The organism is Streptomyces sp. NPDC088254, from assembly GCF_044740925.1.
Classification (GTDB): Bacteria; Actinomycetota; Actinomycetes; order Streptomycetales; family Streptomycetaceae; genus Streptomyces.
This window is the reverse complement of sequence record NZ_JBIURQ010000012.1, coordinates 1-114,534: the sequence shown is the minus strand read 5'-3', so window position 1 is coordinate 114,534 and position 114,534 is coordinate 1. Positions and strand designations below refer to the sequence as shown.

The window sequence follows — 114,534 nt, the reverse complement described above, 5'->3', positions numbered from 1 at the left end:
GACCGTGGGTCTCGGGGTGCTCGTCTGCTACGTGGGTTTGATCGTCATCAACTCGGTGTGGGCGCTGTTCATCCTCAACGACCAAGTGTTCGCCTCTGCCACACGAACCCCGCTGCGTGCCACGGAATACTGGACGTTGGCCTGGTTCGTCGCTTCGGTCGCCACGGTGGGCGGCGCGCTGGGATCGGGCCTGGAGAGCGACGAGGCGATCCGGGCAGCCGCCTACTCCAAGCGCGAACAGGAGCGTCGCATCCTGCTGCAGGACGGCCACGGTGACTAGCGGGTGACCTCAGTCGGAGATGTGCCGTCGGTCGGTGGTCGTCCGGGTCCGGAGATTCGCTGATCGGTCGGTGCGTGGTTGATCGGTCGGTGCGTGGTTGATCGGTCGGTGCGTGGTTGTTTCGCCTCGGGGCATACGGGGACCCGGACGCAACGCCGCCGGAGCGCCGAAGCTCCGCCCGGCGGGCCGGCGGCACATGAACCATTGCATTGATCCAGGTGAAAGGCCTGCAGAGGCGTGCCGGAGCCACGGGCCCGTAGCAGCACTGCCCCGGGGTCGGCGCGCTCCTGGCCGGACCTGAACCAGCAACGATCGCCCGCGCTCCGGCCGGCCTGAGCAGTGTCCGCAGGGGCAGCACCCCGTCCAGCGGCTGCGGCCGCCGGCCGGTTCGCGGGCCGTGTGGGAGGTTCCCTTGCACGAGGGCTGCCGCACCTCGACCAGGCCGACGCGACCCGGCAGGGCGTTCCGGCCAGGCGGACACCCGTGACGTGGCTGCGGGCCTTCGGGGAGGTCGTGCGTTCTGCGCTAAAGATCGAGGAGACGCGGCTGGAGCCCCTGCTCGCGCTGCGCGCCGCCGCTGGGCTCGCGATCGTCATCGGGGCGACGCTGTGGCTGGCCTCCCCCGCGTATGCCGCGTCCGCCGCCCTCGGTGCCTACTCCGCAGGCGGGGCCACCTTCCAGCGGACCTGGCGCCCGCGCAAGGTGGTCGCGCTGGGCACGGGCGCGGCTCTGGCGCTCAGCACCTTCGTGGGCTACCTGGCGGCGGGGCGGCTCGTGACGTTCCTCCCGTTGCTGGCCGTGTGGGCCTTCGCCGCGGGGATGGCGTGGGCCGTCGGATCGACCGCCGGGATCGTCGCGGCGACGACCGTGGGCAGCATGCTGGTGACCATCACCTTGCCCACGAGCGTCGGGCGAGCCCTGGAGCACGCCGGGGTCATCGCACTCGGGGGCGTGACGCAGGCCGTGCTGATCCTGCTGTTCCCGATCCGGCGCTGGGGAGCGCATCGTGACGCGCTCGCCGACGCCCTGGCCGCCGTGGCGGACTACGCCCGCCGGTTGCGGCACGACCCGACCGCCCCGTTCGACCCGGAGCCGTTGATGACGGCCCGGGACGCGGCTGCCGTGACGCCGTCACAGGCTCGCACCCGTCCCCTCGTCCTGCACGGCCCCCGGGGACTCGCCGAGCGCGTTCGGCCGGTGGTCGCGGCGCTCGCCGACCCGGACGTGGGCGCCCCGGCGGAGGGACCCGGGCGGGACCGCGCGCGGGAGTTGCTCGACGCGGCCGCCGACGTCCTGGACGCGGTCGCCCGTTCGATCCGCCGCGGCACTCCCGCCGAGGTGCGGCCCGAGAGCATGGACGCCCTGCGCGTCGACGAGGAGCACGAGGTGCTGGAGGGCCCCGCGCGGCAAGCCGCCGAGCGGCTCGTGGAACTGCTCGGCGAGGCGTTGGAGATCGCCGGGTGCGGCTGCCCGCCCGGGAGGACGCCCACGCCGCCCGGCCTCGCCGGCGACCGGTTCATGGTGCGCCCGACCATGCTCCGGCTGGTCCCGGTCGTCGTCCGGGCGGTCCGCCGCGAGCTCCGCCCGGACTCACCCGTGTTCCGGCACGCCGTCCGCCTGGCGGCGGTGGCCACCCTCGGCTATCTGATCGCCGCCCGGCTGCCCCTGGGCCACGGCTACTGGGCGCCCATCGCCTCGGTGATGGTGATGCGGCCGGACTTCCACCGGACGTACGCGCGCGCGGTGGCCCGTCTCGCCGGGACCCTGGCGGGGGTCGCGCTCGCCACCGGCATGGTGCGGGCCCTGGGCTCGGACGCATATGTGTCCGGTGCGCTGGCGGTGATCTCGGCGGGCCTGTCGTACACGCTGAACCGCACCGGCTACGCCTACACCCAGTGCTTCACCGCCGCGTACGTCGTCTTCCTGCTCGGCATGGGCGGCCAGGCATGGGAGCAGACAGTCCCGGAGCGGGTGGTGCTCACCCTGCTCGGCGGGGCCCTGGCCATGCTGGCGTACGTGGTGTACCCCGCATGGGAGACACCCCGGCTGCCGGGCCGGCTCGCGGACTGGCTCGCCGCCAACGGCCGCTACGCGGCCGCGGTGCTCCGCGACTACGCCGAACCGACCCGGGAGCATCACGCCGACATGCGCAGGGCACTGCTGGACAGCAGGGAGGCACGTGCCGCCTGGCAGGAGGCATACGAGCGGGCAAAGCAGGAACCGGTCCGCCCCAGGGGTCTGACGGCGCGCGAGGCGCAGGAGGCGCAGGAGGCGCTCAAGGGGTTCGGCCGCGCGGCGATGCTCATGGAGAGCCACGTCCCGCGGGCCGACAGCCGCTTCGTCCCCGAGGCGGAGCGATTCGCCGAGGCCCTGGAGACGGACACCGCGAAGGCGGCAGTCGCCGTGCGCGAGCACAGGAATCCGGACTGGGGAGGCGTGGAGGAGGCGCTCCGTGCGTGGGAGGACGCCGCCGCCGGCAATGGGAGCCCGGTCGTGCGGCGCGAAGCGGAACTGCAGAAACGGGCCTTGGAAGACCTCGCGACAGCCGTGAGCCGCACGCCCCTGGAACGGGACGTCGGCTCTGCTCGCGAGGAGCAGCGGGTGCGGGCGACCCTGGCTGCGGAAGGCAACGGTTCGGGGCCCACGCGCCGGGGTGGGTGACGGCGCCGGCGACAGAAGCGGCTCGACTCGCCGAGGTGCCGGCTCGGCGCGCAGCCTGATCCCCGGGGAGCGTACGGCGCTGGACTTCCTGCAGCGCATGTGCGGCATCGCGACGCTCACCGACCGCCTGCGCGCCCTGGACAAGTACGCGGTGACCGTCGGCGGCGGCCGCAACCACCGTCCCGAGACGATCAAAGAGCGGACGGTTGAGCAACTGGGCGGCACGGGCAGCGTGTTGGCCCGGCAACGCCGTGATCATGCCGAGATGAACGGGTTGATGGACCGCCATCGGGCCCTGGCCGGCGGCGAGGACCGCGAACCCAGCCAGGAGCCCGGCTGCTCATGACCACGACGACGCCACGCTGCCGGCCCTCCGTGAACGGGACCCGGGCCGATACGGTGATCGACGCGATCGACCCGGGGTGTGCGTGCCCTGCAGCCGGCCGTCCGCGGCCCCGCTAGGTCGACACAGTCACTGGACCAGTTCGACGTGATCGTGGGAGGGGTCGGCCGGGCAGGCGTGGAGCTGGAGGTCGTAGCCGCCGGCGATGTCGATCAGGGTGAAGTCTCCGGGTGGGTTGCCGAGGTTGGACGGCGTCGGGCTGGCCTGCTCCTCCTCGGGGATCCAGCTGCGAGTGACGGAATCCCATTCCCCGGACGCGATGGTGAGGAGTGGAACCGTCTCGGTGCCGCAGTCGGGGCAGGGTCGGGGTACGGGGTCGGTCAGGCCCCAGCGGGACCAGCCGCCGGTCTTCCATCCGGGAGCGTGGGCGAGCCTGTTCGCGTAGAACTCGTCCGGGGCGACCGCGTACCTGCTGTCCCACGCATCGCCGGCGGTCTGCCACCGGCTCACGTCGCTGAGCTGGTCCTGCAACTCCTTGTCGAGTTCCATGGGGTTGGGGTACTCGGTGACCTGCTCGGGTGCGAGGGAGCACGGCTCCGGCAGGTACCAGACGAACTGGACCGTGGGCGGCTCGGGCGGTGCGGCGAGTACGTCGGTGACGGTCCCGGAGGAGCGCCAGAAGAGGGCGGTGCGGGGGTGTGTCGGATGGTCGAAAGGGCACCACAGGACCTGAAGGAGATCGACCCCGGGAGGACTGACCGGGAGAGGGACGTCGCGGGTGTACAGCTGGGCGACGGGCAGCATGGGGATCGGGCCGTCGAACCACGGGCGGCCCGTGCCGATCCGCTCCTCGGTCTCCGCCTCCTCGGGCGTGGACACGGGTGCCCGGGGGTCGTCGTGCAGCCGCTCGGCGGCTGCCGCGCGAATGCGTCGCAGCACCCGGATGTCGTCCGGTGAGTGGACTCTGGGAGCCGCATGGCTGTCGTGTGGACCTTCGCAGAGGGGCCACGGCTCGTCGGCCGGCCACAGGAGCGGACCGCCGACGGAGCTGTCGTGCACGGTCGGCGACCCGGGTCTTGGATGCAGCCGGGTCGCCGAACGGGCCATCAGGGCCAGTTGAGGGAAGAGTGCGGCCACGTCGAGTGGTCGCGGTGGGGTGGTGAAACTCATGCCGGCTCCCGATGGCACAGATTGCAGAGGATCGCTCGGTCAGTTACCGAGATTGAGCAGCAAGGTGTCCTTCTTGGTGTTGGGGACGTAGACGTTGGGGAACAGTTCCTCGATCGTCCCGTTCGCCCGCTCGATATTGGCGTGCATCGTGACACCCACCGGGATCGTACTGGTGGCGTCCCTGTAGACGGGTGTGACCTCGTAGAAGATGGCGTCGTCCGCTCCGAAGGCGGAGACGGGGCCCTTGATCTTGTCCTGCGCCATGCTCTCGAAGGTCCGCATGCTGGGCGTGCCGGTGTTCATGCCCTGCTGCCAGCAGGGGACGAGGTTGTCCTGACCAAGGTCCTCGATCTGGCCGGTCCCGCCGAGGATGTTGGCGATCAGATGGCAGCGGGCCTGTGAAGAAGTCGGCGGGTTGTCCGTGTTGAACTTCTGCGCGTCCAGCCAGCCTGTGATGTCCCCCTTGGCAGGGGAGCCCTTGCTGGTGTTCCTCGCCAGACATGCCTGTGCCCGGGTCGGCCGCGTGCCGGCCGGGCCTATCGGGGTGACTGTCTTGTTGACGTGCGGCACCGGTTCAGTGGTGTACATGTTCCAGCCGTCGCCGTTGGGGACCGCACCGAGCGGATTGGTGTTCAGGCAGCGGGCGTGCGGGCCGGTGTTCGGCGTGCTGAACTTCAGCTTGAACTGGTCGTTGTCGATCACCCGCTGGCCGGCGAAGCCGTTGGCGAGCTGAGTGTCGGCGAACTGCTTGTCCGCGGCGTTGACGTGGGCCCGCACGCAAGGCTTGGACTTGTCCAGTTCCTTGGCGTTGCCCAGCACATATGTGTCCCACTCCCCGTTGCCCAGGTTGGGTATCACCTCGACGCACTGGTCGCCCCGGGTCCCGCCTTCCTTCGCCTCACCGAAGGGGAATCCGGCGCAGGTGTCGGTCTCGACGAGGGTCGTGATGGCTACGTATCCCGCACAGGTGGCGGCCGCACGGTTGGACACGCCGACTGTTGCGCGGGTCAGCAGCTTGCCCTCGCCCCAACCGTCGTTGAGGTTCTGCTGGGTCCACTGGTAGGCGGCAACGGCGCCGCCCGGGTCCGAGCCCGTCGCCTTCATCGGCACGACAGGCGTGATGGAGGGAACCGCACACCCCGCCCCCGAACCGCCGCCGACCGCGTCGTCGCACCTGATCTCACGCGCGTTTTTCCACGACGCGTTCGGGTCGGTCGGCGTGGCTCCCGGGGCCGTCACGTACATCTTGTAGGACGTGAAGAAGGAGGCGGAGGAGCCGGTGCTCTGGGGCGATGAGAAGGTGACGTCCCCGGTCAGGGGTTTGCCGATGGTGACAGTGCTCGCCCACCACGGCGCGTCCTTGGTTGCGGTGCAGCCGGCGTCGCAGGAGGCGCGGAACTTGGCGCTCAGGGCGGCGACGTCACCGGAGGCGCTGGTCATCGCGACGGTGACGTGCTCGTTCCAGGTCGTGGCGGTCGGGGAGAGGTCGGCGCTGGTGGAGACCGCCAGGGTGCCGCGTCCGATCTCCAGGCCCCTGCTGTCGCGGAGAATGTAGGTGACGTTGATGCCGGTCACGCAGTACGAGAAGCGCTCGTAGCTGTAGTTGCCGGGGCTGGTGATGCTGCAGCTGGCGGCGGCCGCGGCGGCGGCGGTGCGGGCCTTCGCTGTCACCGGGGCGGGGGTGACCGTCACACAGGACTCGACGGCGCCCGCGCGGCGCTCCTTGGAGCCCGGGGCGGTGGCGGTGCAGTCTTCACCGGAGCCGGCCGCGAACCTGCTGGTCTCGGTCGAACTCGTACTGGGCGCCGCGGACTTGGTCGCGGACGAGGCCCTCTTCGTCGCGGGCGGCTCGGCCGCCTGGGTCGTCGCGGCTGTCGTGACGACGAGGGTCAGGGCGGTGAGGACGGTCAGGACCGTGGAGCGGGCGCGTCTTCTCGTGGCGCGCCCGCCGGGTATTCCATGCATGGAGGCAGGGACTTTCCGTTAGTGACGGGAAGGAGGGGGCGCCGCCTGACTGCGGCGCCCCCGGGGAAGGGAGAACGGGCGGGGTCAGGCCGCCAGGCCGAAGTCGCTGAGGCCCTTCGTGATGCCGGAGACCAGGTCCTCGCCGACGTCTGTGATCTTGCTGACGACCGGCTTGACGACGCTGCCGCCGAGCGCCTTGTCCGCGGCGCCGACCCACTTGTAGGCGCCGAAGGAGACCAGGCTCAGGCCGGTGCCGGCGGCGGACTCCCAGAAGGCGCCGCTGGTGAAGCCGTGCTCGATGCCCGTGAAGAGGCTGCCGAGGGCGCCCGCGCCCGCGGAGACGCCGGCGAAGAAGCCGGCGGCGGCGAGGGCCGGCGGGAAGACGGTGGCGGCGAGGGCGCAGCCGGCCGCCAGGAACCCGGCGCCGACGCTGACCACGTTGGCGGCGTCCGCGTAGAACTGGGCGTCGTTCCACCACTCGTCGGCGTCACCGGCCGCGGTGCCGTTCGGGTTGACCTGGTTGTTCTTGTTGTTGTTGGCCGGGTCCTCCCCGATGCCGCGGGCCCGCGCTGCCTCGAGCGCGGCCGCCTTGGCCTTCGCGATGTCCTCGGCCCGCTTCTTGTCGGCGGCGATCTTCTTGGCCTGGGCGTACGCCGCGGCGGCCGCCCTCGCGTCGGCTGAGGCGGCGAGCTCGGCGGCGCGGGCGGCGGCGGCGGAGCGCTGGGCCTGGGCGGAGGAGGCGAGGGCCGCGCGCGCCGAGTCGACGGCCTTGTTGGCCGAGTAGTTGGCGGAGCGGGCGGCGCCGCGGGCGGTGGCGGCGGCCTTCTGCGCCTTGGCGGCGGAGGCCTGGGCGTCCGCGGCGGACTTGTCGGCGGCGTCGGCGTTGTCCCGCGCCTGCTTGGCGTAGTCCTCGGCCTTGGCGGCGGAGTCGAGCGCCTTCTGCGACCACTTCTTGGCCTCGTCGGCGGCCTTGCGGGCGTCGGCGGCGGCCTTCGAGGCGAGGGCCGCGTCCTCCTGAGCCTTCTGCGCGACCTTGCCGGCAGCGGCGATGGCCCCGCGGACGGCGGCGACGTGGGTGGCCGTGTCGAAGTCGAGCTGGGCCGTGCGGAACTGGATCACGCTGATGAAGTTGCGCAGCATCCACGCCGGTCCCTCGAGCGCGACCTCCGCGTAGGCCTTGGTGAAGGCGCCGGCGGTGCTGATCAGCTGAACGGCCCGGACCCGGTCGTCCTCCTGGATGGCCAGCGGATAGTCGTGGTCGAAGAAGTAGTTGAGGGATTCGGTGGTGTTCTTGTCCAGCGCCTTGTCGCCGGCCTCGATGACGGCCTTGCCAGGGGCGTCGGCCATGATCTTGTTGATGGCGACGCGCAGGTCCTCGTCCGAGGCGCGCTTCATGCCGCCGGTGAGGAAGTCGCCGACAGCCTTGGAGTCGTTGCTCGCCAGCGCGGCGGCGGCGGCCGCCGCGACGTTCGGACTGCCGACCGTCGCCACGTGGAGGGTGGTCTCCCGGTCGTCCTGCTCCTGGGCGAGGACCCGGTCGAGGTCGATCCAGGAGTAGACGTCGTAGTCGGAGCCGGCGAGGGCGTGCTGGGCCGCCTGGCGGGTGTGGGCGCCACGGGCGTCGATCAGCGCGACCGCGGCCTGCCTGCCCAAGGTCGCGGCGACCGCCATGTCGCCGGAGTAGAGCGCCGTTTCCGCCTTGGACAGGAGGTCCTTGGTCGCTTGCGTCATGCGCTCCTGCATCTGCCGCTTCTCGCGGACGTCGGCGAGTTCGGCCTTCTCTATGGCGGCGAGCTGCTGGGCCTCCTCGATGGCCTGCTGCTTGTCCTGCGCCAGGGTCTGCGCCTCGGCGGCGCGGGCGTTCTTCTCCACCTCGATGGCGTCGGTGACGGCTTGGGTGGCGACGTTGGCGGCCTTCACGGCAGCGTTGGCGTGGGCGGTCGACTTGTTGGCGTAGTCGATGGCCTGGCCGGCGTACTTCACGGCCTCCTCGGCGGCGTCCGCGGCCTTGTCGGCGTGGTCGGCGGCGGAGTTGGCGGCGTCGCGGGCGGTGCGGGCCGCCTTGGCGGAGGCGCTCGCCAGCGCCTGGGCGGCCGATGCGGCGTTGGTGGCGCGGTTGGCGGCGCTGCTGGCGATGGCTGCCTGGCGCTTGGCCTCGTTGGCTTCCGCCTGGGCGGCGCCGGCCGACACGGCGGCCTGCGCGGCGGCGGCCGCGGCGGCGGCCGAGTTGCGGGCGGCGGAGGCGGCGGCCAGACCGGCGGACGCGGACGCGTCGCCGGCGAGGGCCGCCTTGGCGGCGGCCGCGGCGGCGCTGCGTGCCTTGGCGGCGGCGTTGCGGGCGGCCACCGCGGCGTTCTTGGCTTCTTTCGCCTTGCCTGCGTCCTTGGACGCGGCGATCGCGGCGTTGAAGGCGCGGGCGGCGGCGTTGCCGGCCTTCGCGGCGGCCTGGGCGGCGCCCGCGGCGGCCCAGGAGGCACGGCGGGAGGCGTTCACGGCGGCGTTGGAGGCGTTGACGGCGTTGCGGGCGGCGTCGGCCGCGCCCTTCGCCGCGCTCGCCGCCTTGCGGGCCGCGGCCCCTGACTTGCGCACGTCGCTCTGGGCCGCGGCGGCTTCTGCGGCGGCCTTCTCTGCGGCCTCCTTGGCCTTGCCGGCGGCGGTCTCGGCGCGGGCCCCGGCCTCGACGGCCAGGTTGGTCTCGCGTTCGGCGCGCTTGCCCTCGCGCTCGACGACGGCCACGAGCTCCTCGATGGTCGCCGACTCCTGGTCGCGGGCGCGCGCGATGTGCTGGCCGGTCTCCATGAACCATTCGGCGTCGTTCGCGGTGCCGCTGAGCGCACGGTCCGCGTACTTGCGCACCTCCGGGCCGCCGGTCACCATCATGGCGCTGATCTGGACCCGGGTGTCCTCCAGCCGCGCGTCGTACTGCTTGTCGGTGAGGAAGCCGACGAGGGCCTGCTCGGTGCCGGCGTCGAGGGCGGCGCTGGCCTCGCGCACCACGGCCTTGCCGCCGGTGGACGAGACGATGCTGGTGGCGACCTTGAGGTCCTCCCGAATGGCGGGGGCGAAGCCTCCCGAGAGGAAGGCGGCTATCGCCGCGTCGCCGTTGTCCAGGGCGGCGACGGCCTCGCGGCGCAGGCCCTTGCCCGCCCGGTCCAGGCTGCGGACGATCGCGACCCGGTTGTCCTGGACGGTCTGCTGGGGCAGCGTCACGGCGAGGAAGTTCTGTATCTCGGCGTCGGTCCCGTAGAGGGCCGTGGCGGCGGCGGCCTTGACGCCCGTGCCGCCGGTCAGCCATGCGCGGACCGCCTTGGCGCGCTCGGTGTCCGGCAGCGGCACCGGGCCGGTGCCCGTCGTCTCGGCGGCCGCGGCGGTGGCCGGCCGCAGAACCGCGGGGGTGGAGGCGACGGCGGTCGCGGCCGCGATCGCGCCGAGAACGCGGCGTCTGCTCCATAAAGCTGTCTGCATTCGGGACTTGCCCTTCTCTGAGTAACGCGGCGAGCTGTCGGATTTCGCGTCGTGACGGACGACGGATCCATGGATCGATGGCCGCCACAAGTTGTGGACAGTATCAACTCCATGGGTCTTTTGCGGGAGTTGGGTCCGTCGAGGCTCGAACAGCCCATATGAGCAAGGGAATTCGACGAACCAGTACATACCTCGCGAAGTCGTGACACCGCCCCGGGAAGCGCCGGGAAGAGTGACGCAGGTCACGGAGAAATTGCTTTCTATATCCAGATATGGGCAGTTCAGGGAGCTGGACGTGGGTGCGTCGCCGTGTTCAGATGCCAGGGTCGATGACGATCACCGGGGTTCACAGTGCGTCACGGACGCGGCGCACTTGGTGCACGGGGGACTTCACACATGCCGCATGCACGGCTTCCCCTGTTCGCGACCGGCTCTTCACGGTCGGCGGTCCTCAACTCCGGCCGGTGGACAGGAAATTAGGGATACGATGAAGGAAAACAACGCCAATGTCGGAAAGCCGCGAAGAATGCGGCTCGCGATGCAGGCACTCGGCGTCGCAGTCGGCGGTGCGTTAGCCTGGATCGCAGTGACCAACGGTGGACACGGTCCGGACGCAGGCACCGCGCAGGCCGCCGACGCCGCCGTGCTGGTGGCAGGGGCCACCCCCGGTTATGCCGTGGAAGACTTCAACTATCCCCAGGCCGACAAGATCCTGGCGGAGCAGAAGATCACCCTGAAGCGAGGCGACGGTCACATCACGCTCGCCAACTGCGCTCCCAACACGGGGCAGTTGCGGCTCCTGGTTCGCAACAGGGCCGAAGAGGTCTGCTTCAACACCACCGGCAACGAGGGCTGGCTGACCCTGGATCTCCCCGGCGTCTACTCGATCAGGGGCAACGACTACTCCACCACCGTCGACATGACCGTCGGCACCGAGGAGAAGTCCTACGAGATCACCAAGAACACGTTCACGCCGGTGGGCGAGAGCACGGACCCGGAGTCCCGCGCGCACACGCTGGTCGAGATCCGGACGGCCAAGTAGCCGCCTTCCGTCCCGCGACCGACCTGCTCAGCACCGCACATCGTTCCTGATCAGTGAGCAGGTACAGACATCAGGCAGTCGGCGGGGCCCCTCGACAGCCGGGAGCACGCGTCCCGGTCACGGTTCCTCCCCGTCAATCGGCCTGCTCAGCCTTGTGATTGAGGTCACCACTTCTATGCACCCCACCAGACGCCCTCGCATCGCCGCGCTCGGCGCCGTCCTGGCCACCGCGTCGCTCGCGTTATCCGCGGTTCCCGCAGCCGCCGTCACCGGGGGAACCCCGGTCGCCGACGCGGACACCACCTTCGCCTACACCGCACAGATCATCGTCGGCGACCACGACCGCGGCTGTTCCGCGGCCCTCGTGGACATGGAATGGCTCCTCACAGCGGCCAGTTGCTTCGCAGCCGACCCGGCCGTCTCGCTCGCGGTCGCTGCCGGCGCCCCGGCGAAGGCGACCACCGCTGTCATCGGACGCGCCGACCTCTCCGGCACCCAGGGCGCCCAGCGCCGTATCGTCGAACTGGTACCGCGCGCGGACCGCGATGTGGTCCTGGCCCGGCTGAACCGGCCGGTCACCAATGTCGCACCCATCGCGCTCGCGACCACCGCGCCCACGGCCGGCCAGGAGTTGCGGTTCGCCGGATACGGCCGTACGAAGACCGAGTGGGCGCCGCTGAAGCTGCATACCGGCGCCTACACCCTCGACTCCACCGCCGCCACCTCGGCGCAGGTGACCGGCAAGGACGGCGCCGCCGCGTGCATGGGCGACTCGGGCGGCCCGGTGATCGGCGACGGCAAGCTCGTGGGCCTCAGCTCCCAGTCCGCCCAGGGCGGTTGCCACGGCATCGACGCCACGCAGACCAGTACCGCGGGCGTCATCGCACGCGTCGACGACCTCACCTCCTGGGTGAACTCCACGGTCGGCGCCACCCGCATCACCGACTTCAACGGCGACGGCGTCGAGGACATCGCGATCGCCGACCCGGCAGGCACCGTCGCGGGCAAGACCAACGCCGGTCTGGTGCGCGTCTCCTACGGCGGAGGCAAGGGCATCGCGGAGATCAGCCAGGAACTCGCCTGGGTCGTCGGCGACCCCGAGCAGGGCGACTCGTTCGGCGACGCGATGGACACCGTCGACTACAACGAGGACGGCTACACCGACCTCGTCGTCAGCACCACCCTGGAGGACGTCGGCTCCGTCGCGGACTCGGGCTTCGTCGATGTGCTGTACGGCGCTCCCGGCGGCCTGGGCACCGGCGCGGTGAAGGACACCCACTTCGAGCAGGGCGCGGGCACCGGCGCGATCAAGGCCTCGGTGAACGGGGCGGGCGACCGGATGGGCGACGCCCTCGCCGCCGGCACCACCGCCGCCGGCGAGCCGTACATCGTGATCGGTGTGCCCGGCGAGACGGTCGGCACCGTGGCGAAGGCCGGGTCGGCCTTCTACCTGCGCGGCGCCACCAACGCCGTGATCCACCAGGACAGGACCGACGTGCCCGGTGGCGCCGAGGCCAACGACGGCTTCGGCACCTCGGTCGCGGCCGACGCCAACCACATCGCCATCGGCGCGCCCAACGAGAACATCGGGGGCGACAACTCCGCCGGCAACCTGGCCGTCTTCAGCCACGCGCTGCACGCCGAGGGCTACCCCAAGCCGCTGTTCGGCCTGGACCAGGACCTCGCGAGCGTCTCCGGCGACGCCGACGCGAACGACGACTTCGGCTGGTCGCTCAGCCTGACCGAGTACCGGCCCTCGGGGGCCGCCGCAGCCACCGACTCGATCCTGGCGATCGGTTCGCCGGGCGAAACAGTGGTCCTGGGCACCACCAAGAAGGCCGACGCCGGCCGGGTCGTCGTCGGCCGGGTCACCGCCGCGGGCGCCTGGGCCGAGTTGCGGGATCTGAAGCAGGGCACCGCCGAGGACGACGTCTCCGGCACTTCCGAGGCCGGCGACCGGATGGGCGAGGCCCTGACCGCCGTCAACACCGCACCGCGCGCAGTCGGCACCACCGCGACCATGCGTCTCGCCGTCGGCACCCCTGGCGAGGCCCTCGGCACCACCGCCAACGCCGGCGCCGTCCACACGTTCTCGCTCGTCGCGGCGGCCGGCCCCAACGACCGCTGGATCGAGGCCGGCGACGGTGACGGCATCCCCGGCCCGCCCGGTGCCAACCAGTACGTGGGCCGCAGCATCCACTACACGGGCACCAAGCTCTACATCGGCATGCCCTACGGCCCCGGACTCGGCGCTCTGCTCGCCCTGCCGATGTCCAACACCGTCAACGGCGGCACCGTCGCCGCGGTGACCACCTACAAGCCCGGCACCGGCGGCTTCCCCGCCGTGGGCACCCGGTTCGGCGCCCAAGCCCGCTGAGCCGGTCCGGTAACCGGCAGCGAACTCAGGCCGGTTGACGACGGAGAGCCCCCGAAAGCCTCACGGTTTTCGGGGGCTCTCCGGCTGTAACGCGTCAGCGCATGCCCTGCGCGTCGAGCAGCCTCGTCTACGGCGAGAAGGACTGGTCCCGGACGTCGGACCGGAAGGCCGACCGGAGGCTGCTGCCGGCCGCCGCCTTCACGCAGGTCCCGAAGGCGGGCCACTTCGTCGCCCTGGAACGGCCGACGTGCCGGCCGATCTGCTGGCGGCGCCGGCGTGACCGCGTGAGCGTGCCGTATCCACCTCCCGCGGCGTGCCGACACGGCCTCGTACCTCACGGAGTCCCGGAAAGGATCTCGACGTATCCGTCGGTACCGTGGACGCGGATGCGCTGGCCGTCCCTGATGCGCCGGGTGGCCCGGTCCACGCCGACGACGGCCGGCAGGCCGTACTCGCGGGCGATCACCGCGCCGTGGGTCATCAGTCCGCCCACCTCCGTCACCAGGCCCGCGATGCCGACGAACAGCGGCGACCAGCTGGGGTCCGTGAAAGGCGTGACCAGGATGTCGCCCGCCTCGAGGTAGGCGTCCGCCATGTCGAGGACGACGCGGGCCCTTCCCTCGACGGTCCCGGCGGAGACCGCGACGCCGGTCAGGGCACCCGCCGGGACGTCGTCGCGCCGGTACGACCCGGTGACGGCCTCACCGTCCGAGGTGAGGACCCGGGGCGGAGTGAGCGCGTGGTACGAACGGAACGCGTCCTTGCGCTGCCGGATGAGCCGGCCGTCCACCTCGTGCGTGCGCACGACGTCGTGGAGTTCCTGGAACGTCAGGTAGAAGACGTCCTCCTTCTCGGGCAGCACTCCGGCCCGCACGAGGCGCTCGGCCTCCGCCAGGAGGGCCTGCTTGTAGACGAAGTAGCGGCTGATGACGCCGTACTTCGGGTACTCCCGGTATCCGATGAAGGTCCGGACCCGGTCGATCATCCGCTTGGTCTCGTCGGCTTTGCGGTCCCCGTCCGGGAGGGCCCGCAGGCGGGCCAGCACGTCCTGTTCCTTCCACAGCGCCTTCAACCGCCCCTGCTCGAAGCGCCGTTCGGCGGCTCCCGGCTCGAAGTTCCTGACGTTGTCGAGGAGTACGGGCACGAGCGTGGTGGGGCGCTCGCGCCAGCGCGGCCTCGTGATGTCGATCTCGCCGACGCAGCGCATGCCGTACCGGTCGAGGTAGGACTCGACGGCTCGGCGCGCCTCGGCGCCGCCCGCTACCTTCGCCAGCTCGTCGAGGAAGGCGTCGTCCTCGATCTCCTCGACGTCGCGCAGGAACGCCACCACCTCCGGATGCGGGCGGATCACGTCCGCGACGTCGAGCAGCGCCAGTCCCATCTCGGATGTGATGTTGCCGGGGGCGGACAACGTGAGCGTGTCGGCCGCGTTCTTCTCCCCCAGCCATTCCCGCAGCTTGTCGTTGAGCCACCAGGTGGCTTCCATCCCCGCCATGATCGCCTGGATGCTCAGTGGATCACTGAGGACTCGTTTGTGCTCCTCGAAGGCGTCCAGCAGGAAGTCGAACAGCGCGGGTCCGGTCTTCGTCCGGATGTCGAGTTCGAGGGTGGCGAGGAACTCCTCGCTGCGCTCGACCAGTTCGGTGACGATGGCCGGATCGGTCTCGATCGGGGTGGGGGCGGGGCCGGCCGGCGGCTCGGCGGGGACCGCGTCCGGGAGCGAGGGGACGAAGTCGTCGTGTTCGAGGACGGACTCCAGGGCGTCCCTGGTCAGCGGGTCGCCTCGCCCGATGACGTCGAGGAGGCCGGCGCGGCTCGCGGGCGAGGCGAGACGCGGGGCGACGTCGACGAACAGCCTCCCGCCGGCCACGTGCATCGGCACCATGGCTGTCAGCTGCCACACGGACAGGCCCAGGGGCTTCATGGGGTCGGTCATCATCTGCCCGTGTCCGACGGAGACGTAGACGTGGTTGTCCTGGTCGTCGGTCTCGGGGACGGGGAACAGCGTCGTGACGGGCCGGCTCTGGACGATGTGGAAGCCGTCGTCGGCCAGGCACCATTCGATGTCCTGCGGGCGGCCGAAGTGTGCTTCGATCCGCCGCCCGAGGCGCACGAGCCGCACGACCTGCTCGTCCGTCAGCGCCGGCTGCTCCCGGCGTCCGGAGTCGATCTCCACTTCCCGCGTGCCGCCGCCGGGCAGGGCGAGTACGGCACGCTCTTTGGCGGCGATCGTCCTGGCGACGATCTCGCCTTGCCGCACCTTGAAGACGTCGGGGTTCACCAGGCCGGAGACCAGAGCCTCGCCGAGGCCGAAGCCGGCGTCGACGGTGGCGACCTTCCGGTTGCCCGTGACGGGGTCGGCGGTGAACAGGATGCCGGCCGCTTGCGGGAAGACCATCCGCTGCACGACCACGGCCATGTGGACCGTGCGGTGGTCGATCCCGTGCCGCTCGCGGTAGGTCACGGCCCGCTCGGTGAACAACGAGGCCCAGCACCGGCTGACGCTCCGGAGGATCGCCGCCGGCCCCACGACGTTCAGGTACGTGTCCTGCTGGCCGGCGAAGGAGGCCGTCGGCAGATCCTCCGCCGTCGCGCTGGACCGGACGGCGCAGGCGGCCTGCTCGCCGAGCCGTGCGTGCGCGCGGGTGATCGCCGCCGCGAGGTCGGCGGGGATGGCGACCTCTTCGATGGTCCGGCGGATCCGCGCGCTGAGCGTGCGGATCGCCTCGCCGTCGTCCGGGCTCAGGTCTGACAACCGGTCGAGCAGAGCGTCGATCGACGGTGCTTGCGCCATGATCCGCGGGAAGGCGTCCGTCGTCACGCAGAAGCCGGCCGGTACGGAGATGCCCTCGATCCGCGACAGCTCGCCCAGGTGCGCGCCCTTGCCGCCGACGACGGCTACCTGGGATGCGTCGACCTCCCGGATTTCCGACACGTACTGCTCGTTCACCGCGACACCTCCGAGGTTGCCGTGCTCCGTCGTCCTGCGCTGACTGCTTGAATCGCCGACACCTCACGCACGTCGTCCCCGTTTCCGCAGGTTGTGGCTCCGGCGGGGAATTCTGCGCCACCACGGGGGCCTTGCCGCAAGCCCCCGGGTGCGCTATAAGTTAAGAGAGGCAAGGAGAGGACTCCTTGCCCTTTTTGTTTTCCTCCCCTTCTGTCTCCCCTCGCCTCAAAGACCGTGCGGTCCGCGCAGGTCGCCGACCGACAAAGCATGAGACAGCACATGTGAGGCAGTTTCCCGAATTTCCGCCGAAATCGGTGCCGTGCGCCAGACTCGTAGGGCCGGGGCGCCGCCGGAAGCGCCCCGCCCACTCTCCGGCGAGGAGCGCCCATGGAACCACGCGGCTACCGCATGGTGGTCTCGACCGAACTCAACTACGTCACCGCCTGCGGCACGGCGGAGCGACGGCTGATCGAATGGATCCGGGACAAGGGCTACGACCCGTCCGGGCTGGACGAGGGGCGCACCGAGATCGCCCCTTACGCCACGCTGGACCGTGACTTCGAGTCAGGCCTCAAGGGCGCCTACAGCAGGTGGCGTATGCGCGAAACGCACTCGCCGGCCTCGGGTACCTGGCAGTCGACGCTCATCGTGCGTTCGGGGCTCGAGGAGGACGAGGGCCGTACATGGGTCCAGGTCGACATAGAGCACCAGCCGGCGCTCGCCGGAGAGGTGCCCACACGCGCCAACACTCCCAACATCGTGCGTTCGCTCCTCGACTCGCTGGAGGCACGTGACGCGCAGGCCGACGTCGCGGCCTCGCCCGTCTTCATCGAGGCCGAGGACGTCGACGACTCCATCGAGGAGTTGTGCGACAGCAACCGGCGTCTTCCCGTCGTCATCGCCACGGTGCCGTACGGGAAGGATCCCGACGACTGGTCGCGGTCGGTCGTCGAACCGCTCTTCCGCTGTCTGCACGGACTGGCTGTGCTGTACGTGCTCACCCCGGAAGCGCAAGCCAAGTTCAATGCCGCGTTGGAGTACCACCCCGTGTTCGGAGGTGGCGTGCGCACCTACCTGCCGGGGCTCGACCCGGCGTGGAAACCCGACGCGCAACGGCACCCCGTGATGTCGCGCCGGACCATAGAGGCAGACCTCCGCCGCGCCGCGTCCATCCTCGCCGCGCTTCCCCAACGGCTCTCCTCCCGGCAGCCGTTACCCCCCGCGCTGCTCGGCATCCCGCGCCAGCGGACCCGCCCCCGGTCGACCGCGGACGGCACGGACATCGCCCAACTCCGTTCCGACAACGCGGCGCTGACGGCCTTGCTGGACGAGGCGGAGCGCGCGGAGGGCATCCGGGTCAGCGAGATCAACGACCTGTACGCGGAGCTCGCGAAGGCGGACGAGGCCGAGAGCGAACTGCGCGGCGAGAACGAGGAACTGTACGACAAGGTCCAGGAGTCCCAGCGGCTCATACTGCACCTGCGTGAACAACTCCGGGAGGCAGGGCAGTTCGCCGTGGCCCACGCCGGCGCCGTCGCCGCGGACATCACCTACCCCAAGACCTTCTCCGAGTTGCTGGACCGGCTCAAGGAACTGCCCGGCATCTCGTTCACCGGGCAACGCAAGATCACCAGAGGGCTCGACAGCCAGTCCGTGGACAACTGGCTGCGTGTCGCATGGGACGGGCTGCTGGCCCTGGACCACTTCGCCGCGGCGTCAGCCGGCGACAAGAAGTGCGGCGACTTCCTCAGCTGGTGCAAGTCCGACGCCTCCAGCGCCTTCCCTTTCCCGACGGCCAAAGTGGCCATGCGGGAATCGGACACCGTCGCCCGCAAACCGAAACTGCGCGCTGAGCGCATGCTCCCGGTTCCGAAGGCGGTGGACCCCGAGGGCCGGGTCTTCATGCAGGCGCACCTGAAGATCGGCGGGGGCAACACGATCGCCCCGCGCCTGCACTTCTACGACGACTGCCCGCGCTCGGGCAAGGTCTACGTCGGCTACCTCGGCCCGCACCTGCGCAACACCCTCACCTGACGCCCCAGCGCCCACGAGAACGTGCCGTCCGCCGCCGTGCCCTCAGCCGCGGCGGACGGCACGCCTCGCGATGGGCCGTCGACGCGACGGACGAGACGGGCGCCTCCTCCCGGACCCGCCCTGCGCGGACTGCTGGATTCGGCCCGGCGGTCCGCGCCTCGATCCGCTCGCCGAAGAACGAGTCAGATCGAGAGACCCGCCGCCTCAGCCGCCGCTCTTGCGCCTGAACGATCGCTGGCTCGCCGCCGGGCCGTGGGCCGCGCGGACTTTCGACGCGTCGGGGTTGGCGGCGGCCTCGGCTGCGTCGGCCTGGGCGCCGCGTTTGCGGGCCAGGGCTTCGCGGAACTTGCGCTTGAGGTCGTAGTTGCCGTCGCTGTCCGGTGTCACAGAGGACGTCTCCGGGGTGGCCGGCTCCGAACCTTCTGTGGATGCGGGCTCTGCGGTCATGATGGCCTCCTGGGTTCGGGGTGGGGCGACCACAGCTTGTCATGCCGGGACGCTGGTGACGTCGTCCCTTTATGTTTTCGGCCGATGCCCTGTCATGGCCGAGGCCGTTCACCCCGCAGGTGCTTGCCCCGGCAGCGGCCGGCGACTTTCAGCCGTTGCGGCGTACCAGCGCGGCCTTGCGGGCCTCGGCCAGTTTGCGGGCCTCGCCGGCCTTGCGGGACTTGCCGCCTGTGCCGCGTGGGGTGCCGAGGCCTCGGAACGGGGCATTGGTGTTCTTGGGGCGGGGCGCCGCGGGGCCGCCGTCGAGCGGGGTTCCCGAGGGGCGCCTGGCGCCGGTGATCCGGGTCAGCACCGCCTCGCCCGAGCGCACCTTGGTGACGGTCGCCTCGACGCCGGCCTCGGCCGTCATGCGGCTCACCTCGCGGCGTCCGCCCGCCGTCACGAGCGTGACCACCGCGCCCGACTCGCCGGCGCGGGCGGTGCGGCCCGCGCGGTGGACGTAGTCCTTGGGGTCGGTGGGCGGGTCGACGTTGACCACGAGGTCCAGGTCGTCGACGTGCAGGCCTCGGGCCGCGACGTCGGTCGCCACCAGTACGGTGATCTGGCCGTCCTTGAACTGCGCCAGGGTGCGGGTGCGCTGCGGCTGTGACTTGCCGCTGTGCAGGGCCCCCGCGTGCACCCCGCTCGCCCGCAGATGCCGGGTGAGCTGGTCGACGGCGTGCTTGGTGTCGAGGAACAGCAGGACGCGGCCGTCGCGGGCGGCGATCTCCGTGACGACGGCGTAGCGGTCGGGGCCGTGGACGACCAGGACGTGGTGCTCCATCGTCGTGACCGTGCTCGCGGACGGGTCGACCGAGTGGACGACGGGGTCGTGCAGGAAGCGCTGGACCAGCTGATCGACGTCGCGGTCCAGCGTGGCCGAGAACAGCATTCGCTGACCGTCGGGGCGCACCTGGCCGAGGAGGTCGACGACCTGCGGCAGGAAGCCCAGGTCGCACATCTGGTCCGCCTCGTCCAGGACGGTGATCCGCACCCGGCCCAGGCGGCAGGCGTTGCGCTCGATCAGGTCGTGCAGGCGTCCGGGGGTGGCGACGACGACCTCGGCTCCCTGGCGCAGCGCGGCGATCTGCCGGCTGATCGACAGGCCGCCGACGACCGTGGCCATCCGCAGCCGCAGCGCCTCGGCGTGCGGCGTGAGCGCCTCGGTGACCTGCTGGGCCAGCTCCCGGGTGGGCACGAGGATCAGGGCGAGGGGCTGCTTGGGTTCGGCGCGCCGCCCGGCCGTACGCGTCAGCAGCGGCAGCCCGAAGGCGAGCGTCTTGCCCGATCCGGTGCGCCCGCGTCCGAGGACGTCGCGTCCTCGCAGGGCGTCGGGCAGGGTGGCGGCCTGGATCGGGAAGGGGTCGCGCACTCCTTGTCCGTCCAGTGTCCGCAGCACCTCGGCGGGCAGGTCCAGGTCGGCGAAGGAGACGGCCGTCGGGGCGGTGGCGGCGTCGGCCGTGCCGTCGGGGTGCTTCATGTACTGCCTTCCGCAGAGAATCATGTCGAGGAAGGCCCGGCGGGACCGAACACACGGCGGCGCCCACCGCGACGACCACGCGAACGCGTGACCCTAACACGGGGGGCACACGGAGAGCACACGGCATGGCTCCGTGCCGGGAACCCCGGCCGCGGCGCACGGCCGGGGTTCCCGCGGGTCACCGTGGAGCGGCCCTGTCGTCAGCGTTGCAGGGTGAGGACGCCCGGCCGCCAGGGCAGCAGGTTGTAGGGGCCGCCCGCGGAGGGGTTCTTGCCCTGGTAGAGCAACTGCAGGTTGCAGGGGTCGATGGTCATGGTCTGGTCGGGGTTGTTGCGGACCAGGTCGCCGTGACTGATGTCGTTGCTCCAGCCGGCGCCGCTGTTGGCCTTGCCCGCGAAGGGGTTGTTCTCACCGGCGGCCTGCGGGGTCCACGAACCGTTCAGGCTGGAGGCCGTGAACGAGCGGAAGTAGCGCTGCTCCGTCGCACCCCGGGCCTCGACGATCATGAGGTACTGGTTCTGGCCCTGGACCTTGTAGACCTGCGGCGCCTCGAACAGGTTCTTCGTCGTGTCGCTCATGACCGTCGTGTAGGACGAGCCGAAGTTGCCCGGGAAGTTCCCGATCGGCATGCTCGCCCGGTAGATCTTGCCGTTGTCGCCGGCGAAGAACAGGTACATGTTCTGGCCGTCGGCGATCAGGGTCTGGTCGATCGGGCCGGTGCCTGAGCCGGAGATGCTGCCGGTGAACAGCGGCTGCGGGGCCGACCAGCCGTTGGGGTTGGTGGGGTCGCTGGAGGTGCGGTAGATGAAGGGCCACGCGCCCCACTGGTATGCCAGCACCCAGATGTTCTTGGGCGCGAAGTAGAACAGGGTGGGCGCCACCGCGGACTGGTTCATCGCGGTCTGGCCGGTCGACGCCATGTTCGACCAGTTGGTGAAGGGGGCGAACCTCATCGAGCCGTAGGACGCACCGCCCGTCACGTGCGACCCGTAGACGAGGTGCTTGCCCTGGTAGAGGACGTGGGTGAAGTCCTTCAGTGCCACCCAGCCGTTCGCCGGCTGAGCCAGCGCGCCCGTCGACGTCCACCGGTAGGTCGACGGAAGGGAACACGCTTGAGCGGCCGCCTGGGCCGGGCCCGCGACGAGCGTCGCCGCCACCGAGACCATGGCCGCGGTCGCGGCGGAGAGCGCCAGGGACAGACGCTTGCGGCTGAAGCTTCCTCTGCGCATGAGGACCTCTGATTCTTGAGTGAGCGGTCCCGGCCGGCCCTGTCACGGGCACGACCGGGCTGACCGGACTGTCGAGGTGGGGCTCTTTATGCGGCAGGTGGCGGCCGCCCATGTGCGCGACACGAGCCCTCAATGACGTGGGCATGACATGCACGTGCGGCCACGACGTACGCGTACACCTGGGCATGGGCGGCATGCTCCTTGCGACTCGGCCGTATCGGCGGGCAGGACCGAGTGAGGCTTGTGCGTGATATCGAACAAGGGGCGAAGTGTCGAGCAACTGGATGATGCGGGGGGCCGGTAACAGCGTCAATACCTCTCGCAAGATTCGATACATACACCGAAACATTTCGCGAAGCCCGGGTTGCGCTCCTGAAGGGGCGCTCGGTGCGGCCCCACTCCCCGGCGCGTGCGCCGGCGCCGACCTGCTCGAGACGGGCGCCTGGCTCGCCGAGTTCCAGGCGGTGACAGTTCGCTGACTGCCCGCCACACCGACCCGAGGGACCGCAGGCGGTGCCCGTACTGCCGACGCACCAGCGACCCGCCCGCCGCACCCGGCGCGACGCCCACCCCGACAGAGCTTCAGGACGACGGCCGCGGACATCGCCGCCGCCCCGAGGCGCCCGCCGTTCCCCGCTCATCGCGGGATCCTGACCCTTGCCCCGTCTGCCCGGCGGCATGACGGTAAGCGTGGTCACATTCAGGGAGAGGGCAAGGTCACAGCCGCGCCCTCTCCTGCTCCTTTGCGCCTCTGGCCTAGCATCCGAGCATGACGGTCCTGCCTGACGACGGGCTTGAGCTGGCCGGCGAGTTCCCTGACGTGACGCACGAGCAGTGGCAGCACCTGGTGGCGGGTGTACTGCGCAAGGCGGGCAAGGACGTCGAGGGGGACGCGGCCGAGGAAGCCCTGTCCACCGCACTCGAGGACGGGTTGCGCACCCGCCCCCTGTACACCGCGCGCGACAGCGCGCCGGAACCCGGTCTCCCCGGATTCGCGCCGTTCGTGCGCGGCGGCCGGCCCGAGGGGAACACCGTGGGCGGCTGGGACGTACGGCAACGGCACTCCGCGGCCGACGGCGGCGCGGTCCTCGCCGACCTGGAGAACGGCGTCACCTCGCTGTGGCTGACGGTCGGTGAGGACGGCATCCCGGTGTCGTCCCTCGGCCGGGTCCTCGACGGCGTCTTCCTCGATCTGGCGCCGGTCGTCCTCGACGCGGGCGCCGACGTCGAGGCCGCCGCCGAGGAGTTGCTGCGGCTGTACGCGGAGCGGGGCGTTGCCGCTGAGGCGGCGCGCGGCAACCTGGGCGCGGACCCGCTCGGCCACGAGGCGCGCACCGGGCAGGCGTTCGACGTCGCTCCGGCGGCCGGCCTCGCCCTCCGCTGCGCCGAAAAGTACCCGGGCCTGCGGGCGTTCACCGTGGACGCGCTGCCGTACCACGAGGCCGGCGGCTCGGCCGCGCAGGAGCTTGGCTGCTCCCTGGCCACGGGCGTGGCCTACCTGCGGGCGCTGACCGGGGCCGGGATGAGCGTCGAACAAGGCTGCTCGCAGCTGGAGTTCCGGTACGCGGCGACCGCCGACCAGTTCCTGACGATCGCCAAGCTGAGGGCGGCGCGCCGGCTGTGGGCGCGGGTGGCCGAGGTGTGCGGGGCGCCCGCCGCCGGGGGGCAGACGCAGCACGCGGTGACCTCGCCCGTGATGATGACGCGCCGCGACCCGTGGGTGAACATGCTGCGCACGACGGTGGCCACGCTGGCCGCCGGGGCCGGCGGGGCCGACTCCGTCACCGTGCTGCCCTTCGACGAAGCGCTCGGCCTGCCGGACGCGTTCGCGCGGCGCATCGCCCGCAACACCTCCACGATCCTGATCGAGGAGTCGCATCTGTCCCGGGTGATCGACCCGGCGGGCGGCTCCTGGTACGTGGAGCGGCTCACCGACGAACTCGCCCACGCGGGGTGGGAGTTCTTCCAGGAGATCGAGCAACGGGGCGGCCAGGCAGCCGCCCTGCGGTCCGGGTGGCTGGAGCAGGAGCTGGCCGACACCTGGCGGGCGCGTACCGCGCGGCTCGCCAAACGGCGTGAACCGGTCACCGGGGTCAGCGAGTTCCCGTTCCTTGCGGAGAAGCCCGTCGTGCGCGAGGCGGCTCCCGAGCCGCGGTCCGGTGGTCTGCCCCGGGTCCGCCGCGACGAGGCCTACGAGGCGCTGCGCGCGCGGTCCGACGCCCATCTCGCGACGACCGGCTCCCGGCCGCGGATCTTCCTGGCCGCGATCGGCCCGGCCGCCGCGCACACCGCACGGCTCACCTTCGCCTCGAACCTGTTCCAGGCGGGCGGTGTCGAGCCGGTCACCGAGGGCACGTTCGCCGAGAGCGGCGCCACCGAGGTATGCCTGTGCTCCAGCGACGCCCTCTACGAGGAGCGGGCGGAGGAGGTCGCCGCCGAGCTGCGCGCGGCCGGCGCCGCGCACGTGTTCCTCGCGGGCCGCCCCGGGCAGCACGCCGGGGTCGACGGTTACGTCTTCGCGGGCTGCGACGCCGTCTCCGTGCTCTCCTCCACCCTCGACCGCATGGGAGTGTCCTGATGGGAATCCCCGACTTCTCCGGGATCGAGCTGGGGAGTCCCGCCGCCGAGGGCGGCGCCGACGAGTGGCGTACGGCCGTGAAGAAGGCGGCCGGCGGGGACGACCTGCTGTGGGAGACGCCCGAGGGCATCCCGGTCAAGCCGCTGTACACCGGGCAGGACCTGGAGGGCCTGGACTTCCTGGGCACCTACCCGGGCGCCGCCCCGTACCTGCGCGGGCCGTACCCGACGATGTACGTCAACCAGCCCTGGACGATCCGGCAGTACGCGGGGTTCTCCACGGCCGAGGAGTCCAACGCGTTCTACCGGCGCAACCTGGCGGCCGGCCAGAAGGGCCTGTCGGTCGCCTTCGACCTGCCCACGCACCGGGGTTACGACAGCGACCACCCCCGGGTGACCGGTGACGTCGGCATGGCGGGCGTGGCGATCGACTCGATCTACGACATGCGGCAGCTGTTCGACGGGATCCCGCTGGACCGCATGAGCGTGTCGATGACGATGAACGGCGCCGTGCTGCCGGTGCTCGCGCTGTACATCGTGGCCGCCGAGGAACAGGGCGTGCCGCCCGAGAAGCTGGCCGGGACCATCCAGAACGACATCCTCAAGGAGTTCATGGTCCGCAACACCTACATCTATCCGCCGAAGCCGTCGATGCGGATCATCTCCGACATCTTCGCCTACACCTCGCAGCGGATGCCCCGCTACAACTCCATCTCGATCTCCGGCTACCACATCCAAGAGGCGGGTGCGACGGCCGATCTGGAGCTGGCGTACACCCTCGCGGACGGCGTGGAGTACATCCGCGCCGGCCGTGAAGCCGGCCTGGACGTGGACGCGTTCGCGCCCCGGCTGTCGTTCTTCTGGGCGATCGGCATGAACTTCTTCATGGAGATCGCCAAGTTGCGGGCGGCGCGCCTGCTGTGGGCCAAGCTGGTCAGGCAGTTCGACCCGAAGAACGCCAAGTCGCTTTCCTTGCGGACCCATTCGCAGACGTCGGGCTGGTCGCTCACCGCGCAGGACGTGTTCAACAACGTGACGCGCACGTGCGTGGAGGCCATGGCGGCGACGCAGGGGCACACGCAGTCGCTGCACACCAACGCCCTGGACGAGGCGCTGGCGCTGCCCACCGACTTCTCGGCGCGCATCGCCCGCAACACCCAGCTGCTGATCCAGCAGGAGTCGGGCACCACCCGGGTCATCGACCCGTGGGGCGGCAGCGCCTACGTGGAGAAGCTGACGTACGACCTGGCCCGCCGGGCGTGGCAGCACATCCGGGAGGTGGAGCAGGCGGGCGGCATGGCGCAGGCCATCGACGCCGGCATCCCCAAGCTGCGCGTGGAGGAGGCGGCGGCCCGCACGCAGGCCCGGATCGACTCGGGGCGGCAGCCGGTGATCGGCGTCAACAAGTACCGGGTGGACAGCGACGAGGCGATCGAGGTCCTCAAGGTCGACAACTCCTCGGTGCGCGCCCAGCAGATCGACAAGCTGCGGCGGCTGCGCGAGGAGCGGGACGAGAGGGCCTGCCGGGACGCGCTGGACGCGCTGACCCGGGCCGCCGGGGGCGACGGCAACCTGCTGGAGCTGGCGGTGGTGGCGGCCCGCGCCAAGGCGACCGTCGGGGAGATCTCCGACGCCCTGGAGAAGGTGTACGGGCGGCACGCGAGCCAGATCCGTACGATCTCCGGGGTGTACCGCACCGAAGCAGGCGAGTCCCCGTCCGTGGAGCGCACCCGGACCCTGGTCGACGCCTTCCAGGAGGCCGAGGGGCGCAGGCCGCGCATCCTGGTCGCCAAGATGGGCCAGGACGGCCACGACCGCGGCCAGAAGGTGATCGCGACCGCGTTCGCCGACCTCGGCTTCGACGTCGACGTCGGCCCGCTGTTCCAGACGCCGGCCGAGGTGGCCCGTCAGGCCGTGGAGGCGGACGTGCACATCGTGGGCGTGTCGTCGCTGGCGGCCGGACACCTCACCCTCGTGCCGGCGCTGAAGGAGGCGCTGGCCGAGGAGGGCCGTGAGGACATCGTCATCGTGGTCGGCGGGGTCATCCCGCCGCAGGACGTGCCCACGCTCCTGGAGATGGGCGCGGCGGCCGTCTTCCCGCCGGGGACGGTGATCCCGGACGCGGCGTACGACCTGGTGGCACGGCTCGCGGGCGACCTGGGGCACCCCCTGTGATCGACGTCGACGCCTATGTGAAGGGCGTCCTCGACGGCAAGCGCGCCGTCGTCGCCCGCGCCATCACGCTCGTCGAGTCCACCCGCCCGCAACACCGGGCGCTGGCACAGCGGTTGCTGACCGAGCTGCTCCCGCACAGCGGGCGGGCCCGGCGGATCGGCGTCAGCGGGGTGCCGGGCGTGGGCAAGTCGACGTTCATCGACGCGTTCGGCACGCTGCTGACGGGGCGGGGGCACCGGGTCGCGGTGCTCGCCGTCGACCCGTCCTCCAGCCGCACCGGCGGGTCGATCCTCGGCGACAAGACGCGCATGGAGCGTCTCGCGGTCGACCCGGCGGCCTTCGTGCGGCCCTCCCCCACCGCCGGGACGCTCGGCGGGGTCGCCAAGGCCACCCGCGAGTCGATCGTGGTGATGGAGGCGGCGGGCTACGACGTGGTGCTGGTGGAGACGGTCGGCGTGGGCCAGTCGGAGACGGCGGTGGCGAACATGGTCGACTCCTTCCTGCTGCTCACGCTCGCCCGGACCGGGGACCAACTCCAGGGCATCAAGAAGGGTGTTCTGGAACTGGCCGACGTGATCGCGGTCAACAAGGCGGACGGTCCGCACGAGCGGGACGCGCGCGCCGCGGCCCGTGAACTGTCGGGCGCGCTGCGCCTGATGCACGGCCGGGACGCGGCCTGGACCCCGCCCGTGCTGAGTTGCAGCGCCAGGGAATCCAGCGGCCTGGACACGGTGTGGGAGCGGCTGGAACAGCACCGGACCCTGCTGGACTCGACGGGATGGCTCGCCGGCAAGCGGCGTGAGCAGCAGGTCGACTGGACGTGGTCGATGGTCCGCGACGAGCTGCTCGGCCGGCTGCGCACGCATCCCGGCGTGCGCGCCCTCACCCCCGACCTCGAACAGCGGGTCAAGGACGGGGAGTTGACGGCCACGCTGGCCGCGGAGCGCATCCTCGAGGCGTTCGGGGCCGACGGACAGGAGTGAGGCCGGTGGGGCGAAGGCCCCCCCCGACCCCTGACCTCGCGAAACGGTTGCAGCAACAGAGCGTGACATCCGTCACATGTGTTTTCTCCGTCAACGCCGTCCGGTAGTACTCGACGCGCGGGCGACATAAGGTGATCTGCCCTTACGGATACGGACATACGTTGCGCGTCCGGCCGCTCGCGGGACGCGCGTCGCCCTCTTCGCTCTCCCCCCGGGCTGCGGCGACGCCCTGTCGGGATGTCAGGTCCCGGCATGCCACGTGACGCCGGGACAGCACACCACCGCACCGGTTTCAAGGGGCGCACATGCCTACGATCCCGGGTAGTAGAAGGGCTCTTTCCCGGTCGCTCACCTGGGCTTAACAATGACGGCCCGAAAGGCGTCGCCGCAGGTCAGGGCCAGCATGCATGGTGCCCTGCAGGTCGGCGGCGCGCAGTGGAGTCGACCGAGCGAGGCCCGCACATGAGGAAGCACCGCAGGCAGAGGCAGCACCGGTACGCAGTCATCGGCGCTGTCACCGTCGGGGCGCTGGCGATACCGTCCGCCGCCATGGCCTGTCCGAACGGCCCGACCGCCGTGCCGCAGGTGCCGTGGAGGCAGTGGACGATCGGCGGAACGGGAGCACAGCCCCCCGCACCGGCCGCGCCGCCGGCTGCCGCCCCGAGCGCCGCCGCTCCCGGCACGTCCGCGGCCGCCCCGGCGTCCGGCGCCGTGGCCAAGGTCGTGTCCCTGGTCAACAGCGAGCGCGGCAAGGCGGGTTGCTCCCCGCTGACTGTGAACGCGAAGCTCGCCAAGGCCGCCCAGGACCACAGCGCGGACATGGCGAGCCACCGGAACATGTCGCACACCGGATCCGACGGCTCGGACCCGGGCGCGCGCATCACCCGCGCCGGCTACGCCTGGAGCACCTACGGCGAGAACGTCGCCTACGGGTACTCCACCCCCGAGCAGGTCATGGCGGGCTGGATGGCCAGCCCCGGCCACAAGCGCAACATCCTGAACTGCGCGTTCAAGGAGATAGGCGTCGGCCTCGCCCAGCCCGGCTCCTACTGGACCCAGGACTTCGGCACGGCCCGCTGAAAACGGCCGGCCTCGCACGGGGGCGCGGAGAGCATGGGCATGCTCTCCGCGCCCCCCGCGCGTCTGTCCGCGTCGCCTTCCGCTCAGTCGGCGGGGTCGAGCACGACCGGCAGTTCCGCGAGACCGCGGAAGGCCGGGAACGGGACCTGCATCCAGCGCGGTCCGTCCTCGGGGCGGGCCAGGGCGGCCCTGGGGAACCGGTCGAACAGCGCCGTCAGGGCGATTTCCATCTCCAGCCGGGCCAGCGGGGCGCCCAGACAGTAGTGGCCGCCGTGCCCGAACCCGAGGTGGGCGTTGGCGCCCTTCCGGGTCACGTCGAACTCGTCCGGCCGGTCGAACTTGCGCGGATCACGGTTGGCCGAGTTGAGCGCGATCTGCACCAGCGCGCCTTTGGGGATCCGGGTCCCCGAGTACTCGACGTCCTCGGTGGCGTAGCGGAACGTGGCGCTCTCCACGGAGCCGTCGTAGCGCATCAGTTCGTCGATCGCCGGGCCGAGCAGCTCCGGGTCGTCGCGGACGAGGCGCAGTTGCGCGGGCTGCGACAGGAGGTGGTGCACGGCGTTGCCGATGAGGTAGGCGGTCGTCTTGTGACCGGCGAACATCAGCACGAACGCCGTGGAGACCAGCTCGGTCTCGGTGAGGCCGCCGTCGCCGTCGGTGTCCCGTACGGCGATCAAGGCGCTCAGCAGGTCGTCGCCCGGGCGGGCCCGCTTCGCCGTGATGAGCTCGGTGAAGAAGGCGTGCAGGTCCTTCTCCGCCTGCTGCTGGGCCCGCTTGGACGCCGGGTCGAAGCCGGCCTGCGCCACCGTGGTGGACAGGTGCTGCATCCGCGACCGGTCCTTCGGCGGCACCCCGAGGAGTTCGCAGATCACGACGATCGGCAGCGGGAACGCGAACGCGGGCAGCAGGTCGAAGGGTTCGCGGGTCGGGCACGCGTCGAGCAGTTCCGCGACGACGGTCTCGATCCGCGGCCGCAGGGACTGCACCCGCCGCGGGGTGAACGCGGAGTTGACCATCCGGCGCAGCCGGGTGTGCTTCGGCGGGTCGGCGTTGAGCATGTTGTCGTCCAGCGCCATGGACGACTCGCCGAAGATGCTCCGGTAGGCGTCCATGGCGCCGTACATGTCCTTGCTCAGCCTCGGGTCCGCCAGGGCGGCCTTCGCGTCCTCGTACCGGGTGATCAGGTACGTCTCGTTGCCGTGCGGCGGTCTCATGGGGCAGACCGGCGCCGCCTCGCGGAGGTGGGCGTAGACCGGGTACGGGTCGCTCCGGTACTCCGGGGTGCAGCGTTCGGCGGCGGCGACGGCTTCCTCGGTGGTGGTCACGGACGGCTCCTCAGGTCGAAGAGCGCCTCCGCGTTGCCGCCGAGGATCCGCTGCTGGGACGCCTTGTCGACGGGCAGCTTCTCGATCATGCGGACGAAGTCCTCCAGTGGCGCCGCCATCGGCGGCGAGTCGGTGCCGAACAGCATCCGCTCCGGACCCAGCACCTCTGCGTTGAGGGCCAGGTGGGCGGCGCTGAAGGGACTGGTGTCGACGTACATGCGGCGCAGGGCCGCGACGGGGTCGGCCGACGGCGCGGGCGTCCCGGCGGGTGCGCCCGCGGGAGGCCGGCCTCCGCCCGGGGCTCCAGGGCCGCCGGCTCCCGCCGCGGTTGCGGCGCCCGCGGCGCCCCGGCCCGCCGAGGAGGCGCGGGCCCCCTCCGGGCCGGGGGCGCCGGAACCGGAGGCCCGGCCCGCCGGCGTGCCCGGGGGCGGGCCGCCCCCGGGCCAGTGCCGGGGGCGGGCCGCCGTCTGGAGGCGTTCCGGCAGCAGCGCCATCGCGCCGCCGCCCGTCGCGCCGATCAGCCGCAGACCGGGGTACTTGTCCAGCCACCCCGCGAACGCGATCATCGCCATGCCGACCGTCAGGTCGCCGAACCTGCCGATCTGCTCGACGAAGCGGACGTCGTCGACCTGTTCCGTGCCGACCGGTTCGGCCGGCGCGTGCACCAGGACCGGTACGCCCGCCTCCGCCGCCAGCGCGAAGAACGAGTCGGCGCGCGGGGAGCCGAGCAGCTCCCCGTGCACGCTGGAGGTGGTGATCAGGCCGACGAAGGCGGGGTCCGCCAGGGTCTGCCGCACCCCCTCCAGGTGGTCGTCGTCCCCGAACGGGTTGGCGTACACGTAGCCGCGCAGCTGGTCCGGGAAGGTGGCGATCAGGCCGGACATCCAGGCGTGGAACGCGTGGAGCCGGTCGCGGGGTTGCGCGTAGTTGTCCACGCCCGGGACCCGGGCCATCGCGCCTGCCCCGACGGGGCTGCCGATGATCGTGAGGTCGATGCCGGCCTCGGCACGGGCGGCGAGCATGCCGTCCACGTCGGTCAGGCTGGGGGGCATGGGGAAGCGTTCGGCCGCCTCCGGTGGGGACAGGTGCCCGTGGATGTCGATGATCATGTGTCGCTTCCCGGGTTCGGTGTGAGCGCGCGGGCGACCGCGGCGCAGTCCTCGTCGCCGAGTCCCTGCTCGGTGGCGCGGACGTGGGTCTCGGCCGCGGCGGCGGCCAGCGGGAGGCTCAGGCCGGCCGCCGCCGCCTGCTTGGAAGCGAGCATGAGGTCCTTGGCCATCAGCCGCAGCCGGAAGTCCGGCTCGTCGAAGGTGCCGGTGGCCAGCCGCCGCGACTTGAACGCCATGACCGGGGAGGCGAAGCCGCTGCCCGCGATGGTCTTGAGGACCTGGTGCCGGTCCAGTCCGCAGGCGGTGGCCAGGGCGGTCGCCTCGGCCATGGCCTGCACCTCCACCCCCATCAGGAGGTTGAGGAGCAGTTTCATCCGCATGCCGGACCCGAGTGCGCCCAGATGGACGACCTCCTTGCCCAGCGTCTCCAGCAGCGGCCGGCCGGCTTCGAACACCTGCTTGTCGCCGCCGACGAACAGCCGCAGCTCCCCGTCGCGGGCGTGGTCGCGGTTGCCGAGCATGCCGACGTCCAGGACCGAGGGGATGTCCCCGGCGATCTGTTCGACCTCCTCTGGCGCGACGGTGCTGGCGCAGAGCAGGGTGCCCGGGTAGGGGCCCCTGGCCAGCACGCCGTTCGGGCCGCGCAGCACGTCGGTGAGCGCTTCGCCGTCGGCGACGCTGCAGATGGCGGTGGCCGTCTTCTCGACGGCCTCGGCGGGGTGGGCGGCCACGAAGGCGCCCACCCGGGCGAGCGGCTCGGTCCGTTCCGCGGTACGGTTCCACACCCGGACCGGGATGCCCTGGTCGATGAGTCGGGCGGCCAGCCCGGCGCCCATGGTGCCGAGGCCGAGGACGGCGACGGGGCCGTTGCTCACGGGGGTCATGACGCCACCCCCGCGGTCTCCTTGACGACCCGGAACCGCAGCGACTGCGTCGAGTCGACCCACTGGCGCAGCGGGGCGACCAGCGCGCGGTGCTCCTCGCTCTGCTGCCAGGCGAAGAAGTGCTCGGGCGTCTCCCACTCGCTGGTGATGACCCACTGGCGGGAGTCGTCCACGGGTTCGCCGAGCTTCTCGACGATGTGGCCGGGGGTGCGGGCGACGGACTTCCGGATCTGTTCGTACAGCTCCAGGAACCCCTGCTCGCCGCCCTCGATCACGCGGACGGTGTACACGACGGACAGCTTCTCGGCCGGACGGCCGTTTCGCTCGGTGCCCATGTCTCCTCCTGAGGGTGAGATCCGGCAGGACACGAGTCCTACGCACTCATGACCCCCGGGCGGACGCAACTCCGAATGGGGGACGTGCCAAGCCCCACAAGGGGCCTCACGCTGCGTTGTTGACCTGTTCGAGTGAGCGGCCCGGCGTTCCGTTTCCCGTCGCCGGCGGAACGGACGGAGGTACGGCTGCGAACTTTCTTTTGGAACTCGTCGAATTCGTGGGCGTACTCGGCGTGGGGCGGGGTAGGCGCGCTTTCGTCGCCCCACGGCGGCACGGCACGGCTGAACGGACGCAAGCGGGAGGGAACGGACATGGCCATGGTCCAGGTGCAGGAGACGAGCGTCGTTCGGAGCGCGGATGCGCCGTCCCGGGAGGCTGCCCCGGTCGCGCCGCTGCCGGAGGTCGCCGAGCCGGCCAAGGTCGCGCCGAAGGACGCGCGGGAGCTGACGAAGCTGTTCCTGCAGCGGCTGGCGGTACTGGAGGAGGGCACGCGCGAGTACCAGGACGCGCGCAACACCCTGATCGAGATGAACATGTCCCTGGTGCGCTACGCGGCGGGCCGCTTCCGCGGCCGGGGCGCGGACACCATGGAGGACATCGTCCAGGTCGGCATGATCGGCCTGATCAAGGCGATCGACCGGTTCGAGCTCACCCGTGAGGTGGAGTTCACCTCCTTCGCCATCCCCTACATCGTGGGAGAGATCAAGCGGTTCTTCCGTGACACCTCCTGGGCCGTGCACGTGCCCCGCCGGCTTCAGGAGGCCCGGGTCGAACTGGCCCGCGCCACCGAGGAGCTGAGCTCGCGCCTGGGCCGTACCCCGACCGTCGCCGAGTTGTCGCAGCTGATGAACCTCTCCGAGGAGGAGGTCGTCGAGGCGCGGCTGGCCGCCAACGGCTACAACTCCTCCTCCCTGGACGCGGCCATCGGCGGCGACGCCGACGGCGAGACGGTCCTCGCCGACTTCATCGGCGCCGACGACGCGGCGATGGGGCTGGTGGAGGACTTCCACGCGCTGGCCCCGATGATCGCCGAGCTCGACGAGCGGGACCGGCTGATCATCCACATGCGCTTCGTGGAGGAGCGCACGCAGGCTCAGATCGGCGAGCACCTCGGCATCTCGCAGATGCACGTCTCGCGTCTGCTGTCGCGCACCCTGGCCCGGCTCCGCAAGGGCATGCTGACCACGGACTGACCGCGGTCCCCGGTCGCGGGGAAGTGTCGTCGGACGGCCGGACGGGGCGAGGATCCCCTCCGGCCGTCCGCTCGTGGCATGCGCCGAAGCCCCGCCCCGTCAGGCGGGGTTTCGGCGCGTCTGCACCCTTTCGGAGGCGGCGGTCTTTCAGACGGCCGCCGCGGCCTGGGGCTCGTCCTGGGCGAACTGGGTGCGGTGCAGCTGCGCGTAGCGGCCGTCGGCGGTGAGGAGTTCGCTGTGGGTGCCCTGTTCCACCACGCGGCCCGCTTCCACGACCAGGATGAGGTCGGCGGAGCGCACGGTGGACAGGCGGTGGGCGATGACGATCGCGGTGCGGTCCTGCAGCGCTTCGGCGAGCGCCTCCTGGACCGCCGCCTCGGAGGTGTTGTCGAGGTGGGCGGTGGCCTCGTCGAGGATGACGACGCGCTGGCGGGCCAGCAGCAGCCGGGCGATCGTCATCCGCTGGCGCTCGCCGCCGGAGAGGCGGTAGCCGCGTTCGCCGACGACGGTGTCGAGGCCGTCGGGCAGGGAGCGCACGAGGTCCTCGAGGCGGGCCCGGCGCAGGGCGTCCCAGAGGTCCGCCTCGTCGGCCTCGGGGGCGGCGAGGAGCAGGTTGGCGCGGACGGTGTCGTGGAAGAGATGGCCGTCCTGGGTGACCATGCCGAGGGTGGAGCGCAGGGACCGCGCGCTCAGCTCGCGGACGTCGACGCCGCCGACGCGGACGGCGCCGGAGTCGACGTCGTAGAGGCGGGGCAGGAGTTGGGCGATGGTCGACTTGCCGGCGCCGGAGGAGCCGACGAGGGCGACCGTCATGCCGGGCTCGGCGCGGAAGGAGACGCCGTGGAGGACCTCGGCGCCGCCGCGGGCGTCGAGGGCGGCGACCTCCTCCAGCGAGGCGAGGGAGACCTTGTCGGCGGCGGGGTAGCCGAAGCGGACGTCGTCGAACTCGACGGAGACCGGCCCCTCGGGGAGGTCGCGGGCGTCGGGCCGCTCCTCGATGAGCGGCTTCAGGTCGAGCACCTCGAAGACGCGCTCGAAGCTGACCAGGGCGCTCATCACCTCCACCCGGGCCCCGGCGAGGGCGGTGAGCGGGGCGTACAGCCGGGTCAGCAGCAGCGCCAGGGCGACGACGGCGCCCGGGTCGAGGGAGCCGGCCAGGGCGAGCCGGCCGCCGAGGCCGTAGACGAGGGCGAGGGCCAGGGCGGAGACGAGGGTGAGGGCGGTGATGAACACCGACTGGGCGGTGGCGGTACGCACCCCGATGTCGCGGACGCGGGCGGCGCGGGCGGCGAACTCCGCCGACTCCTGCTCGGGACGGCCGAACAGCTTCACGAGGGTGGCGCCGGGCGCGGAGAACCGCTCGGTCATCCGGGTGCTCATCGCCGCGTTCAGTCCGGCCGCCTCGAGCTGCATGGCGGCCATGCGCCGGCCCATCCGCCGGGCGGGCAGCACGAACACCGGCAGCAGGGCGAGCGCGAGCAGGGTGATCTGCCAGGACAGCGTGAGCATGACGACGAGGGCGACGACCAGGGTGACCACGTTGCTGACCACTCCGGACAGGGTGTTGCTGAAGGCGCGCTGAGCGCCGATCACGTCGTTGTTGAGTCGGGAGACGAGCGCTCCCGTACGAGTACGTGTGAAGAACGCGACCGGCATCCGCTGCACGTGGTCGAACACGGCCGTGCGCAGGTCCAGGATGAGCCCCTCCCCCAGCGTCGCCGACAGCCGTCTGCCCAGGACGCCCAGCGCCGCCTCCAGAACCGCGATGAGCGCGATGAGCAGGGCCAGGCGGACGACGGCGCCGGAGTCGCCGTGCGACACGATCGTGTCGACGACCCGCCCGGCCAGTACGGGGGTGGCGACGGCGAGCAGCGCGGTCACCACCCCGAGCAGGACGAACAGGGCGATGCGGCGGCGGTGCGGACGGGCGAAGCCGTAGATGCGGCGCAAGGTCTCGCGGTCGAAGGGCCGGCGCTCGTGCCGGGCGTTCATGACGCTGTACAACTGCGTCCAGGCGGTGGTCTCCATGCTCATGCGAACGACGTTAGAACCTCGAGCATTGTTGAGGTCAAGATGACGATGTCTGCTCCACTGCCGCAGTCCACGCTGCGGCAACCCCTCGTCGAAGCGGCGGGGACAGCCTCTGCGGGTGTGAGCCCGGTCCACGTGCCCGAAGCGCCCCTCGTCCGCCGCCGGCTGCCCGGGCGCGTTCCGGTGCGCAGGGCGCTGTGCCTGCTGCCCTTCGTCCTCGTCGGGGTCGTCGCGGTGCGGCACCGGTCGGTGCTCGCCGACGGACTCGGCCAACTGCGCTCCGCGGAGTGGCCGTGGCTGCTCGCGGCGGCCTGCTCGACATGTCTGACGTGGTTCGCGGCGGCCTTCACCCGGCAGGGCGCGGTGATGACCAGGCTGCCCCGGCGGCGTTTGCTGGCCACGCAGTTCGCGGCGGGCGCCGCCAACCATCTGCTGCCGACCGGTCTCGGCGCGAGCGCGGTCAACCTGCGGTTCATGACGGTGTGCGGGGTGCCGCTGGCGCGTTCCTCGGCGGCGCTCGCGCTGTACGGGCTGGCGCAGACCGCGGCCCGTACGGCGCTGCTCGGCCTGCTGCTCCTCGCCTTCCCGGGCGCGCTGCGGGTCGGCGCGCTCCTGCCGGACGGCGCGCTCGGCCCGCTGGTGGCAGCGCTGGCCGGCGCCGCGGTCCTGGCCGTGGGCGCGCTGCTGGGCGTACGGCGGCTGCGGTCGGCCGTGTGCGCGCTGCTGCGCACGGCGCTGACCGAGGCCCGCGCGGTGCACGCGCGTCCGGCGCGGGCGCTGGCCCTGTGGGGTGGCGCTCTGGCGTTCCCGCTGCTCCAGGGGGCCTCCCTGGCCGCGGTGGGGCGGTCGTTGGGCCTCGCGGTGCCGCCCGCGCATCTGCTGGTCGCGTATCTGGCGGCGTCGGCGGCGGTCGCGCTGGTGCCCACGCCGGGCGGGATCGGCTCCCTGGACGCGGCGCTGGTGGTGGCGCTGGTGGCGGCGGGCGCCCCGGCGGCGGCCGCCACGGCCACGGTCCTGGCCTACCGCATCATCACCGTGTGGCTGCCGCTGGTGCCGGGGACGTTGACGCTGGGCGCGCTGGTGCGCCTGAAAGTGGTCTGAGCCGGGCCTTCGGCGGCTTCCGGGCCCCGGTCGCCTGGTGCGAACTACCCTGAGGGATACGGCAGGATGAGTCGTCGCGCCGGTCCGGTGGACGGGCGCCGACGCACTTCCCGGAAACTCGAACAGGTGATGACGTGACGAGACCTCACATCCGGTCGTGGACGGCCCCGTCGGCCGCGGAGCGTTGCCCCGGAGGCGCCCGGTGAACCGAGCGCTGACCGTGCACGACCTCGTGTTCTGCGGAATCGCCCTGGCCACCGGTCTGTTGGTGGCCTTCCTGTCGCGCACGCTGCTGCGCTGGCTTGCGGGGCACGCCAAACGCACCCGCTGGAGCGGCGACGACGTCATCGTGGACGCGCTGCGCACGGTGGTGCCGTGGGCGGCGATCGCGGGCGGCGCGGCGGCCGCCGCGGCGGTGCTGCCGCTGACGAGGACGATCCAGCACACCGTGAACCAGTGCCTGACGGTGCTGCTGATCTTCGTGGTGACGCTGTCGGCGGCGCGGGTGGTCGGCGGGCTCGTCCAGTCGGTGACCTCCGCGCGCTCCGGCGTCGCCGGTTCGGCCACGATCTTCGTCAACATCACCCGGGTGCTGGTCCTGGCGATCGGCTTCCTGGTGGCGCTGCAGAGCCTCGGCATCTCCATAGCGCCGATGCTCACCGCTCTCGGCGTCGGCGGTCTCGCCGTGGCGCTGGCCCTTCAGGACACCCTCGCCAACCTCTTCGCGGGCATCCACATCCTCGCCTCCAAGACCGTCCAGCGCGGCGACTACATCCGGCTGAGCAGCGGCGAGGAGGGGTACGTCGAGGACATCAACTGGCGTCAGACGACGATCCGCGCGCTCTCCAACAACCTGGTGGTCATCCCCAACGGGGAGCTCGCCAAGTCGAACATGACCAACTTCATGCGCCCCGAGCAGCAGTTGACGATTCTGGTGCAGGCGGGCGTCGCCTACGACAGCGACCTGGAGCATGTGGAGCGGGTGACCCTGGAGGTCGTCGCCGAGGTGATGACCGGGATCACCGGCGCGGTCCCGGACCACGAACCGGCCGTGCGCTTCCACACGTTCGGCGACTCGCGGATCGGGTTCACCGTGATCCTGGGTGTGGGCGAGTTCAGCGACCAGTACCGGATCAAGCACGAGTTCATCAAGCGTCTGCACCGCCGCTACCGCGAGGAGGGCATCCGCATCCCGGCCCCGACGCGGACGGTGGCGCTCCAGCAGGGCGCGGTGCTGATCCCGCAGCAGCGGCTGTCGGACGACGCCATGCAGGGCGGGGCGTCGGCCCTGCACGACTGAGCGCCTGAACAGCTTTGCGTGGAGGCAGATTTGAGCCCGTGCCGGAGCCTCGCTCCGGCACGGGCTCACCTGTGGCGTCCGGGACCCGATGTGCTGCGTCTCAGAGCGTGGCCGAGTTGTCGTGCCGGCCGGCGCCGGTGCGGGCGTCCGGGCGGACGAGCGACTGCGCCACCGGCGTGACCGCCCAGTCGGGGTGGCCGGGCATCCGAGGGGTCGTCGTGCCGTAGAGCCACTCGCGCAGGAATCCGCTCACGTCCTGGCCGGAGACGTGCGAGGCGACGGCGATGTAGTCCTCGGTGGAGGCGTGGCCGTCGCGGTGGCGGGCCAGGAAGGCCCGCTCGACGGCGTGGAAGGCGTCCTCGCCGATGAGCTGGCGCAGCGCGTACAGGACGAGGACGCCGCCCAGGTAGCGCTGGCTGTCGAACAGGTTGGCCGCGTTCGGCGCGGCGACCGGTCCCGAGGTGCGGCGCCACTGGTCGCCGCGGGCGTAGGTGTCCTTCATCCGGGCCTCGAACGTGGTCAGGCCCAGGGAGTCCGCCCAGCCCCGCTCGTAGCGGTACAGCAGCCCGTAGAAGTCGGCGTGGCCCTCGTTGAGCCACAGGTCGGCCCAGGTGGCGGGGCTGACGCTGTTGCCGAAGTAGGAGTGGACCAGCTCGTGCATCATGTGCGAGCCGATCTTCTTCTCCTCCTGGAGGAGGTAGTTCGGCTTGTACAGGGTGAGGGTCTGGGTCTCCAGGCCCGTGAAGTCGAACGCCTTCGGGTCGTCGGAGTTGCAGGGCAGCAGCCCGTACGTCTCGAAGGGGTAGGCGCCCAGCCGGGCCTCGATCCACTCGACGAGGTTCGGGGTGAGCGCGAGGGCCGGTTCGAGGGCCTCGGCGCGGGCGGCGGGGACGATGTCCCGCAGCGGCAGCCCGTGCGGGCCCTGCCGCTCCTTGACGACGTAGTCGCCGACCGTGATCTGCACCAGTTCGGTGGCGACCGGGGAGCCGGAGCGGTAGGTGTACGCGGTCCGGCCGCCGCCGAGGTGTTCGGTGCGGACGAGCCGGCCGGTGGCGACACCGCGCAGGTTGTCGGGAACGGTGAGCCGCACGGTGAGGTCGGCCTTGTCCGAGGGGTGGTCGTTGCACGGGAAGACGGTGTGCGCGGAGTTCGGCTGGGGGCACACCGCGAAGCCGTCCGGGGTGGGCACCCAGGCGGTGTGCGCCGGCGTGCGGCGCGGGTCGGCGGTGTAGGCGACGCGGACGGTGGTCCGGCAGCCCTCGGGCAGCGGCCGGGCGGGGGTGATCCGCAGCTTCTCGTCGGCCGTCTCGAACGCGGCGGGGCGGCCGCCGACGTGGACCGACCGTATGTCGAGGCCCAGGGCGTCGAGGGAGAGCCGGCTCAGGCACTGGGCGGTGGTGATCTCGACGGCGGCCGTGGCGTCGACCAGGGCGGTCGTGGCGTCGTACGCCAGGTCGAGGTGGTAGGCGCCGACGCGGTAGCCGTCGTTGCCGAGGCTCGGGTAGACGGGGTCGGAGAGGGTCTCGGGGCCGGGGGCGCTCTTCGCGGCGGGCACGCGGCGCCGGCCGGACGACGCCGGCGCGGTGACGGCCGCCCGGGCCGCGGGGGCCGTGGTCAGGGCCGCGGCGGTGCCGGTCAGCGCGATCGCGGGAGCGGTCACTCGGGTGCGATATCTCATGGTCTTCTCGGTCTGCTTTCGCTGGGCGGCCGGTCGGTCGCCTCCGGCCGTCGGAAGGGCGGATCGAAGATCTACCTGCTTGACGACATGAGCGAGCGATTCGGTTGCCCGGACGGACGCAGAGCTGCGCGAGCGGGGCGACCGGGGCGGCGAGGGGATCGCGCGGACCGGTGTGCGGACCCCTGTCGAGCCGGGGACGGTCACGAGATATCTTGATGTCGAGCAATGTTGCAGACGTGGAGCGGAGCACCCGGTGACTGACTCGACCATCATCTATACGCACACTGACGAGGCCCCGGCCCTGGCGACGTATTCCTTCCTGCCGGTGGTCCAGGCGTACGCCTCGCAGGCCGGTGTCGCCGTGGAGACGCGGGACATCTCGCTCGCCGGGCGCATCATCGCGGTGTTCCCGGAGTACCTCACCGAGGACCAGCGCATCCCGGACGCGCTGGCCGAGCTGGGCGAGCTGGCCAAGACGCCCGAGGCCAACATCATCAAGCTGCCGAACATCTCGGCCTCGATCCCGCAGCTCAAGGCCGCGATCGCCGAGCTCCAGGGCCAGGGCTACGCGCTGCCGGACTACCCGGACGAGCCGAAGACCGACGAGGAGCGCGAGATCCGCGCCCGCTACGACAAGATCAAGGGTTCCGCCGTGAACCCGGTCCTGCGTGAGGGCAACTCCGACCGCCGCGCCCCCGCGTCGGTCAAGAACTACGCCAAGTCCCACCCGCACCGCATGGGCGCCTGGACCTCCGAGTCCAAGACGAACGTCGCCACCATGGGCGTGGACGACTTCCGCTCCACCGAGAAGTCCGTGGTGATCGCCGAGGACGGCGCGCTGCGCATCGAGCTCAAGGGCGACGACGGCTCCACGACCGTCCTGCGCGAGTCCGTACCCGTGCTGGCCGGCGAGGTCGTCGACGCCTCGGTGATGCGCGTCGCCGCGCTGCGCGAGTTCCTGACCGCGCAGGTCGCCCGCGCCAAGGCCGAGGGCGTGCTGTTCTCCGTGCACCTGAAGGCCACGATGATGAAGGTCTCCGACCCGATCGTCTTCGGTCACGTGGTGCGCGCCTTCTTCCCGAAGACGTTCGCGCGGTACGGCGAGGCGCTCGCCAAGGCCGGTCTCACCCCGAACGACGGTCTCGGCGGCATCTACAAGGGCCTGGAGGGCCTGCCCGAGGGCGCCGAGATCAAGGCCTCCTTCGACGCCGAGCTCGCCGAGGGCCCGGAGCTCGCGATGGTCGACTCGGACAAGGGCATCACCAACCTGCACGTCCCCTCCGACGTCATCGTCGACGCGTCCATGCCGGCGATGATCCGCACCTCCGGTCACATGTGGGGCCCCGACGGCCAGGAGGCCGACACCCTCGCGGTCCTGCCGGACTCCTCCTACGCGGGCGTCTACCAGGCCGTCATCGACGACTGCCGCGCCAACGGCGCCTACGACCCGTCGACGATGGGCTCGGTCCCCAACGTGGGCCTGATGGCGCAGAAGGCCGAGGAGTACGGCAGCCACGACAAGACCTTCGAGATCCCGGTCACGGGCACGGTCCGCCTGGTCGACGCCTCCGGCGAGGCCCTGATCGAGCAGGCCGTCTCCGCGGGCGACATCTTCCGCGCCTGCCAGACCAAGGACGCCCCGATCAGGGACTGGGTGAAGCTGGCCGTCACCCGCGCCCGCGCCACCGGCGACCCGGCGGTGTTCTGGCTGGACGAGACCCGCGCCCACGACGCCAACCTGATCGCCAAGGTCAACGCCTACCTGCCGGAGCACGACACCGAGGGCCTGGACATCCGGATCCTCGCCCCGGTCGAGGCGACCAAGCTGTCGGTGGAGCGCATCCGCCGCGGCGAGAACACCATCTCCGTCACCGGCAACGTGCTGCGCGACTACCTGACCGACCTGTTCCCCATCCTGGAGCTGGGCACCAGCGCCAAGATGCTGTCTGTCGTCCCGCTGATGGCGGGCGGCGGCCTCTTCGAGACGGGCGCCGGCGGCTCCGCCCCGAAGCACGTGCAGCAGCTGGTCCGGGAGAACTACCTGCGCTGGGACTCGCTGGGCGAGTTCTTCGCGCTGGTGCCGTCCCTGGAGCAGTACGCCAAGCTCACCGGCAACGGCCGCGCCCAGGTCCTCGCCGACACCCTGGACCGCGCCACGGCGACCTTCCTCAACGAGGACAAGTCCCCGACCCGTCGCGTCGGCGGCATCGACAACCGCGGCAGCCACTTCTACCTGTCCCTGTACTGGGCGCAGGAGCTGGCGGCGCAGACCGACGACGCGGACCTGGCGAAGGCCTTCGCCCCGCTCGCCGAGACGCTCACCGCTAACGAGCAGCGCATCGTCGACGAGCTGAACGCCGTCCAGGGCCGGCCGGCCGAGATCGGCGGCTACTACCAGCCCGACCCGGCCAAGGCCGCGAAGGTGATGCGCCCGTCCTCGACGTGGAACGAGGCGCTGGCCGCGTTCTGAGCCGGTGCCGGGCCAGGTCCCTCCAGCTGACGCCGTCCTGACGGTCGTGAGCCGGGGCTCGGCCCACCCCGCGACCACCGCTCCGCCCCGACCGGCACACCGCCGGCCGGGGCGGAGCGCTGTCGGGCCGGAGCCCGTACGCACGCCACGCCTCACGCACAGGAGTCCTCACATGTCCGCCGACGCCGCCTCCTTCTGTCTCCTCCCGGGTGCCGAGGGCTCCCCGGTGATCCTGCATGTGCCGCACTCGGCGCGGGCGATACCGCTCGAGGTGCGCGCGGGCATCGTGCTCGACGACGGGGCGCTGGAGCGGGAGTTGGACCACATCACCGACGCGCACACCGCCAAGATCGCGGAGCTGGCGGCCCGGTCGGCGCGCCTCGCGCCCTGGCGGTTCGTCAACCGGCTGTCGCGGCTGGTGGTCGATCCTGAGCGGTTCCCGGACGAGCGGGAGGAGATGCTGTCGGTGGGGATGGGCGCGGTGTACACGCGGACCACGCACGGCCGGGCGCTGCGGCCCGCCGGCGCCGATCCCGGGCCGCTGGTCGACCGGTACTTCCGGCCGTACGCGCGGGCGATGAGCGAGGCGGTGGCGGAGCGGCTGGCCGCCGTCGGGCGAGCGGTGATCATCGACGTGCACTCGTACCCGAGCGAGCGGCTGCCGTACGAACTTCATGGTGACGGGCCCCGGCCGCCGGTGTGCCTGGGCACCGACTCCTTCCACACCCCGCCCGCGCTGACGGCCGCCGCGCGCGAGGCGTTCGCGGCCGTCGGGGAGACCGGGCTGGACAGCCCGTTCGGTGGGACGTACGTACCGCTGGAGTACTACGGGTCGGAGCCGAGGGTGTCCGCGCTGATGGTGGAGATCCGCCGCGACACGTACATGACCGAGCCGGGCGGCCCCGCCGGCCCCGGCCTGCCGCGGCTCGCCGCCGCGCTGGCCGGGCTGGTCGAGGCGGTCTCCGTCTGACACGGTCCCCCCGGGCGGCTCGCCTCAGCGAGCTCACCCCAGGCGACTCGCGTCAGGCTGCTCGCCTCACGCGCGGAGCCACTCCGTGACGACTACCTCGCCGCCGGTGCGCAGGCGCAGGGCGAACGGGCCGGCGGGCGGGGCGTCGGCGGTGAAGCGGCCCATGGCGTCGGCGGTGAGCACCGCGCCGGCCCGGGGGCCGTCGAGGATCTCGATCGCGGCCGGCTGCGGCGGCAGCAACTGACCCATCAGACCGTGCGCGGTCACCTCCACGTCGACGGTGAGCCCGCCGGTGTCGAAGGTGAGCATCCGCGGCGCGTCCACGGCGCCCCGGACCGGCACGGCGTCCACCAGCGAGTCGAAGGTCAGCTCCGCGACGCGGGCGTCGAGGTCGCGCAGGGCGAACGCCTCGACGGCGATCCGGCACAGCTCGGCCGGGACCGGGTCGAGGACGGCGACCGCTTCGCGCAACTCCTCCTCCAGGCCGCTTTGGTCGTCGGCGCCGCTCGGGACGTGGTCGTCGTTCATGGCGTTCACAGTGCTCCCCGTGCGTCGAGTCGGGAGCGCAGGCGGCGCAGGCATCGCTGGCGCATCGGTCCGATGCTGCCCACCGCGATGCCGAGCGCGGCCGACACTTCCTGGTAACTGGGCGGCGGCGAGGAGATCAGCACCCGCAGCAACTGCCGGCAGCGCTCGCCGAGCGCCTCGAACTCCTGCCAGAGGTGGCGGACGCGCTCGCTCCGCTCGGCCGCCTCCTCCGAGTCCAGCACGGACTGCTCCGGCGTACGGTCCTCGCTGACCCGGTCGAGCAGCTGGGGATCGTCGGTCGGGGTGAGCCGGCGCAGGCCTTTGATCACTTTCAGGCACTCGTTGCGCGCGGTGCTGGCCAGCCAGGAGCCCGCCTTGTCGGGTTCACGGATCCGCCCGAGGTGCTGGGCGAAACGGAACCACACGGTCTGGTACACCTCGTGCGCGTCGGCCTCGGAGAGCCGGTGTGCGCGTACGACGGACCACACCAGCGGGCTCAGCCCTTCGACGAGTCCCTCCCAGGCCGCCGTGTCACCGTCGACGGCGGACCGGACGAGCACGCCGACATCACTACGGTCCACGGTCCCACCCCTCGTGTACGGCATGTCATCGTACGCCGTGACGGGGGCCGCCTCGCTCCTCATGCCGGCCTCATACGGATGCGGTGAGCTGTCCGACCGCGACCGGACGCCAGGTCGGCGGGCGCAGCGCCGGCACGTGGTGTCCGCGCACCTCGGCGAAATCGGCTTCGGCGGCGAGCAGTTGGCGGGCCGCGGCGCGCGGGTCGGTCACCTGGTGCGTCTTCATGTGGGCGGCGACCAGTCCGGCCACGAGGGGGGTGGCGAACGACGTCCCGCTCCAGGAGGCGAGCCCCTCGAACATCACCTGGTCCGGCTTGCCCTCGCCCGCCGCCCGGGTCTCGCTCAGCACCCCTGTGTGGCGCGGGGACTGACAGGTGCAGGAGTAGCCGAAGCCGTAGCGGCACACCTCGTAGGTGGAGTGCTGGTAGACGTACGGGACGGGGTGGTCGAAGCCGGTGAGGGCGCTGACCAGGCGCTCGCCGGGGGCGTAGACCCTCACCCAGGGGCCATGGTTGCTGAAGCAGGCGCCGAACTCGCCGTCGCCGCGCAGCGCGCCGACCGAGAGGACGGCGTCGGCGTACTCGGGCAGGGCGGCGTAGGCGGCGGGCCAGAACGGCGTGGCGCTGGCGTTGTTGCCGGCGGCGGCGACCAACAGGGTTCGCTGTGCACGGAGTTCGTCCATGAAGGCGGCCGCTCCGAGCAGTCCGTCGACGCGGCCGTTGGAGGTGCCGGCGGAGAGGCTGAGGATGTCGGGCCAGCCGCCCTGCTCGACGGCGTCGAAGAGCCGGTCGCCGAAGTCGTACTCCAGGATCGCGCCGGCGTCGTTGAGGGTGTTGCGCACGGTGACGTCGGTGTCGGGGGCGACGGCGGCTACGAGTCCGGCGATGAACGTGCCGTGGCCGACGTACTGCTGGAGGACGCCGTCGGGGTCGGTCTCCTGGATCTGCGCGTCGCCCTCGGTGCGGCCGAGCAGCGGGTAGGAGCGGTAGTCGTGCATCAGGCCGGTGTCGACGACGAGGACGGACACGGCGCCGCCGTCCTCGTCGCGAGTGGCCCGGGCGGCGGCCGGGTTGGGCGTCTCGCCGGACGCGACGGGCACCGGCTCGTCGCCGGGGCAGGCGTTGACCGCGATGGACACGACGTGGTTGCGGCTGACGAGCCGGCGGCCCGTGCGGTCCTCGGCGCCCCGCAGGGCGCGCAGGGCGCCCGCGACGGTGCGGTCGGCGCCGGGCACGCCCTGGCCGGGGTCGCCGACCTGGATGCGGGTGATGCCGGAGCGGTTGGTCCGCGGGCCGGCCCGGCGGACGTGGTCGGGGACGAGGCCGTCGGTGGCGGTGAAGTGCGCGCGGACGGTGTCCTCGACGACCTGCGCCTCCTCGCCGTCCCGGGCGAGGACGACGCCCTTCTCGTAGATGAACTCGGCGGAGTCGTCCGGCCCCATGGCCAACGGGACGCCGGGGAGGACTCGTTGGATCTGCTCGAACTGCTCGTGGAATCGCTGTGGCGCCATGGCGTGTCCTCCCTGAGCCCGGTGGTCGTCAGTCAGAGCCGCGACGACGGCCTTTGATACAGGTGGTGCGACGCCGGGGGCGGGGGGTGCGGTTGCGGGGACCGGGTGCGCGGTGCGCGTAAACGGCGTGCTGCCTTCGGCCGTGCGCCCCTGCGTGCGCTGCCGGTGCGTTCGGTGGGCTCCGTGCGCCCGGTGGGTTCGTCCACGCGATGTTCGATCGATACCTCCCGTGGCGGGTCGAACCGGTGTGCCGTACAACCGGGGCCACTACCATCCGTGGGGTGACAGCGGGAAACGACACGGTTCTCGAACTGCTGCCGATGGTGTTCGCCGCCCCGAACGCCGCCCTGGCGCGGGCGGAGGAAGTGCTCGACACCGGTCCGCCGCCGCTGCACGCCTCCGTGGCCCACCAGGTGATCGGCATCTGGCAGCGAGACTGGGGCGACATGCGTCTGGCCCTGGACCATCTGCGCCGGGCCCGCTCACTGGCCGCGCGCGCGGACTGCGCCGAACGGGAGGCCGACGTCCTGGCCACGCTCGGGGTGGCGCTGGTGCACGCGGGCCGCACCCGGCAAGGGCTGGCCGCGTTCGAGCGGGGCGTCGAACGCGGCACCGGGCACACCCGCGCGCGTGTGCTGTACCGGCGGGCCTACTCCTGGTGGGTGCTGGGGCATCACCGGGAGGCGCTGGACGACGTACGGCGGGCCATACCGGTGCTGCGGCAGGAGGACGACGTCATCTGGACGGCGCGCGCCCTGACCCTGCGCGCCACCGTGCACCTCGCGCTCGGCGCGGTCGACCGCGCCGACGCCGACTTCACGGCCGCCGAGGCCCTGTGGGACACCACCGGCCAGGAGCACGACAAGGCCGACGCGGTGGAGAGCCGGGGGCTGGCCGCGTTCCGGTCGGGGAACGTGCCGGCGGCGCTGCGGCTGCTGGACGAGGCCGAGGAGCGGTACGCCAAGCTGGGCACGCCCACGTTCATGCTGAGCATCCGACGGTGCGAGGTGCTGATGGCGGCGGGGCTCGCGCCCGAGGCGCTGGCCGAGGCGGACGCGGCGATCGCCGTGCTGGACGGCATCGGCGGGCAGTCGACCCGCAAGGCCGAACTGCTGCTGGCCGCCGCCCGGTCCGCACGGCTCGCGGGCGATCCGGGGACGGCGATCGCGCGTGCGGCGCTCGCCGTGCGGCTGTTCGCCGGCCAGCGGCGCACCTGGTGGGAGGCGCACGCCCGGCTGGTGCTGATCGAGGCGCGGGTGGCCGCGGGGCGCGGTTCGGGGCGGCTGGTCGCCGAGGCGGTGCGGGTGGCGGAGCGGCTGTCCGGGTTCGGGGCGCCCGCCGCGCCCGAGGCGTGGCTGCTGGCGGGCCGGATCGCGCTGGCGCTTCAGTGGACGGCGGACGCGGAACGGTATCTGGCGGTGGCGGCCCGCGGCCGGCACAGCGGGCCGCCGCTGGCCCGGGTGACCGGCTGGGCGGCGCGGGCGCTGTGGGCGCGGGCGGCCGGGTCGGGGCGGGGTGTACTGGAGGCGTGCCGGCGCGGGCTGGACGTGCTGGACGACCACCGTACGACGCTGGGAGCGTCCGAGTTGCGGGCCCGGGCCACCGCGCAGGGCGCGGAACTCGCGGCGCTCGCCCAGGAGGTGAGTCTGGAGCGGGGCGGGCCGCGGCAGTTGCTGGTGTGGAGCGAGCGGTGGCGGGCCACCGTGCTGTCGGCGCCGCCCACCCGGCCGCCGGCCGATCCGGCGCTGCTGAGCGGGCTGACCGCCTACCGGGAGATCGCCGCGCGGGCGGAGAGCGCGCGCATGGACGGCAAGCCCGTGCCGACGCTGGAGCGGGAGCAGCGGCGTCTCGAGCGGGAGGTCCGCTCCCGGACGCTGCACATCCGCGGCGGCTCCCCCGGTGGCACGGGCCGCTTCGACGTCGGCCGGCTGCTGGAGCGGCTCGGCGACGGGCGGCTGGTCGAGCTCGCGGTGCTGGACGGGCGGGTGCAGGTGCTGCTGTGCGGGGGCGGCCGGGTCCGGCGGTTCGCGGGCGGGCTGCTCGCCGAGGCGGAACGGGAGGCCGAGCACGTCCAGGCCGGGCTGCGGCGGCTGGCCCACCCCGGTGCGGAGGGACGCCTTCCGGTGGTGGAGGCGGCGGGGCGGCGGCTGGAGGCGCTGCTGCTCGGCGAGGCGGCCGGGCGGCTGGGACCGGGACCGGTGGTCGTCGTGCCGCCGGCCCGGCTGCACCGGGTCCCGTGGGCGCTGCTGCCGTCGCTGCGGGAGCGGGTGCTCAGTGTGTCGCCGTCGGCGGGCAGTTGGGTGCGGGCCCGGGAGACCGAGCCGCCGCCGGGCGGGCGGCACGTCCTGGTGCGGGGGCCGGGGCTGGCGTCCGGCGGGGCGGAGGTGCCGGAGGTCGCGGACCGGTACGGCCGGCCGACGGTACTGGAACACGCGGACGCGCGGGTGCCGCGGGTGCTGGAGGAGCTGGACGGGGCCGCGCTCGCCCATATCGCCGCGCACGGCGTCTTCCGGGCGGACAGTCCGCTGTTCTCGTCCCTGCGGATGGCCGACGGCCCGCTGATCGTCCACGACTTCGAACGCCTCGCCCGCAGCCCGTACCGCATCATCCTCTCCAGCTGCGACACCGCCCGCCTCGCCTCGGTGGGCGCCGACGAGCTCCTCGGCCTGGTCACGGCCCTGCTGCCGCTCGGCACGGCGGGCGTGGTGGCGAGCAGCGCCCCCGTCAACGACGACGCGGTGGTCACCCTGATGCTGGCCCTCCACAAGGGCCTGAGCACCGGCCAGTCCCTGGCGGAGTCCCTGAGGGACGCCCGCGCGTCCCTTCCCGACGACGCCCTCCACCAGGCGACGGGCTGGGCGTTCACGGCGTTCGGGGCGGCTTGAGCTCGGGGGCGCGATTCCGCCGGCCCGCGTGCGGTGGCCCGGCGGCGGCTGCCCGGGGCGGCCGCCCGTCGACGCCGTGTGCGTCAGGTCATGAGGCGGCGCGCTCGTCCGGCCGGGGCTCGTCCGGCCGGGCCTCATCCGGCCGGGCCTCATCCGGCCGGGCCTCGTCCGGCCGGGGCTCGTCCGGGTGGGCGAGGCCGAGGTGGTCGCGGAGCGTGGAGCCCTCGCACTCGGTGCGGAAGACGCCCTGGTCGGGTGCGTTTGCCGTCGCGGCGGGCGAGTCGGCCGTGTGCCGGGCGAGTCGGCCGTGGTGCCGGAGGAGTTTCGCGTCGGTCCGGGGCGGCCGGTCAGCTCACGGGGTGCGTCTTGTGGTGGGCGGCGAACTCGTCGGCCGTTGCGAGGTCGAAGTCGCCGTGGTCGCTGCCGAGGCCCTGGGCCACGAGGGCGGCGGCCGCGCAGCCCAGCACGGCGGCCTCGGCCGGGGAGCGGCCGAGCGACACACCCCGCAGATAGCCGGCGGAGAACGCGTCGCCGCAGCCGGTGGTGTCGACCACGTCGACCGCGAAGGCGGGGACCGTCTCGGCCCCCTCCCCCCTCGCCACGAGCGCGCCCTCGCCGCCCCGGGTGACGGCGACGACGCCGACGCCCGCGTCGAGCAGCTTGCGCACGCCGGCCGTGAGGTCCTGCTCGCCGGAGAAGCCGAGTACCTGGTCCTCGTTGGGCAGCAGATGGTCGATGTGGGGCAGCGCGGCCTCGATCTGCTCGAAGCTGCCGAGCACGCCGGGGGCGAGCAGGTCGACGGAGGTGACCGTGCCGTGCTCCCGGGCGAAGGACAGGATGCGCGCGGCGACGTCGACGCCGATCAACTCCGGTCCGCCGAGGTGGAGATGGTCGGCTTCGGCGACCGCGCCCCAGGGCACGTCGTCGAGACCGTAGGTGATGTTCGCGCCGAGCAGGTGCAGGGAGGGCCGGTCCCCGTTCGGCCGGATCGGCAGCACGCTCGCGGAAGTGGGGGTGTCGGCGCGGCGGGCGAGGAACTCCGTGCCGATTCCGGCGCGTTGGAGCAGCTGGACGAGCATGTCGCCGGTGGGGTCGGTCCCCACGGCGCCCGCGCTGCGGACCGACGCGCCCAGTTTGGCCAGGGTGAGGGCGGTGCCGCCGGCCGTTCCGGCGGCGGTCATGCGGATGTCCTCCACCAGGGTCGCGCCCTGCCCCTCGGGTATGGCCTCCACCGGCCGCACCAGTACGTCCAGGACGTGCACGCCCATCGTGACGACGTTCATCGGTCTCCCTCCTGCGCGGGTGGTACGGGGCGGGTGGTGCCGTAGCCGCGGGCGAGCGCGGCCTCGATCACGGCGAGCTGCTGCCGTTCGTCGAGGACGCGGGGGCTGCCCATGGCGGCCGCTCGCTGGTAGACGCCGCAGGCCCATTCGAGGAGCAGGGCGTTCTCGACGGCCTTGTCGAGGGTGGGGGCGTGGGTGATCGCTCCGTGGTTCGCCATGAGAGCGGCGCTGCGGCCGTCGAGGGCGGCGAGCACGGACTCGGCGAGTTCCGGGGTGCCGAAGGTGGCGTACGGCGCGACCCGGACCGTGCCGCCCAGAGCGAGCAACTGGTAGTGGATGCAGGGGAGTTCGTCGAGCACGCAGGCGACGGCGGTCGCCATCGGGGCGTGCGTGTGCACGACCGCGCCGGCGCCGTGACGGCGGTAGACGCCGAGGTGGAGTTCCAGCTCGGAGGTCGGCTCCAGGGCGCCTGCCACGATCTTGCCGTCCAGGTCGACGACGGTCACCTGCTCCGGGGTCAGCTCGGCGAGGACCGCTCCGGTCGCGGTGATGGCGACCAGCTCCCCCACCCGTGCGCTGACGTTCCCGGCCGTGCCGATGAGGAGGCCCTCGGCCCCCAGGCGCCGGCAGGCGTCCGCCACGGCGGCGCGCTCCTGACCCAGCGCGGAGCTTGAGTCGGTCATGGGCGCGACGCTAGCGTAAACATGAATCAAAGTCACGTTCATGTTCGGAGGCGGCACGTGGACCAGGCCGAGACCGATCCGGGCCCGACTCCCCTGCGCCGTACGCCCCGTCAGGCGCGGAGCAGGGCACGGCTGGCGCTGGTGCTTCAGGCGGCGGAGCGGGTGCTGGTCGACGAAGGGGTGGAAGCGCTCACGACGACGCGGGTGGCCGCCGAGGCGAAGGTGTCGGTGGGCTCGCTGTACCAGTACCTGCCTGACCGGGGCGCGATCATCGACGCCCTCGCGGCGGGCTACTTCACGCGGCTGGAAGCGGCGATGGACGGGCTGGCGCGGGCCGCTGCGACCGAGCGGTGGGATGACCCGGTCGGTGTGCTCGTCGACGCCTTCGCCGGCATCTACCGGAGCGAGCACGGTTTCCGCGCGCTGTGGTTCGGCAGCGGGCTGACCGAGCGGACCCGGGCCGCCGACCGCGAGCACAAACGCCGGATGGCCGACGGCGTCCGGCGTGTGCTGCTCGCGCTGGACGCGGCGGACGACGACGAGGCGCTCGCCCGCGCCTGTCACGCCGCGACCCTGGCGGCGGACGCCCTGGCCCAGGAGGCCTTCCGCCGCGACCCCGGCGGGGACGGGGCGGTCCTCGACGAGGCGAAGGTGATGCTGCGGGGCTACCTGACGGCGGTCACTTCGCGCTACCGGGGGCGGTGACGGCGGCGGGGCGCCGGGAGGGCACCAGGGCGCGAACCGGGGGCACGGGGTGCCGCGACGACAGCAGGGCGCGCACGGGGGCCACGAGGTGCCACCGCGGGGGCCCCGTACGGACCGGATGCCCGCCGCGCGAGGTGCCGTACGGACCGGATGCCCGCCGCGCGAGGTGCCGTACGGACCGGATGCCCGCCGCGCTGAGTGCCGACCGGATGCCCGCCGCGCGGAGTGCCGACCGGATGCCCGCCGCGCCGGCGGGCTCCATCGGGCGTCAGCCCCAAGAGGACCTGCTGCGGGACGCCGCGGGGTGCCTTGCGGGCCAGGTTCCCCCCGCGCGGGGTGCCTTGCGGGCCAGGTTCCCCCCGCGCGGGATGCTGCGCCGACCGGGTGCCCGTCGCGGGCGCCGCGCCGATCGGCCCGCCGCTCACCGCGGCGAGCGAAGGCTCAGGCCTCGCATCCCCCCTTGCCATATCCCGCCTCCGGCAGGTGTTGTTCCGCCCAGGCCCTCAGCTCCCGCAGGGCGGGCCCCAGGGCCGTGCCGGCTTCGGTGAGGCGGTAGGCGACCCGGAGCGGAGGGCCGTCGTCGACCTCTCGCAGCACCAGGCCCGCCGCGCCCAGTTCGGCCAGGCGGTCGGAGAGCATGCGTTCGCTGATGCCGGGGATGGCGCGCCGCAGGTCGGCGAAGTGCACCGGGCGTTCCATCAGCACGGCCACGATCAACCCGGTCCAGCGCTTGCCCAGCAGCACGAAGACGCGCGCGATCGCGGCGTCGACCGGCTTGCAGGGCCGGCCGGCCGCTTCCTTGCAGGGCTCGTGGACCGCTTCCTTCATGCGTCCAGTGTACGGTCACGACCAAAGTTGCTGCAAAAAAGTAAGCTCCTATGCTATTACTAGGACCGTATGGAACGGCAGCTCGCCTACTCATCACTTTGGAGACCCGTCATGGCCACCCTGCTCCACCTGGACTCCTCCCTCATGCCCGAGTCCGCTTCCGCCTCCCGCGCCGTCACCGCCGCCTTCCGCAAGGCGTGGGAGGAGCAGCATCCCGACGGCACCGTGGTGTACCGCGATCTCAGCGTGGACCCGGTGCCGCACCTGGACGCCCTCGCCGCGACGGCCGGCTTCAGCGACCCCGCCGGTCACTCGCCGGAGCAGGCCGCGGCGTTCGCCCCGCGGCTGCGGCTCATCGAGGAACTGGAGAGCGCGGACGCCGTGCTGATCGGCGCCCCGATGTACAACCTCACGATCCCGTCCACCCTCAAGGCCTGGCTCGACCAGGTGATCCTCATGGGCCGCACCGCCGGGGTCGAGGAGCTCCCGGCCAAGGGCACGCCGGTCTACGTCGTCGCCAGCCGCGGCGGCTCCTACGCGCCGGGAACCCCCCGCGAGGGCTTCGAGTACGTGCAGAACTATCTGCGCGCGATCCTCGGCGACCTGCTGGGCATGGAGGTCGACTTCATCGTGCCCGAGCTCACCATGGCGCACGTCAACCCGGCGATGTCCGAGCTGATCCCGCTCGCCGACGCCTCCCGTGCCCGGGCCCACGAGGACGCCCAGGCCAAGGGCAAGTCCGCCGCGCAGGCCGCCGCCGCCTGACCCCGCCCCGCCACGCAGGGCGCGGCAATCCTCGCGGACACATGACGGAGGCCGTCCCCTCACATGAGGAGACGGCCTCCGATCCAGGATGAAACCCGGTCGGGACGACAGGATTTGAACCTGCGACCCCTTGACCCCCAGTCAAGTGCGCTACCAAGCTGCGCCACGTCCCGCCGCGCATCCGCCGGGTGAACCGTGGGAACGCGCAGGTAAACCCTACCGCACCCGCACCGGTGCCCGTTTCGAGGTGCGGCGGGAGGGCCGTGCGAACCCGCGGCTCGGCGCGGGTGGACGAGGGACCGCGCGGCCGAGTCGGTCGACGACCTCCCGAAGGCCGGCTCGGCTGCGCGGTCACGTCAGTTTTCGCGCCGGACGGGGATCACGTCAAGGACGTGTCCACGACTCGGATCAGGGCGCACGCGAGCACACCGCCCTGCTCCGCGGAGATCCTGGCCGCACCGCATCACGGCCACCGACACGCCGCGCGCTCACGTCAACAATGCCTTCCCGGTCACTCCTGTGCCGACACAAGGAATTTCCCCGCCGTCCACCCGGAGCCGGAAACGGAGCTCCCCTTTCGGACATGCGGTCCCAAGGAACCCATTTCTCACGCCCGTTCATGTTTCCGCGGCATGAGACGACGATGAACGCGATCATGCCGCGCAGCAATTGATCCGCTTTCCTCCGCCCTGGCCGCGCGCCGCCGTCTGACCGAATCGAAACGGCCGGATACCGGCGCTTCGTTCAATCGTTGACCGGCGAGTAATAACAGCACTACCTTGCAACACGTTTCGAATCACGCGCTTCAGTCGGCGTTCCGCGGTGATCCTTTCCCGCCGGAATCCGGTGTGCCGCCTTTGCTGTCCCGAACCCCCACCGTGCAGTTTCACCGTTGATTCGGAGAATCATGACGTCCACTGTGCGTTCCGAGGACATGATCATCGGCATCACTCCGTTCGGCGAACCCGACGCCGGGCTCGCCCTGGCGGTCTGCCGGGCCGGCGGGCTGGGCGTGCTCGACCTGGGCGCCGGCGACCGCGGGGCCCGCGAGGCGCTGGCCCGGTTGCGCCGCGCCACCTCGGGCGGTGAGGGTGCCCACACCGGTTACGGCGTGCGCTTCGGCCCCCGCTGCCGGCTCTCCCCCGCCGGCCTCGAGGCCGACGGCTCCCGGCCCGCCCCGCACACGGTCGTCCTCGCCGAAGGCGTCCCCTGGCACATCTCCGAGGTCGCCGCGCACCACCGTGTACTGGTGGAGGTCACGGACCTGGAGAGCGCCCGGCGGGCGGCCCGCGCGGGGGCGCACGGGCTGATCGCCCGGGGCGCCGAGTGCGGCGGCCGGGTCGGCGACCTGAGCACGTTCGTGCTGCTCCAACAGCTGCTCTCCGCCGACGAGTTGGCGCTTCCGGTGTGGGCCTGCGGCGGCATCGGCCCGCACACCGCCGCCGCGGCGGTGGCCGGCGGGGCGGCCGGGGTCGTGCTGGACGTGCAGCTCGCCCTGCTGGCGGAGTCGGCGCTCCCGGAGCCGGCCGCGGCCGTGCTGCGCACCCTGGACGGCTCGGAGACAACCGTGCTGGCCGGTCACCGCGTCCTCCAGCGCCGGGGCCCCGGCACCCCGCACGTCCCGGACAACGCCTCCCCCGACACGGTCGCCGCGCTGCTGGGCGCGCAGGACGCGCGCACCCAACTGCTGCCGGTCGGCCAGGACGGCTTCCTGGCATCCCGGTTCGCGGACCGCTGGGGCGATGTCCGGTGCACGCTACGGGAGTTGAAGGACGCGGTACGGAACTCCGTACAGGAGGAGGGGACCGTACGGGCGCTGGAGGCGGATTCCCCGATGAGCCGGGCGCTCGGCACACGGCTGCCGGTGGCGCAGGGGCCGATGACACGGGTGAGCGACGGGGCGGAGTTCGCCGCGGCGGTCGCCGCCGACGGAGCGCTGCCGTTCCTCGCGCTGGCGCTGGCGGACGGAGAGCGCACCCGGGCGATGCTGACCGCGACCCGGGACGCGGTGGCGGGCCGCCCCTGGGGCGTGGGCGTCCTCGGCTTCGCCCCGGAGGACGTTCGGGCCGCCCAGTTGGAGGCCGTACGGGAGGTGCGGCCGACGCACGCCGTCATCGCCGGCGGACGCCCGTCGCAGGCGAAAGCGCTGGAGCGGGACGGCATCAGGACGTTCCTGCACGTCCCCTCACCGGGATTGCTGCAGCAGTTCCTGGAAGCGGGCGCGCGGCGCTTCGTCTTCGAGGGGTCGGAGTGCGGCGGGCACGTCGGACCGCGCGGCAGCTTTCCTCTGTGGGAGTCCCAACTGGATGTTCTGGACGACTACTTCGACGGCGGGGACGCCTCCGGTCTGGAGGTGTTCTTCGCGGGCGGTGTGCACGACGAGCGGTCGGCCGCGATGGTCGCCGCGCTCGCCGCGCCGCTCACCGCGCGCGGGGCCGCCGTCGGGGTGCTGATGGGAACCGCGTATCTGTTCACCGAGGAGGCGGTGGCGCACGGAGCGATCCGCCCCCTCTTCCAGCGGCAGGTCCTCGCCGCCGAGGGGACCACGCTGCTGGAGTCCGCGCCCGGTCACGCCACGCGCTGCGTGCCCAGCCCCTTCGCCGCCGGATACCGGGAGGAGGCGGCCCGGCTGCGCGCGCGGGGCGTGCCGGACCGCCGCATCTGGGAGGAACTGGAGCGGCTCAACGTGGGCCGGCTGCGCGTCGCCAGCAAGGGCGTGACCCGGGCGGAGGACGGCGCGCTGGTGCCCGTGGACGAGCAACGGCAACTGGACGAGGGGATGTTCATGGCCGGGGAGGTGGCAGTGCTGAGATCGGCGACCACCACGGTCGCCGCGCTGCACACGTCGGTGACGACGGGAGCGGCCGAGTTCCTGAGCCGGCGGGCGGTCGAGCTGGGCGACGACCGGGCGGTCCCACGGGCGGTTCCCGCGCCCCTGGACATCGCTGTCGTGGGGATGGCCTGCATGTTCCCGCAGGCGCCCGACCTGGCGGCCTTCTGGGCGAACGTCGTCGGCGGCCACGACGCGGTCACCGAGGTCCCGCCGGAGCGCTGGGACCCGGCCGTCCACCACGGTACGTCCACGCCGTCGAAGTGGGGCGGCTTCCTGCCGCCGATCCCCTTCGACCCGCTGCGCTACGGCATCCCGCCCACGTCCCTCGGTTCCGTCGAGCCGGTCCAGCTGCTGTCCCTGGAGGCCGCCCGGCGTGCCCTGGAGGACGCCGGGTACGGCGACGGGGGGCGGGAGTTCGACCGCTCGCGCACCTCGGTGGTGTTCGGCGCGGAGGCGGGCAGCGACCTGTCCAACGCGGCCACGCTGCGGGCCGTGCTGCCGTCCTACTACGGCCAGGTCCCGAAGGCGCTGGACGACCAGCTCCCGCAGCTCACCGAGGACTCCTTCCCCGGGATGCTCGCCAACGTGATCTCGGGGCGGATCGCCAACCGGCTCGACCTCGGCGGCGCCAACTACACCGTCGACGCCGCCTGCGCCTCCTCGCTCGCCGCCGTCGACGTGGCGTGCAAGGAACTCGTCGGCGGCACCAGTGACGTGGTGCTGTGCGGGGGCGCGGACCTGCACAACGGCATCAACGACTACGTCCTCTTCTCCTCCGTGCACGCCCTGTCGCCCACCGGGCGCTCCCGGGCCTTCGACGGCTCGGCCGACGGCATCGCCCTGGGCGAGGGCGTGGCCTGCGTCGTCCTCAAGCGGCTCGTCGACGCCGAGCGCGACGGCGACCGGATCTACGGCGTGATCAAGGGCCTTGGCTCCTCCAGCGACGGCCGCTCCCTCGGGCTGACCGCGCCCCGCCCCGAGGGCCAGCGGGTGGCGCTGGAGCGGGCCTATCGCAACGCGGGCGTCTCACCGGCCGACGTCGGGCTGGTGGAGGCGCACGGCACCGGCACGGTGGTCGGCGACCGAACCGAACTCCGCGTGCTGACCGAGGTGTTCGCCGAGGCGGGCGCGGAGCGGGGCCGTTGCGTGATCGGCTCGGTGAAGTCGCAGATCGGGCACACGAAGTGCGCCGCGGGCCTGGCCGGGATGATCAAGACGCTGCTGGCGCTGCACACCGGTGTCCGGCCGCCCACGCTGCACGTCGAGACGCCCAACGCGGCCTGGGACGCCGACAGCAGCCCGTTCGTCTTCCACACCGAGGCCCGCCCGTGGGCCGTGCCCGCCGCCGAACGCCTCGCCGGGGTCAGCGCGTTCGGCTTCGGCGGCACCAACTTCCATGTCGTGCTGGCAGCTCACGGCGACGGGGTGCCGCCCGTACGCGCGGTGGACGCCTGGCCCGCCGAACTGTTCCTGTTCCGCGGCCGCGACGAGCAGGCGGCCCGGCGGGCGGTGGCGGAACTGCTCAGCACCGCCGAGACGGAAGGCCGGCCCTGGCGGCTGCGGGACCTGGCGCTCGGCGCGGCCCGCCGCTCGGACGCGAGCGAGGAACCCGTCCGGGTGGCGGTCGTGGCGACCGACGTGGACGACCTGGTGACGAAGCTGCGCGCCGTGGCGGCGGACGGTGGCACACAAGGCTCGGACGCCGACACACGCACACAGGCCTCGGCGACCGGCGTCCATCGGGCTCCGACCGCTGCCGCCCCGGAAGGCGCCTCCGCAAGCCCCGCCGAGCCCGGCGGACCCGGAAAAGTCGCCTTCCTCTTCCCCGGCCAGGGCAGCCAGCGGACCGGGATGCTCGCAGACCTCTTCGTCCACTTCCCCGAGTTGCGCGCTCCTCTGGAGCTGGGCCGGGGCCATGCCGACGCGTTGTACCCCCCGGCGGCCTTCGACGACGCCGGGCGCGCCCGGCAGCAGGACGCCCTGACCGACACCCGGGTGGCGCAGCCCGCCCTCGGGATCGCCGGGCTCGCCGCGTACGCCGTGCTCACCGGGGCCGGGGTGCGGCCCGACATGGCCGCCGGGCACAGCTACGGCGAGCTGGTCGCCCTCTGCGCGGCCGGGGCCCTCTCCCCCGAGACGCTGCTGGCGCTGAGCTCCGAACGGGCGGCGGCGATCCTCGAAGCCGCCCGGCGGCACGGCGACGACACCGGCGCCATGGCCGCCGTCGCGGCCGGAGCCGACGACGTCACCGGGGCCCTGCACGCGGCGGGCGCGCCGGACACGGTGGTGGTCGCCAACCGCAACTCGCCGGAGCAGACGGTGATCTCAGGACCGTCGGAGGCGGTCGCTGAGGCGGTGCGGCTGCTGCGGGAGGCGGGCCTCGGGGCCAAGCGCATCCCGGTGGCCTGCGCCTTCCACAGCCCGCTGGTGGCCGGCGCGGGAGAGCGCTTCGCGCAGGCGCTGGCCGCCCGCCCTGTGCACGCCCCCGAGTTCCCCGTGTGGTCCAACCGCACGGCCGCCCCGTACGACGCCGACCCGGCCGCGGTCCGCGCGGAACTCGCCGCCCAGATCGGCGCGCCCGTCGCCTTCGCCGAGCAGATCGAGGCGATGTACGCGGCGGGCGCGCGGATCTTCGTCGAGGCGGGCCCCGGGTCGGTGCTGACCCGGCTGGTCGGGCGGATCCTCGGCGACCGCCCGCACACCACGGTCGCCTGCGAGCCCCGCCCGGGCGGCGGGCTGCGCGACTGGCTCGACGCCCTCGCCCGTCTCGCCGTGGCCGGGCTGCCGGTGCGCACCGGCCGGCTGCTGCGCGGGCGGGACGCCGTCGACGCCGTGCGCACGCCCGTGCCGAAGCGGCCCGGCTGGACGGTGGACGGGCAGTTGGTCCGCACCGCCTCCGGAGATCTCCTCCCCGGTGCGCTCGCCCCGGCCCGACGCGTGGAACCCGTCGAAAGGACTGTGCCGACTGTGACGACCAACCCCCCGCACGGCGTCCCGTCCGACCGGGACGCGATCGTCTCCGAGTTCCTGCGCACCAGCCGGGAGATGATCGCCGCCCAACGGGACGTGCTGCTCACCTACTTCGGGGCGACGCCGGGTGCGACGGCGGCCGCACCGCCGTCGCCGGAGCCGCTGTCCTGGGAGACGCCCGCGCCGGTGGGCCAGGCGGCGGCACCGGCGCTGCCCGCGGCGCTCCCCCCGGCCGTGGCGCCGGCGGACGCACCGGATCCGGCGGCCGGTGCCGTGGACGTGCAGCGCGTCGTGCTGGAGATCATCAGCGAACGCACCGGTTATCCCGTCGACATGATCGAGCCCGACCTCGATCTTGAGGCGGACCTCAGCATCGACTCCATCAAGCGCGCCGAGATCGCCGGTGAGCTGGCACGGCGTCTCGGCGCGCAGGGAGGCGCGGACCTGACGTCCCTGGAGGACGCCGAGTTGGAGGAACTGGCGAAGGCGCGGACGGCAGCGGCGGTGACCGACTGGCTGATGGCAAGGCTGGGCGATTCGCCGCCGGATCCGGGCGCGGAGGACCGGCTTCCCGCAGCGACGCCCTCGGTGGCTGAGCCGGTCCCGGTGCGGGCTCCTGCCGCCGGGACCGCCGCGCCGGCCGTCGAGGAGGTGTCCGGCGAGCCGCCGAGGCGGCATGTGCTGCGGCCCGTACCGCTGGACACGCCGGAGGCGCCCGTCGACGCGGCGTCGGTGTTCGCCGGCGCCCGCTGGGCCGTCCTGGGAGAGGTTCCCGAGGTCGCCGCGCGACTTGAGGGGTTGGGGGCCGACGTCGTCGTACGGGGCCGGGAGCATCTGCTGTCGGAGGCGGACGGGCCGGTCGACGGGGTGGTTCACCTCGGTGCGCTCACCGGCGACGAGACGCCCGTGCTGCCGGACGCGTTCGCCGTGCTGAAGGCGGCGCTGGCCCGCTCCCCGCGTCGTCTGCTGGCCGTACGGCCCGCCGATGGGGACGTCCGCTCGGCGGGTCTGCACGGGTTGTTCCGCACGGTGGCCCGTGAGTATCCGCATCTGACGGCCCGGGTCGTCGACGTCGCTGACGTGTCGCCCGCCGCCGTCGCGGACGCCGTCGTGGTGGAGGCAGCGCTCCCCGAGGGCGCGCCGGTCGTGCTGCGGACGGCGTCGGGGCGGCACGGCTTCGAGTTGGTGGAGGCGCCGCTCGGCGCGCTCGGCAGCACCGGCGCCGGACCGGCCGGGGAGGGGGCCGCCGAGGCCGCCGCGCTCGGTCTGGACCGCGACTCGGTCGTGGTGCTGGCGGGTGGGGCGCGCGGCATCACCGCGCAGTTCGCCGCCGCCCTGGCCGGCGCGTCCCGCTGCCGGCTGGAGCTCCTCGGCCGGACGCCCGCGCCGGACGGCCCGGAGGACGCCGACACCGCCACCGCCCGCACGCCTGCCGCACTGCGTGCGGCGCTCGCCGCCCGCGGCGGGCTGAAGCCGGCCGAGATCAACCGTGCCGCCGAACTGCTGCTGGCACAAAGGGAGATCACCGCGACGCTGAAGGAGCTCACCGCGCTCGGCAGCCGGGTCCGCTACCGCTCGGTGGACTTCCGGGAGCCGGAGGCGGTGGTCCAGGCGGTCAAGGAGATATACGCCGAGCACGGACGGCTCGACGGCGTGGTCCACGCCGCCGGGGTGATCGAGGACCGGCTGATCGCGGAGAAGAGCGTGGAGTCCTTCCAGCGCGTCTACGGCACGAAGGCCACCGGGGCGGACGCCCTGCTCACGGCGCTGGAGGAGCTGCCGGCCCGGCCCGGGTTCACCGTGCTGTTCGGCAGCGTCTCCGCCGTCCTCGGCAACCGGGGCCAGGTCGACTACGCGGCCGCCAACGACGCCCTGGAGACCCTCGGCGCGGCCTTCGCCGCCCGGACCGGGCACCGTGCGCTGACCGTGCACTGGGGGCCGTGGGCGCCGTCGGCAGGTCATTCCGGCATGGTGGGCGTGGAGTTGGCCCGGGAGTACGCGCGGCGCGGCATTCGGCTGATCGACCCCGAGGAGGGGACCGCCGCGCTGCTGCGGGAGCTGGCCTGGGGCGAGGAGTCCACGACCGCCGTCGTCTACACCGCCTCCGCCTGGTGACGGCCTCGGTGGCACCACCTCACCGCCCGCAGAGAACAACGGATATGACAACAAGTCAGACATCGGTGGCCATCGTCGGCATGGCGGTGCTCCTGCCGGGAGCAGCCGACCTGGACGCCTACTGGCGGAACCTGCGTGACGGTGTGGACGCCGTCGGCGAAGTCCCGGACGGGCGCTGGGACGCCGGCTACTACCGCCCCGGCAGCGCGACCGGACCGGCCGTCGCCGACCGGGTCTACGCCCGGCGGGGCGGGTTCGTGGACGGGCTGGCGGAGGTCGAGGTGACCCGGTTCGGGATCATGCCGAACTCGGTGGCCGGGACCGAGCCCGACCAGCTGATCGCCCTGCATGTGGCCGCGGCCGCCCTCGCCGACGCGGGCGGTGTGGACCGCCTGCCCGAGCGGGGGCGCGTCGGCGTGGTCCTCGGCCGGGGCGGCTATCTGACCCCGGGACTGGTCCGGCTCGACCAGCGGGTGCGCACGGCGAGCCAACTCACGCGGACACTGGGCGAGTTGCTGCCCCATCTCACCGGCGAGCAACTGGACCGGGTGCGGGAGGCGTTCACCGACCGGCTGGGCCCGGACAGCCCCGAGTCGGCCATCGGGCTGGTACCCAACCTCGCCGCGTCCAGGATCGCCAACCGGCTCGACCTGCGCGGGCCGGCCTACACCGTGGACGCGGCCTGCGCCTCGTCGCTGGTCGCCGTGGACCAGGCGGTGAGCGAACTCGTCAGCGGCCGTTGCGACTTGATGCTCGCGGGCGGTGTCCACCACTGCCACGACATCACGCTGTGGAGCGTGTTCTCCCAGTTGCGCGCGCTGTCCCCGAGCCAGCGCATCCGCCCCTTCCACCGGGACGCCGACGGCATCCTGATCGGTGAGGGCACGGGCGTGGTCGTCCTGAAGCGGCTGGCCGACGCGGAGCGCGACGGCGACCGGGTCTACGCCGTGATCCGGGGCACCGGGGTGGCGAGCGACGGCCGGGCGGCCGGGCTGGTCAACCCCGATCCGGGCGGCCAGGCCCAGGCGGTGCGGCAGGCCTGGCGGGCCGCCGGTCTCGACCCGGCCGCCCCCGGTTCACTCGGCCTGCTGGAGGCCCACGGCACCGCGACCCCGGCCGGTGACAGCGCCGAACTCGCCACGCTGGCCGATGTGTTCGGGCCGGGTGGCATTCCCGGTGCCGGGTCCGCGGCGTCGGGTCGGGAGGTGGAGTCCTCGGCCCGTACGGCCGTCCTCGGCTCGGTCAAGTCGATGATCGGGCACACCATGCCCGCCGCCGGGGTCGCCGGTCTGGTCAAGGCCGCGCTCGCCGTGCACCACCGGACGCTGCTGCCCACGCTGCACTGCGACGACCCGCATCCCGCCCTCGCCCGCACCCGCTTCCGCACGCTGGAGAAGGCCGAGCCCTGGGAGACCACCGGGGAACAGCCGGTGCGGCGGGCGGCGGTCAACGCCTTCGGGTTCGGCGGGATCAACGCCCACGTGGTGCTGGAGGAGGCCCCGGGCGCGTCCCGGACCGCTCCGGCACGAGCCCCCGGGGCACGCCCGGCAGCGGTCACTCAGGTGACCGAACCGGAACGCGTCCTGCTCCTCGCCGCCGACTCCCCCGAACGGCTGGCCGCCGCGCTCGACGCCGCCGACGACGCCGTACGGCACGCGGGTCTCGACCCCGCCCGCATCCACCCGGCGACCGGCCCGGCTCGGCTCGGCGTGGTCGGCCCGACCGACAAGCGTCTCGCCCTGGCCCGCCGGGCCGTCGCCCAAGGGCGCGCCTGGCACGGCCGCAACGACGTCTGGTACCGCCCGGGCCCCCTGCTCGACCCCGGCCACCGCACCGCCCGCCCCCGTGCCCGCGCCACCGGCCGCCTCCCGGGCCCCGGCAGGCTCGCCTTCCTCTTCCCGGGCCTGGAGGGCGACTTCACCCCCCGCGTGGACGACGTCGCCGCCCACTTCGGCCTGCCGCCGCTGCCCGTGCCCGAGGAGCGGGCCGGTGACATCGGTCTCGGTCTGCACGGTCTCGGGGTCGTCGCGGCCGGCCGGCTCCTCGACACCGCGCTGCGCCGGACGGGGATCGTGCCGGACGCGGTCGCCGGACACAGCGTGGGCGAGTGGACGGCGATGGCGGCCGGCGGACTCTACGCCGGGGACGAGGTCGACGCCTTCATGGCCGCGTTCGACCCGGACGCGCTGACCGTGCCCGGCGTCGCCTTCGGCGCGATCGGCGCGTCCGCCGAGCAGGTGACGGCCGCCCTGCGGGAGGAGGGCTGGGAGGAGGCAGGTCTTGTGCTGTCCCACGACAACGCGCCCCACCAGTCGATGGTGTGCGGTCCGGAGCCGGCGGTCGACGCCTTCGTTCGGGCGTTCCGCGCCCGGGGGGTGCTCAGCCAGCTGCTGCCGTTCAGGTCCGGCTTCCACACGCCGATGCTGGCGCCGTACCTGGGTCCCATCAAGGAGGCCGCCGAGCGCTTCCGGCTGTACCCGCCGCACACCCCGGTCTGGTCCGGCACGACCGCCGCGCCCTTCCCCGCGGACGAGGCCGAGACCCGGGCCCTGTTCGTACGCCACCTGCTGGAACCGGTGCGCTTCAGGCAGTTGACCGAGGCCCTGTACACGGCGGGCCACCGGGTGTACGTCCAGGTCGGGCCGGGGCAGCTCGGCTCCCTCGTCGGTGACACCCTGGGCGCGCGGGACCATCTCGTCGTCGCCGCCAACTCCACCCGCCGCACAGGTCTCGCCCAGCTCCGCCGGGTCGCGACCGCTCTGTGGACGGCGGGCGCCTCGGTGGCCCCGGCATTGCCGCACACCACGGACGCAGTGACAGCCGACGTCGTATCGGCCGAGGCCATCTCCACCGACGGCGTGTCCGGCACCGGCCGGGCGGCGGTCTCCCCGCCCCCGGTCCGACTGGACCTGGACGGGGCCCTGGTGTCCCTCGACCCGGAACGACTCGCCGAGCTGCGAGCCGACGTGCGGGCCGAGCTGCGTACGACACCAGTGCCGGCCCACGCGGCGGGCGCCACCCACGCTTCAGGGGCCGGCACCCCCCTCGACGCCCTGGTCCCCCGCTCCCCCGTCGCCGCCGAACTCAGCGCCCTGCTGCGCGAGACGGCGGACACGGCGGCGGCGCTCCTGACCGCCCCGCCCCAACCGCAACCCTCGCACCTCGCATCCACGGCACCCCCCACCTCACCTGCGCCACACCGCCCCCTCGCTCCCCGCCGCTCCACCGTCCGCGTCTCGCCCGACACCATGCCGTACCTCCTGGACCACTGCTTCTTCCCGCAGCGGCCCGGCTGGCCGGACGTGGCGGACCGGTGGCCGGTGGTCCCGGCGACGACGATCGTGCGGCACATCATGGACGCGGCGGCCGAGGCCGCGCCCGGCCTGGTGCCGGTCGCCGTGCTCGGGGCGCGGTTCGAGGAGTGGCTCACCGCGACGCCCGCCGTCGACGTGCCGGTGACGGTCACCCCCGAGAGCCCGGACCGGCTGGCGGTGTCGTTCGGACCCCGGGCCCGTGCCACCGTCGAAGTCGCCGCCGCATACCCTCCCCCGCCGCCCGTCCGGCCGCCGCTCGATCCGGCATCCGAACGCATCCCCGAGCACACGGCCGCCCAACTCTACGAGCAGCGCTGGATGTTCCACGGCCCGGCGTTCCGGGGCGTCACCGAGCTCACCGCGATCGGGGACCGCGGGGTGCGAGGTGTGATCACGACGCCGCCCGCGCCGGGCGCCCTGCTGGACAACGTCGGTCAGATCCTCGGCTACTGGATCATGGCCACCCGCACCGAGCGCACGGTCGTCTTCCCGGTCGGGATGCGGGACATGCGGTTCTACGGGCCGCACCCCGCGCCGGGCGCCGAAGTGGTGTGCGACGTGCGGATCACCTCGCTGACCGACACCGCCCTGGAGGCCGACGTCCAGTTGACGGTCGACGGCACGGTGTGGGCGGAGCTGCACGGCTGGCAGGACCGCCGGTTCGACAACGACCCGACCACCCGCCCCGTCGAGCGCTTCCCCGAGCGCAACACGCTCTCCGCGGTCCGGCCGGGCGGCTGGACGCTGCTGTTCGAGCGCTGGCCGGACCTGGCCTCCCGTGAGCTGATCATGCGCAACTCCCTGAACGGCGCGGAGCGTTCGCAGTACGCCGAGCATCCGCCGCGCGGGCGGCGGCAGTGGCTGCTGGGGCGGATCGCGGTCAAGGACGCCGTCCGCCGATGGCTGTGGGAGCACGGTGAGGGCCCGGTCTTCCCGGCGGAGCTGCGGGTGCACAACGACACGGCGGGCGGCCCGTATGTGACGGGCGTGCACGGCCGGGTGCTGCCCGCGCTCGACGTGTCGCTCGCGCACCGCGCGGAGGCGGGCGTCGCCCTCGTCCGGCCGCACACGCCCGGGCCGGGGCCCGGCATCGACATCGAGGAGGTCGTCGACCGTACGCCGGAGACCATGGCGACCGTGCTCGGCCCACGCGAACTCCGCCTGCTGCGTGACCTGTTGTCGTCCACCGGTGACCCCGAGGCGCTGTGGTTCACCCGGTTCTGGGCGGCGAAGGAGGCGGTCGCCAAGGCGGAGGGCACCGGATTCGGGGGCCGGCCACGGGACTTCGCGGTTCTTGACGCCGCCCCGGACGGTGGCCGGCTGACCGTCTCCGGGCGTCTGGAACGCGCCTACACCGTGCACTGCGCCCCGGTCGCCAACCCGCCGTCCCTGCCGGAGCGCCGCTACGTCGTGGCCTGGACGACCGGGCCCGTCGAGCCGTCCCCCGCCCCAGCGAAGGAGTACGACCGATGACCGCCGACAGCCCCCGCACCCCCGATTCCCCTCTCCCGCCCGTCGCCGACGAGGAGGCCGTCCTCGCCGACCTCAGGGACATGCTGACCCGGCTCCTCCAGGACGAGTACGGGCTCGACGACGTCGAGATAGGCCCGCACACCACGTTCAACCGCGATCTGGAGCTGGAGAGCATCGACCTCGTCACCCTGGCCGGGATGCTCCAGGAGCGGTACGGCGAGCGGATCAACTTCGCGGAGTTCCTGGCCGGGATGGAGTTCGACGAGATCATCGAGCTGACCGTGGGGCGGCTCGTCGAGTACGTCGTGACCGGCCTGAAGGCCACGGAGGCGAGCTGACCGTGGCGATGGTCGACACCGGCGCCGTCCGGTTGCACGTCCAGAGGCTCGGGCCCGGCGGCGGCCGCCCGGCGACCGCCACCGTGGTGCTGGTGCACGGTCTGCTCACCGACAGCCTGGCCAGCTACTACTTCACCGTGGCCCCCGCGTTCGCGGCCGCCGGCCTCGACGTCGTCATGTACGACCTGCGGGGCCACGGCCGCAGCGAACGCCCCGCCGACGGCTACACGCTGGACCACAACGTGGACGACCTGGAGGCGCTGCTCGACCGTCTCGGCGTCACCGGCCCCGTGCACCTGGTCGGCAACTCCTACGGCGGCACGGTCGCGTTCGGCTACGCGGCCCGCCGTCCGGAGCGGGCGGCGAGCGTCACACTGGTCGAGTCCGAACCGGCCACCGCGGCCTGGGCGGTGAAACTGGGCGGCATCCTGGAGCGGGTGGTGGCCGAGCTGGCGTCCAACGAGCCCGACGCGATCGCCTGGATCACCGCCCATCGCGGCCACAACACCGCCCGGCTGGCCAGGGGCGCGGCCCGTCTCGCCCGGGAGACCACGCTCGGCCGGGACATCCCCGCGAGCCGGGTTCTGACGGAACCTCAGATCGCGGCGGTGCGCTGCCCGGTGCTGGGCGTGTACGGCGGTGACTCCGACCTCGCCGAACTCGTGCCGTGGCTGGAGGGATTGCTGCCGGACTGCCGGACCGTGGTGATCCCCGGGCATGAGCACTCGGTGCTGGTGGAGGCGGCGGGGACGGTGGGCGGGCACGTCCTGTCCCTGGTGCGGGAGGTCGAGTCGGCCGGCGCGGCGGAGGTCCGGTGAGCCGATTCCTGTGTGTCGTACCGCCGTTGACGGGGCACATCAACCCGCTCGTCGGCGTGGCCGCCGAACTGACCGCGCACGGGCACCGGGTGGCGTGGGTGTGCTCCGACCCGGCGCTGGTGCGGCGGCTCGCGGGCGACGGCGTCGAGGTGCATCCCTGCGCCGGGGCGCCGGACGGGACCCGGCCGCCGGAGCTGCGCGGACCGGAGGCGCTGAGGTTCCTGTGGGAGTGGTACCTGCTGCCGCTGGCCGAGGCGATGGCGCCCGGTGTGCGGGCGGCCGTCGAGGCGTTCCGGCCGGACGTGGTGGTGGCCGACCAGCAGGCGTTCGCGGGCGCGCTGGTGGCGGAGCGGATGGGCGTGCCCTGGGCGACCTCGGCGTCGACCTCGGCGGAGTTCACCGATCCGCTGGCCGGGCTGCCCAAGGTGCGGCAGTGGCTGGAGGAGCGGCTGGCCCGGCTCCGGGAGACGGTGGGCGATCCGGCGGGCGCCGCCGATCCACGGTTCTCCCCGCGTCTGGTCCTCGCCTTCAGCACACCGGAGTTGGCGGGGCGTCGCGCCGGGGTCCGGTGGGTCGGCCCGTCGATCGCCGCCCGCCCTTCCCCGGCCGCCTTCCCCTGGGAGTGGCTGGATCCGGGCCGGTCCGTAGTGCTGGTCACGCTCGGCACCGCGAACACCGACGTCGGCGGCCGGTTCCTTCAGGTGTGCCGCGGTGCGCTGCGCGAGCGGGCCGACCGGGTGCAGGGGGTGATCGTCGACCCGGGCGGCGCCCTGGGGGGCGGCCACACCGGCGGAAAGGACCTCCTCGTGGTGCCGTCGGTCCCCCAACTGCCGCTGCTGGAAAGGACGGACGCTGTCGTCTGCCATGCCGGGCACAACACCGTGTGCGAGGCGCTGTGGCACGGCGTCCCGCTCGTGGTCGCGCCTATCCGGGACGACCAGCCGGTCGTGGCAGGGCAGGTCGCGGACGCCGGCGCCGGGGTGCGCGTGCGGTTCGGCCGCGTCGGCGAGGAGAAACTCGGCGCCGCCCTGGACGCCGTACTGGACGATCCGGGGCACCGAGCGGCGGCCCGCCGGATCGGCGCCGCGTTCCGCGCCGCGGGCGGCGCGTCCGCCGCCGCCGACCATCTCGACGAGCTGGCGAAGGAGTTGCGGTGAGCGACGAGAGCAAGCGGACCACCGAGCGGATCGCGGAGCTGCGCCCGAGCTACCAGGCCGACCTGGCGGCCGGCCTGGACCGCTTCTTCGAACCGCGGCGCACCACCTGCCCCTGGTGCGGCTCGGACCGGCTCACCACCCGGCTGCGCACCACCGACCTGCTCCAGCACAAACCGGGCCGTTTCGTCCTGGACCGGTGCGAGGCCTGCGCCCACACCTTCCAGAACCCCCGGCTGAGCGCCGAGGGACTGGAGTTCTACTACCGGGACTTCTACGACGGGCTCGGCGAGAAGAAGCTCGGCGACACCTTCGGCGGGCGCACCGCGATGTACCGGGGGCGGGCGGAGTCGATGCTGCCGCACGACCCCCGGCCGAAGACCTGGCTGGACGTCGGCACCGGGCACGGGCACTTCTGCGCGGCCGCCCGCGCGGTGCTGCCGGACACCGTCTTCGACGGCCTCGACTTCACCGAGGGCGTCGAACTGGCCGCCCGCGAGGGCCGGGTGGAGCACGGCTACCGGGGTGAGTTCCACGAGCTGGCGGCGGACCTCGCGGGCCGGTACGACGTGGTGAGCATGTTCCACTACCTGGAGCACAGCACCGACCCCGACCGTGAGTTGCGCGCCGCCCGGGAGACGGTCCGTCCCGGCGGGCATCTGCTCATCGAGGTCCCGGACCCGGAGAGCCGGTGGGCGCGCCTGCTGGGCCGCTGGTGGCTGCCCTGGCTGCAGCCGCAGCACCTGCACTTCGTGCCGGTCGCCAACCTGCGGCGACGCCTGACGGACCTGGGCTTCACGGTGGTGTCCGAGCAGCACCGCGAGCCGCACGACCCGGTCGACCTGCTGGCCGCCGTCTGGCTGTCGCTGGACCGGCTGGCCCCGCGGGACGACGCGCCCTGGCTGCCGCGGCGGCCGGGGGCGGCCCGGAGAGTGCTGCGCGGGGCGCTGCTGGTCGCCGGGATCCCGGCACTGGTCGCGGGCACGCTGCTCGACCGGTTCGCGGTCCGGCCGCTGTCGCACCGGCTGGGGCTGTCCAACGCCTACCGGATCGTGGCCCGCCGGGACTGACGGCGGCGGGGCCGCGTCCGGCGGGCGGCGGCGCGCCGCCGGTCACTTGATCACCGCGTTGGCGACGACCACGATCACGCCCAGCAGCGCGTCGAGCAGCCCGGTCAGCAGCGCCTTCGGCCATGATCTGCGCGACCAGCGGGCGGAGACCAGGCCGAGGCCGAACAGCATCGAGATGTTGAGGACGAACGCCGGGAACTCGACGCCGTCCGGCCGCCACCAGCCCCACCCCGCGCCGGCCAGGACGAAGACCGTGGGGAGGACGGCCGCCACCAGCGGCCACTCCTCGCCCATGGTGCGCAGGGCGTCCCACCGCCGGCTCGGCCGGCGCTCGGCGACGAAGTGAGCGTAGCCGTGGGCGAGGGCGGAGGCGAGCGCGGTCACCAGCAGCCAGAGGGCGTCGTAGCGGCGGCTGGCCTGCGAGGAGTGGCCGTAAGTGCTGAGCGCCGCGACCAGCGACGAGGCGAGGACGGCGCCGTAGACACCGCCGAAGAGGACGGCCTCGCGGGTGCCGTGCCGGGGCGGCACGTCATCGGCCGCGGTGGGGTCCGCCATGGTCTCCACGATCGCCGGGGTGCGGCCGGGCCGCCAGCCACGAGGCCCGAAGGGGCGGGAGCGCGACGGGAGGGTTGACACGGCCCCGACCGCGCCCCCAGGGTGACCTGGCAAGGACATCAGGACATATGGACCGCTCATGTGGACCTTCCGAGGGGACGTCCCTGTGCACGTCCGTGTGGACCGCTCGTCGGGAAGGGCAGGGCTCTCGTGGTGGACGCGCTGGGTGTCGCGGTCGTCGGGTTCGGCTGGATGGGCCGGGTGCACACCCAGGCCTACGCGCGCGTGACGCATCACTTCCCGCGGCTCGGGGTGCGACCGGAACTGGTCGCGGTCGCGGAGGAGGTGCCGGGCCGGGCCGAGGAGGCCGCGGCCCGGTACGGGTTCGCCTCGACGTACCGCGACTGGCGTGACATCGCCGCCGACGCGCGCGTGCGGGCCGTCAGCATCACCGCGCCGAACTTCCTGCACCGGGAGATCGGCGTCGCGATGGCCGAGGCCGGCAAGCACATCTGGATCGAGAAGCCGGTGGGTCTCACGGCCGCCGACGCCCGCGCGGTCGCGTACGCGGTCGCCCGCGCGCGCGTGCAGGGGACGGTCGGCTTCAACTACCGCAACGCGCCCGCCGTCGAGGCCGCGCGCGAGCTGATCGCCTCCGGGGAGATCGGCTCCGTCACCCATGTCCGCATCCGTCTCCTCAGCGACTACGCGGCCCACCCGGACGGCGCCCTGACCTGGCGTTACGAGCGGGAGCGGGGCGGCAGCGGGGTCCTCGGCGACCTCGCCTCGCACGGCGTCGACCTCGCCCGCTTCCTGCTCGGCGACATCGCCTCCCTCGTCGCCGACACCGCGGTCTTCATCCCCCGGCGCGCCCGCCCCACCGGCGCCACCGCCGGGCACACCCTGGCCACCGGCGGCGAATCGGGGCCAGTGGAGAACGAGGACTACGTCAACTGCCTGCTGCGGTTCGTCTCCGGGGCCCGCGGCGTCCTGGAGGCCTGCCGCGTCTCGGTCGGCGAGCAGAACGACTACGGCTTCGAGGTGCACGGCACCCGGGGCGCCGTCTCCTGGGACTTCCGCCGGATGAACGAACTCGCCGTCAGCCGCGGCACGGCATACCAGGACCAGCCGGTCAGCACGGTGTACGTCGGCCCGGGCGCGGGCGAGTTCGCCGCGTTCCAGCCGGGCGCGGCGAACGCGATGGGCTACGACGACCTGAAGGTGATCGAGGCGTACCGGTTCCTGCGCTCGATCGCCGAGGGCCGGCCGTACGGGACGACGCTCGCGGACGCCGTGCACGCCGCGACCGCCCTGGACGCCATGGCCCATTCGGCCCGCACCGGCGCCTGGACCGCCCTGGAGCCCGCGCCCTGACAGGCGCCCTCACCACGTCACCCTTTCGGCCGATCTCGCGCGATCCTCCTCCGCGCGCGTGCGCCGAGGATCACCTTCGCCGGGAGCAGGGCCACCCACCACCACGCGGCCGCGCCGCCCAGCACCTGGGCGAGCGGGATCGTGACGGCGAAGACCGCCACCGTCGCGATGAGGTCGGCGGCTGACAGGAGGAGGTCCGGGTCGCGGGCGGGGGCATCGCGCAGCCAGGGCCGTCGGTTGAGGAGGACGGCCAGCGCGAGGTGGGTCGCCCCGAGGGCCGTGACGGCCGCGGAGTAGACGACCACCGAGACGGCCTCCTCCGGATACTCCGACATGAGGGCCGTGGGGAAGGGCAGGAGAGCGGCGAGGCCCATGCCGAGCAGGGACAGCCGGACGATCTGGGAGTCGACGTGCCGTACCCGGCGGAAGATCCGGCGGTGGTCGCGCCAGAACTGCGCCAGCACGAAGAAGCTCAGGACGTAGGCCCCGAGGTTGGGCAGGACGTCGCGCAGCGCGTCGCGGTACTGCTCGTCGTCCAGGCCCGGCGGCACGGACAGGTCCAGCACGAGCAGGGTGACGGCGATCGCGAACACGCCGTCGGCGAGCGCGACCAGCCGCTCCGGTTCCCCTTCGGGGGCTGCTTTCCACACCCGTACGACAGTAGGAACGCCGACGGCCCGTACATATAAGCACACGCCGGGCATACCGGGTGACAGCGAATGTCCTCGTGCCGCGGTCAGCCGGCCGTCGCCTGGGGCGGCGTGTTGTACGGCGTCACCACCTGGATCGCGGAGGGCAGCAGCGGCCCGGCCGGCGGCAGCGCGCCGTGGGCCCGCATCACCACGTGACAGGCCTCGCGCATGTCCTGGCGCAGGTCGTGGTGAAGGACGGCTGACAGGCGGTGTTCGCGCAGCAGCCGGGTGTTGTCGTGGTCGAGGTCGTGCGCGACGAACACGACGCACTCACGGCCGAGGTCCTCGAAGGCGCTGAGGGTGGCGATGTTCCCGCCGCCGATGGAGTAGACGGCGCGGATGTCCGGGTCCCGTTCCAGGGCGGCGCGGACGACGTCGTACTGGGTGGCGTCCAGGCCCTGCCCCTCGGCGATCTCGACGAGGGCGCGCTCGGGATGGCGGGCGCGCATGACGCTGCGGAAGCCCATCTCGCGCTCCTCCTCGTTGCGGAAGAACCCGCTGCTGAGGCTGGTGAGCACATTGCCGGGCCGCTCGCCCAGCCACTGGCCCATGAGGTACGCGGCGGTGGCGCCGGCGGCCCGGTTGTCGATGCCCACATAGCCGAGCCGGGCGCTGGCGGGCAGGTCGGTGACGAGGGTGACGACCGGGATGCCCGCGGCGGCCAGCCGGCCGACCGCCGCCGTGACCTCGGGGACGTCCGGCGCCTTGAGGATGACGCCCTGCGAGCCGCGGCGGGCGATCCGGTCCAGGCCGGCGACCAGTTCCCGGACGGGGCCGGTCTCCCGGAAGTGGAAGCGGGAGCGGAGCACGGCCGGGTGCAGCGCGGGCAGTTCGGCCTCCAGCGCGGCCCGCACCGCCGTGGTGAACCTCTCGGGCGCCTGCATCACGATGTCGACCATGAAGGTGCGACCGACGAGCCGGACCTGGGTGCGCTGCCGGTCCAGGTCGGCGATGGCCCGGCGCACCTCCTGCTCGGTGGAGGCGCGCACCCCTCCCCGGCCGTTGAGGACCCGGTCCACGGTGGCCTCGCTCAGGCCCGCCTGGCGGGCGATCTCACGGATCGGGAAAGGGTGGCCCACGGCCGGCTCCTGAAGGTGTGCGGGACGGATGACCCCGACGGCGCTTGAGGGGTTTTTGATGGCTTGCTGCAGGTTGTTCGAGGGTTTTGTGCTGACAAGAATGGCAGAGCCGCACGACGTCGTGGGCCCCCGTGGAACGCAGCGGGCTCCCTCGAACCCGCCCGCGACGCCGCGAGAGCTGAGAGGAACGCCGATCCATGCCACTTCTCGACGACAAGGTCGTCCTCGTCAACGGCGGCAGTCAGGGCGTGGGCGCCGCGACCGCCAGGGCCGCCGCCCGCGAGGGCGCCGTCGTCGCGGTCAGCGGCCGGCGCCCCGAACCCGGCGAGGCCCTGGTGGCGGAGCTGACCGCGGCGGGCGGCGAGGCGCTGTTCGTCGGCGCCGACCTGGCCGACGCCGCACAGGCGACGTCCTGCGTCACCCGCGTGGTCGAGGCGTACGGCCGGATCGACTGCCTGGTGAACTCCGCGGGCCTGACCTCGCGGGGCACGCTCCTGGACACCACGCCCGAACTCTTCGACCAGCACATCGCGATCAATCTGCGGGCGCCGTTCTTCGCCATGCAGGCCGCCGTCCGGGACATGGTCGGCCGGCGCGCGCCCGGCACGGTGGTCAACATCATCACGTCGTCCGCGCACGGCGGTCAGCCCTTCCTGGCGCCGTACGTGGCCGCCAAGGCCGGGCTGGCCGGCCTCACCCGCAACGCGGCGCACGCCCACCGCCACGACCGGGTGCGGATCAACGGGCTGAACATCGGCTGGACGGCGACCGAGGGCGAGGACGCGACACAGCGGGCCTTCCACGGCGCCGGCGACGACTGGCGGGAGCAGGCGGCGGCACGGCTGCCGATGGGCAGGCTGGGCCTGCCGGAGGAGATCGCGGACTTCGTGGTCTTCCTGCTGTCCGACCGGTCCGGCGTGGTCACCGGTTCGGTGATCGACTGGGACCAGAACGTCCTGGGCGGCCTGGACTAGGCCGTTCGAAAGTCCCGCCCCTCACTCCTCCTCCGGCCCTTCCCGCACGACCCTCAAGGAGTTGCACCCCCCATGCGCATCGGAATCCTCGGCCTCGGCCGCATCGGCGCCTTCCACGCCGAGACCCTCTTCGGACTCGACGCCGTCGAGTCGCTCGTCGTCGCCGACCCGTTCGCCGAGGCCGCCAAGACCGCCGCGGAGCGGTTCGGTGCCGAGGTCGCGGACTCCCCCGAGGCGGTGCTCGCGGCGGGCGTGGACGGCGTGGTGATCGCCGCCGCGACGGACGCCCACCCGGGCCTGATCCTCGCCGCCGTGGAGGCCGGCGTGCCCGTCTTCTGCGAGAAGCCGGTCGCCCGGACCATGGCCGAGGGCGTGGAGGTCCTCAAGGCCGTCCAGGGCCGGGAGGTCCCGATCCAGATCGGCTACAACCGCCGCTTCGACACCGGTTTCGTCAACGCCCGCGCGGCCGTGCGGTCGGGTGAGCTGGGCACGCTGCACACGGTCCGCTCGACCACCCTCGACCCCGCGCCGCCGCCCGCCGCGTACGTCGCCGCCTCGGGCGGCATCTTCCGCGACTGCTCGGTGCACGACTTCGACATCATCCGCTGGGTGACGGGCCGTGAGGTGACCGAGGTGTACGCGGTCGGCGGGAACCGGGGCGCGGACTTCATCAAGGAGGCGGGCGACGCGGACACCACCGGCGCGATCCTCACCCTGGACGACGGCACGATCGCGGTGGTCTCCAACTCCCGTCACAACGCGCGCGGTTACGACGTGCGCATGGAGATCCACGGCTTCCAGGACTCCATCGCGGTGGGCCTGGAGGACAAGCTGCCGCTGCGCTCGGTGGAGCCGGGGGTGACCTTCCCGGCAGGTCCGCCGCACGACTTCTTCATGGACCGCTTCACCGCCGCCTACCGCGCCGAACTCACCGCTTTCACCGAGGTGGTGGCGGGCTCCCGGCCCTCACCCTGCACGATCGAGGACGCGCTGGAGGCCGGCTGGATCGCGGAGGCGTGCACGCTGTCGCTGCGCGAGCACCGCCCGGTGACGATCGCGGAGGTCCGCACGGCCTGACCGGCGGACTCGGCCGTACGACCACCCGCCCGGCCCGCCTCGACGCATGCTGGTCCGACCGGCCTCACTGCGCGGCCGGCTGGGCCGGCAGGTTGTACACGTGCTCGGGCGAGATGATCTTCGTGATGGCGTCGCCGAACAGGGTGCTGGGCTCCTCGTTGTCGTGCCCGATGTCCGTGTTCAGCACCACGACGAGGGTGGTCCGGGCGGACGGCAGGTAGATCGTCAGGGACTCGTAGCCGGGCAGGGAGCCGTTGTGGCCGATCCAGCCCTGCACGTCGAAGATGCCCAGGCCGTATCCCGCGCCCGGGATCGTGGTCGGCGGGGTGGTCAGCCGCTGCTTCTGCAGGGCGGGGCTGATCAGCCTGCCGCCGTCGGGCAGTTCACCCGTGGCCACCGTGCGGGCCCAGACGCGCAGATCGTCCAGGTCGGAGATCATCGCCCCGGCCGCCCAGCCCCAGGACGGGTTCCAGTCGGTGGAGTTCTCGACCTTCCCGGTGGCCGTCTGGTTCGTGTAGCCCTGGGCGTGCGGCGAGGGGAACTCGTTGCCCGTGGGGAAGCGCGAGTGCTTCAACCCGACCGGATCCAGGACGCGCTGCTGGATGTACTCGGCGAGGGGGCTTCCGCTCATCTTCTCGACCACCAGGCCGAGCAGGATCAGATTGGTGTTGCAGTAGTAGAACTTCTCGCCGGGCGGGAACAGCACGGAGTGCTTGAAGCTGTAGTCGAGCAGCTGTTGCGGGGTGAACGGGCGGCGCGGGTCGGAGGTCAGGGCCTTGAAGAAGTCCGGGTCCTCCGAGTAGTTGTACAGTCCGCTGCGCATGCCGGCCAGTTGCCGCAGGGTGATCTTGTCGCCGTTGGGCACGCCGGCGATGTACTTGCCGATGGTGTCGTCGAGGCCGACCCTGCCCTGGTCGACGAGTTGGAGCAGCGCGGTGACGGTGAACGTCTTGGTCTCGCTGCCGATGCGCATGTACAGGTCCGGCGTCATCTTCTGGCCGGTGTCCTTGTCCGCGACGCCGAAGGACTTCACGTACTCGCCCCGGTCGGGCGTCCAGATGCCGACGCTGACGCCGGGGGTGCCCGTCTCCTTCTGGACCCGCTGCACGGCCTGGTCGATCTGTTCCTGGACGTCGGCGGTGAGCGCGCGGACGTCTCCCCCGGTCGGCGTCGGTGAGGGCTGGGCCGCGGGGGCGGCCGCGGACGGCTCGGCGGTGACCGCTCCGCCCACGGCGGGCGCCACCAGGGCCGCCAGGGCTGCGGCCACCAGGGTTCCCCTGCGCAGTCGGACACTCGGACGCGTCATGGGCTCACTCCTCCGCGAGGAGACGAACGCCGCAGGCCACAGCCGCACCGACGGGTACGGGCCGCGTGCGGCCCATCGATCACCAGCATAGAAGCGCCCCCGGGCGGCCGCCCGTCGACGCGGCGGCGGCCGTCACCGCCGTACGTGCAGATGCCCCGGCTGCGGATAGTCGGGCGGGGCGGCCGGCAGCACGGCGTCGAGGACGTAGCCCGTCTTCTCCGCGACCCGGCAGGACGCCGTGTTGTCGCTCTGGTGGAGGAGTTCGAGACGGGTCAGGCCGCCGACGGCGGTGAAGGCCCAGTCCGTCAGCGCGGTCAGCGCGCGGGGGGCCACGCCCCTGCCCCGCGCGTGCGCGGCCGTCCAGTAGCCGACCTCAGCCGAGGGGCCGCCGGACGCCTTGAGCACCACGTTCCCGACCAGCGCCCCTTCCCCGCCCCCGGATCGGGCCTCCAGCACGGCGAACGCGAAGCGCCGTCCCGAGGCCCAGCCCTCCTGCTGCGCGCCCACCCAGCGCGCCGCGCTCGCCTCGTCCCGGACGTCACCGCTCCCCCAGCGGCGCAGAAGGGGGTCCCGGTGGATGTCGATCAGGTCGGCGGCGTCCGCGGGGCGCCAGGGGCGCAGGACGAGGGCGGGGGCCGTCGCGGTCGCGACGGCCCCCAGGCTGACTTCGGAGTCGAACATGCCGAGCATCATAAGTGGCCTGCACCGGAGCGCATCTGACGGGCGCTCAGTCAAGCGGGCCCGAATCTCAGTCCTTCTCCCCGCCGCCCGCCACCGGTGCGGTGAGGTCCCTCTCCTCGGGGAGCTCTTCCACGTCGACTCCGCGCACCTGCGACAACTCGTGCTTGAGAGCGGCGAGTTCGGCACCGCCGGCCATGTGGTTGGTGAGCTCCTCCAGGCTGACCTGGCTGCGCCCGGCGGACAGTTCCATCGTGCCGAGGCGCAGGACGCTGAAGTGGTCGCCGACCATGTAGGCGTGGTGCGGATTGTGGGTGATGAAGATGACGCCGAGGCCGCGCTCGCGGGCGGCGGCGATGTACTTGAGGACCACGCCGGACTGCTTGACGCCGAGGGCGGCGGTGGGCTCGTCCAGGATGAGCACCCGGGCGCCGAAGTAGACGGCGCGGGCGATGGCGACGCTCTGCCGCTGCCCTCCGGAGAGGGTGCCGATGGGCTGTTCGAGGTCGTCGAGGACGATGCCCATGTTGCGCAGTTCCTCGTCGGCGGTCCTCTTCATCCGATCGATGTCGAGGCGGCGCACGGGCCAGGGGCCCTTGGTCATCTCGGAGCCGAGGAAGAAGTTGCGCCACACCGGCATGAGGGGGACGGTGGCGAGGTCCTGGTAGACGGTGGCGATGCCGTGGTCGAGGGCTTCGCGCGGGGTGGAGAAGCGCACGGGGCGGCCGTCGACGAGGAACTCGCCTTCGGTGTGCTGGTGCAGCCCCGAGATGATCTTGATGAGGGTGGACTTGCCCGCGCCGTTGTCGCCGAGCACGCAGGTCACGTTGCCGGGGCGGACGGCGAGGTCGACCCCGTGCAGGGCGCGGATGTTGCCGTAGGACTTGCCCGCGCCCCGGAGTTCGACGAGGGGGTGCTCACCGTCGGCGGACGGGGTGTCCATCAGGACGGCCCCGTGGGCGCCGGTGTCGTCGTCGGTCATGGCGGTCACCTCCGGGTAGCCGTGCGCTGGACCCACAGATTGATCAGGACGGCGCCGAGCAGCATCACGCCGAGGAACGCCTTGAACCAGTCGGGGTTCCAGCCTGCGTAGACGATGCCCTGCTGGACCATGCCGAACATGAACGCGCCGAAGACCGGGCCGATCGCGGAGCCGTAGCCGCCGGTGAGCAGACAGCCGCCGATGACGGCCGCGGCGATGTAGATCAGCTCCTGGCCGACGCCCTCGCCGGACTGCACGGTGTTGAACGTGAACAGCTGGTGCATCCCGACGAACCAGGCGCCGAAGCCGACCAGCATGAACAGCGAGATCTTCGTGAAGGTCACCGGCACGCCGACGGCCCGCGCGGACTCCTTGTTGCCGCCGACGGCGAAGATCCAGTTCCCGTACCGGGTGCGCAGCAGCACCCAGGTCGCCAGCGCCGCGAAGACCAGCCACCACACGATGGTGATCTTCACCTGGACGCCGCCGACGTCGAACGTCGAGGCGAAGATGCTCTTGGCCTGGCTGAAGCCGTCCATGTCGCTGATGCCGTCGGTGGCCACGTCGCCGGTGACCAGCCGGGTGACGGCGAGGTTGACGCCCTGGAGGATCAGAAAGGTGCCGAGGGTGACCAGGAAGCTCGGCAGGCCCGTCCTGACGAGCATCCAGCCGTTGAACGCGCCGATCCCCAGGGAGACCAGCAGCGCGACGACCACACCGACCCAGACGTTCATGGTGAGCTGGTAGCTCAGCATGCTCGCGGTGAGCGCCGAGGTGATCACGGCGACGCCGGCGGAGAGGTCGAACTCGCCGCCGATCATCAGCAGAGCCACGGGCAGCGCCATGATCCCGATGGTCGACGACTGGTACAGGATGTTCGCCATCGAGCTCGCCTCGCGCACCGGCGGCGCGGCGAAGAGGAAGAACACGTACACCGCGGCGGCGCCGAGGAAGACGCCCACCTCGGGACGGGCCAGCAGCCTGAAGGCGAGCGGCCGCCGCGAGGTGCGGCCGTCGGTCTGTCGCGGGCCGGAGGCCGGCGGTGCGCTCACCGCCGGCTCGGCATGCCGGGCCATGCTCATCACCGGGTGCCCTTCGCGGCGTACGAGGCCACCGCCTCGACGTTCGACTTGTCGACGAAGGCCGGGCCGGTCAGCACGGGCTGCTCGCCGCCGCCCATGTAGTTGCCGTTGTTCTTGTAGAGCCACAGCGAGTCGATCGCCAGGTAGCCCTGGAGGTAGGGCTGCTGGTCGACGGCGAACTGGATGGTGCCGTCGGAGATGGCGCTCGTCAGGTCCTTGTTGAGGTCGAAGGTGGCGATCTTCGCCTTCGAGCCGGCCTCGGACACCGACTGCACCGCCGTCAGCGCGAACGGGGCGCCGAGGGTGACGACGTAGTCGATGGCGCTGTCCTGCTTGAGCTTGGCGGTGATCGTCGACTTCACCGACGGCATGTCGGTGCCGTTGACGTAGAGGGTCTCGGTGGTGCCGGAGAAGGTCTTCTTCACGCCGTCGCAGCGCTGGGTGAGGCCGATGTTGCCCTGTTCCTGGACGACGCAGACCGCTTTCTTGGCGCCCTCCTTGTTCAGCCTGTTGCCGAGGGCCTCGCCGGCCACCGTCTCGTCCTGCCCGAAGAACTCCAGCAGGCCGAGGCTCTTCCACTCGCTGACACCGGAGTTGAGGCCGACCACGGGTATCTTCGCGGCCTTGGCCTTGGCGATGACGTCCTTGAGGGCGTCCGGCTTGGCGAGGGTGACGGCGATGCCGTCGACCTTCTGGTCGATCGCGTTCTGGACCAGGTTGGCCTGGTTGCCGGCGTTCGGGTCGTTGGAGTAGACGAGCTTGACGTTGTCCTTGGCGGCGGCGGCCTCGGCGCCCTTGCGCACGATGTCCCAGAAGGTGTCGCCGGACGCCTGGTGGGTCACGAGGGCCACCGTCATCTGCGGGGTGGTCGCCTTGCCCGCGGAGGCGCCGTCCGCGCTCTCCTCGGCCTTCTTGCCGCCGGAACTGCTGGAGCAGCCTGCGAGGGTCAGGGCCACCGCCGCGGCCATGGCCACGACCGGGGCGATTCTGCGGGAGCGGGCGGGAGACGAGCTGTCCATCTTTCCGGCACCTCACTGTGCGACGGGGGAACGACGGCCCGGACCTGGCGGGGTCGGACTGCTGCGCTGTTGGGACGGGATCAAAGTACGTGTTCAGCCCGCTGTCAATGCTTTGTTAAGACATCATTTCACGCAAAGGTCCGAATGTAAGTACAAAACATTGACAGAGTGATCACTCCGCCCCCGCATCCGAGGGGCGACCTACCCCGTGCGCAGCGGCCTCACCCGCGCCAGGACCGCGCTCCCCGCCGGAGCCGGGGCCCGCCCTACCGGGGGGCCATGCGCAGCGCGCCGTCCATCCGGATCGTCTCCCCGTTGAGGTAGTCGTGGTCGACGATCGCCAGCGCGAGCTTGGCGTACTCCTCGGGCAGGGCCAGGCGGCGCGGGAAGGGCACGCCGGCCGCGAGCGAGGCGCGGAACTCCTCCGAGACGGTGGCCAGCATCGGCGTCTCCACGATGCCCGGCGCGATGGTGCACACGCGGATGCCGTACTGGGCGAGGTCGCGGGCCGCGGGCAGGGTGAGGCCCACGACGCCTCCCTTGGAGGAGGAGTAGGCGGCCTGGCCGACCTGCCCGTCGTAGGCGGCGATGGACGCGGTGTTGACGATGACGCCGCGCTGCCCGTGCTCGTCGGCCTCGGTCCCGGCGATCGCCTCGGAGGCGAGGGCGAGCACGTTGAAGGTGCCGACCAGGTTGATCTGGATGACCTTGGCGTACAGAGCCAGGTCGTGCACGCCCTTCTTGCCGAGGATGCGCGCCGACGGGCCGATCCCCGCGCAGTTCACGACCGTGCGCAGCGGCACCCCCGAGCCGGCCGCGACGGCGACGGCGGCGCGCACCTGCTCCGGGTCGGTCACGTCGGCGGGCACGTAGGTGACGCCGTCGACCTCGGGGGCCTTGTCCACGCCGTCCTTGAGGTCGAGGGCGAAGACCCTGGCGCCGCGCCCGGCGAGCGCCGCGGCGGTGGCCGCGCCGAGGCCGGACGCACCGCCGGTGACGAGGGCGGCGGTGTTCTCGAGCTGCATCATCACTCCTTGCCGAGGACGGTGAGCACACCGCCCTCGCTCCGGTCCAGCGCACGAGAGATGATCATGCGCTGGATCTGGTTGGTTCCTTCGAAGATCTGCATGACCTTCGCCTCGCGCATGTAGCGCTCGACGGGGAAGTCGCGCGTGTATCCGTACCCGCCGAGGACCTGCACGGCGTCGGTGGTCACCTTCATGGCGTTGTCGGTGGCCACGAGCTTGGCCACGGACGCCTCCCGGGTGAAGGGCAGACCGAGGTCCTTCAGCCGGGCGGCGGCCAGGGCGGTGGCCCGCGCCGACTCGATCGCCGCGCCCATGTCGGCGAGGACGAAGGCGAGCCCCTGGTGCTCGATGATCGGCTTGCCGAAGGTCTCCCGCTCGCGGGCGTAGCGCACGGCGTGGTCGAGAGCGCCCTGGGCGAGGCCGGTGGCGACGGCGGCGATGCCGAGGCGGCCGCAGTCCAGCGAGGCGAGCGCGATCTTCAAGCCCTGCCCCTCCTCCCCGATCCGCCGCTCCACGGGCACCCGGACGTCGTCGAGCCGCATGGTCGCGGTCGCCGACCCGGTCAGCCCCATCTTCCGCTCCGGCGGGTCGGCGCTGAGCCCCGGGGTGTCCGCCGGGACCAGGAAGCAGGAGATGCCCTGGGTGCGATGGTCCGAGGTGCGGGCCATCACCGTGTAGAAGTCGGCGTATCCGCCGTGGGTGGTCCACGCCTTGGCGCCGTTGAGGACGTAGGAGTCCCCGTCGCGCACCGCGCGCGTCCGCATGGCCGCCGGGTCGGAGCCGGCGTGCGGCTCGGACAGGCAGTACGCGCCGAGGAGTTCGCCGCCGAGCATGTCCGGCAGCCACCTGCGCCGCTGCTCGTCGGTGCCGTAGCGGGCCAGCGGGAAGCAGGAGAGCGCGTGCACCGAGATGCCGACCGCGACGCTGGACCAGACCGCGGCGACCTCCTCCAGCACCTGGAGGTACACCTCGTACGGCTGCCCCGCGCCACCGTCCTCCTCGGCGAACGGCAGCCCGAGCAGACCGCTGCGGCCGAGGGTGCGGAAGACGTCCCGGGGGAACGCGCCGTCCGCCTCCGCGTCGGCGACGCGGGGGGTGAGTTCCTTGGCGGCCAGGGTCCGCGTGAGCTGGACGAGATCGACGGCTTCCTCGCTCGGCAGGGCGCGAGTGGCAGGCATGGCGACCTCCGCGGAGTAGTACTGGAAGTGATACTGGAGTGCGTACGAACGTATCATTCACAGTACGGCACGGGGCCGCGCCGAGGCCATACGTGATCAGGTCGGTATCCGGACCGCGGGGCCTGCCGGCTCCGCCGTCAGGAGGAGACGGCGTGCACGATCAGCGAGGCGAGCTGCTCGTACGCCTCCGCGTCGCTCAGCCCGGTGCGGGCCTTCAGCTCGCCCTGCTGGATCTGCCGCATGGTCGCGGCGGCGACCTCGCCGACGAACGCGGTGTGCACCTCGCGGAACGCGCCGTCCGACACGCCCTCCGCGATCAGCCGGCGCACCCGCTCCGCGGCCATCCGCGTGTTCGCCTCGTACACCTCGCGCGCGGGCGGGAAGTCCGCCACGTCGTCCAGGAAGCGGCGGGAGAGCGGGCGCAACTGCTCGGCGACGGTCGTCAGGTACACCCGCACCCGGTCGGAGGGCTCGTCGGTCCGGGCGACCCGCTTCTCGACGGCCTCGGTGGCCCCGCGGAAGTAGTGCTTGACGGCCTCCACCACCAGCCCCTGCTTGCTGCGGGCCAGCTGGTACAGCGTGGTCTTCGAGCAGCGCAGCCGCACGGCGAGGTCGTCGAGGGTGAGGTCGGAGAACCCCTCCGCCGTCAGCAGCGCGACGAGTCGTTCCAGCAGGTCTGCCTGTCGGGCGGTACGGCGGGAGGACGGCGGCATGATCCCAGCCTATCCGCGCGCGCACCACCCCAGAACACGCCGAAGCCGCCCTCCCGTGAACGGGAAAGCGGCTTCCGACCGCGATGTCGCCGGTCGGGACGACAGGATTTGAACCTGCGACCCCTTGACCCCCAGTCAAGTGCGCTACCAAGCTGCGCCACGTCCCGGTGCGCTTCCCGCGGAGCTCCGCGTGATCGCGCGAAGAGCACTTTACCCCACGCCGGGCGGTGCTCCGAAGAAGGCGTGGGCGCGGGACAATCGCCGTATGGACAGCGATCACCGAACGGGCGGCGCGGGAGACGGGAGCGGCGGCCGGAGCGCCGGGACGCGGGACCGGGACGAGGAGGGCCGGGCGCGCAACGCCAGGCCCCGGGACGGCCTGGGCAGGCCCCTTCCGTACGGCGCGACGGGCGTGGCCCGCCAGCCCGAGGGGGTCGTGCGGACGCCGGCGGAGTCGGTCGCCGAGGCCCAGGCCCTGCTCGACGAGGGAAAGCCGTTCCACGCGCACGAGGTGTTCGAGGACGCCTGGAAGTCGGGCCCCGAGGCCGAACGCGCCCTGTGGCGGGGGCTCGCCCAGCTCGCGGTGGGGCTGACGCACGCCGCCCGGGGCAACGTGACCGGCGGGGCCCGGTTGCTGCGGCGCGGCGCGGGGGCCGTCCAGGAGTGGGCGGGGGACGACGGACACGCGCGCCCGTACGGCATGGATCTCGACGGGCTGGCCCACTGGGCGCGCGAGCTGGCCCAGGACGTGGAGCGGACGGGCACGGCGGTCGACGCGCGCGAGTCGGCGCCCCGGCTGCGCTGAGCCCCCGCGACCGCCGAGGACCCGGGCGTCGAGGCCGGTGTCAGCGGCGTGCGGCAGACTCGAAGACATGCGAAGGATCCACGTCATCGGCATCGGCGCGGGCGACCCCGACCAGCTGACCCTCCAGGCGGTCAAGGCCCTGCGCGACTCCGGCGTGTTCTTCGTGCTGGACAAGGGCGATGCGAAAAGCGACCTGACCCGGCTGCGCCGGGAGATCCTGCGCACGCATCTGCCGGAGGGCTCCTACCGGGTGGTCGAGGCGCGCGACCCCGAGCGGGACCGCCGCGCGGACGGCGCCGCCTACGTCCCGGCCGTCGGCGACTGGCGGGAGGCCCGCGCCGGCCTCTGCGAGCTGCTGATAGGCGAGGAGCTGGGCGCGCACGAGACCGGCGCGTTCCTGGTCTGGGGCGACCCCGCGCTGTACGACGGCACCCTGGGCGTCCTGGAGGAGGTGCTCGCGCGGGGAAGGGTGGCGTTCGAGTACGACGTGGTGCCGGGGATCAGCAGCGTCTCGGCGCTCGCGGCACGGCACCGCACAGGGCTGAGCCGGGTGGCGCGGCCGGTGCAGATCACCACCGGGCGGCGGCTCGCCGAGGGCTTCCCCGAGGGGGTGGACGACGTGGTGGTGATGCTCGACGCCCACCAGGCCTTCCGGGCGTACGCCGACCAGGACGTCGACGTCTACTGGGGCGCCTACATCGGCACCCCGGACGAGATCCTCGTGTCCGGGCCGGTGGCCGAGGCCGGCCCCCGCATCGAGCGGTTGCGGGCCGAGGCGCGCGCCCGCAAGGGCTGGATCATGGACACCTACCTGCTGCGCCGCCGCCCGGACGATCGCTGATCAGCGCAGCAGCAGTTGCAGACCGCCGACCACGGTCGCCGCGATCACCAGTTGTTCGAAGAGGCGCTGGTTGATGCGGTCCACGGCCCACTTGCCGAGCAGCGCCCCGGGGACGACGAAGGCGACGAGCGTGGCGTCCAGCTGGAGCGAGCGGGCGTCGATGAGGCCGAGGCCCACGCTGAAGGGCACCTTGGAGACGTTGACGATGAGGAAGAAGAACGCGGAGGTGCCGAGGAAGCCGAGTTTGCGGAAGCCCGCCGACAGCAGGTACATCGACATCACCGGGCCGCCGGCGTTGGCGACCATGGTGGTGAAGCCGCCGAGGACGCCGTAGGAGCGGGCCTTGATCCGGCCGGCCCGGGTGGCCACGCCGTCCGGTTCTCCGGCGGCGTCGGCGGTGCGCCGCCGCCACACGGTGACCGCGGCCATGAACAGCAGGGTCGCGCCGATCGACGTCCGTACGACCGCGTCGTCGGCCCACATCAGGAACGCCGTGCCGGCGACGACGCCGACGGCGACCGCCGGGAACAGCCGCCACAGGGTGGGCCAGTGGGCGTGCCGCCGGTAGGTGAGGACGGCCAGGACGTCGCCGGCGATCAGGATGGGCAGCAGGACGCCCGTGGAGGCGCGGGCGGGCAGGACGGCGGCGAAGATCGCCAGGCTGACGGTGTTGGCGCCGCTGACGGCTGTCTTGGAGAAGCCGACGAGGACCGCCGCGCAGGCGAGCGCGGCGAACTCCCAGCCGCTGAGGTGCGTGATCGTGTTCATGCGGAGACCGATGCTAGATGCATCGACCGGTGGCGTCGGACCCCGTCTCGCCCGGTGGCCGCCGACGGGGTTCGGCGGCCGTCCCCGCGCGGGCGTCCGTCAGTGCCGTTCCACCAGCACCGCGCTCCCCTGCCCCACGCCCACGCACATGGTCGCCAGGCCGCGTTCCGCGCCCGTCCTGCGCATCCGGTGCAGCAGCGTCGTGAGGATCCGGGCCCCCGAGCATCCCAGCGGGTGGCCGAGGGCGATCGCGCCGCCGCTGGGGTTGACCAGGTCGGGGTCGATGCCCAGCTGGTCCACGCAGGCCAGCGCCTGGGCGGCGAACGCCTCGTTGAACTCGGCCTCCTGGACGTCGCCCACGCTCCATCCGGCGCGGGCCAGCGCCTTGCGGGTCGCGGGCACCGGGCCGATGCCCATCACGTCGGGGTGCACGCCGGCGGAGGCGCCGGCGACATAGCGCCCGAGCGACTCCAGGCCCAGGTCGTTCAGGGCCTCCTCGCTGACCAGGAGGAGCCCGGCGGCCCCGTCGTTCATCGGGGAGGCGTTGCCCGCGGTGACGGTGCCGCCGGGTCGGAAGACCGGCTTGAGCCCGGCGAGCTTGTCGTAGGAGGTGTCCTCGCGGACGGACTCGTCGGCGTCGACGAGCACGCCGTCGGGGCGGGTGACGGGCAGGAGTTCGTCGTCGAAGTGGCCGTCCTTGCGGGCCCGGGCGGCGCGCTGGTGGCTGCGCAGGGCGAACCGGTCCTGGCGTTCGCGGGAGACGCCGTACCGTCCGGCGACCTCCTCCGCGGTCTCGCCCATGGCCAGCAGGCCGTGCAGGTCCTTCATCGCCGGGTTGACCAGGCGCCAGCCGAGCCGGGTGTCGACGGTCTCCACGCGGTGCGGGAGGGCCTCGTCGGGGCGGGCCAGCACGAACGGGGCGCGGCTCATCGACTCGGAGCCGCCCGCGATCACGATGTCGGCCTCGCCGGCGGCGATGGTGCGGGCGGCGGCGGTGACGGCCTCCATCCCGGAGGCGCACAGCCGGTTCACGGTGGCGCCGGGCACCGTCTCGGGCAGGCCGGCGAGGAGCACGGCCATCCGGGCGACGTTGCGGTTGTCCTCGCCGGCCTGGTTGGCGGCGCCCCAGTAGACGTCGTCGACGCGGGCCGGGTCGAGGGCGGGCACCTCGGAGACGAGGGCGCGCACCACGGTGGCGGCGAGGTCGTCGGGCCGCACGGTGGACAGGGCGCCGCGCAGCCGGCCGATGGGGGTGCGGCGGGCGACGGCGAAGTGGACGGGACGCACGACAGGCACTCCTGATCGGGATGCGCGGAAGGCGAGGACGCCGTTATTAGCACTGCTAGTTTCGGACTATAGACCGCCTTGCACGTCCCTGGGAAGATCACCCCCCGGTGAGCCTCCCCGAGTGGCGCGTATCGCGAGGACAGGCCGTGTTTGCGGGTGTTCGCCCTGGGCACCCGCGCGGTCATGGAGTGGTTGCGCAGCGCCGCCTGCGTGGGCGAGGACCCCGAGCTGTTCTTTCCCGTCGGCACGTCCGGCCCGGCCCTGAGGGACACGGCGGACGCCAAACGCGTCTGCGCCCGGTGCAGGGTGACCGCCGCGTGTCTGGCCTTCGCCCTCGACAGCCCGCCGACGTCGGGCGTCTGGGGCGGGACCGACGAGGAGGAGCGCGCCGAACTGCTCCGTACCGCACGTGACGACGCGAGAAGGAGAACCTCGGTATGACTGTCGTGAAGAGCCCGCTGCCCGAACCGGACCGTCAGGTCACCTTCGACGCGTTGCAAAGCACTCTCGTCGACCTGCTGGGACTCTCGCTGATCGGCAAGCAGGCCCACTGGAACATCGTGGGCCCTCGCTTCCGCTCGATCCACCTCCAGCTCGACGAGGTGGTCTCGACGGCCCGCACCTACTCCGACACCGTCGCCGAGCGCGCCGCCGCCCTCGGCCTGCCGCCGGACGGCCGGCCGGAGACGATCGCGTCGGCGTTCACCCTGCCCGCCCCGAAGGACGGCTGGGTGCGCGACGAGGACGTCGTACAGGTGATCTCGGAGACGCTGGGTGCGGCGATCGGACGGCTGCGCGAGCGCATCTCGGCGACGGAGACGGCCGACCCCGTGACCCAGGACCTGCTCATCGCCATCACCGCCGATCTGGAGAAGCAGCGGTGGATGTTCGAGGCGGAGAACTGGCCGCAGGGCGACTGACCCGCACCGCCCCCGCACCGACCGACCCGGATCGGCTGCCCCGGCGACGCACGCCGAGCGGCCCCCGGACGCCACACGAACGACGCAGAACGACGCAGAACGACGCACGGACGGAGGAGCACCGCATGACGGACGCCCTCGAACTCGACGCGCTGTGGGAGGACTTCCACCGCGTGGTCAACATGACCTCGCAGGAGCTGGCTGCCTGGCTGCGGGTGCGGGACGCCGACGAGAACGCGGAGCCGCTGCCCGACGAGGCGGGGACCGCGACCGGTCAGCACGTGCTGGCCATCCTGCAGAAGCGGCGCACCGACCTCACCGAAGACGACCTGCGGGTGATGCACCGCGTCGTGGACACGGTGACCGAGCAGACCGACCTGGAGAACGAGCCGGCGGCCGAAGACACCCGCCTGCGCCACCGTCTGATGACGGTCGGCCACGACCCGCTCAAACCATGACGCCGGGGCCCTGAGCCCCACCCGTTCGACGAGGGGTCCGCGGCGCGCGCCGCGGGCCCTCGTCGTCGTCATCGCAGGTCGCTCACCGGCAGGTCGAGCAGCCGGGCGATCGTGCGCAGCACGCCGTTGTCGTTGTTGGACGGGGCCAGATGGCGGGCCCTGCCGACGACCTCCGGGTGGGCGTTGGCCATGGCGAAGGACCAGTCGGCGGCGTCCAGCATCTCCAGGTCGTTGAGGTAGTCACCGAAGACCATGGTCTGCGCGGGTGTGATGCCCAGCTCCCGCTGGAGCCGGCGCAGCGCGGCGCCCTTGGTGGCGGTGCGGTTCATGACGTCCACCCAGTGCTCGCCGGAGACGACGACGTTGTGGGTGCCCGTGAACGCGGCGAGGGCCGGGGCGGTGACGCGCTCGGCGGAACGGAAGTCGTAGAGGGCCACCTTGAGGACGTCGTCGTCGACGGCGGCTATGTCGTCGACGACGGCGTTGCGCCGGTAGTAGCGGCGGACCTCGGCCAGGAACGCGTCGTCGGTGCGCTCCACGTACGCGGACCGCTTCCCGCAGACGACGGCGCCCACGTCCGCGCCGCCCGCGACGAGCCGCCGTACGCACTCCACCACCTGGGCGACGACGTCCGGGTCCATCGGGTCGGAGTTCAGCTCCTCGCCGTCGCGGACCACGTACGTGCCGTTCTCGGCGATGAAGACCATGCCGTCGGCGAAGCCCTCGAACTCGTGCGCCAGCGTCGCGTACTGCCGGCCGCTCGCCGGACTGAACAGCACCCCGCGCTGCCGCAGCAGCCCGAGCACCTCCCGCAGCCCCGCCGGCGGCCGCTTGCGGTCGTCGAGCAGGGTTCCGTCCATGTCGGTGACGATCAGGCGGACGCCGGCCGACGCGGCCGACGGCTCCGGGACGGACGCGGGCTCCGGGACGGGCAGAGGGGCGGCTTCGGAGTAGGGCATGTCCTGCTTCCTGTACGAGGGCGACCGGGTCGTCACCCTACCGGGGGACCCCGCGCGGCCCTCGAACACGGACCCGGCCGTCCGAATCCCGGGACACCGGTGATCACCCGGCGGCACAATGACGGCTGACGGGCTGGATGCGACGAGTACGCGACAAGAGCGCGGGAGGGAGCGGTCACGTGAGCGAGGTCCACACGCCGTCGGGCGGACCGGCGGCGCCGCTGAACACCGGGGTGGCGCACAACGCGCGGGTGTGGAACTACTGGGTCGGCGGCAAGGACAACTACGAGGTCGACCAGCGGGTCGGCGAGCACGTCGCCGGGATGTTCCCGCTGATCCGGGAGATCGCCCGCGCGGACCGCTGGTTCCTGGGCCGGGCGGTGCGCTTCCTGGCCGAGGAACGCGGCGTCCGGCAGTTCCTCGACATCGGCACCGGGCTGCCGACGGCCGACAACACCCACGAGATCGCCCAGCGCGTCGCCCCCGACTCGCGGATCGTGTACGTCGACAACGACCCGATCGTGCTGATGCACGCGCGCACTCTGCTGACCGGCACCCCAGCCGGCGTCACCGACTACGTCGACGCCGACGTCCACGACCCCGACGCGATCCTGCGACGCGCCGCCGGCACCCTGGACTTCACCCGGCCCGTCGCGGTGATGATGCTGGGCATCCTGAACTTCGTGCTGGACGTGGAGGCGGCGCGGGACATCGTGCGCCGGGTCATGGCGGCGGTCCCCTCGGGGAGTTTCCTGGTGCTGACGCATCCCACCCACGACAGCGAGGTGGGCGGCGAGGGCCAGATCCCCGCCATGAGGTTCTGGAACGAGAACGCGACCCCGCCGATCACCGCGCGCAGCGGCGAGGAGATCTCCGCGTTCTTCGACGGCCTCCAGCTCCTCGAGCCGGGCCTGGTGTCCTGCTCCCGGTGGCGTCCCGAGCCGGGGGCTCCGGCCGTGGTGCCGCAGTACGGCGGGGTGGCCGTGAAACCCTGACGGCGCGCGCCGCCCGCGGGCACCGGCGGGGCGGACCATCGACGACGCCACTGACCTGGAGGCCGTATGAGCACCTTTGCGGAGGCCGTGTGAGCGCCCTCGACGATCCCGTGCCCGGCGGCCGCCCCGGCGACGTGGAGCGGGCGAGAGCCCTGGCCGGCGAGCTGTCGGGGCGCGGCGTGCACGGGGTCGTGCTGGCCTACGTCGACACCGCGGGCGTGGGCCGGGTGAAGACGGTCCCGGTGGCGCGGCTGGCGTCGGCCGCGGCCTGGGGCGTCGGCATGTCGCCGGTGTTCGACACGTTCCTCGCCGACGACCGGATCGTCTCCACGGACGTGCTGGGCTCCCCCGACGGCGACCTGCGTCTGTACCCCGACCTGGACCGGCTGGTGGTCCTCGCCGCGCAGCCGGGCTGGGCGTGGGCGCCGGTCGACCGGATCACCCAGGACGGCGAACGGCATCCGGGCTGCTCGCGCACGTTCCTGCGCGGCGTCGTCGCCGACGCCGCCCGGACGCACGGCCTGACCTTCCGGGCGGCCGTCGAGATCGAGTGGTCGTTCGGCCTGGACTCCGCGCCCGCAGGCGAGTTCGTCCCGGCGACCACCGGGCCCGCGTACGGCGCGATCCGGCAGGTAGAGCTGAGCGACTGCACCGCCGACCTGCTCGCGGCGTGCGCGGCGCAGGGCGTGGACGTCGAGCAGGTCCATCCCGAGTACGCGCCCGGTCAGTTCGAGATCTCCGTGGGCGCCCTGGACCCGGTGGCCGCCGCCGACCGCAGCGTCCTGGTGCGCCAGACCGTGCGCGCGGTGGCCCGGCGGCACGGGCTGCGGGTGTCGTTCTCCCCCGCCGTCACCGCCCAGGGCGTCGGCAACGGCGGTCACCTCCATCTGTCCGCCTGGCGCGACGGGGTCAACCTGCACACGGGCGGGGACCGCCGGCACGGGATGACGGCCGACGCGGAGGCCTTCGTGGCCGGTGTGCTGGCCCGGCTTCCCGCCCTGACCGCGGTGACCGCGCCGAGCCCGGCCGGCTGTCTGCGGCTCAAGCCCTCCCAGTGGGCGGGGGTGTTCACCGCGTGGGGCCTGGAGACCCGCGAGGCGGCGCTGCGGCTGGTGCGGGGCACCGCGGGCCGGCGCGCGGAGTTGGCGAACCTGGAGGTCAAGCCGGTCGACCTGGCCGCCAACCCCTACCTCGCGCTCGGCTGTGTGATCGCCGCCGGCCTGGACGGGATCGCGTCGGGCGCGACCCTGCCGGAGGAGACCGTGGGCGACCCGGCCGCACTGGACGCCGCCACGGCCGAGGCCCGGGGCGTGCGCCGGCTGCCGGCCTCGCTGGCCGAGGCCGTGGAGCGGTTCCGGGAGGACGAGGTGCTGCGGGCCGCCCTGGGCCCGGTCCTCGCCGACGCGGTGACCGCCGTACGCCGGGGCGAGATCGAGGCGGTCGCCGGGCTGGACGACGATCAGGTGGCGGCGGCCTACCGCTGGGCGTACTGAGATGAGCGCCGGGCCGGTCCACGAGGCGCTCGCCGCGCTGGCGCTGGTGGACCACCACTGTCACGGGGTGGTCGCGGGCCCGCTGGACCGGGCGGGGTTCGAGGAACTGCTCACCGAGGGCGACCGGTGGCCCGGCAGCTCGTCGTTCGACACCCCGGCCGGTGTGGCCGTACGGCGGTACTGCGCGCCGCTGCTGGACCTGGACCGGCACGCCCCGCCCGAGGCGTACCTGGCGCGGCGGGCCGAACTGGGGCCGCGGGAGGTGAACCGGCGGTTCCTGACGGCGGCGGGGACGGGCCGGTTCTTCGTGGACACCGGTTTCGACGCGGACCGTCTCACCCCGCCCGCCGAACTGGCCGCGCTGGCGGGTGCGAGCGCCCACGAGGTCGTACGCCTGGAGACCGTCGCGGAGGCGGTGGTCGCGCGGGGCGTGGACGCGGGCGGGTACGCGGACGCGTTCCGGGCGGCGGCGCTGGACGCCGTGCGGGCGCCGGGGGTGGTGGCGGTGAAGTCGGTGGCCGCCTACCGCACGGGCTTCGACCTCGACCCGGCCCGGCCCTCGGACGCCGAGGTGACCCGGGCGGCCCGGACCTGGCTCGCGGCCGGCGGCAGGCTGACGGATCCGGTGCTCGTACGCCATGTGCTGTGGACGGCCGTGGACCTGGGGCTGCCGCTGCAACTGCACACGGGCTTCGGTGACCGGGACATCCGGCTGCACCGCGCGGATCCCGCACTTCTGACGGACTGGTTGCACCTGATCGCGGGCACGATCCCGGTGCTGCTCCTGCACTGCTGGCCCTACCAGCGGCAGGCCGCCTTCCTGGCGGCCGTGTTCGAGCAGGTGTACCTGGACGTGGGACTCACCCTGCACCATGTGGGTCCCGTACGAGCGCGGGCGGTCCTGGAGGAGGCCTTGGAGATCACACCGTTCCGCAAACTGCTGTACAGCTCCGACGCCTACGGTGTCGCCGAGTTCCACGCACTCGGCGCGCTGGCGTTCCGCCGGGGACTGGGGGACCTCCTCCAGGACCGGGTGGACGCCGGCGAACTCAGTCTGGCCGACGCGCTGCGCCTGGCGCGGTGGGCCGGGGCGGACAACGCCCTCGGGGTCTACCGGCTTCCCGACGGACACTGAAAGTATGATCAAGCAATGTCTGACCTGACCGATACCACGCCCGGTTGGCTGAACGCCGACGAGCTCGAGATGGCCCGCGCACGGATGCCGATCCTGTACGTCGAGGCCGTCCCCGTGCGCGTCGACGACAGCGGTGAAGTCACCAGCATCGGCCTGTTGCTGCGGATCGGACCGGACGGCAACGTCAACCGGACCCTGGTCTCGGGCCGGGTCCTGCACCACGAGCGGGTCCGCGACGCGCTGCTGCGCCACCTGGAGAAGGACCTCGGCCCGGTGGCGCTGCCGCGGGTGCCGACCTCGCTGCAGCCCTTCACCGTCGCCGAGTACTTCCCGACGCAGGGCATCACCCCGTACCACGACCCCCGTCAGCACGCGGTGTCCCTCGCCTACATCGTGCCGGTGACCGGTGACTGCCGGCCCCGGCAGGACGCGCTGGACCTGGTGTGGTTCGACCCGCAGGAGGCGGCGTCGCCCGCGGTGCAGAGCGAGATGCCGGGCGGGCACGGGTTCCTGCTGCGGCAGGCCCTGGCCCACGTCGGCCTGTCGGCCTCCTGACCGGGGTGGGACCGCGTCGCACGGTGCCCGGTCAGCGCGCGGTGGCGATCAGCGCCGCCGCGCGCCGGCCCTGCACCCTCGTCGTGTGCCGGGGCTGCTGCTGCGGGGACGCCCGCAAGCATCCCGGCTTCGACCACGCCTGGCAGCTCGACCGGCTGCGCGCGGCCGCCGCCGCGTCCGACGGGGGCTTCGCGGTCCGTACGACGGACTGTCTCGGCCCGTGCGACCAGGCCAACGTGGTCGTCGTCCAGCCTTCGGCGGCCGGGCGGCGGGCGGGCGGCCGGGCCACCTGGGTGGGGTTCGCCATGGACGACGACTGCACGGAGGAGCTGATCGGCTGGGCGGTCGCGGGCGGCCCCGGCGTCGCCGAGCCGCCGCTCACCCTGGAGCTGCAGTTCATCGCCCCACCGAGGGGCGCGCGGACGCGCGGCCGACGGTAGAGGCAGGGGCGGCGGACATGCGCGGACGACCCGGCCCGGACTCGGGCGCCCCTCGCATGGCCAGGCACGACTGGTGGGGCGTGGTGCTGGAGGCCCCCGATCCTCGGGCGCTCGCCCGCTTCTACGCGGAGCTGCTCGGCTGGGAGATCGTCAAGGAGGACGCGGACGGAGCGGCCGTCGTGCCGCCCGAAGGCGTGGGCTACCTGGGCTTCCAGTTCTCGGAGGACTACGTTCCGCCGGTCTGGCCGGCCCGGGAGGGCGCCCAGCGGATGACGATGCACCTGGACTTCGAGGTGGTCGATCTGCGGGCCGCCGTGGCGCACGCACGGGATCTGGGGGCGCGGGAGGCGGACCACCAGCCGCAGGCGAACGTCTGCGTGCTGCTCGACCCGGCGGGCCACCCGTTCTGCCTCTACGTGGACACCGACACCGGACAGGCCGCCTCCTCGTAGTCGAGAAGACGGCCTGCGACCTGCGTGAAGCTGGTCGGGACGACAGGATTTGAACCTGCGACCCCTTGACCCCCAGTCAAGTGCGCTACCAAGCTGCGCCACGTCCCGGTGCCCGTCTGACCTGGGGTTTCCCCCGGCAGAACGTGCATGGAAACCATACCGCACTCGCGTCGGTGGTCGCGCATCCGTTTCGGCGCGCTCAGCGCCCCCCGGGGAGCCCCAGCCCGGGGTGGGCCTCCAGCAGGCGCGGTGGGGCCGCCTGGCGCCAGGAGTCGGCGAGGATGTCGCGCAGCTCGCCCTCGTCCTCCAGGGCGGCCAGCCGGACGCGCACCCAGGCGAACTGGGCCTCGTGGCCGGCGATCCAGAACTTGCCGGGCTCGGCGAGGACCAGCTCGTCGCGCTCCTCCTTGGGGCAGCGCACGGCGAGAGAGGTCTCGTCCTCGGGCAGGGTGGCGAACATCTTCGTCCCGACCCGGAACGTGGGCATGCTCCAGGCGATCTTCTCCGTGGTGTCCGGCAGGGACAGGGCGATACGGCGTACGTCTTCGGCGTCCGGCATGCTCCGCACGGTAGCCGCTGCCACTGACAACGCGGGTGTCACGCCGTCTGCGCCCGTGCCGCCTGGCCGAGCGCCTCCAACACCGGCCGGATCAACGGGTGTTCCTCCGCGCCCCGCCGTACGGCCGCGAAGACGCGCCGCGTGGGGGCCGCCCCGTCGACCGGGCGGACGACCACGCCGGCGAGGTCCATGCCGCGCAGCGCCGAGCGCGGGACGAGGGCCACGCCGACGTCCGCCGAGGCCAGCGCGACGACCGCGCGGAAGTCGTCGGAGGAGTGCTCCAGGCGGGGCTGGAAGCCGGCGTGCTCGCAGGCCAGGACCACCACGTCATGGCAGGGGTTGCCGGGGTACGGGCCGATCCAGGGGTCCTTGGCCAGCTCGGCGAGCGGCACCTCCGGGAGGTCCGCGAGCCGGTGGGTGACGGGGACGACCGCATCGAAGGGCTCGGCGTACAGCGGGAGGTGCGCCAGACGGGGGTCGTCGGCGGCCGGCGCCCCCCGGTACTCGACGGCGACGGCCACGTCGACCTGCCGGTCCAGGACCATCCGCAGGCTCGCGTCGCCCTCGGCGTCCTGGACGCGGATCCTTATCCCCGGGGCGGCGCCGGCGAGCCGGGCCACGGCGGGCGCGACGACCAGGGCGATGCCGGTCGCGAACGCGGCGACCGTGACCGTGCCGGCCGCCCCGGAGCCGTAGGCGGCGAGTTCGGCCTCCGCCCGCTCCAGCTGGGCGAGGACCGCGTGGGTGTGGGCGAGCAGGATCTCCCCGGCGGGGGTCAGCCGCACGCCCTTGGCGCCCCGCTCGACCAGCCGGTGCCCGGTCTCCTGCTCCAGCGCCGTGAGCTGCTGCGACACCGCGGACGGCGTCAGGTACAACGCGGCGGCGGCCGCCGTCACCGTACGGTGGTCGGCCACCGCCCGAAGGATGTGCAGCCGCCGAGCTTCGATCACCCCACGATTATCGCAGGCCACGGGGCCGGGGCGGGGCCGTCAGGCGGGGGACGGTTCCGCGTCCCCCAGCTCGGCCCGGGCCGCGACGAAGGCGTCCACCGCGCGGTCGACGTCGTCCGTGGAGTGCGCTGCGGACAGCTGGACCCGGATCCGGGCCTGGCCCTGGGGGACGACCGGGTAGGAGAAGCCGATGACGTACACCCCGCGCTCCAGCAGGAGTTCCGCCATCCGGCCGGCCCGCGCGGCGTCGCCGATCATGACGGGCGCGATGGCGTGGTCGCCGGGGAGGACGTCGAAGCCCTCCGCCGTCATCCGCCGGCGGAACAGGGCCGTGTTCTCGGCGAGCCGCACACGCAGGTCGTCGGCCGACTCCAGCAGGTCGAGGACCTTGAGGGAGGCCGCGGCGATGACCGGGGCGAGGGTGTTGGAGAACAGGTACGGGCGGGAGCGCTGGCGCAGCAGGGCGACGATCTCGGCGCGGGCGGCGACGTAGCCGCCGGAGGCGCCGCCGAGCGCCTTGCCCAGCGTGCCGGTGATGACGTCGACGCGGTCCATGACGCCGTGCAGCTCGGGCGTGCCGCGGCCGCCGGGGCCGACGAAGCCGACGGCGTGCGAGTCGTCGACCATGACCATGGCGTCGTAGCGGTCGGCGAGGTCGCAGATCTCGCGCAGGGGCGCGACATAGCCGTCCATGGAGAAGACGCCGTCGGTGACGATCAGTTTGCGGCGGGCGCCGCCCTCGGTCGCCTCCTTCAACCGGGCTTCCAGATCGGCCAGGTCGCGGTTGGCGTAGCGGAAGCGGCGCGCCTTGCACAGCCGGATGCCGTCGATGATCGACGCGTGGTTGAGGGCGTCGGAGATGACGGCGTCCTCGGGGCCGAGCAGGGTCTCGAAGACGCCGCCGTTGGCGTCGAAGCAGGAGGAGTACAGGATCGTGTCCTCCTGGCCGAGGAACGCCGACAGCCTGGCCTCCAGTTCCTTGTGCACCTCCTGGGTGCCGCAGATGAAGCGCACGGAGGCCATGCCGTAGCCCCAGCGGTCCAGGGCCTCGTGGGCGGCGGCGATCACCTCGGGGTGGTCGGCCAGCCCGAGGTAGTTGTTGGCGCAGAAGTTGAGGACCTCGCCGGGGCGGCCGCCCGCGGTCACGGCGACGGTCGCGGACTGCGGGGTGCCGATGACGCGCTCGGGCTTGTGCAGTCCGGCGGCGCGGATCTCGTCGAGGGTGGCGCGCAGGTCGTCGCGCACGGAGTCGAACATGGGGGAAGCTCCTGAAAGTGTCTCGCCGGTGAGGGAGTTACGCGGTCCAGTCGAGGATGACCTTGCCGCCGCGGCCGCTCGCCGCGTCCGCGAAGGCCGCCTCGAAGTCGCGGTGGTCGTAGCGGCCGGTGATCACGGGGGCGAGGTCGAGCCCGCCCTCCAGCAGCACCGACATGGCGTACCAGGTCTCGAACATCTCACGGCCGTAGATGCCCTTGATCGTGATCATCGAGGTGACGATCCGGGCCCAGTCGACGGGGAACTCCTCGGCGGGCAGGCCGAGCATGGCGATACGGCCGCCGTGCGTCATGTTGGCGATCATGTCGCGCAGGGCCTCGGCGCGGCCGGACATCTCCAGTCCGATGTCGAAGCCCTCGCGCAGGCCCAGCTCCCGCTGCCCGTCGGCGACGGACTCCCGCGAGACGTCGAGGGCGAGGCTCGCGCCGATCTTGCGGGCCAGTTCCAGCCGCTCCTCGCTGACGTCGGTGACGACGACGTTGCGGGCGCCGGCGTGCCGGGCGACGGCGGCGGCCATCAGGCCGATCGGTCCGGCGCCGGTGATCAGGACGTCCTCGCCGACCAGCGGGAAGGACAGCGCGGTGTGGACGGCGTTGCCGAACGGGTCGAAGATCGCCGCCACGTCGAGGTCCACCGGCACCCGGTGCACCCACACGTTGGACGCGGGCAGCGCGACGTACTCCGCGAAGGCCCCGTCGCGGCCGACGCCGAGGCCGACGGTGGCCCGGCACAGATGGCGGCGGCCGGCCAGGCAGTTGCGGCACTTCCCGCACACGAGGTGCCCTTCGCCGCTGACCCGGTCGCCGACGGCGATCTCCGTGACGTCACGCCCGGTTTCGACGACCTCGCCGACGAACTCGTGTCCGACCACCAGCGGGGTGCGGATCGCCTGGCGCGCCCAGCCGTCCCAGGCCCGGATATGCAGGTCGGTGCCGCAGATGCCGGTGCGGAGCACCTTGATCAGCACATCGCCCGGTCCGACGGCGGGCTCCGGCACGTCCGCGAGCCACAGCCCGGGCTCCGCCTTCTCCTTGACCAGCGCCTTCACGCTACGGCTCCTGTGGTTCGGTCCCCCGGCTCCGGGCACGCCGAAGGGGCCGCCGGTACCGGGGAAGGGGTGGAATCCCGTAGCAATCTGCCGTACCGGGCGGGTGCGGTCCATCGAGAGTTTCTTAAGCGGCTCCACAGTTCCGCTTCACACGCCGGCGCTCACCGGGCCGACGCCTCTCACCGCGCCTCACACGAAGCTTCCGTCGGCGTTCCGGCGTTCCAGCCGGCCGGCGAGGTCGGCGGCGGTCGCCTTGATCGTGTCCAGACCGGTCCGGCCCCAGGCGCGGGGCGCGAGGTCGGCGACGCACACCGTGCCGAGCGCCATGCCGGTCGAGTCGATGAGCGGGGCTCCCAGGTAGGAGCGGACGCCGTACGCGTCGACGACCGGGTTGCCCGCGAACCGCGGGTAGTCGCTCACGTCCTCCAGGACCAGCGCCTTGCGCCGGACGACGACGTGGGGGCAGTAGCCGTGGTCGCGGGGCAGGGTGCGGCCGATCTCGGGCTTGCCGCCGCGGGCCTCCCGGCCGCCGGGCGGGGTGTGCAGCCCGGCGAAGAACTGCCGTTCCCCGTCAGGGAAGTTGACCATGGCGTACGGCGTTCCGGCCAGCTCGGCGAGACGGTCCGCGAAGGCGTCGAGGGCGGGCTCCGGCCACACCCCGAGGCCCAGCCGGCGCAGTCTGCGGGTGCGGGCGGGGGCGTCCTTGTCCTCGGGGGTGAGCAGCAGTCGACCGGCCGGGCGCGGCGGGTCGTAGCTCATGAGCGGGCTCCGTCCCCGTGGACGCTCGGCTGGGGCGTCGCCGAGGCGTGGGTGATGAGGTGCCGGACGAGGGTGAGCAGGGTCTGGATGCCGGAGGCGGAGATCCGGGCGTCGCAGCGCACGACGGGTACCTGCGGGTCCAGGTCGATGGCGGCGCGGACCTCCTCGGGGTCGTAGCGGTGGGCGCCGTCGAACTCGTTGACGGCGATGATGAAGCCCAGGCCGCGTTCCTCGAAGAAGTCGACGGCGGCGAAGCATTCCTCCAGCCGGCGGGTGTCGGCGAGGATGACCGCTCCGAGGGCGCCCTCGGAGAGTTCGTCCCACATGAACCAGAACCGCTCCTGGCCCGGAGTGCCGAACAGGTACAGGACGTGATCGGCGTCGAGGGTGATGCGGCCGAAGTCCATGGCGACGGTCGTCTCGACCTTGTTCTCGATGCCGTCGAGGTTGTCGGTCGCGGCGCTGACCGTGGTGAGCAGTTCCTCGGTGCTGAGCGGCGCGATCTCGCTGACGGTGCCGACGAACGTGGTCTTGCCGACCCCGAACCCACCCGCGACGAGGATCTTGAGCGCGGTGGGGAAGGGCTCGGCGCGGTCGCGGCGTTCGTCGTAGGGGGCGGCGTGGGCGGCGCGGGCTCCCTGGCCGGCACGGTTCGGGTCGGGTGTGTCGTGCCCTTCTCGGGCGGCGCGGGCGTCGCTCTCAGAGCTGTCGTCGTAGTCCATCGAGCACTGCCTCCAGTAGGGCCCGGTCGGTGGGGATGTGGTGGTACTCGGGTGGCTTGGTGGTGAGCGCCCCGCAGTCGACGAGGTCCGACAGCAGCACCTTGGTGACCGCGGCCGGCAGCTTCAGGCAGGCGGCGACCTCGGCGACCGGGACGGGTCCCCGGCACAGGTCCAGCGCCTGCGCGTGCTCGGGGCCGAGATAGCCGAGGGGGGTCGACCCGGTGGCTCTCACCTGTGACATCAGATCGAGGGCGACACTGGGCTCGGTCCGGCCGTTGCTGACCGTGAAGGGGCGCACCAGCCGGCCGGCCGCGTCGTCGAGCCAGGGGCCGTCGCCGGCCGCCGCCACGCTCAAGGTCCCGTCACCGACGGTTCGACGGCGTGCCGGCGGGGCGCGGTCTCCAGGTAGGGGCGGACGCTCTTGACGAGCATCGCCATCTCGTAGCCGAGGACGGCGGCGTCGGCCTCGCGGCCGGCGAGGACGGCGAGGCAGGTGCCGGAGCCCGCGGTGGTGACGAACAGCAGCGTCGAGGCGAGTTCGACGACGACCTGGCGCACGTCGCCGCCGTCGCCGAAGCGGACGCCGGCGCTGCGGCCGAGCGAGTACAGGCCGGAGGCCAGGGCGGCCATGTGGTCGGCGCTGTCGTGGTCGAGGCCGTGGACCGACTTCACCAGGCCGTCGCAGGAGAGGAGGACCGCGCTGGTGGTGTGCGGTACGCGCTGCACGAGACCGCTCATCAGCCAGTCGAGGTCGGATACATGGCCGGTCGGCGCTTCGCTCGCCATGGTGGATCGACTCCTTGGGGTACGCGGGTCCGCGGGAGCGGCGGGGGTGGGGGTGGTGAGGGCGGTGCTGCTCATCCGGCCGGCGGGCTCCCGTCGTACGGGCCGGTGGGGTACGACACCCGTCCCGGGGGCGGGGTCGGGGTGGAGTACCGGGGCGTTTCCAGGTCTTCCGGCTCCAGGCTCTGCTGGGCCTCGGCGAGGCCCATGCCGCGCTGGAAGGCGGCCATGAGGCCGGGGTCGTGCCCGACGGGCCGCTCCATGTCCTGCCGGGGGGCGGGGCCGCCGCGCAGCTGGGGCACGATGTGCTCCTGGGCGCGGCGGCGGGGCAGTTGCGGCTTGCCCATGGTGCCGCGGACCGCTCCGGCGCGGGGGGTGGGCGCGGTGCCCGAGTGCTCCTCCAGCACGGGCCGGTCGGCGGGCCGGATGCCGGGTACCGCCTCCGCCGGGGTGGGCCTCTCCTCGTGCGCCCCGCGCACGGGCAGCGGAGCCAGACCGTGACCGTCCGGGCGGGGGGCGTCGTGCCGGGCGCCCTGGCCCCCGGGCCGCGCACGCGGCGAACCGGGCGGGACGGGGGCGGACACGGCGGCGGCGCCGGCCGGCCCGCCGGGGGGGACGGGACCGTGGCCCAGGGCCGCGTCCAGGGCGGAGGGCGGGGCCGGCGGTGGTGCCGGCGTCCGGGGCAGGTTCGGCGGGTGGGGCGTGCCCGGCGGACGCGGTGGCAGGGCGGGCGGCCTGGGTCGGCTCCGCGCCCCCGCCGCCGAGGGCGCCGGGTTACGCCCATGCCCGCCGCCCTCCGGCGGCACCCCTCCCCCGCCGGTCGCACCCCCGCGGGACGGCGTCCCGCCTCGCGCGACGACGCCGGCCCCCGACGGCGCCTCGCCCGGACCGACCGCACCTGCCCCCGGCAGCACCTCGCCCGGGCCGACCGCACCCCCCGTCGGCGAAGCCCCGGGCTGCTCCCCGGTGGCTCCCGCGGCGCCCTCCTCCCCGGGCTGCGGCAGCCCCTGCGCCGAGCCCAACAGGGCTTGCGGTACGACGAGTACGGCCTGGACGCCGCCGTAGATGTTGCCCTGGAGGCGGACGTGGATGCCGTGCCGGCGGGCGAGTTGGGAGACGACGTAGAGGCCGATGCGGCCGTCGGCGAGCAGGCGGCCGACGTTGACCTGGTCGGGGTCGGTGAGCAGGGCGTTCATCCGGCTCTGCTCCTCGGCGGGCATGCCGAGTCCGCGGTCCTCGACCTCGACGGCGAGCCCGGAGGTGACGAGGTTGGCACGCAGCAGGACGTGGGTGTGCGGGGCGGAGAACACCGTGGCGTTCTCGACGAGTTCGGCGAGGAGGTGGATGACGTCGGCGACGGCGTGCCCGCGCAGGTCCCCCGCGATGGGCGGGACGAGCTTGACCCGCGAGTACTGCTCGACCTCGGCGATGGCGGAGCGCAGCACCTCGGTCATGGAGACGGGGTGGCTCCACTGCCGCCGGGAGACGGCGCCGCCGAGCACGGCGAGGTTCTCGGCGTGCCGGCGGATGCGGGTGGCGAGGTGGTCGACGTGGAAGAGGCCCTTCAGCAGCTCGGGGTCCTCGATCTCGTTCTCCAGCTCGTCCAGGATGGAGATCTCGCGGTGCACGAGGGACTGAAGGCGCCGCGCGAGGTTGACGAACACCTCTAGTTTCTGTTCGTTGCCGGCCTGGCTGGAGAGCTGGGCGGCCTGGACGACGGCGGTGACGGCCCCGTCGTGGGCGCGGGCGAGGTCGGCGGCGAGGAGCTCGAAGTCGTCGGCGTCGCCGGGCGGTCCGCCGCGTGTCCTGCGGGGCGGCGGGGCCTCGCCGCGGCGCAGGGTGTCGAGCAGCGCGCGCAGGTCGGCCTCGCCGCGCGCGCTGCCGGCGCGCAGGGCGGCGATGCGGTCGCTGACGGAGCGGGCGGCGCGGTCGGCGGCCACGGCCGCGACGAGGATGCCGACGGCGGTGACGCCGACCGCACCGGTGAGAACGGCCCACAGGGTGGGGCTGGGCCGGGCGCCGGTGGAGCGCACGGTGAACAGCACGGCCGCGCAGGCGCTGAGGGCGACGGCGGTGGGCGGGAGCACGGCGAGCCGGACGAGCTGTGGCCGTATGTGTGTCTCGGCCGGCGCGGGTGCGGGTCGGGCGACCGGTCGTCCGTGCCGTCCGCCCTCGCGGCGGTCTGCGCGTGGGGCGGGTGCGCCAAGGTGAGACATCGGTGTCCTCGTACTGTCGGTCCGTCGGGCGTACTCGGCCGCGCGGGTGCGCGTCCCGGGCATGCGCCATCGCGGTGTCGGTCGAGAGGGCCGGGAATTCGGCCGCGCGTCGTCCGACGGACACTCACAGTAGTCGCCAACGCATCATGTGCGGTGGGCAGTTGACAAACTCCCCCGGAGAGGGTCCCACTCTGGTATGAGGCTTCGCACGACAGACCGATAAGGACCGCAATGCCCCCGTTCGCAGAGCGCCCGGAAACAATGAATGAACGGTCGACGTCGATCAGAATCGGTCACTGTCGGTGAACACGCCGGAGGCCGGCTCAACCGTGCCAGGCCCTCGGGGAGCTGTAGGTCCCGAGGCGGTCCGGGCGGGTCCAGCCGGCTGTGGGGGGCCGCTGCGGAGCGGGTTCGTCGGGAGTCGTCAGAAGGAGCGTCAGGACGACCGTCACCGCCGCGAGTTCCTCGGCGCTCGGCTCGCCCCGCAGGACCCGCAAGGACGTGGCGGCGAGCAGGTCGGAGTGTGTCGGCGTCGCTGTCATGCGGTCTCCTCACTGGGGCGGGTTGCCGTGCTTGCGGGTGGGCAGGGCGGCGGACTTGGCGGCGAGCATCGCCACGGCCCGGCTGAGGACCAGCCGGGTGTCGCGGGGGTCGATCACGTCGTCGACGAGTCCGCGCTCGGCCGCGTAGTAGGGATGGACCAGTTCGTTCTTGTACTCCTTGATCTTCTGCCGGCGCATCGCCTCGGGATCGTCGGCGGCCGCGATCTCACGGCGGAAGACGACGTTGGCTGCGCCCTCCGCGCCCATCACCGCGATCTCGTTGGTGGGCCAGGCGAGGGCCACGTCGGCGCCGATGGAGCGGGAGTCCATGACGATGTAGGCGCCGCCGTAGGCCTTGCGCAGGACCACCGAGACCCGCGGCACGGTGGCGTTGCAGTAGGCGTAGAGCAGTTTCGCCCCGCGCCGGATGATGCCCTCGTGCTCCTGGTCGACGCCGGGCAGGAACCCGGGCACGTCCACCAGGGTGAGCAGAGGGATGTTGAAGGCGTCGCAGAACTGTACGAACCGCGCGCCCTTCTCACTGGCCCTGATGTCGAGCACACCGGCCATGGACGCGGGCTGGTTGGCGACGATGCCCACGACGTGGCCGTCGAGACGGGCCAGCGTGCAGACGATGTTGGTGGCGAAGGCGGCGTGGACCTCCAGGTGGTCGCCGTCGTCGACGATCTCCTCGATCACCTTGCGTATGTCGTAGGAGCGGTTGCCGTCCTCGGGGACCAGGTCGAGCAGGGCGTCGCCGGGGCGGTCGGCCGGGTCGCCCGTGGGGTGGGCGGGCGGCAGTTCGCGGTTGTTGGAGGGCAGCAGGGTGAGGAGGTAGCGGACCTCTTCGAGGCAGGTGCGCTCGTCGTCGTAGACGAAATGGGCGACTCCGGAGGTCCCGCCGTGCACGTCCGCGCCGCCCAGGCCGTTGTGGCTGATCTCCTCGCCGGTGACCGCCTTCACCACGTCCGGGCCGGTGATGAACATCTGGGAGATGTCGCGTACCGCGAAGACGAAGTCGGTGAGGGCGGGCGAGTAGGCCGCGCCTCCCGCGCACGGGCCGAGCATGACCGAGATCTGCGGGATCACCCCGCTCGCCTTGGTGTTGCGCTGGAAGATGCCGCCGTAGCCGGCCAGGGCCGAGACGCCCTCCTGGATGCGGGCGCCCGCGCCGTCGTTGAGGGAGACCAGGGGCGCGCCGGCCGCGATCGCCATGTCCATCAGCTTGTGGATCTTCTGGGCGTGGGCCTCGCCGAGGGCGCCGCCGAAGATGCGGAAGTCGTGGGCGTACACGAAGACCGTACGGCCCTCCACCGTGCCCCAGCCGGTGATGACGCCGTCGGTGTACGGCCTCCTGGCCTCCAGGCCGAAGCCCTGGGCCCGGTGCCGGCGCAGGGCCTCGACCTCGGTGAACGAGCCTGGATCGAGGAGGAGTTCGATGCGTTCGCGGGCGGTGAGTTTGCCCTTGGCGTGCTGGCGCTCGGTGGCCTTGGGGTCGGGGCCCGTGCGGACGAGCTCCTTGATGGTGTGCAGTTCCGTGAGACGGTCCACCTCGTCGAGGGTGTCCGGGGCGGTGTCGAGCACGATGGCTTCGGGATCGGTGAGGGTCATGATGCCTGGGCCCTTTCCTTCCTGTTCCTTGTGTCGATGAGGGCGTGCGGGCGCACGGAGAACGGGTCGTGGGCGCGCAGCATGGTGCGCAGGCCCGGTTCGACGGCGGAGATCCGCTCGACGGCGTCCCGGGCGTACAGCGACTCGGCGGGCACCGGGTACATGGCGGCCCGCCAGTCCTTGCCGCCGGCCAGCGCCGCGGCGCCGACATGGCCGTCGCACAGGGGCGCGTTGCGCACCGTCCAGCCGGCCGGGCGCCAGGACTCGGCGGCCTCGCCGAGGTAGTCGAGGTCGGCGGCGCGGGCGAGCCCGGTGCCGAGCCCCTTCAGGTAGGCCTCCTTCCGGGACCACAGCCGGGCGAAGGCCGTCTGCCGCCCGGCGGTGGGGAGTCGGGCGATCTCCTGGCGCTCGGCCGGGTGCAGCAGGGGCAGGCAGGCGTCGACGGTCTCCTGCGACGGCAGCGCCTGGACGTCGACGCCGACCCGGGCGCGGGCCACCGCGACCAGGGCGAGGCCGTGGCTGTGGGAGAGCGAGAACTGCGGGGCGCCCGGCAGGTCGACCAGCACCGGCCGGCCGTGCCGTTCCCCGCACTCCTCGCACCACTCCCGGCCGATGTTCAGCCGCCGGGGTTCCACGCCGGTGTACACCGACAGCACCCGGCGCAACCCCACATGGGCGGCGATGTACGTCTGCCGGTCGCCGGGCCGGCGGTAGGCGGCCGCGCGCCGCCGTTCGTCGGGGGCGAGTTCACCGACCGGTACGTCACGCGGCGAGGCGGGGGACGGGAGCAGCCAGAGGTGCAGGTTCGACGGGCCCAGCTCCCTGGCCGGGTGCGGGCTGTTCGGTACGAGGGGGACGTTCACGTACGGCTCCTGGTTCCGGTCGTGGGTGCCTGCGGGCGCTCTGCGGGAGCCGCCGGCCGCGTGGCGCGGTCCCGCGACCGCCGGCGTGAACCGGGGCGCGGTCCCCGTGGCGAGTGCGGTGCCGAAGTCTCATGGCCCGTCCCGCTCCGGCAGGCACTCCTCGAAGAAGGCAAGTGCGCGCAGGTGGTAGGCACGGGCCGTGCGGCCCAGGCTGATGTTGTGCCCGGCGTCCGGCTGCCGGTCGACGACGACCCGCGGCGCGGCGCTCAGCCTCGCGCGCAGGTCGTCGAGGGTCTCGGTGTCGTGCCGCCACCACAGTTCGTGCTCGGCGAACGTCAGACGCACGGGGACGCGTACGCGCGGGGCGAGCGCGTCGAACGCCTCCGGCCAGCCCGAGGCGCCGCGCAGCTCCTGTTCCGGGATGGGTTTCACCAGGTCGGCGCTGCGCTGGAAGGTGGCGGGCGGGTAGAGGCCGAGCCGGCCCCAGTTGTGGCGCCACCGGGCCCGGTCGGGGCCGGCGAGCAGTTCCGCGGAGCGCGGGGCGTAGCGGTGGCCGCAGCCGGAGATGTCCAGGCCCAGCAGATCGTCCGGCGGGGCCTCGGCGGCCAGGGTCAGGGCGAGTTTGCCGCCGAAGGAGTGGGCGAGCAGGAACGTGCCCGTGCCGACGGCATGCTCGGCGTGGAAGTGGTCGAGCCCGGCGCGCAGGACGCGCGCCTGCCCGGCGAGATCCAGGCCTTCGGGGAGCCCGACGGCCGAGTCGCCGTAGCCGGGCCGGTCGACGGCGAGGACCGCGAACCCCAGGTGCGCTCCCAACGCGCACATGGAGGCGTCCGGCTGGGCCCCGCCGTCGAAGTACCCCGCGCTCATCCCGGCCCCGTGCAGCGCGACGACGGTGGCCCGCGGAGGCGTGTCCTGGGGCGCGCTCAGCAGGGCGGACAGGGTGTGCCCGGCGGCATTCAGGGTGATCCGCCGCACGCGGGGGCCGACGGTCGAGGGCGCGGTGGTCATGGTGCTACGCCACCTCCGGAGTGCCGAACCAGCGGTGGAGGGCGGTGACGAGACCGTCGATGCCGGCGGCCACCTCGGCCTCGGTCGGCTGGGGGACTTCGGGGGTCGCCGCGGCCGGCGCCTGCGGGGCTGTGGCGTGCGGGTCGGCCATCGTGCGGGAGTCCTCTCCTCCGGCGGCCCAGGCCACATGGCCGTCCGGGCGTACGAGCAGGGCGGTCGCGCCCGAGAAGACCTCGGGGCTCTCGGGGGTGACCGTGACCACCGTGACCCGGTCGTTCCAACCGGCGGCGTTCGCACGGAGGTCGCGGTCGTCGGCGAGATCGAGCAGGACGCCCCGGGCCGGGTGCAGCAGGTCCGTCGTGGTGGTCCGCGCGCCGTCGGCGAGCGTCAGCGGGCGTGGGGGCAGACGCCGGCCGAGGAGGGGGTGGGCGCCAGGGCCGAGGTCGTAGGCGATGTCGAGGTGGCTGACGACACCGGCCAGCAGGCGGCGGACCTCCTCCAGTTGCATCAGCTCGCCGAAGATCTTGCGCACCGGGTCGGCCTCGGCTCCCCCGAGGAAGATCACGCCCTGCGCGCGGGTGTTCATCAGCAGCCGGGCGCCGACGGGGTGCCGTTCGTCGTGGTAGGTGTCGAGGAGCGCGTCGGGCAGGTCCCCGCGGACCACCGCGGCCAGTTTCCAGCCGAGGTTGACCGCGTCCTGCACGCCCGTGCTGAGCCCCTGGCCGCCGGCCGGGAGATGGACGTGCGCGGCGTCCCCGGCGAGCAGCACCCTGCCCCTGCGGTAGGCGGAGACCTGCCGGGTGGCGTCCGTGAAGGAGCTGACCCAGTCGGCGCCGCCGCCGGCCAGCGACTCGCCGGTGATGCGCTCCCAGGCGGCCGCGACCTCGTCGAACCCGACCGTGCGCGGCCGGTCGTCGGCAGGCGTGCCGTCCTCGCACACGATGATCCGGTCGACGCCCGGCGCCAGCGGCGCGGCCATCACCATGCCGTTCTCCAGCCGCTCCCCCAGGAAGCGGGGGCGGATGTCGCAGCCGGTGACATCGGCCAGGTACATCAGGCGCGTCGCCGGCAGCCCGGGGAAGTCGAAGCCGGCCGCCTTGCGCACGACGCTCTGCCCGCCGTCGCAGCCCACCAGGTACGCGGCGCGCACCCGTTGTTCGCCCTCGGGCGCGGCCACCACGATCTCGACGCCGTCCCCGTCGTCGGCGAGCTTGGTCAGCTCCCAGCCCCGCCGTATGTCCGCGCCCAGCTCGCCGGCCCACTGCTCCAGGACGGCCTCGGTCTGCGACTGCGGGATTCCGCGCGCGCCGAAGTGGGCGTCCTGGAGGACGGTGTAGTCGAACTGCACGCCGCCGAAGTGGCCCATCGGGCTCTTCTCCGGCGTGCCGAACCGCGGCAGCAGCCCGCGCTGGTCGAACACCTCCATCGCGCGGGCCGTGAATCCGAGCCCCCGGGACTGCCCGGTCGGCTCCGCCAGTCTCTCCACGACGACGACCCGGGCGCCGCCCAGCCGCAGTTCCCCGGCGAGCTTGAGGCCCGTCGGCCCCGCGCCGACGACGATCACATCCGTGTCCACAGCGCTTCCCTCTCTGAGCCTCGCTGAAAAATTTCGCGTCCTATGACGGCAGGGCGGCCGCTCGCGGCGTCCTGCCGTGCGTGTCCGTCACAGCCCGGGGTCGGGCCGCCCGAACCAGTGGCGGAACGCCGCCGTCGCCGCCCACGGGTCCGAGCCCGCCCAGGCGACATGGCCGTCGGGGCGGACCAGCAGCCCCTCGGTGCCGTGCAGCGGCTCGGCGGTGTCCGGTCCTACCGCCACCGAGGTGACCCGGTCCGACCAGACCTTGCCGAGCCAGCGCAGTTCGGCCCGGGCCGAGTCGGAGACGATCAGCAGTCCCCGGCCGTCCCGCAGCGACTTCGCGACCTCGACCGGGCCGTCCGGCGTGGGCAGCGTGCCGAGCGGGAGCCGTGCGCCGAGCAGCGGATGGGCGCCGCCACCCGTGGGGTACCGGACGTCGAGCCCGGTGATCATCGCCGCGAGGTGGTCCCGCGCGGGTCCCGCGGCGATGAGTTCGGCGAGCAGGGTGCGCGCCGCCTCCACCTCCGGGCCGCCGAGCAGCAGGAGCGCCTGGGCCCTGATGTTGGCGAGCACCCTGCGTCCCACCTCGCGCCGCTCGTCGTCATAGGTGTCGAGCAGCCCCTCCGGGCTCCGGCCGCGAGCCACCGCGGCCAGCTTCCAGCCGAGGTTGGCGGCGTCCTGGAGGCCCAGGTTGAGGGCCTGTCCGCCGCTCGGCATCTGGCGGTGGGCGGCGTCCCCGGCGAACAGCACCCGCCCGTGGCGGTACCGCTCCAGCTGCTGGTTGGCGTCGCCGAAGGCGTTGAGCCACACCGGGCGCCCGGCGCCGAGGTCCTCGCCGGTGACCCGCCGCCACGCGTCGAGGACCTCGGTGAAAGCCGGCGGTCCCGTCCGCCGCCGGGCCGGGCGACCGAACACGTGCACCATCACCCGGGTCACCCCGCCGGGCATCCGCGCGGCGATCGCCAGCCCGTGCTCCCGGCGCTCGAAGCGCCGGTTCGGGATGTCGATCCCGGCGATGTCCGCCCGCAGCAGCTCCCGCCCCGCCGGGGCGCCGGGGAAGGCCGCTCCGGTCAGCCGCCGTACGGTGCTGTCCTCGCCGTCGCAGGCGACGACGTACGCCGCGCGCAGCCGCCGTACGCCGTCCGGGGTGTCGGCCGTGATCTCCACGTGCCCGTCCTCACGGCCGTCGTGCGGGCTGAGTTCGCGCACCTCCCAGCCACGCCGGATGTCGGCCCCGAGTGCCGTGGCCCAGTCCTGGAGGAGTTCCTCGGTCCTGGTCTGGGGCACCTTCCACTGGCCCGAGTACGGGCCGGGCACGGTCAGGTCCATCGGTACGCCGCCGAAGTGGCCGCGTGGCTCGCGCGGCGGGTCGCCGAGCGCGTCCAGCAGCCCTCGGCAGTCGAACAGCTCCACCGTGCGGGCGTGCAGCGTGGAGGCGCGGGACTCCGTGGTGGGGGTGCGCAGCCGTTCCAGTACGACGACGTCGGCGCCGCCGAGGCGGAGCTCGCCGGCGAGGAACAGGCCGACGGGGCCCGCCCCCACCACGACGACCCGGGCAGCGGCCTGGGAGGTGTCGGTGGCCATGGTCAGCGGCTCTTCTCCGCGTGATCCCTGGCGTGGCCCAGCGTGGCACGGCTGTTGGTGCTCAGTGCGCCCTGGACGTACTCGCGGGCGTCCTCGACGGTCGCGTCGGGGCCGAGGATCCGCTGGATGTTGTCCGGGTTGAGCACGACCGTGTGCTGCGAGGTGGCGGCGACCCCGCGCGGGTACTCCTCGAACGTCCACAGTCCGGTGTGCAGGGTCATCAGGGCCGGCAGGGTGACCTGCTTGTAGGCGATCGCGCGGTGCGGGAAGGTCACCCGGTACGACTTCGTGGTGTGCGTCGAGCCGTCCTTGGCCCGGGTGTCCATCTCCAGCTCCTGGAGGCCGGGCGTGGGCTCCTCGAACCGGACGCGGGCCACGTGCGGCAGCCGGTCCACCCAGCGGTCGGCCTCGTTGACGAAGTCGTAGACGTCCTTCGCCGAGCCCTCGATCAGGACGGTGTCCTCGAAGGAGAAGGTCAGCTCGCGCGTGGCGTGGGCCCGCTCGACGTTCTCCTTCAGGGCGGCCAGCTCCGAACGGGAGTTGCGGTCGACGGCCTCGTCGATCCAGGCGAGGCCCTCGGGGTCGTCGTCGATTGCGCGGTAGTCGTGCAGCAGCCGTACCAGCGAGTCGCCGCCCGGCAGCTCCTCGATCACCCAGGTGCCGCCCATGGCGGCGACCGGGGGCGCGGAGACCTCCTGGCGGAAGGTGATCCGGCGGTTGTCGGGGTCCAGGGTGCGGTGCGAGGTCCAGCTCTTGGGAGCGCCGCCCGCGGTGGCCCAGATGCGGATGCGCTCCTCGCGCTCGCCCTTCTCCAGGTGGTCCACGTGGATGGTGGGCGGGAAGATCCGCGGCCAGTTCTCCACTTCCGCGATCAGGCGGTAGACGGCGTCGGCGGGGGCCGAGACGGTGATCTCGTGCGCCACCTCGCGGGTCGTTGCTTCCGTCGTGGTCACGTCCTTGTCCTCTTCTTCGTCGGGTGCTTGCCGGGGTGCGCCGTGGGAGGGGTGCGGGCGGGGTCAGAAGTTGCCGAGGCCGCCGCAGACGTTGATCGCCTGAGCGGTGAGGGAGGCGGCGGTGTCGGAGGCGAGGTAGCCGACCATGCCGGCGACCTCCTCGGGCGTGGAGTAGCGGCCGAGCGGGATCTTGGCCTGGAACTTCTCGAGGATCGCGTCCTCGGTGGTGTCGTAGGCGGCGGCGTAGCCCTGGCGGACCCGCTGGGCCATGGGGGTCTCGACGTAGCCCGGGCACACGGCGTTGACCGTGACACCGGTCGGCGCGAGCTCGTTGCCGAGGGCCTTGGTGAAGCCGACGACGCCGTGCTTGGAGGCGGAGTACGGGGCGCCGAGGACCACGCCCTGCTTGCCGGCGGTGGACGCGATGTTGACGATCCGGCCCCAGCCGCGCTCGCGCATGCCGCCGGTGGTGAGCACCTCCCGGGTCATCCGGAAGACGCTGTTCAGGTTGGTGTCGATGACGTCGTCCCACAGCTCGTCCGCGAGGTCTGCGGTCACCCCGCCGCCGCTGCGTCCGGCGTTGTTGACGAGGACGTCGACGGGACCGAAGCGGTCGACGGCGGCCTGCACGAAGGCGCGGACCGCGTCCCGCGAGCGCACGTCCACGACGGCGCCGTCGGCCTCGATGCCTTCTTCCTGGAGCTGCTTGACCGTCGCGGCCACGTTGTCGGCGTCGCGTGCGCCGATGAACACGCGGTGCCCGTCGGAGCCCAGCCGGCGGGCGGCCGCCAGGCCGATGCCACTGGTGGCTCCGGTGATCAGCGCGACCCGCTGCGTCTGCTGCTGCGGCATGCTCTTTCAACTCCTCTGCGTGAAGGACTGCGTGGAGCGTGGGGGGGGGCAAGGGGAAGGGGGCGTGGGGGGTGGTGTGTGGGGGGGGGTGGTGTGTGTGGGGGGTGCCGCCGCCGGTCCGGTGGGGGTCCGGCGGCGGGTCACAGGCAGGCGGGAGCCGATGCCCCGGGTGTGGCGGAGTGTCAGGCGGCGGCCTGCGTCCCGTCCCCCAGATGGGCGTTGACCGCGTCGATGAGGGAGCGCGGGGTGTTGCTCTCCGACAGGACGTCGTCGTCCAGGACGATGCCGTACTCGCGCTCGATGCGGCCGCCGGTCTCGAGCAGCGCCAGCGACTCGTAGCCGAGGTGCTCGAAGTCCTCGTCGAGGATGTCGCCGTCGAGGTCGACGGTCTCCTCGGCGCCGGCGCCCTCGATCAGGATGCGCTTGAGGTCGTCGAGGGTGAAGGCTTGCGTTTCCACGTGTGTTCCTCTCACGTCGTGTTCGGTGTTCGTGTTCGGTGTCGGTGTTCGGTGTCGGTGGTGCGGTGGTCCGGTCGGTCAGGCCACCGCCCGTACGACCGCCGCCGAGTTGAAGCCGCCGTGGCCGCGGGCGATCACGAGCGCCGTCCGCAGCGCGCCCGTGCGCGGCCGGTCGACGACCAGGTCGAGTCGGTAGTCGGGGGACGGCGTCACGTGCACCGTCGGCGGGATGACTCCGTCGCGCATGGACAGGAACGCGGTGGCCAGGTCCAGCGGCGCAGCGCCCGAGTAGAGGCGGCCCGTCATCGTCTTCGGCGCGGTGACCGGGACGCCCCTCGGTCCGAACAGTGCCGTGATCGCCTCCGCCTCGATCCGGTCGCGCTCGGGATCGGCCGCCGCGTCGCAGAACACGACGTCCACCTGCCCGGCCCCCACCCCGGCGTCCGCCAGGGCGAGTTCGATCGCCCGGCGCAGGCCCGGCGGCCGCTCACTGCCCGGCGCGGGGTCGAACGTCGCGGCGTACCCGGCGATCTCGCCGTAGATCCGCGCGTCGCGCGAGCGCGCCGACTCCTCCGACTCCATGACGAGCAGCGCACCGCCCTCGCCGGGTACGTAGCCGTCGGCCGCCCGGTCGAAGGGCAGATACGCCTGGCTGGGCTCCTCGCGTGTGCTCAGCCGCTGCGCGGCGAGCTGGGCGACCCAGCCCCACGGGCAGATGGAGGCGTCCACGGCCCCGGAGACCACGACCGCGGTCCCCTTGCGGATCTGCCGGCGTGCCTGCGCCACCGCGTCCAGACCGCCGGCCTGGTCGCTGACGACCACGCTGCTCGGGCCCTTCATGCCGTGCCGGATGGAGATCTGGCCGCTGTTGACCGCGTAGAACCAGGCGAACGACTGGTAGGCGCTGACGTACTGACTGCCCTGGCTCCACAGCGCCTGCAGCTCGCCCTGGCCGAACTCGAAGCCGCCCGACGAACTCGCCGTGACCACGCCCATGCTGGACTCGGGCAGTTCCTGCGGCCGTATCCCGGCGTCCTCGAGCGCCCAGTCGGCGGCGACCAGCGCCAGCCGGGTCATCCGGTCGGTCTGCGGCAGCAGCCGGCTCGGCAGGTACTCCTCGGCCGCGAAGCCGGGGATCTCACCGGCCAGCCGCGCCGGGTACTGCGACGGGTCGAAGCGGGTGATCCGCCCGATGCCGCTCTTGCCGGCGAGCGTGGCCTCCCAGTAGTCCTGGACGCCGAGGCCGTTGGGGGCCGTGATGCCCAGCCCTGTCACCACCACCGCGGTCATGCCGCACTCCTCTCGGGACGGGCGAGCACCATCGCGCTCTGGAAGCCGCCGAACCCGCTGCCCACCGTCAGCACCGCGTCGGTCAGCTGCTCGCGCGCGGTGACCGGCACGTAGTCGAGGTCGCACTCGGGGTCGGGGGTGTGCAGGTTCGCCGTGGGCGGCACCACGTGGTGCTCCATCGCCAGCGCGGAGGCGGCGATCTCGATCGAGCCGATGGCGCCGAGCGAGTGCCCCACCATCGACTTGATGGAGCTCACGGGGGTGCGGTAGGCGTGCTCGCCCAGGCTCTTCTTGAAGGCGGCCGTCTCGTGCCGGTCGTTCTGCTTGGTGCCGGAGCCGTGGGCGTTGATGTAGTCGATCTGGTCCACGTTCATCCGGGCCTCGTCGAGGGCCACGGTGATGGCCTCGGCCATCTCCGCGCCGTCCGGTCGCAGGCCCGTCATGTGGTAGGCGTTGCTGCGGGTGGCGTAGCCGGCGATCTCGGCGTAGACGTGCGCCCCGCGCCGCCGGGCGCTCTCCAGTTCCTCCAGGACGAACACCGCGCAGCCTTCCCCGAGGACGAACCCGTTGCGGGTGCCGTCGAAGGGGCGCGAGGCCTGCTCGGGGTCCTGCCTGCGCGGGGTCGTCGCCTTGATGGCGTCGAAGCAGGCCATGGTGATCGGCGAGATCGGCGCGTCGGACGACCCGGCGATCATCAGGTCCGCCGAGCCCTCGCGGATCAGCTCGACCGCGTATCCGACCGAGTCGATGCCGGAGGTGCAGCCGGTGGACACCACGGAGTTGGGGCCCTCCGCGCCGACCGTCCAGGCGACCTCGGCCGAGAAGGAGCTGGGGACGAAGTAGTTGTACAGGTGCGGTACCGCGTACTCGTGGTCGACCAGGTGCAGCCGGCCGCCGTCGCTGACGATCCGGTACTCCTCGTCCAGGCCCGTCGTGGCGCCGACCGCGCTGCCGATGGTGACGCCCACCCGGTGCGGCTCGTGGGCGGTGAGGTCGATCCCGCTGTCGGCGACCGCGCCACGCGCCGCGACCACCGCGAACTGGGCGGCCCGGTCCATCCGGCGGACTTCCTGCGGGGTGAGCCCGTGCTCCTCGGGGTCGAAGTCCATCTCCGCGGCGACCTGCGAGCGGAACGGGCTCGGGTCGAAGAAGGTGATCCCGCGCGTGGCCGTACGGCCTTCACTCAGCATGTCCCAGAACCGGTCCTTGCCGACGCCGCCGGGCGCGAGCACCTCGATCCCGGTGATGACGACTCGGCGGCCGCTCATCGGGAGGTCTCCCAGGAGTAGAAGCGCGTGGCCATCGCGTCGGCGGGAGACCGCCAGGTGGCCGGGTCGTACGCCTGTATGTAGGGCTTCAGGTCCTCGCTGATGCGCACGAAGCGCTCGTCGGACTTGGCCTTCTCGATCAGCTCGCCGCCGTTGTCCGCGTCGAAGTCCTGGAGGTGGAAGTACAGACCCCGGTACTGGAAGAGCTGGCGGCGCCGGGTGCCCATCAGATGCGGCATCTCGGACTCGTCGAACGCGCCGAACAGTTTCGCGACGTCGGCCGCCGAGCCCGGTTCCATCCGAGCCACGATCAAGGTGCTGTGCATGATCTTTCTCCTTGAAAAAGGGTGCGTGGGACCTGGGGGCGAAAGGGAATGTGTGCACGGAAGGGAATACGAGGGGGGACGGAAACGTGGGGGGAATCCGCATTCGGTCAGTCGATGCCCCGGCAGATGTGCGGATGGTCGCTGACGTTCTCGTCGTCCTCGCCGGCCAGGAGCCAGGCGGGGGCCTGGGGCGCGGGCGCGTCGCGCCCGTCGCGGGAGTCGGAACAGATCTCGGAATACGTCCGCGTGAACGGCTGGGAATGCGTCTTCGAGTGCATCTGGGTCACACCTCCCCGGGAATTCAGTCCTTGATTTCGCAGATGGGTGCGCCGGAGGAGACGGAGCCGCCGACCTGGGCCGACAAGTCCTTGACGGTGCCGGACTTGTGGGCGTTGAGGGGCTGTTCCATCTTCATGGCTTCGAGGACGACGATCAGGTCGCCTTCCTGGACTTCCTGGCCTTCCTCGACGGCGATCTTGACGATGGTGCCCTGCATCGG

At 72.8% G+C, this 114,534-nt stretch carries 93 protein-coding genes, 3 tRNA genes and 2 pseudogenes (1 of these 98 only partly in view); 39 read left to right on the top strand and 59 right to left on the bottom strand.

Annotated features, from left to right (window positions below):
• The 3 genes from ACIOC0_RS31550 to ACIOC0_RS31540 all read left to right on the top strand — a co-directional run.
• A protein-coding gene (locus ACIOC0_RS31550; RefSeq protein WP_402159339.1) for a hypothetical protein crosses the window boundary here: on the top strand, positions 1-280 show its end. It extends 842 nt beyond the left edge of the window; 280 of the gene's 1,122 nt are visible here — the last part of the coding sequence; its start codon lies off the left edge, out of view; its stop codon occupies positions 278-280.
• Positions 281-763: 483 nt separating this feature from the next.
• Positions 764-2,941 carry an FUSC family protein gene (locus tag ACIOC0_RS31545; protein WP_402159157.1) on the top strand — a complete coding sequence of 726 codons (2,178 nt, stop codon included), beginning with the start codon at positions 764-766 and terminating at the stop codon, positions 2,939-2,941.
• Positions 2,934-3,287 (top strand): hypothetical protein, encoded by a 354-nt coding sequence (locus ACIOC0_RS31540; protein ID WP_402159156.1) that lies wholly within the window; start codon positions 2,934-2,936, stop codon positions 3,285-3,287. Before ACIOC0_RS31545 ends, ACIOC0_RS31540 begins: the two co-directional genes overlap by 8 nt.
• A 126-nt stretch (positions 3,288-3,413) precedes the next feature.
• Here the strand turns inward: ACIOC0_RS31540 and ACIOC0_RS31535 are convergent, their stop codons facing one another.
• The 3 genes from ACIOC0_RS31535 to ACIOC0_RS31525 all read right to left on the bottom strand — a co-directional run bounded on the left by ACIOC0_RS31535 (position 3,414) and on the right by ACIOC0_RS31525 (position 9,884).
• Positions 3,414-4,454, bottom strand: a complete 1,041-nt coding sequence (locus tag ACIOC0_RS31535; RefSeq protein ID WP_402159155.1) for a hypothetical protein — start codon at positions 4,452-4,454, stop codon at positions 3,414-3,416.
• A gap of 39 nt (positions 4,455-4,493) precedes the next feature.
• A complete protein-coding gene (locus ACIOC0_RS31530) occupies positions 4,494-6,419 on the bottom strand; it encodes a DNA/RNA non-specific endonuclease (protein ID WP_402159154.1) in 1,926 nt (641 codons plus the stop codon).
• An 84-nt stretch (positions 6,420-6,503) separates the two neighbouring features.
• A complete protein-coding gene (locus ACIOC0_RS31525; protein WP_402159153.1) occupies positions 6,504-9,884 on the bottom strand; it encodes an ALF repeat-containing protein in 3,381 nt (1,126 codons plus the stop codon).
• A 586-nt stretch (positions 9,885-10,470) separates the two neighbouring features.
• Between ACIOC0_RS31525 and ACIOC0_RS31520 the strand changes: the two genes are divergently transcribed.
• The 3 genes and pseudogenes from ACIOC0_RS31520 to ACIOC0_RS31510 form a co-directional block, all read left to right on the top strand.
• Positions 10,471-10,926: a hypothetical protein gene (locus tag ACIOC0_RS31520; protein WP_402159152.1), complete on the top strand. Its 456-nt coding sequence runs from the start codon at positions 10,471-10,473 to the stop codon at positions 10,924-10,926.
• 175 nt (positions 10,927-11,101) lie between these two features.
• Complete coding sequence (locus ACIOC0_RS31515; protein WP_402159151.1) at positions 11,102-13,303, top strand: S1 family peptidase; 2,202 nt, start codon at positions 11,102-11,104, stop codon at positions 13,301-13,303.
• A 122-nt stretch (positions 13,304-13,425) separates the two neighbouring features.
• Positions 13,426-13,583: pseudogene (locus ACIOC0_RS31510) on the top strand (alpha/beta hydrolase); the annotation flags it as partial.
• Between the two features lie 54 nt (positions 13,584-13,637).
• Here ACIOC0_RS31510 and rph read toward each other — a convergent pair.
• Positions 13,638-16,253: a rifamycin-inactivating phosphotransferase gene (rph, locus tag ACIOC0_RS31505; protein ID WP_402159150.1), complete on the bottom strand. Its 2,616-nt coding sequence runs from the start codon at positions 16,251-16,253 to the stop codon at positions 13,638-13,640.
• Positions 16,254-16,640: 387 nt separating this feature from the next.
• Between rph and ACIOC0_RS31500 the strand changes: the two genes are divergently transcribed.
• Positions 16,641-18,287, top strand: a complete 1,647-nt coding sequence (locus ACIOC0_RS31500; protein ID WP_402159149.1) for a hypothetical protein — start codon at positions 16,641-16,643, stop codon at positions 18,285-18,287.
• Between the two features lie 204 nt (positions 18,288-18,491).
• Here ACIOC0_RS31500 and ACIOC0_RS31495 read toward each other — a convergent pair whose 3' ends face one another.
• From ACIOC0_RS31495 to ACIOC0_RS31485, 3 genes and pseudogenes are all read right to left on the bottom strand, one after another.
• On the bottom strand, positions 18,492-18,734 hold the full coding sequence (locus ACIOC0_RS31495) for a DUF5302 domain-containing protein (RefSeq protein WP_402159148.1): 243 nt from the start codon (positions 18,732-18,734) through the stop codon (positions 18,492-18,494).
• 148 nt (positions 18,735-18,882) lie between these two features.
• On the bottom strand, positions 18,883-20,253 hold the full coding sequence (locus tag ACIOC0_RS31490; protein WP_402159147.1) for a DEAD/DEAH box helicase: 1,371 nt from the start codon (positions 20,251-20,253) through the stop codon (positions 18,883-18,885).
• A gap of 200 nt (positions 20,254-20,453) precedes the next feature.
• Positions 20,454-21,362: pseudogene (locus ACIOC0_RS31485) on the bottom strand (non-reducing end alpha-L-arabinofuranosidase family hydrolase); the annotation flags it as partial.
• An 889-nt stretch (positions 21,363-22,251) separates the two neighbouring features.
• Between ACIOC0_RS31485 and ACIOC0_RS31480 the strand changes: the two are divergent.
• The 4 genes from ACIOC0_RS31480 (at position 22,252) to ACIOC0_RS31465 (ending at position 28,297) form a co-directional block, all read left to right on the top strand.
• Positions 22,252-24,060 (top strand): methylmalonyl-CoA mutase family protein, encoded by a 1,809-nt coding sequence (locus ACIOC0_RS31480; RefSeq protein WP_402159146.1) that lies wholly within the window; start codon positions 22,252-22,254, stop codon positions 24,058-24,060.
• Positions 24,060-26,234 carry a methylmalonyl-CoA mutase gene (scpA, locus tag ACIOC0_RS31475; protein ID WP_402159145.1) on the top strand — a complete coding sequence of 725 codons (2,175 nt, stop codon included), beginning with the start codon at positions 24,060-24,062 and terminating at the stop codon, positions 26,232-26,234. The genes ACIOC0_RS31480 and scpA overlap by 1 nt, the downstream gene beginning before the upstream one ends.
• On the top strand, positions 26,231-27,217 hold the full coding sequence (gene meaB / locus ACIOC0_RS31470) for a methylmalonyl Co-A mutase-associated GTPase MeaB (protein WP_402159144.1): 987 nt from the start codon (positions 26,231-26,233) through the stop codon (positions 27,215-27,217). Before scpA ends, meaB begins: the two co-directional genes overlap by 4 nt.
• A 462-nt stretch (positions 27,218-27,679) precedes the next feature.
• Positions 27,680-28,297 carry a CAP domain-containing protein gene (locus tag ACIOC0_RS31465; protein ID WP_402159143.1) on the top strand — a complete coding sequence of 206 codons (618 nt, stop codon included), beginning with the start codon at positions 27,680-27,682 and terminating at the stop codon, positions 28,295-28,297.
• Between the two features lie 83 nt (positions 28,298-28,380).
• Here ACIOC0_RS31465 and ACIOC0_RS31460 read toward each other — a convergent pair whose 3' ends face one another.
• From ACIOC0_RS31460 to ACIOC0_RS31445, 4 genes are read right to left on the bottom strand one after another with little or no spacing between them, the layout of a single operon-like run.
• Positions 28,381-29,622, bottom strand: a complete 1,242-nt coding sequence (locus tag ACIOC0_RS31460) for a cytochrome P450 (protein ID WP_402159142.1) — start codon at positions 29,620-29,622, stop codon at positions 28,381-28,383.
• Complete coding sequence (locus tag ACIOC0_RS31455; protein ID WP_402159141.1) at positions 29,619-30,731, bottom strand: amidohydrolase family protein; 1,113 nt, start codon at positions 30,729-30,731, stop codon at positions 29,619-29,621. Before ACIOC0_RS31455 ends, ACIOC0_RS31460 begins: the two co-directional genes overlap by 4 nt.
• On the bottom strand, positions 30,728-31,615 hold the full coding sequence (locus ACIOC0_RS31450) for an NAD(P)-dependent oxidoreductase (RefSeq protein WP_402159140.1): 888 nt from the start codon (positions 31,613-31,615) through the stop codon (positions 30,728-30,730). Before ACIOC0_RS31450 ends, ACIOC0_RS31455 begins: the two co-directional genes overlap by 4 nt.
• Entirely contained in the window at positions 31,612-31,950 is a 339-nt protein-coding gene (locus ACIOC0_RS31445) for an antibiotic biosynthesis monooxygenase (RefSeq protein ID WP_130442883.1), read from the bottom strand. Before ACIOC0_RS31445 ends, ACIOC0_RS31450 begins: the two co-directional genes overlap by 4 nt.
• 312 nt (positions 31,951-32,262) lie before the next feature.
• On the opposite strand from ACIOC0_RS31445, the gene ACIOC0_RS31440 reads away from it, so the two are divergent.
• Positions 32,263-33,144: an RNA polymerase sigma factor SigF gene (locus tag ACIOC0_RS31440; RefSeq protein ID WP_402159139.1), complete on the top strand. Its 882-nt coding sequence runs from the start codon at positions 32,263-32,265 to the stop codon at positions 33,142-33,144.
• Between the two features lie 147 nt (positions 33,145-33,291).
• On the opposite strand, the gene ACIOC0_RS31435 is transcribed toward ACIOC0_RS31440, so the two are convergent.
• Positions 33,292-35,178 carry an ABC transporter ATP-binding protein gene (locus ACIOC0_RS31435; protein WP_402159138.1) on the bottom strand — a complete coding sequence of 629 codons (1,887 nt, stop codon included), beginning with the start codon at positions 35,176-35,178 and terminating at the stop codon, positions 33,292-33,294.
• A 198-nt stretch (positions 35,179-35,376) separates the two neighbouring features.
• Here ACIOC0_RS31435 and ACIOC0_RS31430 point away from each other — a divergent pair, with 198 nt between their 5' ends.
• On the top strand, positions 35,377-36,276 hold the full coding sequence (locus ACIOC0_RS31430; protein ID WP_402159338.1) for a lysylphosphatidylglycerol synthase domain-containing protein: 900 nt from the start codon (positions 35,377-35,379) through the stop codon (positions 36,274-36,276).
• A gap of 202 nt (positions 36,277-36,478) precedes the next feature.
• Positions 36,479-37,576, top strand: a complete 1,098-nt coding sequence (locus tag ACIOC0_RS31425; protein ID WP_402159137.1) for a mechanosensitive ion channel family protein — start codon at positions 36,479-36,481, stop codon at positions 37,574-37,576.
• 100 nt (positions 37,577-37,676) lie between these two features.
• On the opposite strand, the gene ACIOC0_RS31420 is transcribed toward ACIOC0_RS31425, so the two are convergent.
• Positions 37,677-39,254, bottom strand: a complete 1,578-nt coding sequence (locus ACIOC0_RS31420) for a M1 family metallopeptidase (protein WP_402159136.1) — start codon at positions 39,252-39,254, stop codon at positions 37,677-37,679.
• 253 nt (positions 39,255-39,507) lie between these two features.
• On the opposite strand from ACIOC0_RS31420, the gene ACIOC0_RS31415 reads away from it, so the two are divergent.
• Positions 39,508-41,724 carry an NADP-dependent isocitrate dehydrogenase gene (locus tag ACIOC0_RS31415; RefSeq protein WP_402159135.1) on the top strand — a complete coding sequence of 739 codons (2,217 nt, stop codon included), beginning with the start codon at positions 39,508-39,510 and terminating at the stop codon, positions 41,722-41,724.
• A gap of 172 nt (positions 41,725-41,896) precedes the next feature.
• Positions 41,897-42,694, top strand: a complete 798-nt coding sequence (locus ACIOC0_RS31410) for an N-formylglutamate amidohydrolase (RefSeq protein ID WP_402159134.1) — start codon at positions 41,897-41,899, stop codon at positions 42,692-42,694.
• A gap of 66 nt (positions 42,695-42,760) precedes the next feature.
• On the opposite strand, the gene ACIOC0_RS31405 is transcribed toward ACIOC0_RS31410, so the two are convergent.
• The 3 genes from ACIOC0_RS31405 to ACIOC0_RS31395 are packed head-to-tail and all read right to left on the bottom strand — an operon-like array spanning position 42,761 to position 45,313.
• Entirely contained in the window at positions 42,761-43,222 is a 462-nt protein-coding gene (locus ACIOC0_RS31405; RefSeq protein WP_402159133.1) for a hypothetical protein, read from the bottom strand.
• A 5-nt stretch (positions 43,223-43,227) separates the two neighbouring features.
• Positions 43,228-43,827 (bottom strand): RNA polymerase sigma factor, encoded by a 600-nt coding sequence (locus tag ACIOC0_RS31400; RefSeq protein WP_402159132.1) that lies wholly within the window; start codon positions 43,825-43,827, stop codon positions 43,228-43,230.
• A gap of 46 nt (positions 43,828-43,873) precedes the next feature.
• Positions 43,874-45,313, bottom strand: a complete 1,440-nt coding sequence (locus tag ACIOC0_RS31395; protein ID WP_402159131.1) for a S8/S53 family peptidase — start codon at positions 45,311-45,313, stop codon at positions 43,874-43,876.
• Between the two features lie 281 nt (positions 45,314-45,594).
• Between ACIOC0_RS31395 and ACIOC0_RS31390 the strand changes: the two genes are divergently transcribed.
• Positions 45,595-48,198: a CHAT domain-containing protein gene (locus ACIOC0_RS31390; protein WP_402159130.1), complete on the top strand. Its 2,604-nt coding sequence runs from the start codon at positions 45,595-45,597 to the stop codon at positions 48,196-48,198.
• Between the two features lie 347 nt (positions 48,199-48,545).
• Here the strand turns inward: ACIOC0_RS31390 and ACIOC0_RS31385 are convergent, their stop codons facing one another.
• Together ACIOC0_RS31385 and ACIOC0_RS31380 are read right to left on the bottom strand one after the other, a co-directional pair.
• Positions 48,546-49,481, bottom strand: coding sequence for a carbohydrate kinase family protein (locus ACIOC0_RS31385; protein WP_402159129.1), 936 nt, complete (start codon positions 49,479-49,481; stop codon positions 48,546-48,548).
• Positions 49,478-50,164 carry a class II aldolase/adducin family protein gene (locus ACIOC0_RS31380; RefSeq protein WP_402159128.1) on the bottom strand — a complete coding sequence of 229 codons (687 nt, stop codon included), beginning with the start codon at positions 50,162-50,164 and terminating at the stop codon, positions 49,478-49,480. The genes ACIOC0_RS31385 and ACIOC0_RS31380 overlap by 4 nt, the downstream gene beginning before the upstream one ends.
• Before the next feature lie 57 nt (positions 50,165-50,221).
• Here ACIOC0_RS31380 and ACIOC0_RS31375 point away from each other — a divergent pair, with 57 nt between their 5' ends.
• Positions 50,222-50,869, top strand: coding sequence for a TetR family transcriptional regulator (locus ACIOC0_RS31375; RefSeq protein WP_402159127.1), 648 nt, complete (start codon positions 50,222-50,224; stop codon positions 50,867-50,869).
• 441 nt (positions 50,870-51,310) lie between these two features.
• Here ACIOC0_RS31375 and ACIOC0_RS31370 read toward each other — a convergent pair whose 3' ends face one another.
• Positions 51,311-51,697: a winged helix-turn-helix transcriptional regulator gene (locus tag ACIOC0_RS31370; protein WP_402159126.1), complete on the bottom strand. Its 387-nt coding sequence runs from the start codon at positions 51,695-51,697 to the stop codon at positions 51,311-51,313.
• A 111-nt stretch (positions 51,698-51,808) separates the two neighbouring features.
• Here ACIOC0_RS31370 and ACIOC0_RS31365 point away from each other — a divergent pair, with 111 nt between their 5' ends.
• Entirely contained in the window at positions 51,809-52,462 is a 654-nt protein-coding gene (locus tag ACIOC0_RS31365; protein WP_402159125.1) for an FMN-dependent NADH-azoreductase, read from the top strand.
• Between the two features lie 99 nt (positions 52,463-52,561).
• On the opposite strand, the gene ACIOC0_RS31360 is transcribed toward ACIOC0_RS31365, so the two are convergent.
• A tRNA-Pro gene (locus ACIOC0_RS31360) sits at positions 52,562-52,635 on the bottom strand.
• Positions 52,636-53,369: 734 nt separating this feature from the next.
• Here ACIOC0_RS31360 and ACIOC0_RS31355 point away from each other — a divergent pair.
• The 6 genes from ACIOC0_RS31355 to ACIOC0_RS31330 are packed head-to-tail and all read left to right on the top strand — an operon-like array spanning position 53,370 to position 68,547.
• Positions 53,370-60,380, top strand: a complete 7,011-nt coding sequence (locus ACIOC0_RS31355; RefSeq protein ID WP_402159124.1) for an SDR family oxidoreductase — start codon at positions 53,370-53,372, stop codon at positions 60,378-60,380.
• 44 nt (positions 60,381-60,424) lie between these two features.
• Positions 60,425-65,167, top strand: coding sequence for a beta-ketoacyl synthase N-terminal-like domain-containing protein (locus tag ACIOC0_RS31350; RefSeq protein ID WP_402159123.1), 4,743 nt, complete (start codon positions 60,425-60,427; stop codon positions 65,165-65,167).
• Positions 65,164-65,505, top strand: coding sequence for an acyl carrier protein (locus tag ACIOC0_RS31345; protein ID WP_402159122.1), 342 nt, complete (start codon positions 65,164-65,166; stop codon positions 65,503-65,505). Before ACIOC0_RS31350 ends, ACIOC0_RS31345 begins: the two co-directional genes overlap by 4 nt.
• 8 nt (positions 65,506-65,513) lie before the next feature.
• The gene (locus ACIOC0_RS31340; RefSeq protein ID WP_402159337.1) at positions 65,514-66,323 is read left to right on the top strand and encodes an alpha/beta fold hydrolase; all 810 of its coding nucleotides are present in this window, start codon (positions 65,514-65,516) and stop codon (positions 66,321-66,323) included.
• Positions 66,320-67,480, top strand: coding sequence for a glycosyltransferase (locus ACIOC0_RS31335; RefSeq protein WP_402159121.1), 1,161 nt, complete (start codon positions 66,320-66,322; stop codon positions 67,478-67,480). Before ACIOC0_RS31340 ends, ACIOC0_RS31335 begins: the two co-directional genes overlap by 4 nt.
• Entirely contained in the window at positions 67,477-68,547 is a 1,071-nt protein-coding gene (locus ACIOC0_RS31330) for a class I SAM-dependent methyltransferase (protein ID WP_402159120.1), read from the top strand. Before ACIOC0_RS31335 ends, ACIOC0_RS31330 begins: the two co-directional genes overlap by 4 nt.
• Before the next feature lie 42 nt (positions 68,548-68,589).
• On the opposite strand, the gene ACIOC0_RS31325 is transcribed toward ACIOC0_RS31330, so the two are convergent.
• Positions 68,590-69,102: a hypothetical protein gene (locus ACIOC0_RS31325; protein WP_402159119.1), complete on the bottom strand. Its 513-nt coding sequence runs from the start codon at positions 69,100-69,102 to the stop codon at positions 68,590-68,592.
• A gap of 210 nt (positions 69,103-69,312) precedes the next feature.
• Here ACIOC0_RS31325 and ACIOC0_RS31320 point away from each other — a divergent pair, with 210 nt between their 5' ends.
• Positions 69,313-70,476: a Gfo/Idh/MocA family protein gene (locus ACIOC0_RS31320; protein ID WP_402159118.1), complete on the top strand. Its 1,164-nt coding sequence runs from the start codon at positions 69,313-69,315 to the stop codon at positions 70,474-70,476.
• A 17-nt stretch (positions 70,477-70,493) separates the two neighbouring features.
• Here the strand turns inward: ACIOC0_RS31320 and ACIOC0_RS31315 are convergent, their stop codons facing one another.
• Both ACIOC0_RS31315 and ACIOC0_RS31310 read right to left on the bottom strand, forming a co-directional pair.
• Positions 70,494-71,126, bottom strand: a complete 633-nt coding sequence (locus ACIOC0_RS31315; RefSeq protein ID WP_402159117.1) for a TMEM175 family protein — start codon at positions 71,124-71,126, stop codon at positions 70,494-70,496.
• A gap of 86 nt (positions 71,127-71,212) precedes the next feature.
• Positions 71,213-72,247 (bottom strand): LacI family DNA-binding transcriptional regulator, encoded by a 1,035-nt coding sequence (locus ACIOC0_RS31310; protein WP_402159116.1) that lies wholly within the window; start codon positions 72,245-72,247, stop codon positions 71,213-71,215.
• A 197-nt stretch (positions 72,248-72,444) separates the two neighbouring features.
• Here ACIOC0_RS31310 and ACIOC0_RS31305 point away from each other — a divergent pair, with 197 nt between their 5' ends.
• Together ACIOC0_RS31305 and ACIOC0_RS31300 are read left to right on the top strand one after the other, a co-directional pair.
• Entirely contained in the window at positions 72,445-73,221 is a 777-nt protein-coding gene (locus ACIOC0_RS31305) for an SDR family oxidoreductase (protein WP_402159115.1), read from the top strand.
• A 72-nt stretch (positions 73,222-73,293) separates the two neighbouring features.
• On the top strand, positions 73,294-74,298 hold the full coding sequence (locus tag ACIOC0_RS31300; protein ID WP_402159114.1) for a Gfo/Idh/MocA family oxidoreductase: 1,005 nt from the start codon (positions 73,294-73,296) through the stop codon (positions 74,296-74,298).
• Positions 74,299-74,362: 64 nt separating this feature from the next.
• Here ACIOC0_RS31300 and ACIOC0_RS31295 read toward each other — a convergent pair whose 3' ends face one another.
• From ACIOC0_RS31295 to ACIOC0_RS31255, 9 genes are all read right to left on the bottom strand, one after another.
• Positions 74,363-75,604, bottom strand: coding sequence for a serine hydrolase domain-containing protein (locus ACIOC0_RS31295; RefSeq protein WP_402159113.1), 1,242 nt, complete (start codon positions 75,602-75,604; stop codon positions 74,363-74,365).
• 132 nt (positions 75,605-75,736) lie between these two features.
• Positions 75,737-76,285 (bottom strand): GNAT family N-acetyltransferase, encoded by a 549-nt coding sequence (locus ACIOC0_RS31290; RefSeq protein WP_402159112.1) that lies wholly within the window; start codon positions 76,283-76,285, stop codon positions 75,737-75,739.
• 67 nt (positions 76,286-76,352) lie between these two features.
• Positions 76,353-77,264 carry an ATP-binding cassette domain-containing protein gene (locus ACIOC0_RS31285; RefSeq protein WP_402159111.1) on the bottom strand — a complete coding sequence of 304 codons (912 nt, stop codon included), beginning with the start codon at positions 77,262-77,264 and terminating at the stop codon, positions 76,353-76,355.
• A 5-nt stretch (positions 77,265-77,269) separates the two neighbouring features.
• Entirely contained in the window at positions 77,270-78,346 is a 1,077-nt protein-coding gene (locus ACIOC0_RS31280; RefSeq protein ID WP_130442951.1) for an ABC transporter permease, read from the bottom strand.
• Complete coding sequence (locus ACIOC0_RS31275; protein ID WP_356681767.1) at positions 78,346-79,365, bottom strand: sugar ABC transporter substrate-binding protein; 1,020 nt, start codon at positions 79,363-79,365, stop codon at positions 78,346-78,348. Before ACIOC0_RS31275 ends, ACIOC0_RS31280 begins: the two co-directional genes overlap by 1 nt.
• Positions 79,366-79,631: 266 nt before the next feature.
• Positions 79,632-80,390 (bottom strand): SDR family NAD(P)-dependent oxidoreductase, encoded by a 759-nt coding sequence (locus ACIOC0_RS31270; RefSeq protein ID WP_130443112.1) that lies wholly within the window; start codon positions 80,388-80,390, stop codon positions 79,632-79,634.
• Between the two features lie 2 nt (positions 80,391-80,392).
• Entirely contained in the window at positions 80,393-81,571 is a 1,179-nt protein-coding gene (locus ACIOC0_RS31265; RefSeq protein ID WP_352252869.1) for an acyl-CoA dehydrogenase family protein, read from the bottom strand.
• 137 nt (positions 81,572-81,708) lie between these two features.
• A complete protein-coding gene (locus ACIOC0_RS31260) occupies positions 81,709-82,284 on the bottom strand; it encodes a TetR/AcrR family transcriptional regulator (protein WP_402159110.1) in 576 nt (191 codons plus the stop codon).
• A gap of 93 nt (positions 82,285-82,377) precedes the next feature.
• A tRNA-Pro gene (locus tag ACIOC0_RS31255) sits at positions 82,378-82,451 on the bottom strand.
• Between the two features lie 98 nt (positions 82,452-82,549).
• Here ACIOC0_RS31255 and ACIOC0_RS31250 point away from each other — a divergent pair.
• Complete coding sequence (locus ACIOC0_RS31250) at positions 82,550-83,089, top strand: DUF309 domain-containing protein (RefSeq protein ID WP_402159109.1); 540 nt, start codon at positions 82,550-82,552, stop codon at positions 83,087-83,089.
• A 67-nt stretch (positions 83,090-83,156) separates the two neighbouring features.
• On the top strand, positions 83,157-83,930 hold the full coding sequence (gene cobF / locus ACIOC0_RS31245) for a precorrin-6A synthase (deacetylating) (protein ID WP_402159108.1): 774 nt from the start codon (positions 83,157-83,159) through the stop codon (positions 83,928-83,930).
• Here cobF and ACIOC0_RS31240 read toward each other — a convergent pair whose 3' ends face one another.
• Positions 83,931-84,698: a sulfite exporter TauE/SafE family protein gene (locus tag ACIOC0_RS31240; RefSeq protein WP_402159107.1), complete on the bottom strand. Its 768-nt coding sequence runs from the start codon at positions 84,696-84,698 to the stop codon at positions 83,931-83,933.
• A 99-nt stretch (positions 84,699-84,797) separates the two neighbouring features.
• Positions 84,798-85,985 (bottom strand): thiolase family protein, encoded by a 1,188-nt coding sequence (locus ACIOC0_RS31235; RefSeq protein WP_402159106.1) that lies wholly within the window; start codon positions 85,983-85,985, stop codon positions 84,798-84,800.
• Positions 85,986-86,168: 183 nt separating this feature from the next.
• Here ACIOC0_RS31235 and ACIOC0_RS31230 point away from each other — a divergent pair, with 183 nt between their 5' ends.
• The 3 genes from ACIOC0_RS31230 (at position 86,169) to ACIOC0_RS31220 (ending at position 87,363) form a co-directional block, all read left to right on the top strand.
• Positions 86,169-86,426 (top strand): WhiB family transcriptional regulator, encoded by a 258-nt coding sequence (locus ACIOC0_RS31230; protein WP_402159336.1) that lies wholly within the window; start codon positions 86,169-86,171, stop codon positions 86,424-86,426.
• Positions 86,423-86,905, top strand: a complete 483-nt coding sequence (locus tag ACIOC0_RS31225; protein ID WP_402159105.1) for a Dps family protein — start codon at positions 86,423-86,425, stop codon at positions 86,903-86,905. The genes ACIOC0_RS31230 and ACIOC0_RS31225 overlap by 4 nt, the downstream gene beginning before the upstream one ends.
• A gap of 125 nt (positions 86,906-87,030) precedes the next feature.
• The gene (locus ACIOC0_RS31220) at positions 87,031-87,363 is read left to right on the top strand and encodes a DUF3140 domain-containing protein (protein WP_351336670.1); all 333 of its coding nucleotides are present in this window, start codon (positions 87,031-87,033) and stop codon (positions 87,361-87,363) included.
• 68 nt (positions 87,364-87,431) lie between these two features.
• On the opposite strand, the gene ACIOC0_RS31215 is transcribed toward ACIOC0_RS31220, so the two are convergent.
• Complete coding sequence (locus ACIOC0_RS31215; RefSeq protein WP_402159104.1) at positions 87,432-88,322, bottom strand: Cof-type HAD-IIB family hydrolase; 891 nt, start codon at positions 88,320-88,322, stop codon at positions 87,432-87,434.
• Positions 88,323-88,501: 179 nt separating this feature from the next.
• On the opposite strand from ACIOC0_RS31215, the gene ACIOC0_RS31210 reads away from it, so the two are divergent.
• The 6 genes from ACIOC0_RS31210 to ACIOC0_RS31185 all read left to right on the top strand — a co-directional run bounded on the left by ACIOC0_RS31210 (position 88,502) and on the right by ACIOC0_RS31185 (position 93,392).
• Positions 88,502-89,317: an SAM-dependent methyltransferase gene (locus ACIOC0_RS31210; protein ID WP_402159103.1), complete on the top strand. Its 816-nt coding sequence runs from the start codon at positions 88,502-88,504 to the stop codon at positions 89,315-89,317.
• A gap of 89 nt (positions 89,318-89,406) precedes the next feature.
• Positions 89,407-90,810: a glutamine synthetase gene (locus tag ACIOC0_RS31205; protein WP_402159102.1), complete on the top strand. Its 1,404-nt coding sequence runs from the start codon at positions 89,407-89,409 to the stop codon at positions 90,808-90,810.
• Between the two features lies 1 nt (position 90,811).
• The gene (locus tag ACIOC0_RS31200; RefSeq protein WP_402159101.1) at positions 90,812-91,945 is read left to right on the top strand and encodes an amidohydrolase family protein; all 1,134 of its coding nucleotides are present in this window, start codon (positions 90,812-90,814) and stop codon (positions 91,943-91,945) included.
• Between the two features lie 15 nt (positions 91,946-91,960).
• Positions 91,961-92,500, top strand: coding sequence for an NUDIX hydrolase family protein (locus ACIOC0_RS31195; RefSeq protein WP_402159100.1), 540 nt, complete (start codon positions 91,961-91,963; stop codon positions 92,498-92,500).
• 23 nt (positions 92,501-92,523) lie between these two features.
• Positions 92,524-92,940 carry a (2Fe-2S) ferredoxin domain-containing protein gene (locus tag ACIOC0_RS31190; protein ID WP_402159099.1) on the top strand — a complete coding sequence of 139 codons (417 nt, stop codon included), beginning with the start codon at positions 92,524-92,526 and terminating at the stop codon, positions 92,938-92,940.
• A 17-nt stretch (positions 92,941-92,957) separates the two neighbouring features.
• Complete coding sequence (locus ACIOC0_RS31185) at positions 92,958-93,392, top strand: VOC family protein (RefSeq protein ID WP_402159098.1); 435 nt, start codon at positions 92,958-92,960, stop codon at positions 93,390-93,392.
• Between the two features lie 31 nt (positions 93,393-93,423).
• Here the strand turns inward: ACIOC0_RS31185 and ACIOC0_RS31180 are convergent.
• The 24 genes from ACIOC0_RS31180 to ACIOC0_RS31065 form a co-directional block, all read right to left on the bottom strand.
• Positions 93,424-93,500 (bottom strand) — tRNA-Pro (locus ACIOC0_RS31180).
• A gap of 91 nt (positions 93,501-93,591) precedes the next feature.
• Positions 93,592-93,951: an MmcQ/YjbR family DNA-binding protein gene (locus ACIOC0_RS31175; RefSeq protein WP_402159097.1), complete on the bottom strand. Its 360-nt coding sequence runs from the start codon at positions 93,949-93,951 to the stop codon at positions 93,592-93,594.
• A gap of 38 nt (positions 93,952-93,989) precedes the next feature.
• Complete coding sequence (locus ACIOC0_RS31170) at positions 93,990-94,901, bottom strand: LysR family transcriptional regulator (RefSeq protein ID WP_389027978.1); 912 nt, start codon at positions 94,899-94,901, stop codon at positions 93,990-93,992.
• A gap of 39 nt (positions 94,902-94,940) precedes the next feature.
• Positions 94,941-96,158: a glycine C-acetyltransferase gene (locus tag ACIOC0_RS31165; RefSeq protein ID WP_402159096.1), complete on the bottom strand. Its 1,218-nt coding sequence runs from the start codon at positions 96,156-96,158 to the stop codon at positions 94,941-94,943.
• Between the two features lie 37 nt (positions 96,159-96,195).
• Entirely contained in the window at positions 96,196-97,224 is a 1,029-nt protein-coding gene (tdh, locus tag ACIOC0_RS31160) for an L-threonine 3-dehydrogenase (RefSeq protein WP_402159095.1), read from the bottom strand.
• A 189-nt stretch (positions 97,225-97,413) separates the two neighbouring features.
• A complete protein-coding gene (locus ACIOC0_RS31155; RefSeq protein WP_402159094.1) occupies positions 97,414-97,983 on the bottom strand; it encodes a GAF domain-containing protein in 570 nt (189 codons plus the stop codon).
• Positions 97,980-98,705 (bottom strand): GTP-binding protein, encoded by a 726-nt coding sequence (locus ACIOC0_RS31150; protein WP_402159093.1) that lies wholly within the window; start codon positions 98,703-98,705, stop codon positions 97,980-97,982. The genes ACIOC0_RS31155 and ACIOC0_RS31150 overlap by 4 nt, the downstream gene beginning before the upstream one ends.
• Entirely contained in the window at positions 98,683-99,054 is a 372-nt protein-coding gene (locus ACIOC0_RS31145) for a DUF742 domain-containing protein (protein ID WP_130443121.1), read from the bottom strand. Before ACIOC0_RS31145 ends, ACIOC0_RS31150 begins: the two co-directional genes overlap by 23 nt.
• A gap of 2 nt (positions 99,055-99,056) precedes the next feature.
• Positions 99,057-99,491, bottom strand: coding sequence for a roadblock/LC7 domain-containing protein (locus ACIOC0_RS31140; protein ID WP_402159092.1), 435 nt, complete (start codon positions 99,489-99,491; stop codon positions 99,057-99,059).
• Positions 99,492-99,562: 71 nt separating this feature from the next.
• Positions 99,563-101,704, bottom strand: coding sequence for a sensor histidine kinase (locus ACIOC0_RS31135; protein ID WP_402159091.1), 2,142 nt, complete (start codon positions 101,702-101,704; stop codon positions 99,563-99,565).
• 323 nt (positions 101,705-102,027) lie between these two features.
• The gene (locus tag ACIOC0_RS31130) at positions 102,028-102,246 is read right to left on the bottom strand and encodes an acyl-CoA carboxylase epsilon subunit (protein WP_402159090.1); all 219 of its coding nucleotides are present in this window, start codon (positions 102,244-102,246) and stop codon (positions 102,028-102,030) included.
• A 9-nt stretch (positions 102,247-102,255) separates the two neighbouring features.
• Positions 102,256-103,857 carry an acyl-CoA carboxylase subunit beta gene (locus ACIOC0_RS31125; protein ID WP_351096138.1) on the bottom strand — a complete coding sequence of 534 codons (1,602 nt, stop codon included), beginning with the start codon at positions 103,855-103,857 and terminating at the stop codon, positions 102,256-102,258.
• Positions 103,854-104,720: a 4'-phosphopantetheinyl transferase family protein gene (locus ACIOC0_RS31120; RefSeq protein ID WP_402159089.1), complete on the bottom strand. Its 867-nt coding sequence runs from the start codon at positions 104,718-104,720 to the stop codon at positions 103,854-103,856. The genes ACIOC0_RS31125 and ACIOC0_RS31120 overlap by 4 nt, the downstream gene beginning before the upstream one ends.
• Positions 104,721-104,849: 129 nt before the next feature.
• Positions 104,850-105,728 (bottom strand): alpha/beta fold hydrolase, encoded by an 879-nt coding sequence (locus ACIOC0_RS31115; RefSeq protein WP_351096134.1) that lies wholly within the window; start codon positions 105,726-105,728, stop codon positions 104,850-104,852.
• 4 nt (positions 105,729-105,732) lie between these two features.
• Entirely contained in the window at positions 105,733-107,304 is a 1,572-nt protein-coding gene (locus ACIOC0_RS31110) for an FAD-dependent monooxygenase (RefSeq protein WP_402159088.1), read from the bottom strand.
• An 87-nt stretch (positions 107,305-107,391) separates the two neighbouring features.
• Entirely contained in the window at positions 107,392-108,888 is a 1,497-nt protein-coding gene (locus ACIOC0_RS31105; RefSeq protein WP_402159087.1) for an FAD-dependent monooxygenase, read from the bottom strand.
• Between the two features lie 2 nt (positions 108,889-108,890).
• Entirely contained in the window at positions 108,891-109,841 is a 951-nt protein-coding gene (locus ACIOC0_RS31100) for an aromatase/cyclase (protein WP_351096130.1), read from the bottom strand.
• Positions 109,842-109,904: 63 nt separating this feature from the next.
• Entirely contained in the window at positions 109,905-110,693 is a 789-nt protein-coding gene (fabG, locus tag ACIOC0_RS31095) for a 3-oxoacyl-ACP reductase FabG (RefSeq protein ID WP_402159086.1), read from the bottom strand.
• 182 nt (positions 110,694-110,875) lie between these two features.
• Positions 110,876-111,151 (bottom strand): acyl carrier protein, encoded by a 276-nt coding sequence (locus ACIOC0_RS31090; RefSeq protein ID WP_351096126.1) that lies wholly within the window; start codon positions 111,149-111,151, stop codon positions 110,876-110,878.
• 78 nt (positions 111,152-111,229) lie between these two features.
• Positions 111,230-112,441 (bottom strand): ketosynthase chain-length factor, encoded by a 1,212-nt coding sequence (locus ACIOC0_RS31085; protein WP_402159085.1) that lies wholly within the window; start codon positions 112,439-112,441, stop codon positions 111,230-111,232.
• Entirely contained in the window at positions 112,438-113,709 is a 1,272-nt protein-coding gene (locus ACIOC0_RS31080; RefSeq protein ID WP_402159084.1) for a beta-ketoacyl-[acyl-carrier-protein] synthase family protein, read from the bottom strand. The genes ACIOC0_RS31085 and ACIOC0_RS31080 overlap by 4 nt, the downstream gene beginning before the upstream one ends.
• Positions 113,706-114,035 (bottom strand): TcmI family type II polyketide cyclase, encoded by a 330-nt coding sequence (locus ACIOC0_RS31075; RefSeq protein WP_402159083.1) that lies wholly within the window; start codon positions 114,033-114,035, stop codon positions 113,706-113,708. The genes ACIOC0_RS31080 and ACIOC0_RS31075 overlap by 4 nt, the downstream gene beginning before the upstream one ends.
• Before the next feature lie 107 nt (positions 114,036-114,142).
• A complete protein-coding gene (locus ACIOC0_RS31070; protein ID WP_402159082.1) occupies positions 114,143-114,313 on the bottom strand; it encodes a hypothetical protein in 171 nt (56 codons plus the stop codon).
• Positions 114,314-114,336: 23 nt separating this feature from the next.
• Positions 114,337-114,534, bottom strand: a 198-nt coding sequence (locus ACIOC0_RS31065; RefSeq protein WP_351336630.1) for a biotin/lipoyl-containing protein, incomplete at its 5' end; no start/stop codon positions are given.

What these genes read in the sequence shown, in the direction of transcription:
- ACIOC0_RS31535 (WP_402159155.1), bottom strand. Translation starts at nt 4,454, where the DNA reads ATGAGTTTCACCACCCCACCGCGACCACTCGACGTGGCCGCACTCTTC.
- ACIOC0_RS31530 (WP_402159154.1), bottom strand. Translation starts at nt 6,419, where the DNA reads ATGCATGGAATACCCGGCGGGCGCGCCACGAGAAGACGCGCCCGCTCC.
- ACIOC0_RS31525 (WP_402159153.1), bottom strand. Translation starts at nt 9,884, where the DNA reads ATGCAGACAGCTTTATGGAGCAGACGCCGCGTTCTCGGCGCGATCGCG.
- ACIOC0_RS31515 (WP_402159151.1), top strand. Translation starts at nt 11,102, where the DNA reads ATGCACCCCACCAGACGCCCTCGCATCGCCGCGCTCGGCGCCGTCCTG.
- ACIOC0_RS31500 (WP_402159149.1), top strand. Translation starts at nt 16,641, where the DNA reads ATGGAACCACGCGGCTACCGCATGGTGGTCTCGACCGAACTCAACTAC.
- ACIOC0_RS31495 (WP_402159148.1), bottom strand. Translation starts at nt 18,734, where the DNA reads ATGACCGCAGAGCCCGCATCCACAGAAGGTTCGGAGCCGGCCACCCCG.
- ACIOC0_RS31490 (WP_402159147.1), bottom strand. Translation starts at nt 20,253, where the DNA reads ATGAAGCACCCCGACGGCACGGCCGACGCCGCCACCGCCCCGACGGCC.
- ACIOC0_RS31480 (WP_402159146.1), top strand. Translation starts at nt 22,252, where the DNA reads ATGACGGTCCTGCCTGACGACGGGCTTGAGCTGGCCGGCGAGTTCCCT.
- scpA (WP_402159145.1), top strand. Translation starts at nt 24,060, where the DNA reads ATGGGAATCCCCGACTTCTCCGGGATCGAGCTGGGGAGTCCCGCCGCC.
- ACIOC0_RS31465 (WP_402159143.1), top strand. Translation starts at nt 27,680, where the DNA reads ATGAGGAAGCACCGCAGGCAGAGGCAGCACCGGTACGCAGTCATCGGC.
- ACIOC0_RS31455 (WP_402159141.1), bottom strand. Translation starts at nt 30,731, where the DNA reads ATGATCATCGACATCCACGGGCACCTGTCCCCACCGGAGGCGGCCGAA.
- ACIOC0_RS31450 (WP_402159140.1), bottom strand. Translation starts at nt 31,615, where the DNA reads ATGACCCCCGTGAGCAACGGCCCCGTCGCCGTCCTCGGCCTCGGCACC.
- ACIOC0_RS31445 (WP_130442883.1), bottom strand. Translation starts at nt 31,950, where the DNA reads ATGGGCACCGAGCGAAACGGCCGTCCGGCCGAGAAGCTGTCCGTCGTG.
- ACIOC0_RS31440 (WP_402159139.1), top strand. Translation starts at nt 32,263, where the DNA reads ATGGCCATGGTCCAGGTGCAGGAGACGAGCGTCGTTCGGAGCGCGGAT.
- ACIOC0_RS31435 (WP_402159138.1), bottom strand. Translation starts at nt 35,178, where the DNA reads ATGAGCATGGAGACCACCGCCTGGACGCAGTTGTACAGCGTCATGAAC.
- ACIOC0_RS31420 (WP_402159136.1), bottom strand. Translation starts at nt 39,254, where the DNA reads ATGAGATATCGCACCCGAGTGACCGCTCCCGCGATCGCGCTGACCGGC.
- ACIOC0_RS31410 (WP_402159134.1), top strand. Translation starts at nt 41,897, where the DNA reads ATGTCCGCCGACGCCGCCTCCTTCTGTCTCCTCCCGGGTGCCGAGGGC.
- ACIOC0_RS31405 (WP_402159133.1), bottom strand. Translation starts at nt 43,222, where the DNA reads ATGAACGACGACCACGTCCCGAGCGGCGCCGACGACCAAAGCGGCCTG.
- ACIOC0_RS31400 (WP_402159132.1), bottom strand. Translation starts at nt 43,827, where the DNA reads ATGCCGTACACGAGGGGTGGGACCGTGGACCGTAGTGATGTCGGCGTG.
- ACIOC0_RS31395 (WP_402159131.1), bottom strand. Translation starts at nt 45,313, where the DNA reads ATGGCGCCACAGCGATTCCACGAGCAGTTCGAGCAGATCCAACGAGTC.
- ACIOC0_RS31385 (WP_402159129.1), bottom strand. Translation starts at nt 49,481, where the DNA reads ATGAACGTCGTCACGATGGGCGTGCACGTCCTGGACGTACTGGTGCGG.
- ACIOC0_RS31380 (WP_402159128.1), bottom strand. Translation starts at nt 50,164, where the DNA reads ATGACCGACTCAAGCTCCGCGCTGGGTCAGGAGCGCGCCGCCGTGGCG.
- ACIOC0_RS31370 (WP_402159126.1), bottom strand. Translation starts at nt 51,697, where the DNA reads ATGAAGGAAGCGGTCCACGAGCCCTGCAAGGAAGCGGCCGGCCGGCCC.
- ACIOC0_RS31365 (WP_402159125.1), top strand. Translation starts at nt 51,809, where the DNA reads ATGGCCACCCTGCTCCACCTGGACTCCTCCCTCATGCCCGAGTCCGCT.
- ACIOC0_RS31355 (WP_402159124.1), top strand. Translation starts at nt 53,370, where the DNA reads ATGACGTCCACTGTGCGTTCCGAGGACATGATCATCGGCATCACTCCG.
- ACIOC0_RS31350 (WP_402159123.1), top strand. Translation starts at nt 60,425, where the DNA reads ATGACAACAAGTCAGACATCGGTGGCCATCGTCGGCATGGCGGTGCTC.
- ACIOC0_RS31345 (WP_402159122.1), top strand. Translation starts at nt 65,164, where the DNA reads ATGACCGCCGACAGCCCCCGCACCCCCGATTCCCCTCTCCCGCCCGTC.
- ACIOC0_RS31340 (WP_402159337.1), top strand. Translation starts at nt 65,514, where the DNA reads ATGGTCGACACCGGCGCCGTCCGGTTGCACGTCCAGAGGCTCGGGCCC.
- ACIOC0_RS31325 (WP_402159119.1), bottom strand. Translation starts at nt 69,102, where the DNA reads ATGGCGGACCCCACCGCGGCCGATGACGTGCCGCCCCGGCACGGCACC.
- ACIOC0_RS31305 (WP_402159115.1), top strand. Translation starts at nt 72,445, where the DNA reads ATGCCACTTCTCGACGACAAGGTCGTCCTCGTCAACGGCGGCAGTCAG.
- ACIOC0_RS31300 (WP_402159114.1), top strand. Translation starts at nt 73,294, where the DNA reads ATGCGCATCGGAATCCTCGGCCTCGGCCGCATCGGCGCCTTCCACGCC.
- ACIOC0_RS31295 (WP_402159113.1), bottom strand. Translation starts at nt 75,604, where the DNA reads ATGACGCGTCCGAGTGTCCGACTGCGCAGGGGAACCCTGGTGGCCGCA.
- ACIOC0_RS31290 (WP_402159112.1), bottom strand. Translation starts at nt 76,285, where the DNA reads ATGTTCGACTCCGAAGTCAGCCTGGGGGCCGTCGCGACCGCGACGGCC.
- ACIOC0_RS31285 (WP_402159111.1), bottom strand. Translation starts at nt 77,264, where the DNA reads ATGACCGACGACGACACCGGCGCCCACGGGGCCGTCCTGATGGACACC.
- ACIOC0_RS31280 (WP_130442951.1), bottom strand. Translation starts at nt 78,346, where the DNA reads ATGAGCATGGCCCGGCATGCCGAGCCGGCGGTGAGCGCACCGCCGGCC.
- ACIOC0_RS31275 (WP_356681767.1), bottom strand. Translation starts at nt 79,365, where the DNA reads ATGGACAGCTCGTCTCCCGCCCGCTCCCGCAGAATCGCCCCGGTCGTG.
- ACIOC0_RS31270 (WP_130443112.1), bottom strand. Translation starts at nt 80,390, where the DNA reads ATGCAGCTCGAGAACACCGCCGCCCTCGTCACCGGCGGTGCGTCCGGC.
- ACIOC0_RS31265 (WP_352252869.1), bottom strand. Translation starts at nt 81,571, where the DNA reads ATGCCTGCCACTCGCGCCCTGCCGAGCGAGGAAGCCGTCGATCTCGTC.
- ACIOC0_RS31260 (WP_402159110.1), bottom strand. Translation starts at nt 82,284, where the DNA reads ATGCCGCCGTCCTCCCGCCGTACCGCCCGACAGGCAGACCTGCTGGAA.
- ACIOC0_RS31250 (WP_402159109.1), top strand. Translation starts at nt 82,550, where the DNA reads ATGGACAGCGATCACCGAACGGGCGGCGCGGGAGACGGGAGCGGCGGC.
- cobF (WP_402159108.1), top strand. Translation starts at nt 83,157, where the DNA reads ATGCGAAGGATCCACGTCATCGGCATCGGCGCGGGCGACCCCGACCAG.
- ACIOC0_RS31240 (WP_402159107.1), bottom strand. Translation starts at nt 84,698, where the DNA reads ATGAACACGATCACGCACCTCAGCGGCTGGGAGTTCGCCGCGCTCGCC.
- ACIOC0_RS31230 (WP_402159336.1), top strand. Translation starts at nt 86,169, where the DNA reads ATGGAGTGGTTGCGCAGCGCCGCCTGCGTGGGCGAGGACCCCGAGCTG.
- ACIOC0_RS31225 (WP_402159105.1), top strand. Translation starts at nt 86,423, where the DNA reads ATGACTGTCGTGAAGAGCCCGCTGCCCGAACCGGACCGTCAGGTCACC.
- ACIOC0_RS31220 (WP_351336670.1), top strand. Translation starts at nt 87,031, where the DNA reads ATGACGGACGCCCTCGAACTCGACGCGCTGTGGGAGGACTTCCACCGC.
- ACIOC0_RS31215 (WP_402159104.1), bottom strand. Translation starts at nt 88,322, where the DNA reads ATGCCCTACTCCGAAGCCGCCCCTCTGCCCGTCCCGGAGCCCGCGTCC.
- ACIOC0_RS31200 (WP_402159101.1), top strand. Translation starts at nt 90,812, where the DNA reads ATGAGCGCCGGGCCGGTCCACGAGGCGCTCGCCGCGCTGGCGCTGGTG.
- ACIOC0_RS31195 (WP_402159100.1), top strand. Translation starts at nt 91,961, where the DNA reads ATGTCTGACCTGACCGATACCACGCCCGGTTGGCTGAACGCCGACGAG.
- ACIOC0_RS31185 (WP_402159098.1), top strand. Translation starts at nt 92,958, where the DNA reads ATGCGCGGACGACCCGGCCCGGACTCGGGCGCCCCTCGCATGGCCAGG.
- ACIOC0_RS31175 (WP_402159097.1), bottom strand. Translation starts at nt 93,951, where the DNA reads ATGCCGGACGCCGAAGACGTACGCCGTATCGCCCTGTCCCTGCCGGAC.
- ACIOC0_RS31165 (WP_402159096.1), bottom strand. Translation starts at nt 96,158, where the DNA reads ATGTTCGACTCCGTGCGCGACGACCTGCGCGCCACCCTCGACGAGATC.
- ACIOC0_RS31155 (WP_402159094.1), bottom strand. Translation starts at nt 97,983, where the DNA reads ATGAGCTACGACCCGCCGCGCCCGGCCGGTCGACTGCTGCTCACCCCC.
- ACIOC0_RS31150 (WP_402159093.1), bottom strand. Translation starts at nt 98,705, where the DNA reads ATGGACTACGACGACAGCTCTGAGAGCGACGCCCGCGCCGCCCGAGAA.
- ACIOC0_RS31140 (WP_402159092.1), bottom strand. Translation starts at nt 99,491, where the DNA reads ATGGCGAGCGAAGCGCCGACCGGCCATGTATCCGACCTCGACTGGCTG.
- ACIOC0_RS31135 (WP_402159091.1), bottom strand. Translation starts at nt 101,704, where the DNA reads ATGTCTCACCTTGGCGCACCCGCCCCACGCGCAGACCGCCGCGAGGGC.
- ACIOC0_RS31130 (WP_402159090.1), bottom strand. Translation starts at nt 102,246, where the DNA reads ATGACAGCGACGCCGACACACTCCGACCTGCTCGCCGCCACGTCCTTG.
- ACIOC0_RS31125 (WP_351096138.1), bottom strand. Translation starts at nt 103,857, where the DNA reads ATGACCCTCACCGATCCCGAAGCCATCGTGCTCGACACCGCCCCGGAC.
- ACIOC0_RS31115 (WP_351096134.1), bottom strand. Translation starts at nt 105,728, where the DNA reads ATGACCACCGCGCCCTCGACCGTCGGCCCCCGCGTGCGGCGGATCACC.
- ACIOC0_RS31105 (WP_402159087.1), bottom strand. Translation starts at nt 108,888, where the DNA reads ATGGCCACCGACACCTCCCAGGCCGCTGCCCGGGTCGTCGTGGTGGGG.
- fabG (WP_402159086.1), bottom strand. Translation starts at nt 110,693, where the DNA reads ATGCCGCAGCAGCAGACGCAGCGGGTCGCGCTGATCACCGGAGCCACC.
- ACIOC0_RS31085 (WP_402159085.1), bottom strand. Translation starts at nt 112,441, where the DNA reads ATGACCGCGGTGGTGGTGACAGGGCTGGGCATCACGGCCCCCAACGGC.
- ACIOC0_RS31080 (WP_402159084.1), bottom strand. Translation starts at nt 113,709, where the DNA reads ATGAGCGGCCGCCGAGTCGTCATCACCGGGATCGAGGTGCTCGCGCCC.
- ACIOC0_RS31075 (WP_402159083.1), bottom strand. Translation starts at nt 114,035, where the DNA reads ATGCACAGCACCTTGATCGTGGCTCGGATGGAACCGGGCTCGGCGGCC.
- ACIOC0_RS31070 (WP_402159082.1), bottom strand. Translation starts at nt 114,313, where the DNA reads ATGCACTCGAAGACGCATTCCCAGCCGTTCACGCGGACGTATTCCGAG.